Raw genomic sequence first — 113788 nt, 5'->3', positions numbered from 1 at the left:
AATTCACTGTCTGACCGGTTGACTACAACCTTCAAGAACCTCCGCGGCAAGGGCCGGCTGACCGAGGCCGACGTCGATGCCACGGTCCGCGAGATCCGTCGCGCGCTGCTGGACGCCGACGTTGCCGTCCCCGTGGTCCGCGCCTTCACCGCCTCCGTCAAGGAGCGCGCGCTTGGCCTCGAGGTGTCGCAGGCACTGAACCCGGGCCAGCAGGTTGTGAAGATCGTCAACGAGGAGCTCGTGGGCATCCTCGGCGGCGAGACCCGCCGGCTGCGCCTGGCCAAGAATCCGCCCACGGTCATCATGCTCGCGGGTCTGCAGGGTGCCGGTAAGACCACCCTGGCCGGCAAGCTCTCCAAGCACCTGAAGTCCCAGGGCCACAGCCCGCTGCTGGTGGCCGCTGACCTCCAGCGTCCCAACGCGGTCAAGCAGCTGCAGGTCAACGGTGAACGCGCCGGCGTGCCGGTCTACGCCCCGCATCCCGGCGTCTCCTCCGAGTTCGAGTCCGCCACCGGCGATCCCGTTGCCGTCGCGCGCCAGGGCATCGAAGAGGCACGCACCAAACTGCACGACGTCGTTATTGTGGACACCGCCGGCCGCCTGGGCGTGGACGCGGAACTGATGCAGCAGGCCGCGGACATCCGCGCCGCCATCAACCCGGACGAAGTCCTCTTTGTAATCGACGCCATGATCGGGCAGGACGCCGTTAATACGGCTCAGGCCTTCAACGAGGGCGTCAACTTCACCGGCGTCGTCCTGACCAAGCTCGACGGCGATGCCCGCGGCGGTGCCGCACTGTCCGTTGCATCCGTGACCGGCAAGCCGATCATGTTCGCCTCCACCGGTGAAGCTCTGACCGACTTTGAGGTCTTCCACCCGGACCGCATGGCCAGCCGCATCCTGGACCTCGGCGACGTCCTGACCCTCATTGAGCAGGCCGAGCAGAACTGGGACAAGGACGAAGCCTCCCGGATGGCGAAGAAGTTCGCCGACCAGGAAGACTTCACCCTGGATGACTTCCTCCAGCAGATGCAGCAGCTGCGCAAGATGGGCTCCATGAAGAAGATGCTCATGATGATGCCCGGCGCCGCCGGCATGCGTGAGCAGCTGGAAAACTTCGACGAGCGCGAAATCGACCGCGTGGAAGCCATTGTCCGCTCCATGACTCCGCACGAGCGGGTGGCTCCGAAGATCATCAACGGCTCCCGCCGCGCCCGCATTGCCCGCGGTTCAGGCGTGCATGTTTCAGAGGTCAACGGCCTGCTGGAACGCTTTGTGCAGGCACAGAAGATGATGAAGAAGATGGCCTCGGGCGGCGGAATCCCGGGCATGCCCGGCATGGCCGGCCCCGGCGGATTCGGCGGCTCGCGGAAGAAGCAGCAGGCAGCCAAGGGCAAGAAGAAGGCCAAGTCGGGCAACCCGGCCAAGGCGGCTCAGGAGCGCGCCGAGGCCGAGGCACGCCGCGCCGGAGCCCGCAAAGCGCTCCCGACAGGCAGCGCTTTCGGTGGCCAGGATGCCGATTTCGATCCTGCCTCGCTGAATCTCCCCAAGGGCTTCGAAAAGTTCCTGGGCAAGTAGGCTTTACTGCGCACCGCCGGACCAAAAGTCCGGCGGTGCGTGTTTAACGGTCCGGCGTATGCTGGCTGCCGGGCCGGACGACGGCGCGCCGGTCGGTTCCGGCGCGGCACATTGGGGAAGTCCGGCAGCAGGGGAAGAGGCCTAGGGTGGCAGCACAGGGACTGAACGGCTTTTACGGGTCAGTGTTCAAGCGCAGCACCGCTGCCTTCGCTCTGATCCGCACCGCGGACGGGCGGATTTTGATGGTGCGCTCCGGCACCGGGGCCTGGGAGCTTCCCGGCGGCGTGGTGAAGGGCGGGGAGGACCCCCGCTCCGCCGCACGCCGCGGGGCGAGCGAGGCGCTGGGAGCCGGGTTCGACGTCGGGCGCTTGCTGGTGCTGGACTATGTTCAGGGCGGGGACCGGCAGGGCGGCGGTCAGGGAGACTCCATCGCTTTTGTGTTCGACGGCGGCACGCTGGTCACGTCGGTGACAGGCTTTAGTGGAGCCGGAGGTGAGCGCGAAGCCCGCTTTGTTGCCCTGGGGGAGGGCACGGAGGTCTTCGGCTCTGCGACGGCCGGCCTGCTGGCCGGCGCGGTGGAAGCCCTGGACCTGGGAACCGTGACTGAACTGGTTGACGGCAAACCGGCCCGCGGCGAGCCGATTCTCCCGCCGGTTTCCCGTCGGATGATGCCTCCGGTGGACGGTTACGAAGGAATTCTAGGACGTCAGGAGTCCCGTTTTGCCCGCTGAACGAGTGGTATTTGTGCACGGCGCCGGAAGTTTCGGAGCTGCAGCCTGGCCCCGGCAGCACGGACTGGCCCTGGACTACGACTGCCTGTTCCTCAAGCGTCACGGCTTTGACGACGTCGCGGCCCCAGAGGCTCCGGATCTGGAGGCCGATGTTGCCATCATTCGCGAAGCCTTGGGGGACGGCGGGCACTTGGTGGCGCATGCGGCGGGCGCCGTTCCGGCCATGCTGGCGGCTCTGCGGGATCCGGGCCGCGTGTATTCCCTGATCCTGTGCGAGCCGGCAGTCTTCTCACTGACCCGCGACCTGCCGGCCACCCGGGCCCACCGCGAACTGCTGCAGCCGTTGTTTGACGCGGCGCCGGAGATGACTGACGAGGAGTACGAGCGCGAATTTGTCCGCCGGGTCTTCGCAACCGACGCGGCCGCCGCAGGCCGTGCCGCCCGGCCGGGCCATACTGCTCCGGCCGATGAAGCTGCCAGGCGGTCGGCCGCGCGTCTGCGGCTGCAGACTCCGCCCTGGGAAGCTCCGCTGGAAATCGTTCCCGGAGTCCCCACTCTGGTGCTCACCGGAGGATGGGAACCGTTGTATGAGGAGGTTGCGGATTTCCTGGTGTCCACCGGCGCCGAGCACCTGCAAGTGGGCGGGAACCACCGCCCGCAGGACACCGGCGCCGGCCGTAAGGCCATCCGGGAGTTCCTCTCGGCGAACCGCGGACGCGCGGCCCTGGGCGCATGATGCCGATCGGGCAATCCGGCGCTCCCCCCGGCAGCCGTCCGCGTGTGCGCAGTGCCACCGCTGAGGATTTAGTTCAGCTCCCCGCCCTTGAAGCGGCGTCGGACACCTTGCTGGAGGGCCTGATAGGGCCCGACTCGAACGGTTCACTCACGCGTGCAGGCGCCCTGCCGCCGCCGGCCGCCGTGGCCGAACTGGCCTCAGCCAGCCGCATTCTGGTGGCGGGAGAACCGCCGGCGGGATTTGCCCGGATCGAGGAAGTGGACGGCCAGGCACATCTGGAGCAGCTTTCCGTTCATCCTTCGGCAGCCGGTGCCGGGTTGGGCCGCTTGCTGGTGGAATCCGCGCTGCAGTGGGCACGGGAGCAGGGCTACCGTTCCATGACACTGTGCACTTTTGCGCAGATTCCGTTCAATGCTCCGTTTTATCGGAGCTGCGGCTTTGAAGAGGTGCCGGAACCGCACGGGCAACTGCGGGAGGTGCGGGAGCACGAGCGGCTGCTCGGACTGGACGACATGGGGCTGCGTGTGGCGATGCGCAGGGACCTCAATCCGACGTAGACCGGCGGCAGGCGCAGATGCTCCGGAACATGGTGACGCCGTCGTGCGTCTTGGAATTAGATGAAGCTTCAAGTAAACTCATTGCATGAACCTTCAAGTAAATGCTTCCGATCTCCTGCCTGCCGATCTGTCCATGGGCACCGTAATGCTCAAAGTCGGTGACATGGCGAAGGTCTCCGCTTACTACCGCGGCGCGCTCGGACTCGAAATCGTAGCGGAGGCCGACGGCGGCCAGTACCTGGGGCGCGGAGCCGTTCCCGTGGTGCATCTGGCCCCGGCACCCGGTCTTCGCGTGGCGGCCCGGGGTGAGGCCGGGCTGTTCCACACCGCGATCCTTCTCGAGACCCAGGCCGATCTGGCAGCCACTGTGGCGGCAGCTGCACAATATGATCCGGCCGCCTTTGTGGGTTCCGCGGACCATCTGGTGAGCGAGGCTTTCTACTTCACCGACCCCGAAGGCAACGGGATCGAGCTTTACTATGACAAGCCCCGGGAAACCTGGAACTGGGATGACACGGCGTCCGGCCGCGAGGTGCGCATGGCATCTCTTGCCCTCTCGCCGCAAACCTACTTCCGCGAACATTTGACCGAGGCTGCGTTCGACGGACTGCGCACGGCCGCCGCCGGCGTGGGGCACGTGCATCTGCAGGTGGGGGACACTGACACGGCCGCAGCGTTCTACGTGGATACCCTCGGATTTGAGCGCACCGCCGGGTTCCATGGGCAGGCACTGTTCGTTTCTGCCGGCGGCTATCACCACCACATGGCCATGAACGTCTGGAACAGCCGCGGCGCCGGACCCCGCCGCGACACCCTGGGCCTGGGTGAGGTGCTTATCAGTGTTCCGTCCGCCGACGACGTCGCAGGGCTGGCCGACCGGCTGAAGGTAGCCGGGATTTCCAGCCACCACACGGGCGCTGAGCTAAGGTTCGAGGATCCCTGGCGCAACCGGCTGCGCGTTGCTGTCGGCTGATCCGGCCGTTCCCCGCCGCGCTTGGCCCGGCAATCGACCCGCCGGCACCCGAGTCGCCAAAGATGGACTCATCTGGCACAATGGTCAGGTACTCGATCTGCGCGGCCCCTCTCTCCGTGCATGCATCTTGTCCTTTTTGAACCCCAACGTTATGGCCCGCCCCACGGGAGCAGAAGTACGGGTTCGCCCCATTTCAGATCAGGAGTGACCACTAAAGTGGCCGTAAAGATTCGCCTTAAGCGCCTCGGCAAGAAGTTCTCAGCACACTACCGCGTTGTTGTCATGGATTCCCGTGCCAAGCGCGATGGCCGTGCCATCGAGGAGATCGGACTGTACCGTCCGACCGAGAACCCGTCGTACATCGACATCAAGTCTGACCGTGCGCAGTACTGGCTCAGCGTCGGCGCCCAGCCCACCGAGCAGGTTGCAGTTCTGCTGAAGATCACCGGTGACTGGCAGAAGTTCAAGAACATCGAAGGCCAGGAGGGCACCCTCCAGGTCAAGGCTCCCAAGGAAGCTTTCGTGGCTCCCGAAAAGAAGTCCGTGATTGTTCCCGAGGCCATCACCCCGAAGGCCAAGAAGGACGAGGCTCCCGCAGAGGCTGAGGCCGAGTAACTTGCTGGCCGAAGCGCTGGAGCATCTCGTCCGCGGAATCGTTGACAGTCCTGAGGACGTCAAGGTTTCCGCCAAGAGCAACCGCCGCGGGGAAACCCTCGAGGTGCGAGTTCATCAGGATGATCTGGGCCGCGTCATCGGACGCCAGGGACGGACGGCACGTGCATTGCGCACCGTGATCGCCGCCCTCGCGAACGGAGAGCCGGTTCGCGTCGATGTAGTGGATACCGACCGCCGCCGCTGACAATCCGCGGCACGGCCGGACTGCATCGGCAGTTCACAGCACTTTCATAGCAGTACCAGTTGAACGCAGTTCACGGCATCCGGCCCCTGCACCAGATAATGGTGGAGGGGCCTGATGTGTTTTCCGGGCCCTAACCTGCCCAACCCCGGTTGCAGCACCCCGCCGCACCAATACAAGGAGATTCCCCCATGCAGTTACAGGTGGCACGCATCGGCAAGCCGCACGGCATCCGCGGCGAAGTAACCGTCCAGGTACTGACTGATGCCCCCGAAGACCGCTTTGTGCCCGGAACCGAGCTCATCGTCGAGCCTGCGTCCAAGGGCCCGCTCACGGTCATCAGCGCCCGCTGGAACAAGGACATCCTTCTGCTCGGATTCGACGAAGTGGTGGACCGCAACGGCGCTGAGGAGCTGCGCGGGGCAATGCTCTCTGTCGACATCGATGAACTGGACGACGAGGACGACGACGAGGGCTGGTACGAGCACGAGCTGGTGGGGCTGAAGGCTCGAATCGGCGACGACGTCGTGGGTACCGTCAGCGGCCTGCGCACCCTCACCGTCCAGGACCTGCTGGTGATTGACGACAATGAGGGCCGTGAGGTCTTTGTTCCCTTCGTCGAAGCCATCGTGCCCGAGGTCAACGTTGAGGGCGGCTACGTGCTGCTTACTCCGCCGGAGGGCTTGTTTGAGCTGAATCTCCCCGAGGACAAGCAGGACAAGCAGGGGAAGCCGGAGAAGGACAGCGGAAGCAAGGACAAGGACGCTCAGAACGAGGCCGGCCGCTAAGTGCGTATTGATGTAGTCAGCATTTTCCCGGAGTACCTGGCAGCACTGGATCTGTCGCTGATCGGCAAGGCACGGCAGGACGGGCTGCTGGACCTCAACGTCCACGACCTGCGGGACTTCACCACGGACCGCCACCGCACCGTGGATGACACCCCCTACGGCGGCGGCGCCGGCATGGTCATGAAGGCCGAGCCCTGGGCGCAGGCGCTGGGTTCTGTTGCGGAGGCGGGGACCGGCGACGGCGTCACCCCCGACGCTGAAACCCGCCCCGTGCTGATCGTCCCCTCGCCCGCGGGGGCCGTGTTCACCCAGGCCATGGCCTATGAGCTGGCCGAAGAGAAGCACCTTGTGTTCGCCTGCGGACGCTACGAGGGTATTGATGAGCGCGTCCTGGAGTGGGCCGATGAGCGTTTTGATGTGCGTCCGGTGAGCCTCGGGGATTATGTGCTCAATGGGGGAGAGGTTGCCGTGCTGGCCATGGTGGAGGCCATTGGCCGCCTGGTGCCCGGCGTCGTCGGCAATCCCGAATCCCTGGTGGAGGAATCGCACTCCGACGGCCTGCTGGAATACCCGGTCTACACCAAGCCCTCTTTGTGGAGGGACCGGAATGTGCCGGACATCCTGCTCAGCGGCAACCACGGCAAGATCGCCCAGTGGCGCCGGGAGCAGCAGCTGCAGCGCACCGCAGCCCGCCGGCCGGACCTGCTGGAAAAGTTCAACGTCTCCCAGCTGACCAAGGCAGACAAGGCAGCCCTGGCATCCATGGGATACGAAGTGACGAAGGACCGGATCCTGCCCCGCGGGTGATTGGTGGCGTTTGTCCGGGTGTGGCAGAATAGATAACTGTGTCATCTGGGTCCGCACCTGCCACAGGGGGAGCGCGGCCAACAGAATACACACCGGCGGCCAATCCTCGGCTTCGCCGGTCTTATAGCTTCGGCAGCATCTGTGCAGTCCTTCGCGGCCGCATCCTTGCCTGCCGTTACCAAAGTGAATGACCTGTGGCGTTCACCAGGAGTGATAAACAATGCACATCCTAGATTCTGTTGATGCAGCCTCGCTGCGTTCAGACATCCCCGAGTTCCGCGCCGGTGACACGGTCAAGGTTCACGTAAACATCATCGAAGGCAAGAACACCCGTGTTCAGGTCTTCCAGGGCTTCGTCATGAAGCGCCAGGGCGACGGCCTGCGCGAGACCTTCACGGTCCGCAAGGTCAGCTTCGGCGTCGGCGTGGAGCGTACCTTCCCGGTGCACTCCCCGGTTCTCGACAAGATCGAGGTCGTCTCCAAGGGTGACGTCCGCCGCGCCAAGCTGTACTACATGCGCGACCTGCGCGGCAAGGCAGCCAAGATCAAGGAAAAGCGCGACGCACGTCCCGCCAAGTAAATTTCTTGATCCACGCAGCATCCGCTTCCGGGGAATCTTCGGACTCCTCCCGGAAGCACACGAAACGCCGGTCCACGATTGTGGGCTGGCGTTTTGTGCTCTGCGCTCTCGCCGCAGCGGTTGTGCTGGCGGCACTGGTCCGCGCGTTTATCGTGGACGTCTATTACATTCCGTCCGAATCGATGCAGCCGCTGCTGGAACCGGGCGACCGCGTGGCGGTCTCACGCACGGAGTACCGCTCCGGTGAGATCCGGCGCGGAGACGTGGTGGTCTTTGACGGCCGAGGCTCCCTCGCCCCGCTGAACAGCGGAGATGCCGCCCCGGTTGCGGCGCTGAAGTCCCTGGCCCGCTGGGTGGGGCTGATGGGCAGCGACACGGTCTATGTGAAACGGGTGATCGGACTCCCCGGGGACCGGGTCACCTGCTGCACCGCAGACGAGCCGCGGCTGACCGTGAACGGAACTCCGCTGGATGAGCCGTACGTTTACCCTTCAGACGCTCCCAGCGACAAGAACTTCGATGTCATCGTCCCCGAGGGACGGCTGTGGCTTCTGGGCGACCACCGGTCCGAGTCAGCGGATTCGCGTTCGCTCCTGGGCGCACCGGGCGGCGGCCTCATCTCCGAGGAACGCATCATTGGCCGTGCGACGGCCATCCTGTGGCCGCTGGAGCGCAGTTCGGATATTGAGCGGCTAGAGTTAGGAGCCGAGTGGAACACGGCGAAATAAGAGGACAGCACATGGCTCAGAACGTCCCGGACGAGCCCACCCGGAATCCCGGACCCAGCGTTCACGGAGCGCATTCGGCGCGTCCCCGGGCAGCAGGCCCGGGCCGGAACGGCAAAGACAAGCACCGCGGTTTCGGCGGCTGGCTCCGCGAAGTCGCCACCATCATCGTGATCGCGCTGCTCCTGTCCTTCCTCATCAAGACCTTCCTGTTCCGGGCGTTCTACATTCCCTCGGGCTCCATGGAAGAAACCCTGGAAATCAACGACCGGATCTTCGTGAACCTGCTGGTTCCGGAACCCTTTGACCTGAACCGCGGCGACGTGGTGGTCTTCAAGGACACCCAGGGCTGGCTGCCCGAGCTTCCTCCGGCCACCGAAGGACCCGGCGCCTGGATCCGTGACGCCCTCATTTTTGTCGGCCTGATTCCGGACACCTCCGAGCAGCATCTGGTCAAGCGCGTCATCGGCACCGAGGGTGACCACGTGGTCTGCTGCGACGCCGATGGCCGGATCACGGTCAACGGCGAGCCTCTGAACGAGCCCTACATCTATCCCGGCGCCTCGCCGTCGGACATTCCGTTCGACGTGGTTGTTCCGGAAGGCAAGGTTTGGGTCATGGGGGACCACCGCAACGCCTCCGCTGATTCACGTGAACACCTCCAGGATGCCGGCGGCGGGTTCATCGACGTCGAGGACATTGAAGGCAAAGCCGCAGTGACCGCCTGGCCTCTGAACCACGCCGGCTTCATCGGCAGCTACCCGGAAGTCTTCGAAAACATTCCCGATCCTTCCAGCTCCCTTCCGGCCGGATCCCGATGACCGCGACGTCCGCCCGGCCGCGGCCCAAGACGGGCGCCGGAAGCAAGGCTCCCACGCTGCGGCACGAACGGTCCTTTGCGGCCGTCGGCTACAAGGTCCTGGCAGGCTGCGACGAAGTGGGCCGGGGCGCCCTGGCCGGTCCGGTCAGCGTGGGCCTGGTGGCCGTTGACCTGGCCACCGTCCGTTCGCTCAAGGGCGTGCGGGACAGCAAGCTGCTCTCACACAGCGACCGGGAAACGCTGGTGCCCCAGATCAAGAAGTGGGCCCGGGGCTGGGGAGTGGGGCATTCCAGCGCCGCGGAAATAGATTTGCACGGCATCATGGGTGCGCTGCGCCTGGCCGGCACCCGCGCCTGGGACCAGATCTGCGCGGACCTGACCCCCGACGTCGTCCTTCTGGACGGCAACTACAACTGGCTTTCACCGGCGCGCCAGGCCAGTCTTTTTGACCTTCCCGGGAACGACGACGGCGGCTGCCAGGCGCCCGTGCACACCAAAATCAAGGCGGACATGACCTGCCTCAGTGTGGCCGCGGCCAGCGTACTTGCGAAGGTGGAGCGGGACACGATGATGGTGGACTACGCTGTGACACATCCTCAGTACGGCTGGGAAGTGAATAAGGGATACGCCACGGCGTCCCATCGGCTGGCGATAGACGAGTTTGGGCCCACGCCCCTGCATCGGATGTCCTGGCAGCTGGGAACACGTCCGGAAGCGGATGCCCGGGACCATGAGAGCGTCGTTGGGGGATGATGGAAATATGAGTGCCGAAGACCTTGAGAACTATGAAACGGACATGGAGCTCCAGCTCTACCGTGAATACCGGGACGTGGTGGGACTCTTCAGCTATGTGGTGGAGACCGAGCGCAGGTTCTATCTCGCCAACCACGTTGACCTGCAGGCACGGTCCGCGGACGGGGAAATCTACTTTGACCTGACCCTGCAGGATGCCTGGGTCTGGGACGTCTACCGCTCGGCCCGGTTCGTGAAAAGCGTCCGGGTGATTACGTTCAAGGACGTCAACGTCGAGGAACTCACGCGCAACGACGACCTGACCATTCCCAAGGCCGACGAACTGGGCTGAATCCGCTCAGCGCCCTAGGACCGAAGCGTCGGTGTGAACAGCGGCGGCGAGGAGGGCTGCGGAAGGCTGGCGGCGACGTCGTTCCACTGTGCCCAGGACCCGGAGGGCTTCCGCGGTGCTTCGGCGGCGAGGCTCGAAACCCAGCCTTCAACCATCTTTCCCCGGTGCGGCAGAAAGTGCGGAACCGCAATGGGCGGCGGGAAACCGTTGCGCCACACCGATTTGTAGCTGCCGACGTTGCCCGCATTGGCCGACCAGCTCACCACATCCCAGCCGAGATCATCCAGGGCATAGGCCACCGCCAGGCCGACGGCACGCGACATCAGTCCCTTTCCCCGGTACTCCGGAGCCGTGACGAACCCCAGATCGCCCGAGTTGGCACCCTTGAACCGCAGGTCCAAAGTCCCGGCGTAGGCACCGCACGCCTCGAGCGCCCAGGAAATCTCCTTTTCCTGCGGCACAGAGATGGCGGCCACGTACTCCACGGCCATCTCCCGCGTGTAGTCCAGGGGAACGGTGGTCCACCGGCGTGTCAGCGGGTCAACGCAACGGGAGAGGACCGGATCAATATCGGCCTCGTGGTGCGGGCGCAGCGTGAGCTCTGACTCGGAGAGGACGGGAATGTCATAAGGCATGGGTCCACCCTAGTGCAGCTGTGACCCGCGTCTCCTAAACTGCTGAAATGGCGCTTCCCGAGACACCGCTGTCCGGATACCTGTCCGGCAACCGAAGGTTGTATGCGCAGATGCGGCCCGACGCCGGATCGCTGGAGCTTATCCTCGCCCTGCAGCAGGCGCTGGCAGCACGTACCCAGGTGAACGACGGCGGCCGTCCGCGCTGGGTCCCTGAGCGGCAGGTCCACCTGACACTGATCCATTTCGGCAAGGTCCGGGATGTTTATGCAGCGGTTTCCGCTGCCGGAAACATTTCCTGGGACGAGTATGAAGAGCGTCTGGCTGCTTACGTGGCGGCGACCGAAGCCGCCATGCCGCGGGAACCCATCCTGCTGGAGCCGGCCGTGCTGTCCCGGTTTGGGCGGCACGGACGGACCCTGGTCCTGGAGTATTTTCCGTCGTCGGCGCTGCTGCGCGCTCACGAACGGGCGTACGCGGCACTTGAAGTGTTCTTGAACAGCTGCGGGATCCCCGACGTCGGAGCCTTCACTGCTGCGGATCCCAACTTCATGTTTGCCTCCGCTCTGCGTCCCCACATCACGTTGGCGCGCGGCTTTGCCGGGACGCTGCCGGCACCTGTGCACAGCGGTTCGCTGTACGGCGGTGAGCGGCGCGGAGTGCACAACACTGCCGCCCCGGGGGACGGCAGTATTGTCCCGGCCCGGGTTCGGCTGGAGTCCATGCCGGTGGTGTATCCGGAGGCCGGCTGACGCCGTCGTAGTATAAAGCGGCGACGGCAGCAGCTTTCTGGGAAATGGGGGAACGGAATGCCTGGAACGGGTGCGGGTGGCGGCGGATCCGGTCTGCACCGCCCGACGCCGGAGGATCCGGCGCGGCCGAAGCCGGCGCCGCTGGTGTTCTCGGTATCGAAACTCCGCCTGCTGGGGATGGCGCTTCTTTGCGTTCCCTTCGTCCTCGTGGGAATCTACTTGATTTCCAAGTTTCCCGATTGGGGCTCCGTGCTCATGGGCTCAGCCACCGTGATCTTTTTCGGAGGCGGCGGGCTCTGGGCGCTCTGGACCAAGCTGCGTCAGCCGACGGTCCTTACCCTGTCCGAAGAAGGCATCAAGCCGGAGTCGGGCGGCCTCATTCCGTGGGACGATTTCGATGCTGCGGGAATCGGGCGGATCCCCGGAGGGTCCAGCGGAACAAAGGTCATTGGCATCCGGCTGAACTCCTACGAGCGGTTCGTGAAGTCGTTCACGCCGGATGAACTTCGGCTGATGCGGGGTGCAAATACCGCGGCTAGGTTTACGGCCGTCGCATTGCCCAAGATCGCCGGGGGTTCCGTGCGCTCCAACCGTTCCATGAAACGCTCGCTGGGGCATCTACGGTCCCTGCCGCGGCAGGACGAAGCCTCCCTTCCCCTGCAGGACGTGGCCGGTACTCTGGCCTGGAACCGTGGCCTGTGCGGATGGGACATCACCTTTTCCCCGTTGGTGTTCAGGGGATCCGCTGACACGGTGGTCCGGGATATCGAAAACTACCATCAGGCCGTGAAGCGGCGTTCCGGGGCGTAGCCCGGGCGAACAGACGCAGGGACAGGAACAGGTCGGCCCCGGCGCAGAGCACCGGGGCCGACCTGTCATTTGAGCGACTGCAGGTTAGCTGTCGCTTACCTCAGTGCGTCGGCGGTTGCGAACCAGGGCGGTAGCACCCAGGCCGGCAAGCAGCAGTCCTGCTCCGGCCATAGCAGCCGTCGTGGAATCAGCTCCGGTATTCGGCAGCCGGGGAGAGTCGGTGGCTACCGGCGGTACCGTCGGATCATCTTCCGGAACGGTGGGTTCCGGGGTGGGCTTGGGATCCGGGGTGGGCTCCGGTGTCGGCTTGGGGTCCGGCGTGGGCTCCGGCGTGGCGTCCGGCGTGGGCGTGGGCTCCGGCGTGGGCGTGGGGTCCGGGGTGGGCGTGGGATCCGGCGTGGGCGTGGGCTCCGGGGTGGGCGTGGGATCCGGCGTGGGCTTGGGGTCCGGCGTGGGCGTTGGTTCCGGAGTGGGCTCCGTTTCGCATTCTGGAATCGGGCCGTAGACCTCAAGGTCATCATGCCTGTTATCGGTCAGCGTGACCGGTCCCTCAAATCCTTCAGGGTAGACAATTGTTTCGGGCCAGACGAAAGCCCCTGTGATGTCCAGCTTGTCCTGCTGGATGCCCCAGCCCGGCCCGCAGACGTAGTCGGGCAGCAGGCCGATTATGTCTGTAAACCAGTCTGTACCCTCTTGGGTGGCCAGGAGGCTCTGGGGACCAGAGTTTTCCCAAGCAGCAGGCTTCGCAGGGTCATTCTTTTTGTAGACGTACGCGCCGACTTCCTGGGATACGGAAGTATCGGTGCCCGCGCCGTCATCGGGACCGGTTGCCACAGCCGGTTGTATGACGGCCAGAGAGAAGGCCCCTATCGATAGTGCAGTGGCGGCCGCAGCGGCCGTTGGTTTTAAGACCTGTTTCATGGTTCCTTCGACAATCGGTTAAAACTTCAGTGTTCTCTCGGGGGGCCCGTTCATCCTGCCGAAGCATCCTCAGGTCGCACTCAAGATGGCATCAAGATCACGACAAGACTTGCTGTGCGGCGCAATTCCTCCCCAAGACGCGCTCGTTACTAAAACGGGAAGGGTCGTCCACAGCCCATGGCCGTCGCCCGGCAAAGGTTCCGAGAAGAGCGCAGGGTGGGCACATGAGAGCTAAGGACACCCTGGGGCAGCGCGGTGAGGAGCTTGCCGCCGCCTATCTGACCGCCATCGGCATCGAAGTAGTGGACCGCAATTGGCGGTGTGCCGACGGTGAAATTGACCTCGTGGGCATCGACGGCGACACGCTGGTGATCGTAGAGGTCAAGACCCGTTCCTCCCTGGACTACGGGGACCCACTCGAAGCCATCACGCCGGCGAAGCTGGCACGGCTCTACCTGCTGGCGGCCCGATGGAGACGGGCATCCGCCCGGCACTATCCCTCGTTCCGCGTGGACGCCGTTTCGGTTCTTGATAACGGTGCCGGGACACCGATCATCGAGCACTTGAGAGAGGTTGCGCTGTGACGCTGGGACGGACATACGGGGTGGGACTCGTTGGGCTGGATGGCCGCATGGTGGAGGTTGAAGCCGACATCGGTCAGACACTGCCGTCGTTTGTCCTTCTTGGGTTGCCTGACGCGTCCCTGAACGAAGCCAAGGACCGGGTTCGATCCGCAGCCAAGAACGCGGGTCTGCCGCTGAGCCGGAGGCGGATCACCGTCAATTTGATGCCGGCCGACGTCCACAAGCGCGGTTCCGGTTTCGACTTGGCGATTGTGATGGCAGCTCTCGCTGCAGCGGGCGACATCAAAGCCAGCGGCCGCCGCGTCTTTATCGCCGAGCTCGGCTTGGACGGCCGGCTGCGGCCCGTGCGGGGAATACTGCCGGCAGTCATGGCCGCCGTGGAGGCCGGATACTCGGAGATCACCGTCGCGGAAGCCAATGCCGATGAAGCGGCCCTCGTCCCGGGAGCCGAGGTTAACGGATTCAGTTCGCTGGCCGAAGTTGCCGCCTTCCTCGGTGCAGATCCTGAGCGGCTGGTTTTTCCCCCGCAGATCCCGGGCCGGGTGGACAGCGGAACCGGCGAATCTGCCGCGGCTCCTCGTCCAAAGCGGGACATGTCGGATATTGCAGGGCAAGCAGAAGCGCGGTTCGCGGTAGAAGTGGCCGCAGCCGGCGCCCATCATCTGCTGATGACGGGCCCGCCCGGAGCGGGTAAGACGATGTTGGCCGAGCGGCTTCCGAGCCTGTTGCCGGACCTCTCCGATACCCACGCCATGGAAGTAACCGCAATCCATTCTCTGGTGTCCGGCGGACGGACGTGCTCCCAGCTGCTGCGGCGCCCGCCGTTTGAGAGCCCGCACCACACGGCCTCATCCGCTGCCATTATCGGTGGGGGTTCGGGGATTGCCCGTCCGGGAGCGGCATCCCGCGCCCACCGCGGTGTCCTGTTCCTGGATGAAGCGCCGGAATACGAGCGGCGTGTCCTGGATGCGCTGCGCCAACCGTTGGAAAGCGGGAAAGTCGAACTGCACCGGGCAGCGGGAACAGCTACCTATCCGGCCCGGTTCCAGTTGCTGCTGGCGGCGAACCCCTGCCCTTGCGGGCTGGCGTCCGGAAAGGGAATCGATTGCACCTGCACTCCGCAGCAGCGGCGCAGATACTTCGGCCGGCTCTCGGGGCCGTTGCTGGACCGGGTTGATCTGCGGCTCCAGGTGCAGCGGGTCTCACTGAGGGAGTTGGCCGGTGACGGGTGTGCCGAGGGCAGCACTGTCATAGCCGGCCGGGTGGAAGAGGCCCGCCGGGTCCAGCATGCGCGCCTGAAGAACTGGGGATATGAGACCAATGCGGAGGTGGCGGGAAATCTGCTGCGAGGTCCGCTGCGACCGCCGCCGCGGGCCACGGCGTCACTGGACCGAGCCATGGACCGGCAAACATTGACCGCAAGGGGCTACGACAGGGTGCTGCGGATTGCGTGGAGCGTTGCCGATCTGGCCGGCCACTCAGCGCCCGACGCCGACGACGTCGGGCAGGCACTGGGGTTCCGGCAGCAGGGGGAGGCGGCATGAACGGCGTGGGGATGGAACTTCTGCGGACAAGGGCTGCCCTTTCCCGGATGTTCGAACCTTCAGACAATGTTGGGCTGGCGCTCGTTGAAGCAGCGGGCCCGCACGATGCACTCCGGGTGGCCACCGGTGCAGTCCGGGCCGGTGAGCAGCTCACCCGCGACGTGATTGACATCCTGGCAACAGCCGGCCTCTCAGTACCGGGGAACATCCTGTCGTCGGCCCTGGAACGATGGATTCCCCGGGTCACTGATCTTGCACCCGACCGCGACCTCGCCATGATTGGACGGGCAGGAGGCGAACTGCTCATTCCCGAGGACTCCCGCTGGCCGGAAGCTCTGCGGGATCTGGAGCTCGGAATGCCTTTGTGTCTCTGGGCGCGGGGGGATTTGAGCAAGGGAATCCCGGCGCTGCACCAGACCGCGGCCGTTGTCGGGTCACGGGACAGCACGGGGTACGGCGCATCAGTGACTGGAGACATCGCGGCCGGGCTCGTAACCCGGGGATGGACCGTGGTTTCCGGTGGCGCCTACGGTATTGATGCCCAGGCTCACCGTGCGGCCCTGGCTACGGCAAGCCTGGCCCGCATTCCCACCATCGCCGTCATGGCCTGCGGAGTGGACCGCTACTATCCGGCGGGCAATGAGGAACTCCTTCGCGAAGTTGTCCGCCGTGGCCTCCTTCTGTCGGAAGTCCCTCCCGGGTCCTCGCCCACCCGCTGGAGGTTTCTACAGCGCAACAGGATCATCGCCGCCCTCAGCGCCGTGACCGTCGTGGTGGAAGCACGATGGCGGTCCGGCGCCCTTAATACCGCACACCATGCAGCGGCACTGGGACGCGAAGTAGGCGCAGTTCCGGGCTCCGTGTATTCAGCCAACTCAGCGGGCTGCCACCGACTGCTGCGTGACGGCAGCGCCGTCTGTGTGACGGATGCGGCCGAAGTAGCTGAATTGGGCGGCCCGATCGGATCGACCGATGACACCGCAGGCAGCGCCCGCGAGGCACCTCATGCTGTCCACGACGGGCTGACGATCGAAGACATGCTGCTCCTCGATGCACTGCCGCTGCGCAGTGGATCTCCGGTTGAAAAGCTGGCTTCCGTCGCCGGGCTGTCGGTGCCCTCCGTCCGGGCAGGCCTGGCTCGTCTGGAACTCGAAGATCTCGCCGCCCGGGACGGTCCTGACAAATGGCGGAGAAGCCGCAGATAAACCCTTACTGTCCGCACCCTCGCCCCAACCACCACACTGCGAACCACCTAATGAAAGGAACTGTCGTGCGAATCCACAAGAGTGTTGTCACGCCGCTGGGAATCCTTACCCTGGCCTCTGAGGAAGGATCCCTCAAAGCCGTTTTCGCCGGGATACCCGACCCCGCAGCCGATCACGGACTGGGGCGCATCGTGGAGGACGGATTCGAAGAAGCTGAACGCCAACTCAGCGAGTACTTCGCAGGCCACCGCTGTTGCTTCGACCTGGATCTCGAAATAAGAGGCACCGACTTCCAACGCCTCGTCTGGGCCGAGGTGTCAGCCATTCCCTACGGCCAAACCTGCAGCTACAAGGAATTGGCCATCCGGCTGGGAGATGCAGCCAAAGCCCGAAGCGTGGGTGCCGCCCTTTCCCGCAACCCGCTGAACATCGTCATCCCCACCCACCGAGTCGTGGGATCACGCGGTTCCCTAACCGGCTATTCCTCGGGTATCGATTCGAAAAGGTTTCTGCTGGAACACGAGAGCTCAGAGGCTACCGCGGCGCTGCGCATCCAGTGTGCCGAGGCAGCAGGTTTGCCCGCCTAAGGGGTTCCGTGACGGCTCGGGTCGCGGACCTGGCCGGCGGCGTCGGCCTTTCGGTCACCCCAAATGTGAGGTCGTTCTGAGGAGTGCGGGTCCTCGGGTATGCCGAGGACCCGCGCGCCGATGTCCCGGCGCCGCCTCAGCGAACAATTCAGCGAACAATGTGGTGGAGACGGTGCTGTCCCATCGTGGCCGTGCCCGGCGAAGCAGTGCCGGGACGTGGAAGATGCCGGATCCGCTGGGTAGTGCCCTTCAACTCGCCGCCATGACGGAGGTAGATCAGTCCGCCGCCGGTGTGCCTGCTTGAGGACAGACAGCGATGCGAGGACAGTAAAGGGGTGAATAAAGAGGCGAGCGAAGAGTCCCGCGCCGAGACCCCTGCCTGGCCGGGAGAGTTCAGCCGGGCCCTGCGCCGGTTCAGCCGCTATCTGACCAGCGAACGCGGCCGGTCCGAGCACACTGTCCGGGCATATGAGGGCGACGTTGCCCAGCTGTTGAACTATGCGCTGGCCGGGGGAGTACGGACTCTGGAAGGCCTCGATCTGGGTGTCCTGCGCGGTTGGTTGGGTGCGCTCAGTGCGGCTGGTCTGGCCCGGTCTACGCTGGCTCGCCGGGCCGCCACTGCGCGCAGCTTTACCGGGTGGGCCCTCCGCGAGGAACTTATCAGTGCGGACCCGGCGCTCCGGCTCCGTGCACCGAAGCGCGACAAGACTCTGCCCGCAGTGCTGCGTGCCGGACAGGTCGGTGCCCTCTTTGACACGCTCGCGGCAGCCGCCGCTGAAGGAGACCCCGTCGCAGTCCGGAACCATGCTCTCGTGGAGCTGCTTTATGCCACCGGGATCCGGGTGGGGGAGCTAACCGGATTGGACATCGACGACCTGAACCCGGAACGCCGTACGCTGACGGTGATCGGCAAGGGAAACAAGGAGCGGACCGTTCCGTACGGGCAGCCCGCAGCTGCAGCCGTAGACGCCTGGCTGCGCCGCGGCCGGCCGGCACTGGCAACTGCCGAAAGCGGTCCGGCCCTGTTCCTGGGCCAACGCGGCAGGCGGGTCGACCAGCGGCAGGTCCGCTCGGTTGTCTCCGGACTCTTTGAAGGCCTGGGAGACACCGGCGCCACCGGACCGCACGCGCTGCGGCACTCAGCCGCAACACATCTGCTCGACGGCGGTGCGGATCTGAGAGCCGTGCAGGAAATCCTAGGACACTCCTCCCTGGCCACGACGCAGCTGTATACGCACGTATCCGTGGACCGATTGCGCGCGAGCTACCAGCAGGCCCATCCCCGGGCCTGATCGCAGAATCGAAGGTGCCGAAAGGGCTGTACCGTTTATTGGCGCAAACGGATAACTTGCGGCACAATAAGGCTAAGTTCACATCGAACGAAAGTCTCAGAGAATCACGAAAGTCTCGTCGAATCGAAAGGCATCAGCAGAGTTTATTAGGCGCAGTTCGTACTGGGGTCAAACAAGCAACACAAGGATTTCACTCAGGTTGAAGGTCGTTGGGGAAGACGTACCTACAGCTATGGAGGATGGAATGTCTGTTGTGATGGCCCACGGCGTGTTATTCATACACTCCGCCCCGTCTGCGTTGTGCCCCCATATCGAGTGGGCTATCGGATCCGTCGTGGAAAAGCGAACGGATCTAAAGTGGACCCCTCAGCCGGCTGCTCCCGGAATGCTGCGGACCGAATTGGAATGGACCGGTCCGCAGGGAACGGGGTCCCTTCTGGCTTCCGCGCTGCGCGGCTGGGCCCACCTCCGGTATGAAGTCACCGAGGACCAGAGTCCCGGGGCTGACGGCAGCCGCTGGTGCCACACTCCCGAACTGGGCATATTCCACGCCGCCACTGACGTCCACGGCAACATCATGGTGTCGGAAGACCGGATTCGGTACGCCTACGAGAACGGGGCGGGTGACCCCTCAGCTGTTTATCATGAGCTGTCCCTGGCCTTGGGCGAAGCATGGGATGACGAGCTTGAACCCTTCCGGCATGCAGGTGACGGAGCCAATGTCCGCTGGCTTCACCAGGTCGGATAACTGCCCGGATTCCAGGCTGGCCGCACATAAACGCTGGGCCGGACATAAACACAGAAGCCGAACATAAACGCAGAAGAGGGAGGACCTGTTGGTCCTCCCTCTTCTGCGTCGGTAATGAGCTGCCAGCAGGTAGCCTCAGTAGCTGCGCAGGGCGATAACGGCGTTATGCCCGCCGAAACCAAACGAATTGCTCAGGACCACAATGTCGCCGCCGGGCAGGGTCCGGGCCGACGTGACGACGTCGAGCGGGATTTCCGGATCCTGGTTTTCAAGGTTGATGGTGGCCGGTGCCTGGCGGTCATAAACGGCCATCGCGGTCATGACCGCTTCCACGGCGCCGGACGCGCCCAGCAGGTGGCCTGTCTGTGACTTGGTTGCGGACACCGCAACGTTGTCCACGTGGGACCCCAGTGCGGCCTTCAGCGCCGTGTACTCAGGCTTGTCACCCACCGGTGTGGAGGTGGCGTGCGCGTTGACATGGACTACGTCCTCGGCCTGTGCCCGCGCGTCGTAGAGAGCCGCTTTCAGGGCGCGGGTGGCGCCCAGGCCCTCGGGGTCGGGAGCGGTGATGTGGTAAGCGTCGGCGGTGACGGCCGTGCCGGCAAGCTCGGCATAGATCCGGGCGCCGCGGGCCAGGGCGTGTTCCTCGGCTTCCAGTACCAGCGCGCCGGCGCCCTCGCCCATGACAAAACCGTCGCGGTCCTTGTCATACGGGCGGGATGCGCGTTCCGGATCATCATTGCGCTTGGAAAGGGCCTGCATCGAGGCGAACGCCGCCATCGGCATGGGGTGGATGGCAGCTTCGGCACCGCCGCAGACAACGACGTCGGCCTTGCCGGAGCGGATCAGTTCCAGTCCCTGGTGCAGGGCTTCAGTGCCGGAAGCGCAGGCAGACACCGGGGTATGGGCACCGGCTCGGGCACCCAGGTCCAAGCTGACGGCGGCGGCGGGGCCGTTGGGCATCAGCATGGGAACGGTCATGGGGAGGACCCGGCGGGGGCCCTTTTCACGGAGGGTGTCCCAGGCATCGAGCAGGGTCCACACGCCGCCGATGCCCGTGGCAAAGGAGACCGCGAGACGGTCATGGTCTACGTCCTCGATGCCGGAGTCGGCCCATGCTTCCCGGGCGGATACCACGGCAAACTGGGTGGACGGGTCCATGCGCTTGGCTTCAACGCGGGAGAGGATGTCAGTGGCCGGGGTGGAAACACGCGCGGCGAAGGTTACGGGAAGGCTGTACTGGGCTACCCAATCGTCCTCGAGGGTACGGGCGCCGGGGACACCTTTGAGGGCGTTCTTCCACATGGTGGGAACATCTCCGCCAATGGGCGTAGTGGCGCCCAGGCCGGTGATGACTACTTTGCGGGCCATGATTCACTCTCTCGAAAACGTTGGTGTAGCTTCAGGTGCATGCGCTGACGCGGCGGCCGCCGCCGGGATAGGCAGCGGCCGCCGGCGGATTACGCCTGGGCTTTGGAAATGAAGTCCACGGCGTCGCCGACGGTCTTCAGGTTCTTGACCTCTTCGTCCGGGATGCGCACGCCGAACTTCTCTTCGGCGTTGACGACGATCGTCATCATCGAGATGGAGTCGATGTCCAGGTCATCGGTGAAGGACTTGTCCAGTTCGACGGACTCGGGGGCCAGACCGGTTTCCTCGTTGACGATCTCGGCGAGGCCGGCCAGGATTTCTTCGTTGCTAGCCATGTTGGCTCCTTTTTCTCGTGATGCCGGCAGGAACCGGCGGGGTGGTCCAACCGCGGAGCGGTGTGGTGAATGGGGGCGGACGGGTTACGGAAGAACGATAACCTGTGCGCCGAAGACCAGGCCTGCTCCGAAGCCGATCTGGAGGGACAGCTTGCCGCTGAGCTCAGGGTTTTCCTGCAGCAGCCGGTGCGTCGCCAGCGGGATCGAGGCCGCGGACGTGTTGCCGGCGTCGGCGATGTCGCGGGCAATGATCACGGACTCGGGAAGCTTCAGCTGCTTGGCCATTTCGTCGATGATGCGCATGTTGGCCTGATGCGGGACGAAGGCCCCGAGATCCTCGGCGGTGACGCCGGCGGCGTCGAGGGCGCGCTGTGCTACCTTCGCCATTTCCCAGACAGCCCAGCGGAACACGCTCTGGCCGTCCTGGCGCAGAGTGGGCCACAGCTTGGTGTCGCGCTCGGCGATGTCGGCCGCATCAACGGTGTCGCCGGCCGCTTCGGCGGCGAGGGACAGTTCGCGGATGTCCAGCATGGAATGCGTCATGCCGATGGTGGTGGACTTGCTGCCATCGGAGCCCCAGACGGACGGGCCGATGCCCGCAGAATCTGACGGACCGACGACGACGGCGCCTGCGCCGTCACCGAGCAGGAAGGAGATAGTGCGCTCGGTGTTGTCGATGAAGTCGGAGAGCTTCTCCACGCCGATGACCAGCACGTATTCTGCTGCTCCGGAGCGCACCAGGGCGTCAGCCTGGGCCACGCCGTAGCAGTAACCCGCGCAGGCGGCCGATACGTCGTAGGCCGGAGCGGGGGCGGCGCCGAGCAGATGCGCGATCTCGGCTGCGGCTGACGGAGTGGCGTACGGGTGGGTCACGGTGGAGACGATGACTGCGCCAAGCTGCGAACCGTCGATTCCTGCGCTCTGCAGGGCGTCGCGGCCGGCAGCTTCCGCCATGTCCACCACGGAGGTGCCCTTGTCGGCACGGTGCCGGGTGATGATGCCCGTGCGCTGGCGGATCCACTCATCGGAGGAGTCGATCCACTGGCAGACGTCCTCGTTGCTCACGATGACGTCGGGGCGGAACGCACCAATGCCGTGAATCCGGCTGAACTGGTGGACGGGGGACTGCTTCAGGGTGGGCGTGCTCACGCGTTACCTTCTCCGGTGGTGGTTGCTGCTACTGCGGCGGCCGTGCCTGAATGTTCAGTAATGAACTCCCGGGCGGCGTCGAGATCTTCGGGGGATTTCAGGGCCAGGGTGGGCAGGCCCTTGAGCCCGCGGCGTGCCAGTCCTGTAAGGGTTCCTGCCGGCGGCAGTTCCAGCATGCCGGTGACACCCATGGCCGCCATGGACTCCATGCACAGGTCCCAGCGGACCGGACGGGAGACCTGGCTGATGAGGCTGTCCAGGTTGGCTTCGCCGGACACCACGGCGGCGCCGTCGTAGTTGGAGAGCAGTGTGGGCAGGGGAGCGGCCGGGCGCAGCTGCGGGCGGAGGTTCTCCAGCACGCTGACCGCCGGGGCCATGTGGGCGGTGTGGAAGGCGCCGGCAACCTTCAGCGGGATGACGCGGGCCTTGGCCGGGGGTGCTGCGGCAAAAGCGGCCAGCTGTTCCAGGGTTCCCGCTGCCACGGTTTGTCCGCCGCCGTTGGCATTGGCCGCGGTGAGGCCGGCCGCGGCAAGTGCAGCGGTAACTTCCTCGGGGTCTCCGCCAAGCACTGCACTCATGCCGGTGGGGGTTTCCGCGGCGGCGCGGGCCATGGCATTGGCGCGTTCGCGGACGAAAATCAGGGCGTCGGGTTCGGTCAGTGCGCCGGCGAGGGCCGAAGCCGTAATCTCACCAACGGAGTGCCCCGCGACGACGGTGGAAGCGGTGAGTGCCTTCGGTTCCACGAGGAGCCGCGCTGCCATCAGTCCGGCGGCAACGATCAGGGGCTGGGCTACTGCGGTGTCCTTGATGGTTTCCTCATCAGAGACGGTGCCGTGAGCGATCAGATCCAGACCGGCGATGGCGCTGAGGGATTCGAGGTGTTCCCGAACTCCGGGCAGTTCAAGCCACGGAGAAAGGAAACCTGGCGTTTGGGACCCCTGGCCGGGGCAGACAATTGCGAGCACGTATCAAGCTTTCCAAAGAGACGGTCAGATCCCGGGTGTTTGCGTAGACCAAGCTCCCGGTGCGGCGTTGTAGGAAGTCTACAAGGTGGTTGAGCGCATGCAACCGACTCAGGAGCGGCTGGCGGAACGCTCGGGAACGGCTTTGCCCGGCGGCGCGAGGCGGCCCACCACCAGGGCTGTCTGCAGCACAAAAGCTTCGCGCGGCAGCATCGGGTCCCAGCCGGTGACATCACAGACCCGCCGCAGCCGGTACCTGACCGTGTTGGCATGGACGAAGAGTTCACGTGCCGTTGCCTCCAGGGAATGCCCCAGTGACAGGTAGGCGGAGAGCGTCTCGGCCAGCCCGTTGGAGGCGCTGAGCAGCGGCCGGTAAATGCTCCGGACCAGGGCCTTGCGGGCGCTGTCATCGCCGGACATGACCCGTTCCGGCCAGAGATCGTCAGCCGCCACCGGGCGCGGTGCCGCTGGCCAGGCACGGGCCGCGGTGAGCCCGGCGAAGGCAGCCTGAGCCGACGGTCCGGCGTCGACCAGTGAATCCGCGGGAGGCCCGTAAACCACCGGTCCGGGACCGAAGAGTTCCGCGAGCCGGCCGTAGGAGCCGGCGCTCTCATCCATGCCGCCCAGTACCAGGATGAGCCGTTCGCCTTGGATTCCCACGAGGGCGTCTTCGCTGAGACGTGCAGTGGCCCGCCGCAGCTCGTTGACGAAGGAGGCATTGGTGTCCGACGGCGAACTGCCCACCATCACGGTGATCCGTGCGGTGGAGGTCCACCCCACGGCGGCGATGCGGGAACGCAGCGCATCGGAGCTTTCACCGCGCAGGATGGCATCCACCACGAGTGCCTCGAGCCGTGTGTCCCAGGCGCCGCGGGTCTCCGCAGCGCGTGCGTACACGTCTGCTGCGGCAAAGGCCACTTCCCGGGAATAGCGCAGGACGGCTTCACGCAGCGGCCCCTGGACGTCGTCGTCGGCCAGCTCGGGCACCCGGTCTTCCACCACCTGAACCACTACCCGGATCAGCTGCAGGGCTTTCTGCAGGCTGATGGAACGGGTGAGTTCGGTGGGTGCCGTGCCGAAGACGTCGCTAAGGACCCAGGCCGGGGAAGCCGGACGCTCGTACCAGTTCACGAAGGAGGCGATGCCCTTCTGGGCCACCATGCCCAGCGCGGAACGTTCATCCGGGCGCAGTCCCCGGTACCAGGGCAGGGAGACGTCCAGCTGCTTCAGCGTGGCAGTGGATAGTTTTCCAATGTTGGCTTTGAGGCGTTCGACGGTGGAGGGATCCGCCGGTTCGGCACGCCTCCCGTGTCGAGGCGCGGCTGTGCTGCGAGTCACTGGCATAAAGCTGAGCTTACGGGGTTCACCGAACAAGCACCATTTTGTGCGAAGGCTACAACTCGGGGTATGTGTCGGCCCTGCATCACCCTGCCGATCCGAGCCTGCGGAACCGGGCTGTGCGCTGCTCGAGCCGTGCCGCGGACGGCACCGTCCGCAGGGATGCAAGCTCGTATTCCACGGCCTGGCCCATCCTCCGGCAGAAAGCCGGTGCTTCTGCGGCGGCGTCAGGCTCCTCCGGAACGATGTGGTCCACGATGCCGTGAGCCGCCAGGGCGGAGACCGTCACGCCCTGTTCCTGTGCCATTTGTGCCCCGTGTTCAGTATCACGGTAGACAATGGCGCTCGCCCCCTCCGGCGGGAGAGATGACAGCCACGCGTGCTGCGCGGCCACCGTACGGTCTGCGGGCAGCAGCGCCAACGCTCCGCCTCCGGCGCCCTGTCCAAGCAGCACAGACACGGTGGGACAGTTCAACCCGACCAGGTCATTCAGACAGCGGGCGATTTCCCCGGCGAGCCCGCCCTCCTCGGCTTCCTTGGAAAGGGCGGCCCCTCCGGTGTCGATAACCGTCAACAGGGGAAGGTTCAGCTCTTCGGCCAGACGCATGCCCCGGCGCGCCTCCCGCAGTGACGCCGGCCCCAGCGCCGGCTGCTTGGAACCGCGCTGGCGGTCCTGGCCCAGCACCACACAGGAAGTTTCGCCAAAACGGGCCAGAGCCAGCAGCAGCCCCGGATCCTTTTCACCCTGGCCGGTTCCGTTCAGCGGGAGGACGTCGGCGGCTGCAAAGTGCAGCAGCTGGCGCACTCCGGGCCGCTGCCGGTTGCGGGAGATGGTGATGGATTCCCAGGCCGGCACCTCTGCGGGGGACGCGCTCAGGGATGCCGGCTCCGGCAACGGGGTAACAGGTCCCGGGAGCAGCATGGACAGGGCACGGTGAATGGTAGGTGCGAGTTCCTCGGGCGGAAGCACCGCATCCACCAGGCCTCGGGCCTGCAGGTTTTCCGCCGTCTGAACACCTTCCGGAAACGGCTCTCCATACAGGGATTCGTAAACCCGCGGGCCGAGGAATCCCAGCAGTGCACCCGGCTCGGCGACGGTGATGTGCCCCAGCGAACCCCAGGAAGCCATGACGCCGCCGGTGGTGGGATGACGCAGGTACACAAGGTAGGGCAGGCCCGCTTCCTTGTGCCGGCGGACAGCTGCAGTGATTTTCACCATCGAGAGGAAAGCCAGAGTGCCCTCTTGCATCCGGGTACCGCCGGACGCCGGACCCGCCAGCAGCGGCAGTCCTTCCCGGGTGGCGCGTTCCACGGCGTCGGTTAGGCGATCTGCCGCGGCAACGCCAATGGATCCGCCGAGGAAACCAAATTCACAAACAACCAAAGCCACCCGCCGTCCGTGCACGAGCCCCTCTCCGGTCAGTACGGACTCGTCTTCCCCCGTTTTCTCCCTGGCAGCGGCGAGGTCTGCTTCATAGGCCTTGCTGTGCTCGGTGTAGGTCACCGGGGCGTCCCAGGAGACGTACGTTCCGGGATCAACCACGAGATCCAGCAGGCCGCGGGCATTAAGACGCCGGGGCCGTGTTTGGACACTCATGCGCCCGCGCCTCCGGCTTGTTCGGAGCTGCCGGCCAGCCAGTTCCGGATCTCGCTTCCGTGCTGGTCCAGCAGGGGCGGAGCGGCGTGGCTGCGGTTGGTGGTTTCGGTGCCTTCCTCAGCGTCAAAGAAACGCAGCGGCGGTCCCGGCAGGGCAACCGTGCCCAGGACGGGATGTTCGACGTCGACCACGAGGCCCTGCGAATGCACCTGCTCCCATTCGTAGACTTCGTCCAGCGTCCGCACCTTGCCGGCCGGAATGCCCGCGGCCCGCAGCTTCTCCAGCAGCGGTTCGGCATCAAATTCGGCAAACGCTTCTTCGACGGCCTCGATGACCGCAGGGCGGTTGCGCACCCGCTGCGCATTGCCGGCAAATTCGGGACGGGAGGTGTCGATGCCGAACGTGGCCGCGAACGTTTCCCACAGCTTCTCGCTGCCAACACTGATCTGGACCTTGCCGCCGCGGCAAGAGAACAGGCCGTAGGGCGCAATAGAGGGATGGTGGTTCCCCTGAGCAGCCGGGACTTCGCCGGCAACGGTGTGCCGGGTGCCCTGAAAAGCATGAACGCCGACGACGGCGGCCAGCAGCGATGTACGGACCACCTGTCCCTTGCCGGTGCGCTCGCGTTCCAGCAGCGCAGCCAGCAGGCCGAAGGCCCCGTACATCCCGGACAGCAGATCAGCGATCGGCACCCCCACACGCTGAGGGTCCTCCGGGCCTGAACCTGTCAGGGACATGAGGCCGGCTTCTCCCTGAACAATCTGGTCGTAACCGCTGCGGGTGGCCTCGGGGCCGTCGTGTCCAAAACCGCTGATGGACAGGATCACCAGCCGGGGATTGAGCTCATGCAGCTGCGCCGGGGAGAAGCCGAGCCGGTCCAGCACCCCGGGCCGGAAATTCTCCACTAGAACATCGGCCCGCCGGACCAGATCCCGCAGCACGGCCACGCCGTCGTCGGACTTGAGGTCCAGACTGATTGACTCTTTGTTGCGGTTGCAGGAGAGGAAGTATGTGGCCTGCAAATCGTCTTCCGGGCCAACGAACGGCGGTCCCCAGCTGCGGGTGTCATCACCCGTGCCGGGGGTCTCAACCTTGATCACGCGGGCGCCGAGGTCCGCAAGCATCATGCCGGCGTGGGGACCGGCTAAGGCGCGGCTCAGGTCAACAACGAGGTAGCCGTCCAGCGGGCCGCGGGAAGTGGATGTGGAGCTCATGGAAGTCTCTTTCTGTAGCGGGGATGTGGAGCCGGGCGGTCGGGGCTTAGAGCCAGCCTGGAACCACCATGATCAGCCAGGCCACCAGCGGTCCGACGACAACAACGATTCCGCTGTAGCTGAGGATCTGCTTGTAGAAACGGTCCTTGTCCATGCCCTCGGGGGCATTCGCGAGGACCAGCGCACCGTTTGTGGAGAACGGTGAAACGTCAACGATCGTGGATGAAACGGCCAGTGCACAGATGAGTCCAACGGCGCCGATCTCTCCGGAAGCGAGGAAGGGAACGGCCAGCGGAATCAGGGCCGCGAGGATGGCGGTGGAGGAAGCGAAGGCAGAGACAACGGCGCCGATGTAGCAGATGAGCAGCGCAGCCAGCAGGGGCATACCAAGTCCGACGACGCCGTCGGACACGTACTCAACGGTGCCTGCTTCCTGGAGCACACCGACAAAGGTGAGCATGCCGCAGATCAGCAGGACCGTGGTCCAGCTGATCTTGTTGATGGCGCCCTTTTGCGCCTGCGGGGAAACCAACGCCAGGATCACGGCGATGGTGATGGAGACAAAGCCAACATCAACCTTGAATCCGAGGGCGATGACGGCAAGGGCGACCAAACCGGCGATCGTCACAATCTGCGGAAACAGTTCGGTGCGGGATTTAGTGGCGGTAAGACCGTCTCCGGCAGGGTCGCGCGGACCATAGATGTCGGAGCCGAATCCCTTGAAGGCGACGTCGGCGCGGCCTGCGGTGCTGAGGTTCATCCGTGCCTGGGCAACTTCCTCCACGAAGCCGCCCACCTTGCCGCTGCGAAGTTTGCTGCCGCCCAGGACAAAGAACAGAATCAGGGCAATAAAGGTATTGAAGAGCAGGCTGGCTAGGAATACGGCCAGGGGGCTGGATTCCAGATCGGTTTCACCGATGATGCCGTTGACCGTGACTCCGTAGACGGCAATTGGCGAGAATCCGCCTGCCTGCGCACCGTGGATCACCATCATGCCCATCATCAGCGGATTGATCTTGTGTTTGGCCGCAAAACCCAGGGCAATCGGGGCCACGATGGCGACGGCGGCGGGAGAGAGTGCGCCGACGGCGGTGATGATGGCGGTGATGGCAAACATGATCCAGGGAATGAGCGCCACCCGGTTCCCGACAAGCTTCACAGCGCCCCGGACCAGTAGGTCAATGGTTCCGTTGTTTTGAGCTATCGCGAAGAGGTATGTCACGCCGACGATGGTCAGGAAGAGCGCGCCGGGAAAACTGGCGAGAATCTCGTCGGTGCTCATATCGAGGAAGACAAAGCCCAGAAGGAAGGCGCCAACGAAGGCAAGCGCCCCCATGTTCAGCGGCAGCACTGTTGCCAAAAGGAACATGGCCACCAGTATCAGGATGGAAAGGAGTGGAGCGGACATCTATGTTCCCTTGGTCGAAGGAGCCGGCACTGCCCCCGGGCTGCCGGCCCAACCTGAAAAGTGATGCAGGCCACACCACTGGACTAGCCTCTTAGACACTGGGTCTCTTTGTCAATCCCCGCTATAGTTCGTCTCAGCCGTGGGGATGCCCGGTGGACGTAGAAAGAGGACGCCATGTCAGGCAGCGGTGATGGCAACGGATTTGTTCGTGTTTCCAAGCCCCGTTTGTATGAGCGGCTGGTGGAACAGCTTCTGGGGTATATCGCGTCAGCCGGCCTGGGGCCGGGGGACTTGCTGCCGGCGGAGCGGGATCTGGCGGAGCGCATGGGGGTTTCCCGGGCCACGCTGGCACAGTCGCTGGTCGCACTTGAAGTCCTGGGAGTGATTGACGTGCAGCACGGAACCGGGGCGGTGCTGATGTATCGGCCGAGCGTTGCGTCGGTGCTGCGCGAACTGCGCGAGCACCGCGACCGGATGCCGGAAATCGTCGAAGCCCGCAGCACCTTGGAAGTAAAGCTGGCCGAACTTGCGGCGGAGCGCCGCACAACTGAGGACCTGGAGGCCATCGACCTGGCGCTGGAATCCATGGCTGCGGAGATTGCCGATGGCAGCCGGGGAACTGCCGGAGATGAGCAGTTTCACCAAGCCGTGGCCGCTGCTGCCCATTCCTCCATCCTGGCGTCCATGATGACGTTCATTTCGGAGTTGGTCCGGGAGACCCGGCTGGCATCCCTCGGGCAGCCGGGACGCCCGGAGCAGTCCTTGCAGTCCCACCGAGCCATTGCTGACGCCATCCAAGCGTCTGATCCAGCGGCGGCGGCGCGTGCCATGCAGGCACACATTGATCTGGTGTCCAAGACCGGGATCTGAGGACGTCCCGTTATCCGAACTCGACGGTGATCTGCGGCTCGCAGAACCTGAGCAGGTAAGCAGACACCTGGCGTAAGTAGTCGTCTGGAAAAGACGGGTATCTGGTAGGGCTGAATAGTCCTGTTATCGGTCTGTTTGGGGCTGTTTTCGGGACGGAAATGTCAGTGGCAGGTGAAAGCCTGAAGACATGGATCAGAACGGATCTTTTCGACGCGGCACCGGTGAAGCATCCGGTGCCGGGCAGGCTGCTGGGCTGGCCGATGGCACCAAACGGCATGCTGTGTCCAGCCGGTCGGTCTTTGATGCCGCACCTGATGTCGTTCAATCCGGTACCGCGAATCCTGGAACTATTCAGAGCCTTGAAGGTTTGAGCGGTTCGTTGGTCCTGCAGGGTGCGGAGGCCCTGACCCAGGACGAGTCCTCAGTGGTGTTGTCCCGGTTGGATGCGTTGGTGCGGTGGGCGCAGGCCCAGCAGGCCAAGGTGCTGCACCGGATGGAAACCCTCTTCCGTGACGAGCTCCTCGAAGATGTTGGCCGGGAGGATCCGGCCCTGACCTTCAGCCTGGCCGCGGAGGAAGCCGCAGCCATCCTGCACCTGCCCACGAACACCGCGAAGATGCTGATGAGTGAGGCGGGACGGTTATGCACCACCCACACCGCAACCCTGGCCCGGCTGGAGGACGGGAGCCTGGGTTACGGGCATGTGCAGACGGTGCTGGACCAATCCCAAAACGTCCCAGAACCCGAACTGGCCGCCTTCGAGGCTTCCCTGCTGGAGGCCGCTGCTGCGGGGCAGACATCGTCCCAGTTCCGGGTGAAGGCCAGAAGGCTGCGCGAGGGCCGGTATCCGGAGACCGTCCCGGTCCGACACCAGAGTGCTTTTGAACGCCGGCGGGTGTGTTTGGTGCCGGAGGAGGACGGCATGTCGTGGCTGTCGGCGTTATTGCCGGCAGCGCGGGCGCAGCTGGTTTATACGCAGCTGACCACGGCGGCGCGCGGTGAGCAGGGGGCGGGGGATCCGCGGGGAGTGGATCAGTTGCGGGCGGACATCCTGGCTGACCTGCTCGACGGTGATCCTGACGCCAGCGATACCGGTGGATTAGATAGCGGTGGCCGAGACAGCGGTGACTCCCACAGCGTGGAGGCCGGTGGCCGGGACTGCAGCAACCGCGAAGACCGGGGCGACCGGGACCGCAGGGACAGAGCCAGGGACAGGGGCAGCGGCACCACGGATAACCAGGCCCGGGCACGTGCCCGGGCCCGCACCGAGATCCTGGTCCTCATCACCGCCGAGACCCTGTTCGGTGCCGACGAACAGCCTGCCGAACTGCACGGATACGGGCCGATCAGCCCCGAAACTGCCCGCCGGCTGGCCCGGCAGGCAGCGCACTGGACCCCGGTGGAACGAAACCCGGACACTGACGAGATCCTGCGGGTCGGGCGGCGCCGGAAAGTCCCGGCCGGGCTGCAGCGCTGGCTGCGGGCCCGGGACGGGACCTGCCGGTTCCCGGGATGCCGGACCAACGCCGTGATCGCCGAAATCGATCACACCAAACCCTGGTCCCACGGCGGGACCACCGATCACGACAACCTGGAGCATCTGTGCAGACGGCATCACATGTTCAAGTCCCGGGGCTTCTGGAAAGCACAACAACACAGTCCCGGAATTATTGAGTGGACGTCACCGGGCGGTCGAACCTACCGCACGGATCCGCACCTCACCCTGGCCGCAGGACTTAGCGCAGGACTTAGCGCAGGACTCAGTACGGGTAGCACGGGAGCAAGAGGGGAAGCCACGAAGCCCGCTCCGCCCGGGCAGCATTCTGCCGGGTCGGCTGCGGACACCCTGCCGGTCGACTACGGCGACGATCCGCCACCCTTCTAAAGCGACGCACCCAACCAATCGGATCCACCCGTTGATGGCCTGTGGTTTACAGGCAAAAGAAAAGAACCGCCGCGGTTGCGACGGTTCTTTTCCTGCCCCAGGTCAGGAGGACACCTGATCAGGACAACATCTGATCAGGACAACACCTGATCAGGACAACACCAGTGCTAGGCGTCGCCGCCGGCGTTGCCGGAGGTGCCAGCGTTCACGTTGAGCAGGTCGTACTTCTTGATCGCTTCAGCAGGCGCACTGGCGTCCACCTCGCCACGGCGGGCGAGCATTTCCAGGGTCCGAACGACCATGGAGTGCGAATCGATCTTGAAATACCGCCGTGCCGCAGCGCGGGTGTCGGCAAAGCCGAAATCATCAGCGCCAAGGGTTGCAAACTCGTTGGGCACAAACTGGCGGATCTGGTCCGGGACAGCCTTCATGTAATCCGTGGAAGCAACAATCGGACCGGTAGCGCCAGCAAGCTGCTGGGTCACGAACGGCACGCGAGGTTCGGCGTCGGGATTCAGGAATGCTTCTTCCTCGGCGGCCAAGCCGTCGCGGCGCAGTTCATTCCATGAGGTCACGGACCAAACATCGGCAGATACGCCCCAATCCTCAGCGAGGATCTTCTGAGCTTCAAGAGCCCACGGTACGGCAACGCCGGATGCGAGCAGCTGAGCGCGGGGACCGTCAACCTTTGCCGGAGCAAGAAGGTAGATGCCCTTGACGATGCCTTCCACGTCCAGGTCCTCCGGAGCCTTGGGCTGCTGGATCGGCTCGTTGTAGACCATGAGGTTGTAGATGACGTTCGGATCCTCAGAATCCGGGCCGTACATCTGCTCGAGGCCGTGGCGGACAATGTGCCCAATCTCGTACCCATATGCCGGGTCGTAGGTCTTCACCGCGGGGTTGGTGGAGGCCAGGATCGGAGAGTGTCCGTCAGCATGCTGCAGGCCTTCACCGGTCAGGGTGGTGCGGCCGGCAGTCGCGGAAATCATGAAACCGCGGGCCATCTGGTCGGTGGCCGCCCAGATGTAGTCGCCCGTGCGCTGGAACCCAAACATCGAGTAGAACACGTACACCGGAATCAGCGGTTCGCCGTGAGTGGCGTAGGACGTTCCGGCGGCGGTGAACGCAGCAATGGAACCGGCCTCGTTGATGCCCACATGCACGATCTGGCCCTGCGGGGACTCCTTGTAGGCCAGGACGAGATCCCGGTCTACAGAAAGGTAATTCTGACCCTTGGGGTTGTAGATCTTTGCGGTGGGGAAGAACGAGTCCATGCCGAAGGTACGGGCCTCATCCGGAATGATCGGCACAATCCGCTTGCCGAACTCCTTATCCCGCATCAGGTCCTTGAGCAGCCGCACGAACGCCATGGTGGTGGCGGCCAGCTGCTTGCCGGAGCCGCGGTTGGCCACTTCGTAGGCCTTCTCGTCCGGCAGGTGCAGCGGCTCGTGCTTAACCCGACGCTCGGGAACATTGCCGCCCAGCTCGCGCCGGCGTTCCAGCATGTACTTGATCTCCGGAGCGTCAGGTCCCGGGTTGTAGTACGGCGGCTGGTAGGGATCGGCTTCGAGCTGCTCGTCGCTGATCGGGATGCGAAGGTGATCCCGGAAGGCCTTCAGGTCATCCAGGGTCAGCTTCTTCATCTGGTGGGTCGCATTGCGGCCCTCGAAGTGCGTGCCCAAGCCGTAGCCCTTGACCGTGTGGGCCAGGATGACTGTCGGCTTGCCCTTGAATTCCATGGCGGCCTTGTAGGCGGCGTAGACCTTACGGTAATCGTGGCCGCCGCGCTTAAGCTGCCAGATTTCCTCGTCGGTGAGATTAGCAACCAGTTCCTTGGTTGCCGGGCTCTTGCCGAAGAAGTGGTCGCGGACAAACCCGCCGTTCTCAGCCTTGTATGTCTGGTAGTCGCCGTCGGGGGTGGAGTTCATGATGTCCACCAGCGTGCCGTCTTTGTCCTTCTCGAGCAGCGAGTCCCACTCGCGGCCCCAGACAACCTTGATGACGTTCCAGCCGGCGCCGCGGAAGAAGGCCTCAAGTTCCTGCATGATCTTGCCGTTGCCGCGGACCGGACCGTCCAGGCGCTGCAGGTTGCAGTTGACCACGAACGTCAGGTTGTCCAGCTTGTCATTGGCGGCAAGCTGCAGCAGTCCGCGCGATTCCGGCTCGTCCATTTCGCCGTCGCCAAGGAAGGCCCAGACGTGCTGGTCAGAGGTGTCCTTGAGGCCGCGGTTCTGCAGGTAGCGGTTGGACTGCGCCTGGTAAATGGCGTTCATCGGACCGATACCCATGGACACGGTGGGGAATTCCCAGAAATCAGGCATGGAGCGCGGGTGCGGATATGAGGACAGGGCGTGTCCCTCACGGGACTTCTCCTGGCGGAAACCGTCCATGTCTTCTTCGGACAGCCGGCCTTCAAGGAACGCGCGGGCGTACATGCCGGGGGAGGCGTGACCCTGGAAATAAATCTGGTCTCCACCGCCCGGATGGTCCTTGCCCCGGAAGAAGTGGTTCATACCCACTTCGTAAAGGGTGGCCGCTCCGGCGTAGGTGGAAATATGTCCGCCGACGCCGATGCCCGGGCGCTGGGCACGGTGCACCATGATGGCGGCATTCCAGCGCAGCCAGGCGCGGTAGCGGCGTTCGATTTCCTCGTCGCCCGGGAACTCTGGTTCCTGGTCGACGGGAATGGTGTTGACGTAGTCGGTGGTGGTTACCATCGGCACGCCTACGCTCTGGGAACCAGCGCGCTGGAGCAGTGAACGCATGATGTACTGGGCGCGTTCGGTGCCCTGCGAACGGATTAGTTCGTCAAGCGATTCAATCCATTCCGCGGTTTCCTCGGGGTCACGGTCCGGAAGCTGGTTGGTTAACCCGCTCAGGATGTCCGTTGTGTCTTCTGCGGCCACGGCAAACCTCTCTCGGGTGCAGATTGTGTCTGCACCAATTACGACTGTGGGGATCCGGTTTCAATCCGGACGATCACGGCGGCTATGCGGATGCTGGTTGCCTCCGGAGCCTCTTCCGTCCACTCTAGTCCCGGAGAGCGCGTCTTGCGTAGCCTGTTCGCTTCCGGCGGCGGGCGGGTCAACCAACGCCCGTGCACGCGGTCCCGCTGTCCCACCTGCGGGTACATGTGACAACCCTCCGGTGCATGCCACGGAACCTTGAAGGTTCTGCCCAAAAGGTGTTGGCTTGTGTCCAAGACACCGCATCTCGTCCAAATATGTGATTCCCTTGTATTTATGCAGTCAACCAGGAGGAGTGAAGTGAGCGAGGCCGAAGCCGTCACGGAAAACAGCGTGGCGGGAAGATTGGGTTTCAAAGACCAAGACCTGATTCAGGAATTCGGCTACGACGAGGACGTCGATTTCGACCTCCGCGACGGACTCGAGGACTTGGTCGGGAGTGAGCTCCTCACCGAAGAGGACCATGAAGTCGTAGACGGAGTTATCCTCTGGTGGCGTGCCGACGACGGAGACCTCGTGGATGCGCTGGTGGACTCCATTACAACGCTCGACGAAGGCGGAGTTGTCTGGGTGCTGACGCCCAAGTCCGGTCGGGACGGGTACGTTCCTCCCGCAGACATCGAAGAGGCGGCACCAACGGCCGGCCTGCACGTCACCACATCGCCGGCAGTAAGCGATGACTGGGCTGCCACCCGCCTGGTTGCCCGACGCAAGAAGTAGCCGCCTTGGAGCTGACACCGTCACCGGCAGCTGACGGGCGGTATCCGGCTCCGGACTTTGAGCTCCCCAACCAGTTTGGGGAGCCTGTCCGTTTGTCTGCGCTTCAAGGTCAGCCGGTCCTTGTTGTTTTCTTCCCCTTCGCGTTTTCAGGCGTGTGTTCCGGGGAACTTGATGAGCTTGAGACGGTCCGGGAGGAATTCGGCCGCGACGGGGTCCGCATGCTGGCGGTCTCCTGCGACTCGAAATATGCCCTGCGTGCCTATTCTCAGGCCCGCGGTTATTCCTTTGACCTGCTGGCGGATTTTTGGCCCCACGGCCGCGTGGCCAGCGCCTACGAGGCGTTCGACGTCGAACTGGGCCGTCCGCTGCGGGCCTCCTTTCTCATCGATGAACAGGGCCTGGTGCGAAGCGTAGTGCGCTCCGGCGCCGGAACACCCCGCCCGCTGCAGGCGTACCGCGATGCAGTTCGGGAGCTGACTTCTCCGTGACCAACACACCTGCCGGCAGCGGCCGTTCCGGCGGCTCAAGGCCGGGGCTGGGACTTACCGGTTTTGTCCGCTCCGACCCCGCACCGTCCGCTCCGCCGCCCACCGCGGATGAAGAGCGTCAGCTTCGCCGTGCCGTTGAGTTGCTGGCCGGTCGCCGGCTGGCCATCCTCACCGGGGCGGGAATGAGCACCGATTCCGGCATCCCCGACTACCGGGGGCCGGAGGCGCCGCCGCGCAACCCGATGACCTATCAGGAATTCGTCGGGGACCCGGACCTGCGCCGCCGTTACTGGGCACGAAACCATGTGGGGTGGCACCATCTGCGCCAGGCGGCGCCCAATGCCGGCCACGCCGCCGTCGCCCGTTTGGAACGCAGGGGACTCACCACCGGACTGATCACCCAAAACGTGGACCGGCTCCACACGGACGCGGGCAGTGCGCTGGCCGTGGACCTGCACGGGCGCTTTGACCGCGTTATCTGCCTGGAGTGCGGAACCAGATACTCCCGTCAGACCATCTCCCGGCTGCTGGAAGAACTGAACCCGGGTTTTCTCGAGCGCACCCGGCTGGACGGTGACATTGCCCCCGACGCCGATGCGGATGTCGCGGACACCGAAGATTTTGTCGTGGCTGACTGTCCCGTTTGCGGCGGAATGCTGAAACCGGATTTCGTCTATTTTGGTGAAAACGTGCCCCGGGACCGTGTAGCCGCAGCCTTTGCCATGCTCAATGCTGCCGACGCCCTCCTGGTTGCCGGATCGTCCCTGACCGTGATGAGCGGCCTGCGGTTCGTCAAACACGCGCATAAGACGGGAAAATCGGTGGTTATCATCAACCGCGGCCCCACCCGCGGGGATGACTTGGCGGACCTAAAGATAGACGCGGGCGTGTCGACGGCACTTGAATATCTTGCCGCTGAACTGCCGGATTTGTCCCGGGACGCGGGCGGCTCAAATCAGGGTCCGTGACGGCGAATCACCAGGCGTAATGCGCTGATTAGGCATTATCCGCAAACGTCCGGTAGAGTAATTCCTCGTGATGCGGCGCTGATCAGGAAAACCTGAGAGGCATAACGGTCACAAAGGGTCTTTAGCTCAGCTGGTAGAGCGCCACGTTTACACCGTGGATGTCATCGGTTCGATCCCGGTAGGACCCACAGAAGAAGCAAACCATGAACCCGCCGTCCGGAAGGACGGCGGGTTTTGCTTTGCGTGAACGGCGTTCTGCGCAGCCAACATCCGAGCCTGGCCATTGTTCCACCTGGTATCGCGCCAGGCCCGCCCTGCGGCGGCGCCAGACCGGGCGGCACGCACGGTCCCTGCGCACAGACTCTCAGCTTTTGAACAGTCTCCGTTGCTATTTCTGGGATGGACGGACAGAGTGTGCACCCAGGAAGAGGAGGTACCCGCATGCGTATGACGTTCCGGCGTACGGTGGCGACCGTTGCGGCGCTGCTGCTCCCGCTCACCGCTGCCGGCTGCGGCATGGTGACCACGGAAAGTGCCGCAACAGGTGCTGCGCAGGAATCGTCCTCCGCCCCGCTTCCGGTGGATGAAGCAGACCTGCTTACCGACGCGCTGGATGCCTGGGCGGATGAGGTCAACGCCTACACGGACCCGGAGGGCAACTCATCAGGCACGGAGTTCTCCGCAGCTGTTTATGAAGCCACTTCCGGCCGCGCCTGGCACTACAACCCCGGCGGCAGCTATCTGGAAGCAAGCCTCGTCAAGGTGCCGATCCTGCTGACCCTGCTGCGCGAAGCGACGCAGGAGGAACGGGACCTGACGCTGGAAGAGGAATACCAGGCCGTGATGATGATCGAGTACAGCGACAATGATGCCACCACGGCGCTGTACGAAGCCGTTGGGGGAGCGCCGGAACTGGCCCGGACCTACGGCATGCTCGGTGTCACGGAAACTAACGCCTCCGAGGTATGGGGTGCCAATGAGACCGGAGTCGAGGACCAACTCAAGATTGCACGCGCGCTTCTCGAGGGAGTGGACTGGATCGACCCCGGCCTGCAGGAGTTCGCCGTGGAGCTCATGGAAAATGTGGAATCAGGCCAAAGCTGGGGAATCAGCGCCGGAGCCTCAGACCTTGGCGCCGAAATTGCCCTGAAGAATGGCTGGCTGCAGGACGACGCCTTGTCTTGGAACGTCGGCAGCATGGGTTTTGTCCGTGCCGGCGGTGCAGAATACGCAGTGGTGGTCCTCACCTCCGGAACCAGCACGATGGAAGACGGAGTGTCCGTGGTGGAGCGCGTGGCCCGCATCATCAACTCTTTCGAAACCACGGGAACGCCCGACTCCGCCGACACGGAGAGTCCCATGTGGCGGGCGGACGGCTCGGAAGCATAGGCTGGGAGATAAAGACGGCGGGCGAGCGCCAATCGCCGTGCCCCCTTGCTGGGCACCCGAAGAATCGTGGAGAAAACTTGAGCGCACAAATTGGTGTCACCGGCCTGGCCGTCATGGGTGCAAACCTGGCGCGGAACCTCGCCCGGAACGGCTACACCGTAGCCCTGCACAACCGGTCGATCGAGAAAACGGACGCCCTGCTGTCTGCCCACGGCGATGAAGGCGACTTCATCCGAACCGAGTCCCTTCAGGAACTCGTCGATTCCCTGGAGAAGCCCCGCCGCGTCCTGATCATGGTGAAGGCCGGTGCTCCGGTGGACTCCGTGATCGACCAGCTGGTGCCGCTGCTGGAAGCCGGCGACATTGTGATTGACGCGGGCAACTCACACTACGAGGACACCCGGCGCCGCGAGGCCGCCCTGGCGGAGAAGGATCTTCACTTTGTGGGTGTCGGCGTCTCCGGCGGTGAAGAGGGCGCGCTGCTCGGCCCGTCCATCATGCCCGGCGGTTCGCGCGAGTCCTACGACTCTCTGGGCCCCATGCTCGAGAAAATCGCGGCGAAGTACGACGGCGAGCCCTGCTGCAGCTGGATCGGCACCGACGGTGCGGGTCACTTCGTAAAGATGGTGCACAACGGCATCGAGTACGCAGACATGCAGGTCATCGGTGAGGCCTACGACCTGCTGCGCTCTGCCGGGGGTATTGAACCGGCTGAACAGGCCGAAATCTTCACGGAATGGAACACCGGTCAGCTCAGTTCCTTCCTGATTGAAATCACGGCCGAAGTCCTGGCCCACATGGATGCAAAGACCGGCAAGCCGTTTGTCGACGTCGTCGTGGATTCCGCCGGGCAGAAGGGCACCGGACGCTGGACGGTGGTGTCCGGCCTGGACCTGGGCTCGCCTGTTTCCGCTATTGCCGAGTCCGTTTTCGCCCGGGCCCTGTCCTCCCAGCGGGGCCAGCGCGCAGAAGCACAGGAGATCCTTGCCGGCGGCGAAGCGACCGTCGAGCTGCCCGAAACCTTCGTTGATGATGTCCGCCAGGCGCTCTACGCCTCCAAGCTCGTCAGCTACGCCCAGGGCATCGACATGCTCAACAGCGCCGCCAAGGAATACGGCTGGGACCTGAAGCTGGACCAGATCGCCTCGCTGTGGCGCGCCGGCTGCATCATCCGGGCGGAACTGCTTGATGACATCATGAAGGCCTATGAGGGAGACAATGCTCCGGCCAACCTGCTGCTGGCTCCGGCCTTCGCGGAGTCCATTGCCGCGGCTCTGCCGGCTTGGCGCCGCGTAGTGTCCGTTGCCGTCCAGCTGGGCATTCCCGTGCCCGTCTTCAGCTCTTCCCTGGCCTACTACGACGGACTGCGCCGCAAGCGCCTGCCTGCCGCACTCACCCAGGGCCTGCGCGACCTCTTCGGGGCGCATACCTACAACCGGGTCGATTCCGAGGGTACATTCCACACAATGTGGAGCGGGGACCACTCCGAGGTGGAAGCAGTGGACACCCACTAGCCAACCGCTGAGTACGCAAAAGGCCGCCGGCACCCAATGGGTGCCGGCGGCCTTTGTCTATTGTCTGCGAGTTTGCCGCAGTTACGACTTGTCTCAGATATAAATCGCCGGATCGATATATTCGGCCGGATCCACAGCTGCCTGCGTTTCCTTGACCTGACGGTGCCGCCATCGGGCCGGAATGCCGGTGATAATGGAATCGGCCGGCGCATCCTTAACCACCACGGCATTGGCGCCCACGGCGCTGTTCTTGCCAATGGTCACCGGACCCAGGATTTTGGCGCCAGCCCCCACCGTGACGCCGTCGCAGATGGTGGGGTGGCGCTTGATCCGGGCCAGGGACCGCCCGCCCAAGGTGACCCCGTGGTAAAGCATGACGTCGTCACCGATCTCCGCAGTCTCGCCAATGACCACGCCCATGCCGTGGTCAATGAAGAACCTGCGCCCAATCGTTGCCCCGGGATGGATTTCGATCCCGGTGGCAAAGCGGGTCAGCTGCGAGAGCACCCGGGCAGGAAAGCGCAGTCCGGGCCGCGCCCACATCCGATGGGTCAGCCGGTGCATCCAGATGGCATGCAGGCCGGAGTAGACCACGAGGTTCTCCATGGAACCGCGCGCGGCCGGGTCATGGGACGCAGCGGCGTCGAGGTCTTCACGCAGGCGTGCTAGGAAGCTCACAGGTGACTTTCTGATCGTGCGGAACTGTAGGCGGAGCGGGGATCAGCCCCGGATATCGTCGTAGAGCACCGTGGAGATGTAGCGCTCACCGAAGTCGCAGACGACGGCGACAATCAGCTTACCGGCGTTTTCCGGCCGCTTGGCCAGCTCAAGGGCCGCCCAGACGATTGCACCGGACGAGATTCCGCCGAGAATACCTTCCTTGGCACCCAAAGCACGCGCTGTGGCAACCGAGTCTTCAACGGAAGCGTCAATGACCTCGTCGTAGATGTCGGTATCCAGCACTTCGGGGACAAAGTTGGCGCCCAGGCCCTGGATCTTGTGCGGTCCGGGGGAGCCGCCGTTGAGGATGGCCGAGTCCTTCGGCTCGACGGCGACAATCTGGACACCGGGCTTGCGCTTCTTCAGGACCTGCCCGACGCCGGTGATGGTACCGCCGGTGCCGACACCGGCCACGAAGATGTCAACCTTGCCGTCGGTGTCTTCCCAGATCTCCTCGGCCGTGGTCTGGCGGTGGACTTCGGGGTTGGCGGCGTTGGCAAACTGCTGGGCCCAGATGGCGTTCTCGGTGGTGGCCACGATCTCCTTGGCCTTATCCACGGCGCCGCGCATTCCCTCGGAGCCGGGCGTCAGGACAATCTCGGCACCGTACGCACGAAGCATGACGCGACGCTCGGTGGACATGGTCTCGGGCATGGTCAGGATGACCTTGTAGCCGCGGGCGGCGCCCACCATGGCCAGGGCGATGCCGGTGTTGCCGGAAGTGCCTTCGACGATCGTTCCGCCGGGCTTGAGGGCGCCGGCCTTCTCGGCGGCGTCCACAATGGCCACACCAATCCGGTCCTTCACGCTGTTGGCCGGGTTGTAGAACTCGAGCTTGACCGCCACCTCGGCGTCAAGGCCCTCGGTCAGGCGGTTGAGCCGGACCAGCGGGGTACCGCCTACCAGCTGGGTGACGTCGTCGTAAATCCGTGCCATGGTTTGTCCTCTATCCGTTGGAATGAAAGTGAGTCAGGGGCGGCTGGAGGTTGCTGCTCCCGGGAATGTCCGCACCGGGGCCCGTCCCAGCCTACCCCTCAGCATGAGGGTGGGTCAGTTGTCAAGCCATTCGGCGTAATATTTCCGCGCCTTGGCCAGCTTGGGATTGATGATGACCTGGCAGTAGCCCTGTTCGGGGTGTTTGGCGTAGAAATCCTGATGGTAATCCTCCGCCACGTGGAAGCGGGGCAGCGGGACGATCTCCGTCACGATCGGATTGTCCCAGTGCTCCTGTGCCCGGTCGCGTGCCTTCTCGAACTCCTCGCGCTCAGCCTCGCTGGTGTAGAACATCGAGGACCGGTACTGGGTGCCGACGTCGTACCCCTGCCGGTTCAGCGTGGTGGGGTCATGTGAAATGAAAAACATGTCAAGGATCACTTCACCGTCAATGATTTCCTCGTCAAAGGTCACCGCCACCACTTCCGCGTGTCCGGTGGTGCCGGAGCAGACGCTGTCGTAGTCCGGATGGGCGGTGTGCCCGCCGGTGTAGCCGGAAACGACGTCGGTGACACCGCGGGTCTTCTGGTAAAGGGCGTCGAGGCACCAAAAGCAGCCTCCGCCAAGTACATAGGTCTTCATACCCTGTATCAATGCACGCGTGCCCGCAATGATTCCCGATCTTCCATTCCAATACCCGGTGCGGGGCGAATCATGCCCTGCTGCGGCGCGGCCGAATTGAGCGCGGGAAACCTAGCAGGTAGAACTGAAACCATGGATACAGACAAGCCCGCCGAAGGCGCCGAGCCGGCGGCACCGGGACCGGACCCGGAAACCCCCGTCGCCGCAGCAGAAACGGACGGCTCCGCGCCCACACTCGGCGACGTCCTCCTGGCCGCCGAAGAACTGTGGCCGGAATCCCTGGCTGAAGGCTGGGACGCCGTCGGTCTGGTGGCCGGCCGGCCGTTCCGCACGGTCAAGCGGATTCTCTTCGCCGTGGACCCCACCTCTGAGGTCATTGATGAAGCCCTGGAATGGGGCGCGGACCTGCTGGTGACGCACCACCCGCTGTTCCTGAAGCCGGTTCACTCCGTGGCGGGCACAGGATTCAAAGGTGACGTGGTGCACCGGCTGATTGAAGGCGGCTGTGCGCTGCTGACGATCCACACCAACGGCGACAGCGCCGTGGGCGGGGTCTCCGATGTGCTAGCAGACGCGTTTGGACTCGAAGGGGTGGAACCGCTGGTTCCCGCCGAGGACGGACTGCCCGAAGAGGGCATCGGACGGGTGGGGGAGTTGCCTGAGGCCACCACGCTGGCGGACTTCGCCAAGCTGGTTTTCAGCATCCTGCCCGCCGTCGCCGGCGGAGTTCGTGTTGCCGGCGATCCGCACGGGCTGGTCCGCCGGGTTGCCGTCTGCGGCGGTGCGGGTGACAGTCTTTTTGACGCCGTCCGCCGGCACCAGGCTGACGTTTACGTCACAGCCGACCTGCGCCACCATCCCGCGTCCGAAGCCCGTGAGGCTGCCGTTAACGGTCGCCCCTACCTGATGGATGTGTCCCATTTCGGCAGTGAATGGCTGTGGTTAACGCCTGCAGCCGCTGCCCTGGAAAACGTCCTGAACGATCAGGGCTTCAGCGCGGAGATCCGGATCAGCGGCACCAACACCGATCCGTGGGACTTTGTGCTGACACCCGGGCTGAACTGACCTGCCCCGTTGGCATAGGCTAGGGGGAAGAACCGGGTCAGGTTGGCCCGGTCATAGTTGGAGGTTTTTCGGTGGCAAAAGCATCGTCGGAGGAGCAGCTGCGGCTGCTCGATTTGCAGGCTCTGGACAGTACGGTCCGCAAACTCCGGAACCGGGCCCGCACCGTCAGCGACAACTCGGAGATTGCAGCCCTTGCCTCGCAGCGGGCCGCGGCGCAGAGCAGGCTGGTTGCCGCTTCCACCGAGGCCGCCGACATCACGCGTGAACTGACCCGTGCCGAAGCCGACGTCGCAGCCGTGGCATCCCGGGTAGAGCGCAACCAGAAGCACCTGGACAGCGGCGACGGCACTTCCAAGGAGCTCACCGCCCTGCAGAGCGAAATGGAGTCGCTGAAGCGCCGCCGTTCCGATCTGGAGGACGTGGAGCTTGAAGTCATGGAGCGCCTCGAGACGGCCAAGGCCGCCGAGGAGCAGTCCCGTGAAGCCGCCGCTGCCCTGGACGCTGAAATGGCGGCGCTGGAAGAAAAGCGCGACGCCGAACTGGCGGAAATCGAAACCGAGCGGCAGGCAGTGGTCGCCAGCCGTGAGGAACTGGCAGCCACCTTTGAGCCCGGCCTGCTGGCCGTTTACGAAAAGACGCTGGCCAAGCACGGCATTGGCGCCGCACGCCTGTTCCACGGCACCTCCGAGGGCTCCGGCATGCAGCTGAGCCCCGGAGACCTTGCCGATATCCGCAAGGCCGCAGAGGACGACATTGTCTTCTGCCCCGACTCCGGCGCCATCCTGGTGCGCTCCGATGAGTGGAGCATCTGACCGGTGACCCTGTTTGACCCGTCCGACGCCCCTGCTGAGCCTTCAGGGAACGCCGCGGCTTCTTCGAATGCGACCCGGCGCACGCTGATTGTGGAAGCCGACGGCGGCTCCCGCGGCAATCCCGGGCACGCCGGCTACGGCGCCTTGGTGCGCGATCCTGAGACCGGACGCATTCTGGCGGAAAAGGCACAGTACATCGGCAAGGCCTCGAACAACGTGGCGGAGTACTCCGGCCTGGTGGCGGCTCTCGAAATGGCCCACGACATTGACCCCGACTGCTGGATCCTGGCCAAGATGGACTCCAAGCTCGTTGTGGAGCAGATGAGCGGCCGCTGGAAGATCAAGCACGAGGACATGCAGAAGCTGGCAGCCAAGGCCCGGGGGATCGTCAACCCGCGCCGGGTGAAGTATCAGTGGATCCCGCGCGAACTGAACAAGGACGCCGACCGGCTCTCCAATGAGGCAATGGACGCCGGCATGGCAGGGGTTCCCTGGGTTCAAAAGGATGCAGCTGCAACTGCGCTCCAGGAACCGAAAGAGGTTTCCGAGCCGGTCGCCGAGTCCAAACCGACTGCCACCGGCAGGCTGCACCACACCGAGCTGTGGGTCCGGGACTTCGCCGCCGCTGAAGCCTCGCTGGGCTGGCTCCTGGAACGCCTGGGATACCTGCGCGCGGACAGCTGGAAAACCGGTGCCCGGTGGCAGGGAGCGGACAGCTACGTGGTTATCGAAGCAGGACCCGACGTGCTGGATACGGCGTACGAACGGCGGCGTCCGGGCCTGAACCATCTGGCCTTCCGCGCCGGATCCCGGGCGGATGTGGACCTGTTGGCCCGGCGCGCCGCAAGCCATGGCTGGACGCTGCTGTTCACCGACCGGCATCCCCATGCCGGCGGTCCGGACCACTATGCTGCCTACCTCGAAAACAGTGCGGGCTTCGAAGTGGAGCTGGTTGCCGAAGACTAGTTTGCGGCTTCCTGCCCGGGAAGGATGAGGTTGAGCTGGAAGGGCTTCCGGGCCGTGGCCGGCACCAGCTCTGCCTCCCACTTCTCTGCGGCAGCGGCGACCAGCTGTTCCGGCGTCTCAGGTGCGGCGCCGGTGCGGGTCAGCAAATGACGCGCGAGCTCTCCGCGGGTGTGCTTGGCGAAGTGCGAAACAACGGTGCGTTTGCCGTTCCGAATTTGGAAGACGTTCACGGCCGCTGCCCGAGCCGGTTCCGGCGCCCACGCAGCCGCGTAGGTGCTGGAACGGCAGTCCACCACCAGCTGTTCCGCCGCATACTCGTTCAGGACGGGCGTCAAATGGCGTTTCCAGAAGGAGGCGAGTTTGCCCGTTTCCGGAAGCTTCACCGCCATGGACAACCGATAAGCGGGAATCGGATCGCCGAATCCCAGCGCCCCCCACAATCCTGAGATGACGATGACGGAGCTATCCGCCGTGCGCTGCTGGGCGGGAGTCAGTGTTGAGTAGCCCAGGGCGTCGTAGAGCACTCCGCTGTAGATGCGGTGTGCCGGGGCGCAGGGCTGATCCTGCAGGACGGTGTTGCGCTGCACCTCTGCGGCCAGTGACGGGCCGACGCCCAGGACGGCGTGCGCGTCCGCCGCAGCACTGGCCTGCGCCACGGCTTCAAGGACCTGTTTGCGGGCGTCGTTAAGCCCGGGGAAATGCAGCTTGTCGGGGTCGAAAGCCGGACCTGAGACAGCGGCGGTTTTTCCTTCAGAGGGCGGGAGCAAAATCAACACCAATTAATCCTACGCGAGGTGTGTGAGCCTCCCGGCCGGGGCACTGAACCCGAACAACCCGCCGGAGACGGTAGCATTGAGGCTGGACGGGTTGGCCAGGCGATCGCGTTGGGTCCTTATTAAAGGAGCCACCGAGGAAAGTCCGGGCTCCGCAGAGCAGGGTGGTGGGTAACGCCCACTCGGGGAAACCCGCAGGCCAGTGCCACAGAAAAGAAACCGCCGTTGATGGTGATCCGCTTGGAACACTGTCTGTTCGGTAAGGGTGAAAAGGTGGTGTAAGAGACCACCAGCGTTCCGGGTGACCGGAGCGGCTAGGTAAACCCCACCCGGAGCAAGGCCATACAGGACGCGTTTGAGGGCTGCTCGCCCGATGCGTCCGGGTAGGCCGCTTGAGGGCGCCGGCAACGGCGTTCCCAGATGGATGATTGCCGCCTCCGGCCCGGTAACGGACCGGAGATACAAAACCCGGCTTATCGGCCAGCCCGTCCACTCAAACAGCCCCGGGGGCAACAGTGTCTCAAGATTTGGCGCTGTTTTTCCGCAGGATTTGCACAAGCGGTCCGCAAAGCAGGCGCACCGGCAACTGCGCGACTATTCTGTGGCAATGTCCAGAACTACGACAAAACGCCGCCCGCTGGTGCTCCGTAATGCGAACTTCCGCGCCCTATGGATTTCCTCGACCGCCGGCATCTTTGGCACTTCCGTTGCCGCTGTGGCGCTGCCCCTCATCGCCGCCGTCGAATTGGACGCCTCGGACTTCGCTGTTGCTGCCCTGTCCGGCGTGGGGTTCCTGCCGTGGCTGCTGTTTGGACTGCCAATTGGCGTTTTGGTGGACCGCTACCGCCGCAAACCAGTAGTCATGGCCGCGCTGGTAATACGGATAGCCGTCTTGATTAGCCTGCCGGTGGCGTTCTGGCTGGACCGGCTCACTGTCATCCAACTCTTCGTGGTGTCCTTCCTGTCCGGCTTGGCTGCCGTTTTCTCCATGCTGGCGGAGTCGGCCCTGGTTCCCCGGGCGGTCAAGCGTGAGGAACTGATCGAGGGCAACGGTCTCATGACCGGCTCCGCTGCTTCAGCGGACGCAGTGGGCCGGAGTCTGGGCGGCTGGCTGACCTCTGTCTGGGGGGCATCAAACTCGCTCCTGCTGCAGGTGGCCGCATCCACGGCATCGCTGCTTTCGGTGGCAACACTCAAGGTTCAGGAGGCGGCCACTCCGCAAAAAAGCGGGAGCAGGATCTTCCGCGACATGAAAGAGGGGCTGCAGTACAGCTTCAGCACAGCTCCGCTGCGCGCGATCCTGCTGGTCGGTGCGCTGTGGAATTTGGGCGGCGCAATCGTAGTCTCCCTCATGGTCATCCTTGTGGTGCGGACACTGGGCGAATCCGGAGCCATGCTCGGATTCCTGACCGCATCCACCGCGCTGGGCGGAACGCTGGGCGGGCTCACCGTAAAGCACGTCACGCAGCGCTGGGGCTCGGGAACTGTGTGGCGATTCTCCATGCTGCCCGCTGCAGCCGGCTATTCCAGCCTGCTTTTGATGACGCCGGACTGGGGAATGGTGCCGGGATTCGCCGGGCTCTTCCTGGCCGGATATGCCATCTCCATGAACGTTGTGGTGTCCACCAGCTTCCGCCAGCGGGTCTGCCCGCCCGGAATGCTGGGCCGGCTGGGATCTGCGTCCCGGATGGTGACCTGGGGAATGCTGGCCGTTGCCGGCGTCATCGGGGGCTTCCTCGTGGAAGTCCTGGCAATCCGCGGGGCCATCCTCACCGGACTGGCGATTGCGTTCCTGGCTCCGGCCGTTGCAGCGTTCGGTCCGCTGCGGGGGATTAGGGATCTCGAAGACTTGGAGCCCGAACCGGCTGACGAAACCCTGGAGGTCCACTGACCCGAACATGTCAGTGTGACAAACATCTCGCTCAACAAAGCGGTGCGGCAAGTGTGTCCTAATACACTTGGAGGGACGACCAACCGGCACAAAGCAGTGCCGGCTGAGAAAAGGAAGTGAAAATCTTGAGCCAGTTCTCCGATGCCTGCCTGGATACATGGATGGACCGTGAGGCCCTTGCCGAGGCAATGATTCCGCTGATCGGGCGGCTGTACCGGGAAAACAGTGTGGTCACTTCGGTGTACGGCCGCCCGTTGGTCAACCGTTCCGTCATCGACATCCTCAAGGCGCACCGCTTTGCACGGCAGATCGATGAAGTTGAACTGCCGGTCTCTGACACGTTCCCGCTGGTGCAGGCACTGACTGAACTGGAACTGGGCGCCGCATCCATCGACCTGGCCCGCCTGAGCCTGAAGTACAAGGCAGAGGGCGCCGGCGTGGATCTCATGGATTTCCTGCGCCGCGAGCTGGCCGATGTGGCGGGCAAGCACGGCGCTGACGACCGCACCAGCACCGACGTCGTCCTCTATGGCTTTGGCCGGATCGGCCGGCTGCTGGCCCGCATCCTCATCGACCATGCCGGGGGCGGCCAGGGCCTGCGGCTCCGGGCAATCGTTGTCCGCAAGGGAGCGGAAAATGACCTGGTCAAGCGCGCTTCGCTGCTGCGCCGCGACTCCGTCCACGGTGCCTTCGACGGAACCATCACCGTCGACGAGGAAAACAACACCATCCTGGCCAACGGCACCCTGATCCAGGTCATCTACTCCAACGATCCGTCCACTGTGGACTACACGGCCTACGGCATCAACGACGCCGTGGTGGTGGACAACACCGGCCGCTGGCGCGACGAAGAGGGACTGTCCCAGCACCTGTCCGCCAAGGGAGTCTCGCGCGTGCTGCTCACCGCTCCGGGCAAGGGCAACCTGAAGAATATTGTGCACGGCATCAACCACGAATCGATTTCCGATGATGACTTGATTGTCACCGCGGCTTCCTGCACCACCAATGCCATCACGCCGGTCCTGAAGGTGCTCAACGACAAATACGGAATCATCCATGGGCATGTGGAGACGGTGCACTCCTTCACCAATGACCAGAACCTGATCGACAACTTCCACAATGGTGACCGCCGCGGCCGCTCCGCCGCGCTGAACATGGTGATCACCGAAACCGGTGCCGCCAAGGCCGTTGCGAAGGCGCTGCCGGAACTGGCAGGCAAGCTCAGCGGCAATGCCATCCGGGTTCCCACCCCCGACGTCTCCATGGCCATCCTGAACCTGAACTTCGAGACCTCCACCACCAAGGAAGAGATCAACACCTTCCTGCGGGAAACCTCGCTGAACTCGGACCTGCACAAGCAGATCGACTACATCGACTCTCCCGAGGTTGTCTCCACCGACTTTGTGGGCTCCAAGCGGGCCGGCATCGTGGACGGACTGGCCACCATCTCCAACGGCAAGAATGCCGTCCTCTACGTCTGGTATGACAACGAGTTCGGCTACAGCTGCCAGGTCATCCGGGTACTGGAGGAAATGGCCCACGTGAATCCGCCGGCCTACCCTCGCGTTGAGGAGCTGGCCGCCTCGATCTAGGCGGGAGCTTCACCGAAGACAAGGCAAATAGACAAAGCGAAAGGCGCGTTTCCCTCTCGGGAAACGCGCCTTTCGCTTTGGTCCGGTTTGGGCTCCCGGGTTTCTGAGTACCCTTAGTGGCCGAAAGGATCCGGATCCACTCCGGGCATCCACGTCAGTCCCGGAACATTCCAGCCGTGAGCCTTGATGGCTTTGCGGGCCTTCCTGCTCCACCGGTCATTGAGCTTGTCCACGTACAGCTTGCCGTCCAAATGGTCGTACTCGTGCTGCAGGACCCGGGCAAACCAGCCGGTGGCCTCAAATTCCAGCGGGGCTCCGTTCTCATCGAAACCGGAAATCCTGACCCACTCGGCGCGGTTGACGGGGAAGTTCTCGCCCGGGACGGACAGGCAACCCTCGGCATCGTCCTCCGGGTCCGGCGCCGAGCCAGGCACCTTGGACGTGATGAGCACGGGATTGACGACGACGCCGCGGTCCGGTGCGTCGTCGTCGTTCTGGTAGGCGAAGGTGAACAGGCGCAGCCCCACGCCAACCTGGGTGGCCGCCAGCCCGACGCCGTTGGCCACGTCCATGGTTTCGTACATATCTGCCACCAGGGTGCGGAGTTCGTCGTCGAACTTTTCCACCGGAGCGGCTCGGCGGTGCAGAACGGGTTCGCCGTGGATAACGATGGGACGGACGGTCATTGCTGGTCTTTCTGTTGGGTGGGTGGTGCCGGCTGCTGTCTGTGTACCGGGGGAGAGGCTAGGCGGTGATCTGCCGGCCGATGACTTCGCGCATGATCTCGGAGGTTCCCCCGAAGATGGTCAGCAGCCGGGCGGCCAGGAAGGCCTGCGCCACCGGGTATTCCAGGATGTACCCGTAGCCGCCGTGCAGCTGCAGGCAGCGGTCGGTGATGGACTGAACACGTTCACTGGCCCAGAGCTTCGCCTTCGCCGCGGAGACGGCGTCCAGCCGGCCTTCATTGAAGGCGAGGATGGCCGAATCCACATAGGATTCGGTGACTTCCACCTCGGTCGCAATGTCAGCCAGGACAAACCGGCTGTTCTGGAAATCGGCAATGCGCTCACCGAAGGCGTTGCGGTTCTTTGTGTACTCAACGGTGGCTTCATAGATTTGCCGGGCAACGGCGGATGAAGCGACGGCGATGGCCAGCCGGCCCTGGGGGAGCTGTCCGGCGGCGTATTCCAGGCCGCGGCCCACTTCGCCCACGAGGTTGCCCTCGGGGATATGGACATCATCGAAGAACAGCTCGGCTGTGTCGGAGGCCTTCAGGCCCATCTTGTCCAGCTGGCCGCCCGTCTTGTAGCCCTCGGTCTTTTCCACCATGAACATGCTGAAGGAGTCTTTGGTGCCGCGGCCGGTTCCGCCGTCGGTGCGGGCCAGGACCAGGGAGGCGTCGCCGCTGATGCCGTTGCCAATGAAAGTCTTCTGGCCGTTCAGCCGCCAGCCGCCGTCGTTCTCACGCACAGCTTTGGTGCGGATGCCGCGCAGGTCGCTGCCGGCGCCGGGTTCGGTCCACGCCACTGAGGTGACGGTGTCGCCGCTGACCATCCCCGGCAGCCAGCGTTCCTTGAGGTCATCGGAACCGTACGCCAGCAGGTGGGGGAGGACCATATCGTCATGCAGATGGAAGGCGAGGCCGACGGCGAGATGGTTTGCCTTGGCGAACTCCTCGTCCATGACGGCGCGGTAGCGGTAGTCGGGCATGCCGGCGCCGCCGAACTCCTCCGGCACGGCAAGTCCCAGCAGTCCCTGCTCCCCGGCAGCCTTCCACAGCTGCCGTGGCATCATGTGCTCGGCGTCCCACTTGGCGTACCCGGGAGCGACCTCGCGGGAATTGAATTCCCTGGCAAGGTCACGGAAAAGCTCGTGGTCTTCGTCGAACAATCTGCGCTCCAAGGCGGCGCCTCCTCAATGATTGGCCACAGTACGTTCCAGCGGCGGTGCTGCGGGCCGCCTCAGCACCGGCCGGGCGGCCTCATAAACAAGTCAAACATAAGTTCAAACACAACAAAGGCCGCCCCGATGAACCGGGACGGCCTCTGTGAAACTGATCCTGCCAGTCTCCTTGGGGTGAGTAACGGGGGTTGAACCCGCGACCTCCTGGACCACAACCAGGCGCTCTGCCAACTGAGCTATACCCACCATGTGCCTCGGATAACATATTCGCAAAATCCAGGCGAGTGGTTTTTGCGAACTCATTTATCTGAGGCAGCGGAATTAAGCTTACACGGTTTTTGGGGTGGTCCTGACCAACTGGCGCCCAAGACCCCAAAATGTGACCGAGCTAACTCTTGATGCCCTCCGCAATCTTCTTTGCCGTCGCCGAATCCGGGCCCGGAGCCGGCACAAAAATCGCCTCGCGGTAGTACCGGAGTTCGTTGATGGAATCCACGATGTCGCCCAGCGCACGGTGGTTCCCGGTTTTCGCCGGTGCCTGGAAGTAGGCGCGCGGGTACCAGCGGCGGGCGAGTTCCTTGATGGTGGAAACATCGATGATCCGGTAGTGCAGGTAGTCAATGACTTCCGGCATGTCCCGGGCCAGGAACATCTTGTCGGTTCCCACGGAATTTCCAGCCAGCTGGGCCTTCTTCGGCTCCGGCACCCACTTGGTGATGTACTCGATGACCTGGGCCTCAGCCTCGGCCATGGTCATCCCGTTGGGCAGCTCGTCCAGGAGCTTGGAGGTGGTGTGCATGTTCCGCACAAAATCACCCATCTGAGCCAACGCGGCGTCATCGGGGCGGATGACCACATCCACTCCGTCACCCAGGATGTTCAGCTCGGAGTCCGTCACCAAGACCGCAACCTCAATGAGGGCGTCATTCTTGATGTCCAGACCGGTCATTTCACAGTCAATCCAAACAATGCGTTCATTAGTTATTGGCACACAACCAATGTACCGCGCTGCCCCCGGGTACCGGCCCGAAACAACCGCTTCGTCCCGCTCAGGACTCCGTCCTGTTCAGAGGCTTGAATGGCTCCGCTGGCGGCGGTCCGCTGACTCCGGCTGGGAGGGCACGACGGCGGCCGCCGCTGCGTCATACTGCTGGATCGGCAGCTGGCCGGTTTCAGGCGGACCGAAGGTACGCGTCCAGCGGCTGTCGCCGGAGCCGTTCTGGTCTGCTGTGTCCGCTTTGTCTGCCCTGGTGGATTCCGCAGGTTCGGACGACTCGGAGGACGCCGAGGACGCCGAGGATTTGGCGGCTTCGGAGTTTTTGAGTGTCTGGGCGGGTTTGCGTGTCTCTGCGGAATCAGGGGCCTGCGCGGGCTTTGCAGCTTCAGGCACCGGGGCAGGGGCCTCAGCCCGCCGCCGTGCCTTCCTGCTTCCAGCCTTTGCCTGTCCGGTATCGATTCCCAGCAGCTCTTGTCCTGCGGGTGCCAGAGGGACGCCGGGGCTGGTTGCAGCACTCGTTTTCGTTCCCGGGGCTACAGGGGCAGGCCGCGCAGAAGGACGGCTGTTTCCCGCGCCGGGCTTGCGGGCGAACACCGAAACCACCGGCAAGACCCCCGTGGTGGGATCTGCCGCGCGCATTTCCTTGCGGGTGATCGGAGGTTTCGGGTCCGCCTCGGAGGCGTGCCCGGTGGGTGCGGGCCCCGAGACTGTCCCCGCCGGTGCCGGTGCTTGGCTTGTCGGTGTTGAGGTGCTCAGCGCCGGGGCGGGTGATTTTGAAAGCGCCGGCTCTGACGTGACCGGTGCTGAAGGGCTTGGGTGCTCTGAGCCGGCCTGACCCGCCGCGTCATGCACCGCAGGGGAATCCGAGGAAAATTGCCAGACGGCAGTGAAGGACAGCAGCAGCAGGAAGGCAACGGCTCCGGTAACGCGCCAATCAATCTCGGCCCACGTCATCGCTCCGACAGCCGTGACGGCCAGGAAGACGCCCCAAAGGAGCAGGTCGTGGTTTTTCCGGCGTACGCTGCCCGGGAGCGCGGTTGGCAGGGATGCCGGCGTTGATTTTGCGGCACCCGAAGCCGGCTCAACGGCGGCAGCTGAACCGACGGCAGATACGGCGGCGGATCTGCCCCGGGACTCCAGGGTCTTCTGTCCTGCCTCCCGGGGCTTTCGCCGGGACTCCCTGCGGGGACGCAGCCCCGCAGCCTCAGGCGCCGCACCACCCGATACATCCGGTTTCGGGCTGTCAGCAAGCTGCGGCCCTCCGGGTTTCTGCTGCCCGCGGACCTGCTGTCGCGTGTCCACGTGCTGCTTATCTCCAGTGTCTGCCCGGTGGCGCCCCACAGCCCGTACCGCCTTGCCTTGTTGTTTCAACGGTTTTCAGTCTATGTGACGTACTGCGCATCCGTAGGATCCGCCTCCGGCGCGTCCGTGCATCCCGGCTTTGTACACCCTGCGGTGCTAATATCTTGGCTACTGACGGTCCTTGCCGCGGTGCCTTTGTCGCGTGTACCGCGGTTCCGCCGGCCGCGCTGGTTTACTGCTGGTGAGTGCTCCCATGAAGTCCGGCTTCGCCGTGATGCCAGGCATGCGCCGCTGCCGTTGGGCAAACTGTACGAACCCAAAGATTGGAACCACGCAGATGACCGCCCAGGTCCCCGCGACCGAGCCTTCGTCTCCCGGCCCGGAGCTAGCGAAAGCCAACCACCCCAATGTCGCGATCATCCAGGGCCTCATCGGTTCCCTCATGATGCTCGCGGGCTCGCTCGGCGTCGGATGGCTGTCTCTGGCCTCGTACGACCTCCGCCGCAACCCCGTGATCATGTGGCTCCGCTTTGAGCCGGAGGGTGCAGTGCTCTCCGTCTTCCTGCTGGCCCTGGGCGGAATGCTCTTGGTCCGCTCCTGGCTGCGGCTGGGCCAGCGCATCACCTCGTGGGGTCCCGAGAGCCGTCCGGTGGTTTTGAAGGCCACCATCGCCTGGGCTGCACCCATGTGCGTGGCTCTTCCGCTTTTCAGCCGCGACGTGTTCGCTTACATCGCCCAGGGCCTGGTAATGGTCAGCGGACTGGACCCGTACAAAGACGGCTACTCCCAGATCTCCAACTACGTGCAGATTGGCGCCGACGACCTGTGGGCCCAGAGCCCCACTCCTTACGGTCCGATTTTCCTCTGGCTGGAGGAACTCGTGGTCCGGGCCACCGGCGGCCAGCCGGAATACTCCATTCTGCTGTTCCGTGTCATCTCCCTGATCGGCGTGGCGCTGTGCGTGTATTACGTGCCGAAGCTCGCGGAACTGCACAACATCAACCCCAACCGTGCACTGTGGCTGACAACCGCAAACCCGTTGTTCCTGACCACGTTCATCGCCAGCATCCACAACGATGCGCTGATGATCGGCCTGGCCCTGGCAGGCCTCTACCTTGCCGCAACCAAGCACGCCATTCCCGGCATTCTCCTCATTACGCTCTCCGTGGGGATCAAGCCGATCACACTGATCCTGCTGCCCTTCGTGGGCCTCATGTGGGCCGGCAAAGGTGCATCCTGGCCGCGCAAGTTCCTCTACTGGTTCATGACCGCGGGAATCTCCCTGGGCCTGCTGTGGATCCTGGGCATCATCAACGGTCTGGGCTTCGGCTGGGTGAGTGCACTGAGCACGCCGGGCAGCGTCTGGATCTGGTACGCGCCGGTTGGCTTCCTCGGCATGCTTGTTGCCACCCTGGGCAATGCCCTGGGCCTGCCGGGCTGGACCTTTGGCGACATTGTTCACACCCTGGGCCGAGTGGCCTCGGTGCTCATCGTGTTCTGGCAGATGTTCGTGGGGGAGTACAGCAGGCTGGTGCGCCGGCTCGCCCTGGCCTTTGCCGCCGTCGTTATGCTCGCGCCGATGATCCAATCCTGGTACGTGGTGTGGCTGATTCCGCTGTTTGCCGTGACCGGCATCCGGAACGACTGGCAGGTTAAAACCCTGTATCTGCTGGTCTCGTTCTTCATGGTGTACGCGATCAGCGACCAGCTGGATATCTGGCCGTATTTCGACTTCAGCCTCAGCGCCGCCCGCCAGATTGCTGCCGTCATAGCACTGGGCTTCGCGCTCTACCTGATCTTCCTGGATCCCAAGACCAAGGTCCTGTTCCGGAAGAAACTTACGGAGCCGTCTCCGGGCGAACTTCGGGTGCGCTGAGCGGACGGCTGCTGCCCGCCTTCGTCAACCGGACAATCCGGACCAGCGACCAGCCGAAGAGCACCAGCAGCGCAATGTTGCGGATGGTCAGCAGCAGGGCAACCCCGATGTTCAGATCGTTGTAGAGCGCGGCGTAGAACATCGGATACACCAGGGTGGTCAGGGAAGCGATGGCCAGCATGAGGACCGCCGGGACCCGCCAGCTCCGGCCCTCCCAGGCCACACCAACGGCCACCACGGCGCCCAGCCACAGCATGAACTGGGGCGAACCCACTTTGTTGAACACAATGAACGCCGCCACCAGGGCCAGTGAACCGGCAATGAGCAGCTGGCCGGCATCGGCGCCCCGCCGCAGTGCCCAGATCAGCAGGACGACGACGGCGAGGGCCGCCGCCGCGAGCAGCGGCGTCATCAGCGCGGCCACCGGCTCGCCGAGGGCACCGCGCACTTCGCGGGTGTTGATGATCTTGTCCTCGAAGATGTAGGCACCGGAATCGCCGCCGAGGATGGCCTGCCAGAGGCCCGGAGTGGTGAAGGGCGCCTCCATCTGCATGCCGCGTGCACCCTGGGCGCCCACAAAGGACAGCAGGTGATGGATGCCGCCGCCGGCGATGACAATCCCGGCCATCACGGCGGACACCGCCGCCCCGGTGGCCACCACTGTCAGGCGCCGGCGCGAGGCGACCAGCACCGCGAGGATCACGGCTGCGGGCCAGACCTTCATCCAGGTCGCCACGGCAAGCAGCGACGAGGCAACTACGGGGCGGCTCGCCAGCAGCAGCAGGCCCATAATCACCAGGGGGGCCGTGAGACCGTCCACCCGGCCCACCGCCACCGGCCCCAGCAGCCCGGTAACCACCAGCCACCAGTAGGAGGCCGCGTATCGGGACGGGGTTCCCGGCTTGCTGATGACGGCCACGGCTGCGGCGTTCAGAGCCGTGAAGATGGCGAACCAGACCAGCTGATACGCTCCCCAGCCGAAAACAGCGGAGACAAGCATCGGCAGGAGCGCCCCGATCGGATACACCCAGTCCGTGCTGATGCCCTGCCAGGTCCCTTCATTAATGCCTTCAAAGGCCCACAGCCGGTAGAGATTGATGTCGCTGAGGACGCCGCCGGAGAAGATCAGGGAGGACAATGCGGCAAAAAAGACCAGGTGGACAATAGTGAAGCAAATCCATAACGATTTCCGGCGCATAAAGCGCTCCTGCAGAGAGGTCTTTTTCTGCGGCATTCCGGGTGATTCTCCTTAGGTGATGCAGGTGCCGTGCCGGGATCAGGCACAGCGATAAGGGTACCGGCGGCCGCGCCGCGGCATGCAATCCATTGCCGGACACGGGATACTGGACGCATGACCGACGGAACAGAACAGGTAATAACGGCCGATTTTGATGTCTCGCAGTGGGAGCCCACGCCCTATCAGGTGGAAGGAACCAACAGCGAACTCTCGACGGTCCGCGCGGTAAAGATCTTCGAGGGGGACATTGTGGGGACCAGTGTTGCCGACCTCCTTATGGCCGGAAACGCCGTGGGGGCCGGTTACGTTTGTTCCGAGGTTTTCGCCGGCACGATCGCCGGACGTGAAGGCACCATGGTGATCCAGCACTGGGGCGTTGCTGAGGGTACAGCCACGGCCAGCTCCGGACATATCGTTCCCGGCTCCGGGACTGACGGGCTGGCCGGAATCGCCGGAAAAGCCATTTTCACGCAGGAACCCGACGGCCAGCACCGGCTGGAACTGCGCATTACGCTCCCCGAAGACGTTTAGCCGGCCACCGGGCGGAACCACCACAGGGCCGCAACCACCGACACCGCGATGACCGCGGCGAAGGCAGCAAGCCAGATCGCGGACGGGACGCCTGTGCGCTGGTACAGGATGAAGGCGTCCGAGCTCTGCAGGGAACGCCGTCGCCGGGTGTGGACGCTGAGCACGTTGAACCAGTCGCGCACCGCACCGGCCAGCAGGGCGAGGCCCGTGCCCAGGGTGACGTATGAGACGGCATTGGGCGAGGCAAACCACACCAGCAGCACTGAAACAGTGGTGCAGCCCAGGGCAATGAGCAGACCCTGGGCATTGCGGATGAACAGCAGGCCCGCCAGCAGAACCAGCGCACCGGCTGACAGGGCAGATCCGGCCCAGCCGTTAAAGGCCGCCCAGACCAGCAGCGCACCCACGACGGCGGGTACGGGATAGCCCCAGAACCCGGTCCAGGCCGCGGCGAAGCGGCTGCGGCCCATGCTGCGCATTTGGCCTGAGTGGTCGAACCGGAGCTGGATGCCCTTAACCAGTTGTCCGGTCATCAGGGCGGCGAAGGCATGCCCCAGTTCATGGACAAACGTGACGAAAAGACCGAACCACCGCCACACCGGCCGGGGCACGGTCAGCAGGGCCGCCGCAGCAGCAATGAGCAGCAGGACAGGCAGCGGGAGCTCCAGCGGATCTCCGCGGGAAAAACCGTCCGCGACCTTCGAAAACCACGTGCTGATGATGGAGCCGGCGGTTCCTGCGTCCACTAAAGATCCAGTTGCCCGCGCAGAATGGAATCACCGGAGTGCGCAGGATCGCCGTCATACGGCTCGTCTGAAATGTCCACGACGGGATACTTGCTGAGGTCAAGATCCTCCGGCAGCACAAAGTGTCCTTCGGTGCCTTCCATGGTTCCAAGGCTCACCATCGACGTCGCGTCCGGGGCGAGCAGCCACACCTCCCGGTAGCCCTGGGCTGCATCGCTGCTGGAGGTCACCACAAGTTCCCGCCTGCCGTCCGGAAGCTCGTCCACGACGGCGCGGCCCGAGTCCGAGTACGAGGCCAGCGGGAACAGCTCCACCGAGGCGATGGCAACGGGTTCCGGATTGGAATCAAGCGCTCCCAGCGCGCCCCAGGTTCCTGCGGCCGCCACGACGACGGCGGCTGCCGCGGCTGCCAGCCACGGCCCGGTGCGCCGGCGCCGGCGGCGGGCTGCGTCAAGGGAGGCCACTGGCGAAGGCTGTGATGAGGCGGGAGCTGACAGCGGGTCCGGCCTCAGCTCTTCATCCAGATTCAGTTCGCGGTGGATGCTCTCCCACACCGCGGAGTCCGGTGCCTGCAGGGTGAAGACCTGTCCGGTTCCGTCCGTTGCTCCGGGGGTTGACGCGTCGTCGTCCTCGTTTGCGGTGCCGGCCAGGCGGGCGGCGGACACCACACGGCGGAAAGAACCCAGATCCGCGCTGCAGCGCGGACAGGCCTCAAGATGGGCACGCTCCTCGTCAGTGGCTTCTTCACCCAGAGCCAGGAGGGTGAGCGCGTCATCGTGCAGGTGCTGCATCACTGACCTCCAATCTTTGCCTCAACTGGACGAGACTTCGGCGTATATGACTCTTAACGGTTCCCAGCGGCATTTCGAGCCGGTCGGCGATCTGCTGGTGGGTCAGGTCCGCATGGAAAGCCAGCCGGAGGATGGAACCCTGCGGCTCTCCCAGCCGGTCCAGTTCCGCTTCGATGACCACCTTGTCGGCAACACGGTCGGGGTTTCCGGTTCCGTCGTCGTCCTCCTCCCGGTGCTGGGCGGCAGCCAGTTCCCGCAGGTTCTCTTCGCGTGCCCGCGAGGTGCCCATGCCGGCCGCAACGTTGCGGGTAATGCCAACCAGCCAGGCCACAAGGCTTGACCGCTGAGGGGAGTAGCTATCCCGGTACTTCCAGGCCCTGATGAAAACTTCCTGCACCACATCATCCGCTGCTGCGGAATCGGAGAGGCGCCGCAGGGCCAGCGAACGGATCAGGGGTGCAAACCGCCGGTAGGCTTCAGCGAGCGCGCTCTGATTGCCGGAAGCGAAGGCTTGGTCGAGGCCTGCGTCCTCCTCCGGGGAACCAAGTGGCATCGGGTGCGGACTCCTGATCTCGGGAAGCCGGTCCTCTGCGGTGCGGCCGTCCGGCCCGCCCCGAGGATCGGCAGTTTTCCCTATGATACCGGTGCCGCGGTCAAGACCACGTTATCTTCGTAGTCGTCCTCCGCTTCGAGCCATTTGCCGCCGCAGGTGACTAGTTTCAACCGGGGTTCTCCGGTGCGGTCGAACAACCGGTGGCCGTCCAGGCTTCGCTTGGCGATGTTTTCCACCTTCTCGGTGGCGTACCGCTGCACGGAACCGTCCTCGCGGGTGACAGTGACGATGGTGCCGGGGGCAACGTTCTTGAGTCCGGCGATCGGCAGCTGCTCGGTGCGGGAGTCCACGTGCGCTGCGAGCACGCTGGAACCCGCATCTGCTCCCGGTGCGGGACCATACTGATACCAGCCGGCCTGATAGTGGTTGTCGGGAAGAGTCATGGCGCCGTTGTCCTCTACGCCCACGGGAATCACTTCCAGGCTGATCCCGGTTCCCTCGACCTCGACCCGCACCGGCGCCGGGATGCTGACGCTGGGTTCCGGAGTTGCCGGACGGATGGGGATGCTTGACGGCGCAGGAACCGGCGGGGCGGGGCTGGCAGGCTGGGCTGCAGCGGACGTTGAAGGAGAGCTGACAGCCGCCGGGGACTTCTCCGCCGGCTGCTCTGCCGGGCTTCCGCAGGCAGAGGTTCCTGCGGCCAGCGCGGCAAGGAGAGCGGCACTGGCCCAAAATTTGCGGCCGGCGGCGGTGCGGGGCATAGGAAGAACTTCCAATCCAGAAGGTGTAAACGATATGTAGTCGGGGAAAGGCCAGTGAAGGCGGACGCCGGCGGCCGGAGATTGGTCCGGCCGCCGGCTGCGGATCTCAGCCGCCGCCCACCCGGCGTGCCTTGCGGCACGGGGGGATGGACGGAACAGCTAGCTGCGGGCTGCTGATGCGGAGTGCTTGCGGCGTGCCACTGCTGCTGCGCCTACCAGGAGCATCATTGCGACGCCGGCACCTGCGGCCAGAGCGCCGCCGTTGCCCTCATCGGAGGAGGCCAGCGCCCCGGGAACTGCGTTCGGGGCAGATTCCATGCCGTGGATTGTCTGGGTGGCCAGAGCAAGGTTGCCGTCCTCCAGCGAACCCCATGCGTACACGAAGGTGTGGGTGCCTTCGGCCAGCGTCAGATCTGCCGGGCCGATAACGGGATCGGTGGTTCCTGCTGCAGCCACGGATGCGGAGATGGTTCCGGCATCAACGGTCAGGGACTTCTCATTTGGGTTTTCCAACCCGGTGATCACCGGCGTTCCGTTGGCCAGCACATCCACGGCAGGTGCTGCTGCATCGTGGCGCACGGTCAGGTCCGCCTTACCCGGCTCGACCATGGAGAGGTCGTTAGTGTAGAAGTTTGCCGTCGGCTTACCGGTTGCATCAAGGTTGGCCACGGCGGTGTAGTTACCGCCCGCAGCCATTTCCACCGTCACCGGACCGATAATCGGTGCCGAAGCATCGGCGGCGTCGGGGGCGGTGATGGCCAGGTCGTAGCTGCCGCCGGGCAGGTCAAGCGGTCCGGCAAGGGTGCCCGGGGTGAAGTCGTCGAGGGTCAGTGCACCGTTCACATACACATCCACCGTCGTGTCGGGTATCGCGTGCAGGACCGAGAGCTGAGCAGTGTCTGCTGCTGCGGCCGGGGTCATAAAACCAACTGCGGCAGTCAAACCTGCGGCTGCTGCAAGGGCGGTGACGGTCTTACGCATGATCTCTCCTGGGGTCGCATCTCCGCCGGCAGCGAAGAAATTTATGTTGCTTACATCTCCTCTACTTCCGGGGCCGGGAGTTTGGATGCAAATTTCTGCAAAGTTTTTTCCAAGATCCCGGGACTTGCCGGACCCGGCCGGCCACCCCGTGGCTGAGCCCCTGCCGCTGCGTAGTATTATCGTCAGGTCGCCTCCGTAGCTCAGGGGATAGAGCAGGAGCCTTCTAATCTCTTGGTCGCAGGTTCGAATCCTGCCGGGGGCACAGTTTCTGCAGCTGAGAACTTCTGCAGCTGTCTGTCAGTAGTTGAGTCTGTGATGTGTTTTCGTGGTGCCGAAACGGCTCACGGGTCTCCGGTACATTCCGGGAGATCCCGTGAGCGTTTCGGCACCAGTGCTTTAAGCGGTTTGGCCGGCCTGGTTGTGTGCCGGTGTGTTTCCCTCCACATAGCCCCCGTTGGCGGGGACCATCCACAAAAGGGGTGATTGCCGCCCGTTGTTGCATCGTGCGAAGAAGACTTGCCTGAGCGGGCCCGAAGCGGCCGGCCATGACTTCGCAGTGACCCCAGGTGATCTGGTTGTCCGAGCGAAGGATTCGGACCATCCACAGACAGGCAGGGAACAGCATGAGCGACACCATCACACTCCGGGGATACGTTGCCACGGACGTTCGAAGCACCACTGCGGACAGCGGACTCGCGATTGCGGGGTTCCGCATGTGCACCACGGAACGGCGCTATGACAGGGACACCGGAAGTTGGGCTGACGGCCAAACGAACTGGTTCTCCGTTTCCCTCTTCCGCCAGTTGGCCACCAATGCTGCATTCAGCGTTCACAAAGGGGATCGGGTCATCGTCACCGGCCGGCTGAAGGTCCGGCAATGGGTCTCTGAGGATGGTAGGAGCGGAACCTCCGTAGACATTGACGCCGAGAGCGTCGGACATGACCTCATGTGGGGTACGGCCAATTACCGCCGAAATGTTCAGGACCGGGCCGTGGGCGGGGCCGGGGCTGAGGGAAGTGAAGGTTCTGCCGGCGAGGACGGCGAGGACGGCGGTACAGATGACCTTCCCGCAGATCTGGACCTGGACACGGGTGAACTGGTCGGAACTGCGTCCGACGGGATTGAAGGGGACGGATCAGAGAACAATCCACAGGATCCCAACGCGTTGCCGGAGAGCGGATTGTCGGAGGCAGCGTTGTCCAAAACGAAGCGCTGAACGGGAGCTGCAGCGGCGCGTGGGGTGCAGGGGCGTGGCACAATAGGCGAATGATTCGCGTTCACCGCAGCAGCAGGCTCTCCGGGGTTACTCTTTCTCTGCTTTTGATTGGCTCCGCAGGCCTGCTTGCTCCGGCTGCCGTGCCGGCATCGCCTGCGGGATCCCTGCAAAACAGCACCGCTGCCCAGGCGGCGACTCCCAATCAGGGGGCAGCCGTCCTGCCGGACGCGAAGACCCTGCTTCCAATGGCGGCAGAGCGGACCCCGGAAAGCCTGACGAAGGCACTTGAAGCGCTCGCCGCCGAATCGCCCACTCCGGACCGTGCCATGATCCGAAAGGCATTCACGGAGGCCGGGTTCCCCGGTGAATCAGTGGAAGTGTCGCTGGACATTACGCCTACCGGTCTGGCCGTCGATTCCATTCGCGGAGCGGCGGCAGAGGATGGATCCTGTCTCTTCGGAGAGGTGCGGCAAGGCGCAGTCTCGGTCAGTGTTCTGCCCGTGCTGGACAGCGGTTACTGCTTCGTGGGCGACCAGCGCTAAGCCTCGTCCGGGAGGGGCCGCCGGGCTGCCTGCGGGAAATGAGCCTGTTGGCCGACCGGCTGTCCATAGTTGTGCGTCAAAGGCCAAATGGCACTATTCCGGCCTGACCCACTAGCCTTGAACCTATGGCGGAATTTATCTACACGATGACCAAGGCCCGCAAGGCCGTTGGCGACAAAGTTATCCTCGACGACGTAAGCATGTCCTTCTACCCCGGTGCCAAGATCGGCGTGGTGGGTCCCAACGGTGCGGGTAAGTCCACCATCCTCAAAATCATGGCCGGACTGGACACCCCCTCCAACGGTGAAGCACGGCTCAGCGCCGGCTACACCGTGGGCATCCTGCTCCAGGAACCACCCCTGAATGAGGAAAAGACCGTACTCGGCAACGTCCAGGAGGGCGTTGGCGAGATTTATGCCAAGATCCAGCGCTTCAACGAGATCTCCGAGGCAATGGCCGAGCCCGACGCAGACTTCGACAGTCTGCTTGAAGAAATGGGCAAGCTGCAGGAAGCCATTGATGCTGCCGACGCGTGGGACATTGACTCCCAGCTCGAACAGGCCATGGATGCGCTGCGGTGCCCGCCGGCCGATGCCGATGTCACCCTGCTCTCCGGTGGTGAGCGCCGCCGTGTTGCACTGTGCAAGCTGCTGCTGCAGAAGCCGGACCTGCTGCTTCTCGATGAGCCCACTAACCACCTTGACGCTGAGAGTGTGCTGTGGCTTGAGCAGCACCTCTCCGCCTACCACGGCGCCGTCCTGGCCGTGACCCACGACCGGTACTTCCTGGACCACGTTGCCCAGTGGATCGCCGAAGTGGACCGCGGACACCTCTACCCGTACGAGGGCAACTATTCCACCTACCTGGAGAAGAAGCGCGCCCGCCTCGAAGTCCAGGGCAAGAAGGACCAGAAACTGGCCAAGCGCCTCACCGAGGAACTGGACTGGGTCCGTTCCAATGCCAAGGGACGCCAGACCAAGTCCAAGGCCCGTCTGGCCCGGTACGAGGAAATGGCTGCCGAAGCGGACCGCACCCGCAAACTGGACTTCGAAGAAATCCAGATTCCGCCGGGCCCGCGCCTGGGCTCGCTGGTGCTGGAAGCCAAGAACCTGGAAAAGGGTTACGGCGACCGCAAGCTCATCGACGGCCTGTCCTTCTCGCTGCCGCGCAACGGCATCGTCGGCGTGATCGGCCCCAACGGTGTTGGTAAGTCCACGCTGTTCAAGACCATCGTTGGCCTTGAAGAGCTCGACGGCGGTGAGCTCAAGATCGGTGATTCCGTCAAGATTTCCTATGTGGACCAGTCCCGCGGCGGCATCGACCCCGAGAAGAGCCTGTGGGAGGTAGTCTCCGACGGCCATGACTGGATCCAGGTCGGCCAGGTGGAAATGCCTTCCCGTGCCTACGTCTCCGCGTTCGGCTTCAAGGGCCCGGATCAGCAGAAGAAGGCCGGTGTGCTCTCCGGTGGTGAGCGGAACCGCCTGAACCTGGCCATGACCCTTAAGCAGGGAGGAAACCTTCTCCTGCTTGATGAGCCCACTAACGACCTGGACGTGGAAACCCTCTCCAGCCTCGAAAACGCACTGCTGGAATTCCCCGGCTGTGCAGTGGTTGTCTCGCACGACCGGTGGTTCCTGGACCGCGTGTCCACCCACATCCTGGCCTATGAAGGCACCGAGGAGAACCCGGCGAACTGGTACTGGTTCGAGGGTAACTTCGAAGCCTACGAGCAGAACAAGATCGAGCGTCTGGGCCCCGATGCAGCCAAGCCGCACCGCGTGACCCACCGCCGTCTGACCCGCGACTAGTACAGCGCCCGAACAGGCACCGGCGGCAGCCGCCGGAACCAAAAGAACCCGCCCCGTACAAACGGGGCGGGTTCTTTTTAACCGGGTTCCTTCCAAAGCGCGTTAACGCGGCCAGAACGCGGCCTACGTCAGCGTTACGGCTGTTCCGGAATGCGGATCATGCCTTCCTGCGCGACAGTAGCTACGAGCTCACCGGCCCGGTTGAAAATCCTGCCGCTTGCCAGTCCGCGGGCTCCGGAGGCACTCGGCGATTCCTGGACATAGAGCAGCCAGTCGTCCACCCGCAGCGGGCGGTGCCACCACATGGCGTGGTCCAGGCTGGCCACGGACATGCCGCGGGCGGACCAGGCCAGGCCGTGCCGGCGCAGAACCGACTCCAGCAGCGTGTAGTCGCTGGCGTAGGCCAGGGCCGCACGGTGCAGGTTCTGATCATCGGGCATCGGACCGAAGGTCTTCATCCACACGGCGTTGCGGGCCACCTTCTCCGGTCCGGCTTCGAAGTACACGGGCTTTTCCACGTGCCGGATGTCCATCGGCCGCTCGTGGGACCAAGCCTTGGCTACAGGATGGTCGATGCCCTGAAGCAGTTCGGCGGTGGTCGGCAGCGACTCCGGCTCCGGAACTCCGTCCGGCATCTCTACCTGGTGGTCCAGCCCCTCGCCCGGCTCCTGAAATGAGGAGATCATGGACAGGATGGGGGCGCCGTTCTGGTACGCATGCGTCCGCCGGGCCGAGAAGGACCGGCCGTCACGCAACCGCTGCACGCCGAAGGTAATGGGGATATCCGTGTCTCCGGGCCGCAGGAAGTAGCCGTGCATCGAATGCATCAGGCGTCCGGGCTCCACGGTCAGTGCGGCCGCCACGAGCGACTGTCCGAGCACCTGCCCGCCAAACACCCGTTTCCGCGGTTCCTGCTGTGATCGGCCCACAAAAATGTCTTCATCTGTTTGCGCGCCGTCGGCAGGGCTGAGGTTAAGCAGGCTCAGCAGGGAAGCGGTGGGATCGACGGTGTCGGCCATGGGTGGTTGGTCTCCTTGGACAAAAATAAAATATGCATGGGTGAGAGCTCCGGAAAAATCGCGGAGGCCCCCTTCGAGATTAGACGCACCGTCCGGCCACACCCAAGCCGGAGCAGGAATGCGCAGGTGTCCGCCTCGTTTGAGAGGATGGGGTCATGCCTATGAATCGCTTTCCCATCCAGCTGCGCTTCGGCGACGAGGATTCCAACGGACACGTGAACAACGTGCGTTTTGTCCAGTTCCTGGAAGAGGCACGGGTACGCCTGAGTCTCCTGCCGCTTGGTGAGGAACTTAGCCCGGCCGAACCTGCCGCGACCTTCCGATCAGTGACCTCCCGAACCGGGATGACGCTGGTGGCACATCAGGAAATCGAATACCGAGCCCCCATGGTGTACCGGCAGGAGCCCGTATGGGTTGAGGTCTGGGTGACCGGAGTCGGCGGTTCCAGCCTCACGTACGGCTTCCGCATCGCCGACGACGACGGCACGGTCTACGCTCTCGCTGAATGCACACTGGTGATGGCTGACGCGGAAACCGGCCGTCCCACAGCCCTGTCCGATCTGCAGATCCGGGTGTTGGAGAGCTGGCGCGGGGACCCCGTGCCTTTCCGGAGGAGCAGGCCGGCCAACGCCGGCAACGGGATGTCCGCGTCCGCCGGAGCAAACCGATGACCGGACCCTCCTCACTGCCGGCGGCCACTGAACTGGTCCTCGCAGACCCCCAGGTCACAGCCGATCTGAGGACATTCGTCGTGCGCGCCAGGGCAGCAGAGGACGGCGCCGTGCGGCTTCAAGCAGTGGGATCCGTGCTGGCTGCCTACGTTTGCGTTCTCCGGCCGCGTGCACTGGGAGAGGACACCCCCACCGTCCTTGGGATGCGGACGATGCCGCTCGCTGCCGAGGCACGGCTTGATACTGCCGTATCCCTGGCCTCAGTCGCGGACCGGCTGGCCCGAATGGGGGAGACCGAGACGGTACTGCCGGTGCCGCCCATGACGGTTACGGAAAGCTGGACCGGTGTCGGGGCGCCGCGCAGCGGATGGGAGCGCAGCGAGGATATTCCGTTCAAAGCGTTGGAACAGGCCGCGCACCGCGGCATCAGGGAAGTTGCTGCACTGGTTCCCGCCAGCTCGGGAGCGCCGGTGGTCCAGACTGCACGCGGGGCGGTCTGGGGACAGCAACTGCCGGACGTTTCCGCGCCCGTCCCGGCCGGTGCGGCGTTTGCTGCGCTGACGCTGGGCTTCTTACCGGCCGGATCGGACGGGGCCGCAGCGGTGTTCCGCTGCGGCCGCTGGATCCGGCTGAGCATGCCCCGGGGCCACGTGCTGATCCGATCGGCAGCTGTCCTGTCCTAAGTACGGCTGAACGCGCCTGCCCTAAGCGGAATTGACCATGGAGTGTGCGGCGCGCTCCAGGTAGTCCCACAGCGTCGCTTCGTGCAGCGGAGAGAGGTCCAAGGCGTCGACGGCGTCGCGCATGTGCTTTAGCCACGCGTCGCGGGCCTGGGGAGTGACGGTAAAGGGCATGTGCCTCATCCGCAGCCGCGGATGTCCGCGCTGCTCCGAGTAGGTCTTCGGCCCGCCCCAATACTGCTCCAGGAATCCCCGCAGACGCTCCTTCGCTGCGGTCAGGTCTTCTTCGGGGTACATCGGCCGCATCAGCGGGTCCTCGGCAACACCGTCATAGAAGACGTCAACCAGTTTGACGAAGGTTGGATGTCCGCCCACAGCCTCGTAGAAGTTCTCCGTGTAGCCAGGCTGCGTAAAGGCAGGCTGTACGGACAGCGGCATGGAAGGACGGTTCTCTGACGGTGTGCTCACAGGTTTTTCCCCTTGGTCGAATCGGCAGGTGCGGCCGGCGCCGCGGCAGGCGCAGCTTCGGCGGGAGCCGCAGCATCGTTGCCCGCGGCAATGTTTCCGGAAGCAACGTTGCCTGCGGGGCCCTCTCCGGGAACCTCCTGGGGCTCACGGTAATTCCCCTGCGAGCGGTTGCCCACCTTGGCCAGCTCGCCGTTGCGGATATACCAGATCACGCCGCGGTCATCGACCATGCGGGTGATGCGGATGCCCACTGACTGCACGGTGCCGATGGTGTCGCCCACTTCAATCACATCGCCGATGCCGTACTGGTCCTCGATGGTAATGAAGAATCCGGCCAGGGCATCGCGGATCAGCTCGCGGGCACCAAAACCGAGGGTGATGCCGACAATTCCGACGCTGGCAATCAAGGGGGCAACGTCGATGCCGACGGCCTTGAGCACCATGATGATCACGGTGGTCCAAATGAACAGGCTCACGGCGCTGCGCAGCAGTGCGCCGATGGTGTCTGCACGCTGGGCGCGGCGTTTCCTGTCCAGGGTGCGCATGACGGGCTGGGCCCATTTCAGCTTCGATGAGCTGAAGAGCGCATACCCCTTCTGTGCGCGCTGGACCACGCGGTTGATCAGGAACCGTGCTGCCGTCCAGAGCAGCAGGCCGGTCAGGATAATGAACCCTGCCTGGATCAGCCCGGACCAGTCAAAGTCCTCAATGGGGACGGATGGGGTGTCGATTTCTGCGGCGGTCAGCAACGGACGGGTACCGTCCCTTTCGTGTGATGGAGCTTCTCTGCCGTGTTGGCAACCAAGCTGCGGGCACAAACAAGGCTACCGGGATAGGCTCCCAACATGCGCATCCTTATTCTTGGTGGAACCCGATTCCTGTCCCGTGAAGTTGCCCGGCAGGCCGTTGCCCGCGGTCATGATGTGACCTGTCTGGCCCGGGGAGAATCCGGGCCGCCCGTCACCGGTGCGGACTTTGTTCGAGCGGATCGGGACGCAGGCGCGTCCGCCTACGAGGAGCTCGACGGCGTTTGGGACGCAGTGATCGACGTCGCCCGCAAGCCGCAGCAGGTTCAGGAAGCCCTGGCCGCACTGTCAGGACGCAGCAGCCACTGGTCGCTGGTGTCCACCGCCTCGGTGTACGCCTCCAACGACACCCCGGGAGAAGACGAGAATGCCGCACTTGTTCCAGCGTTGAAGCCCGTCGACGGAGTGTTTCCGGACCCCGCCGACAATGAATACGGTGCCGGCAAGGTTGCCTGCGAAGAACTGGTGTGGGACTTGGGTCCGGGGAACGTGCTGGTGACAAGACCCGGTCTGATCGCCGGTCCCGAGGACGAAAGCGACCGGTTTGGCTACTGGCCCGCCCGGGTGGCCCAGGAACGCAGCCCGGTCCTGATCCCCGACATGGCCGAGACCATGACGCAAACCATTGACGTCCGCGACCTGGCGCTGTGGCTGGTGACGGGAGCTGAGGACAACCGGACCGGCACGTACAACACGATGGGGCCCTCCGTTCCCTTCGGAGAGCTTCTGACGCTGTCCACGGCTGCGGCGGGCTACCACGGAAGCTTCCGCACAGCGGATCCGCAGTGGCTGCATGAGCAGGGAGTGGCTTATTGGGCCGGAAACGAGTCCCTGCCGTTGTGGATGCCGGAAGGCTACGAAGGCTTCTCCACCCGCTCGAATGCTGCCGCCGTGGCCGCCGGGCTAGAGCTGCGGCCCGTTGAACACACCGTCCGCGATGTCCTCACCGATGAGGAAGCCAGGGGACTGCACCGGGAGCGCAAATCCGGGCTGTCTGCTGCCCGCGAAACGTCCCTGCTGGCCGCTTTGGATGCATTGGGCTCCACCGGCCTGTAGCAAGGCCGGCAGTAGCAGGCAGGCCGGGAGTAGCAGGCAGTGCAGTTTCAGGCAGTGCGGTTTCAGCCGGCGACGGCGGTCTCGGGCTCGTGCAGCACCGGAAAGTTTACGCTCCGGGCGATGAAACATAGCCGGTTGGCCTCCGCGTGCAGCTCTTGGGCGGCATGAGCCGAGTCGCCCACGGCAACGGTGACCCGGGGACGGAGCACGGCACCGGTGAACTCACCGCTTCCGTCGCGGTTCAGCCGCAGGGTGCCCTCGGCGTCGTCGGTATAGGCCACCACGGTGATCCCGTGCTTCACCGCAACATGCAGGTAGGAAAGCATGTGGCACTGAGAGAGCGCCGTGAGCAGCAGCTGTTCCGGGTTCCACCGGTCCCGGTCGCCGTGGAAGGTGGGATCTGCAGTGCCGGCCAGATCCGGCAGACCGGAGGCGCGGATGATGTGGTCGCGGCCGTAGCCGCGGTAAGTGGAGGTGCCGCTGCCCCGGTTTCCCGTCCACTCAAGGGAGACGGTGTACCGGTGTTCGGAAAGGTTCATGGGTCCTGGCATCCCGTTTCTGGTGTGGCTCGCTGAAATTGACGACAGTTGACGACGGCGGTGTCCCGGGTTTCGCCGGGACACCGCCGTTGTGTTAGCTGGCCTGTCGGGTGTTACTTGTCCGCAGCCTGGGCCTTCAGGGCACGGACCACGCCGTCACGGCTTTCCAGGATGAGCCGGCGCAGCGAGGGAGCTTCGTCGCCCAGAGACTCCAGGAACGCGTCCGTTGCGTCAACAGTGGCCTGAGTCGTCAGCCGGGACGGGTACAGTCCCGTGACGATCTGCTGGGCAATTTCATGGGTCCGGGTATTCCAGACCTCACGAACCGACGAGAAGTACTTCTCCGCGTAGGGTTCCAGCAGCGCTGAGTCGTGCACGCGGCTGAAGCCAACAATCGCCGAACGCTGGGCTGCGTTGGGCATGTCGGTGCGCTCCACAATGGCTTCCCACGCTGCAGCCTTTGCTTCAGCGGTGGGGATTGCGGCACGGGCCATGGCGGCAGCGAGCTGGCCGGTGGCGGTGGCGTCCTTCTCAGCCTCCGCTGCGATGTCCGCTTCGCCCAGGCGGCCGCCGGCCACCAGGCCGGTGAGCAGTTCCCAGCGCAGGTCGGCATCAATCTGCAGGCCCTCCAGCGTCCGGTCCCCGGAAAGCAGTCCGGCCAGCGTGTCCAGGTGCTCATCCGTCACCGCATGTCCGGCAAAGGACTTCACGAACTGCAGCTGGGAATCCGAACCGGGTGCTGCCGCGGCCGCCAGCTCCCACAGGCTGTCCGCCGCGGCGGCCGTCATGGCCTCCCGGTCTGCCGGCGCCACGTAGAAGGCCAGGGTGGTGGCGAGCTGGCGCAGCAGCACCTGGACCACCGAAGAGTCGGACTCGGAGCCGATGTTCTGCAGCACCAGTTCCACGTAGTTGCGGGCCGGGATCTCGCCGTCGCGCGCAGCGTCCCAGGCTGAGGCCCACACCAAAGTGCGGGGCAGCGACTCCGCAATGTCCCGCAGGCGCCGGACGGCGGTGTGCTCGGACTTCGGATCCAGGCGGATCTTCGCGTAGGCCAGGTCGTCGTCGTTCAGCAGCAGAAGGTCCGGACGCTGCCGTCCCACGAGCTCGGCAACGTCGGTGCGTTCGCCGTCGACGTCCAGCTCCACCCGGTGGGTGCGGTGCAGCTTTCCGTCCTCGCCGCTGTCGTAGAAACCAATGGCGAGCCGGTGCGGGCGCAGCGTCGGGTACTCGGCCACGGCGCTCTGGAGAACCGCGAACGAGGTGATCACGCCGTCGTCGTCCACTTCCAGCTCGGGACGCAGGGTGTTGACGCCAGCGGTCTCGAGCCACAGCTCGGACCACTGCTTCAGGTCGCGGCCGCTGGCAGCTTCCAGCTCCGAGAGCAGGTCCTTGAGCTCGGTGTTGCCCCACGCGTGCTTGCCGAAGTACTGGCGGACACCGGCCATGAACTGGTCCTGGCCAACCCAGGCGACCAGCTGCTTGAGCACGGAGGCGCCCTTCGCATAGGTGATGCCGTCGAAGTTCACCTGCACGTCTTCGAGGTCGCGGATTTCGGCAACGATCGGGTGGGTGGTGGGCAGCTGGTCCTGGCGGTAGGCCCAGGCCTTTTCCATGGAGGCGAACGTGGTCCAGGACTGCTTGAACTCAGTGGCGTCGGCGGCAGCGAGGGTGGACATGAATTCAGCAAAGGACTCGTTCAGCCACAGGTCGTTCCACCAGCGCATGGTGACCAGGTCGCCGAACCACATGTGCGCCAGCTCGTGCAGGATGGTGATGGCACGGCGCTCCACCGTGGCATCGGGCACGCGGGAGCGGAAGACATAGCTTTCCAGGAAGGTAACGGCTCCGGCGTTCTCCATGGCTCCTGCGTTGAATTCCGGGACGAACAGCTGGTCATACTTCTCAAACGGGTACGGCGTGCCGAACTGTGCTTCGTAGAACTCGAAGCCCTGCCGGGTCAGCTTGAAAACATTCTCCGCGTCGAGGTGCTGCATGAGGGACTTGCGGGCAAACACACCCAGCGGAATTACCCGGCCGTCGGAGCTCGTGAGTTCACTGCGCACTGACTGGTACGGTCCGGCGATCAGCGCAGTGATGTACGAGGAAATGCGGGGGGTCGGTTCAAAGGACCACGTGGCGTTCTTGCCGCCTTCTTCCAGCGAACCCGCGGGCACCGGTTCCGGGGTGGGGGAGTTGGAGATGACATCCCAGTGCGAGGGCGCCGTGACGGTGAAGCGGAACGTGGCCTTCAGGTCAGGCTGTTCAAAGGCGGTGAACATCCGGCGGGAATCCGGGACCTCAAACTGGGAGTAGAGGTACACCTCGTTGTCCACCGGGTCCACGAAGCGGTGCAGTCCTTCGCCCGTGTTCATGTAGAAGGCGTCGGCTTCCACCACGAGTTCATTGGTGGCGGCAAGGTTCGGCAGTTGGATGCGGACGCCGTCGGACACCTCGGCGGGGTCCAGGTCAACGCCGTTCAGGGTGACACGGCTGACGGTGGCGGTCACCGCATCGATAAACGTAGAGGCGCCCTGCCGCGCGGAGAACCGAACCACGGTGGTGCTGCCGAAGACCTCGTCCCCGCGGGTGAGGTCCAGGTTCACGTCATAGGAATCGACGCTGATCAGTTCTGCTCGTTCACGGGCTTCTGAGCGCGTGAGATTCATACCTGGCAAGGTGTTGCCTTTCCAATATGTGCGAAGTGGAGTCCGCCGTCGCCATAACTCAGCCTGACGGAACTCGGCCTGACGGCTTATAACAATTGCAACATTGTCTCACTGGTTAACGCCCGGGGTGGAAAGGAACCGCGGATTTCCGGCGAAAGAGTGCAGTTTTTCGGGTGCGGGCACACCATGACGCAGACCGCCGAGCATTATTTGTGCCCGGCGATCACGGGCTAGGCTGGAAGGGCAGGATTTCCCCTCACAGAAAACGGATGGAACATGCGCGTCCATATTGCAACCGACCACGCGGGCATGGAACTCAGTGCCCACCTTCTGGCCCACCTACGCGGCAAGGGCTACGAGATGGTAGACCACGGCCCGCAGGTTTACGACGCCGAAGATGATTACCCCGCGTTCTGCATTGCCGCAGCCGAGGCCGTGGTGGTTGACCAGCAGAGCGGTATTGATGCACTGGGAATCGTGCTGGGCGGTTCCGGCAACGGCGAGCAGATTGCAGCCAACAAGGTCCGCGGCGTCCGTGCCGCGCTCGCGTGGAACCTGTCCACGGCCAAGCTTGCCCGCGAACACAATGACGCGAACGTGGTCGCGGTGGGCGGCCGCCAGCACACGGTTGAGGAAGCCACTGAAATCATTGAAGCCTTCCTCGCCGAGCCCTACAGCAACGCCGAGCGGCACAACCGCCGCATCGCGAAGATTGCCGAGTACGAGACCACCGGTACCATCGCGGATTCCTGATGCCTGAGGGGCATTCCATCCACCGGCTGGCCCGGCAGTTCACCTCGGTGTTTGCCGGCCACCGGCTGGAAGTATCCAGCCCGCAGGGACGATTCGCGGCTGGTGCGCAACGGCTGGACGGACATGTTCTGGCGGGCGCTGCGGCGCACGGCAAGCAGCTGTTCCTGGGCTTCGACAATGACCTGTACCTGCGCGTCCACCTTGGGCTGTACGGCGCGTTCGACTTTGGCGGCGACTCCAGCTTCCTCGGCGCCTCCAGTATTGGGGCCCCGCGGAAAGTGGGGGAGCGGGAGATCGCGTCCGACGACGATGGCGGCAGCTATGCGGGTCCGCCCCCTCCCAAGGGTGCTGTCCGCGTGCGGCTGGTGTCGGAGCACGGCTGGGCCGATCTTCGCGGCCCCACTGCCTGCGAGGTAATCACCGAAGCCGAGCGTGCGGCCGTCGTCGCCCGCTTGGGACCCGACCCGCTCCAGGACGACGCTGACGGTGCGGAGTTTGCCGCGCGGCTGCGGGGGAGGGGTTCTCCGGTGGGCCTGCTGCTGATGAACCAGGAAATCCTTGCCGGGGTAGGCAACGTCTACCGGGCCGAAGTGCTCTTCCGGCAGCGGATCTCGCCCTTCCGGCTGGGCCGGGATGTGGCGGCGGACGAAGCAGCGGACCTGTGGGCCGACATTGTGTCCGTTATGCGCGATGGCGTTGCCGAGGGCAGGATTATCACCACCCTGCCTGCGGATCGGGCCAGCGACGCTCTGCCGGTGCCCCGGGCTGATGCCCACTACGTTTATCAGCGGACCGGATTGCCGTGCCGCCGATGCGGGACGCCTGTTGCCGGTACGGAGATGGGCGCCCGAAAGCTCTATTGGTGCCTGAGCTGTCAGGAACGCTGAAGCTAAACTCCTCCCGTTCTCCGTTTTTATCCTGTGCGTAGAGACCGTTTTCATCCCACGGAAGGGGCGGTTGGATCGGTAGTTGTTCCCGGTGGGAGTTTTGGTGGGACCCCTACGGCATCAGCCCGCTACCCGGGCCCGTCCTGCCGCTAGCCCGCCAGGGCCTCAAGGAACGCCGCTGTCACCGCCACTGCGTCAGCGGAGCTGCCGGGCAGGAAGACGGCGACGGCGAGATCGCCCTGGATGGCCGCCACCCAGGCGTGGTCGGGCTTCTCACCGCCGGTCCCCGCGGTGCCTGCCGCCGCCATGACAGGTTTGCCGGAGACGTATCCCAGGACCTCCAACTCCTCCGAGGCACGTACGCCGGCCACATTGGCACGCAGAATCGACTGCAGCTGTTCCGCCTCGTCGGCGAACAGGGCCGGGGCGCCGGCGGATGAGGGGGGCTCAGCCTCTCCGTCCCCGGAGTCCTGCCGGGCCCCGGGGTTAAGGACCAGCACGGGAGAGACCCTTTCGCCCCTGCCCACAGAGGCCGCCACGGCTGCCACGGCGAAGGGTGAAGCGAGTACCGTTCCCGGAACGTCCGCGGCCACTGTCTGCTCGGCTCCGCCGTAGAACGCCGGCGTTCCCAGACCCTCGGCTGTGCCCAGCCCCAGGCTCTGAGACGCTGCCGCCAGGTCCGCGTCAGCGGGAATGTCAGGTTCTTCGGTTCCTCCCGGTGCGCCGGCACGGAGCCGGGCCAGCTCGGTAACCGGGAGGAACGAACGGCCCAGGGAGTATTCGCCCAGCAAGGCAGTCTGGGTCCCCTTGCCTCCGGATGAATTGGCGACGGCCAGGACATTGCCGGTGGAGGGCTGGATTGCCACCAGCGAGCCACCGGGTGTGTCGGCAAGGAGGGCATCTGCCTGGGACTGGATCCCCAGGTCAAGGGTGGTTTCCAGGGCCACGCCGGGTTCCGCCGGTGCTTCAAAAAGAGGCGGGGAAAGAGTGTTGTCCGCGTTCAGGACACGAACCGTCACCGCGTCTGAGCCCCTGAGCTGGGAATCGTATTCACGCTGGAGCCCGGAGAGCCCGGTGAGGTCCCCCGGAGCCAGCAGGCCGTCAGCGGCCATTTCATCTGTTGCGGGCCCCACCGTCCCCAACAGGTCTGCCGCAAAGCCGGGGCTGGGACCCAGTACCCGCCTTTCCGGAAGGGCATCGGCGCCGGGAATGGTTGCGATCTCGGAATCGAAGGACGGCGACACCTTGTCCTGGCGCACGGTAGTGACTTCAACGAAATCATCGGGCCCGGCGGCCTGGACTTTTGCCGTGAGTGCGTCCGCATCCAGATCGAGGAAGAGAGATAGGTAATAGACCGAAGCGGCGTACTCATTTTCGCCCAGCACTGACTTGTCCAGGACCACCTGCCAAACAGGCCAGTGGCGCACCAGCACGGACCCGCCGGCGCCCAGAATGTCCGCCCGCGTGGGCGGGGATGCCTTGCGCACCAGCCTTTGCCACGGAAGAAGGTCCGGATGCACCGTGGTGGAACGGAAACGGGTCTGCCAGCCGGTGTCACTTCCGCGCTCCAGCGTCACAGTGGTCTGGTAGGTGTAGTCCTCCGTTGACGCGTTGACGTCCCACACGTAGTTCAAGGTGGCAACGGCCTCGTTGGCTGAGACTTCGTCGATTTTTGACACTGTGACGGAAGGTTTAATCTTCATGCCGGAGACCACGTACTCAAGCATGCCGTTCACGGCCTCGACGGTTGAACCGGCGAACTCGTTTCCGGTGACGTCCACGCGGGAGATCCCGTCCGCCAGCGAGGCGACGGCTTCTTCCGGTCCGGGGCGCTCTTCATCGGAACATCCGGCCAGCGGAAGGCCCAGGAACGAGAAAACAAGGATGGCGGCTGTCAGGCGGTTCTTCCCCATGCCGGAAGGATAGTTGCGCGCAGGGAAAAAGGAACGGGGAAAGCTCCGAATTGCTCTTGCGGGGACCTTATCAGCCGTTTCCGGACAAGCCGTCCATGAACGCCCGCCTGCCCGTGGTTCGTGAAGGCAAACAAAAAAGGGCCCCGCACAATAGTGCAGGACCCTTTCGAAGCCGGCAGCTGCCGGTTATATTTACTGAGGGGATGACGGGAATCGAACCCGCGTAATCAGTTTGGAAGACTGAGGCTCTACCATTGAGCTACATCCCCGGCGCCCTAAGGCAGGTTTTACCTTAGCACGGGAATTCCGCTGTTCGGTAATCCCGCCGAAGAACAGGCCTGCTGCAAGGCCGGGCTCACTCCAATTGTGCACAGGGCGGTTTCTGCCGGTAGGCTGTCAGGTGCACTGACGGGGTGTAGCTCAGCTTGGAAGAGCGCCTGCTTTGGGAGCAGGAAGTCGCAGGTTCAAATCCTGTCACCCCGACTCTGTAGTACACATGGTGCAGACCCAATCCCCAGAAACCTCAGGAGAACTACGCTGTGAAGAGCGCTGTAGAAAACCTCACACCCACGCGGGTAAAGCTCGTCGTCGAAGTTCCGTTTGAGGAACTGAAGCCGAGCATCGACGAGGCCTACAAGACCATCGCCACCCAGGTGCAGGTGCCTGGCTTCCGCAAGGGCAAGGTCCCCAACAGGCTCATCGACCAGCGCGTTGGCCGCGGCTACGTCCTGGAAACAGCCATCAATGATGGTCTGAACGGTTTCTACCAGGGTGCCGTGCAGGAAACGGGCATCCGTCCGCTGAGCCGCCCCGAGGTTGAGATCAGCGAAGTTCCGGATCCCGCCACCGACGAAGGCCAGCTGGTCTTCAACGTTGAGCTGGACATCCGCCCCGAAATCGAGCTCCCGGATTACGCCGGCCTCGAGGTTACGGTTGAGCCTGCTGAAGCCTCCGACGATGACGTCACCAAGGCGCTGGATGAACTGCGCGGCCGCTTCGGCACGCTGAAGTCCGTGGACCGTCCCGCTGCCGAAGGCGACTTCCTCACCATGGATCTCGTAGCCAAGGTCGACGGCGAAGAGGTCGACTCCGCTGCGGACCTGTCCTACCAGGTTGGCGCCGGCACCATGCTCGAGGGCATGGATGAAGCAGTCGCCGGTCTGTCCGCTGACGAGTCCGCCACCTTTGAAACCAAGCTGGCCGGCGGCGAGCACGCCGGCGAAGACGCCACCATCACGGTGACGGTCAAGGCAGTCAAGGAGCGCGAGCTCCCCGAGGCCGACGACGACTTTGCCCAGCTGGCCAGCGAATTCGACACCATCGAAGAGCTGCGCGAAGACCTGACCAAGCGTGCTGCAGAGTCCAAGCTCATGGAGCAGGGCGTTGAAGCCCGCGACAAGGTTCTGGAGAAGCTGCTGGAAATGATCGAGGTTCCGGTTCCGGAATCCGTCATCGAAGATCAGCTGGAACAGCACTTCAACTCTGAGAGCGCCCAGTCCCAGGGCGAGGATCACGACACCGAAGAGCACCGCGCAGAAGTTCGCGAGAACACGGCCGCCGCCTTCAAGAACGAGATCATCCTTGACGCCGTTGCCGACAAGGAAGAGGTGGGCGTCAGCCAGAACGAGCTGATTGACTACATCGTTTCCGCAGCAGGCCAGTACGGCATGGATCCGAACCAGTTCGCACAGCTGATCGACCAGAGCGGCCAGGTTCCCATGATGGTTGGCGAAGTCCGCCGTCGTAAGGCGCTGGCCAAGGTTCTCGAGCTGGCCAAGGTCACCGACACCGCCGGCAATGAGATCGACCTGACCGAGTTCGTTCGCCCCGCAGGCGAAGAAGCACCGGTTGCAGAAGCCGAAGCCGAAGCTCCCGAGGCCGAGGTTGCCGAAGAGTCCAAGAGCGACGACAAGGCATAGCCTGCCCAACAGCAGCGCATGACCTCCGGTCATTGCAATGCGCCGTCCGCCCGGAAGGGCAGGCGGCGCATTTGCGTTTAAGCGCCCCCGGCCGCCCGCGGTGCTGTGATCCGCCCCGCCCCGAGCTGTGACCGGCATCGTGCGCCGTCAGCGAACAGCCCGCGAAACGCAAGCAGATCACACGCGCAACAGGTTAGGGTCCTAGGAGAGATAAACGGCGGGACCAGCTGACGCGGTTAGCGGTTCTGTACCCCGCCAGAGCGAGAGGTCACTCAGTATGGCAATTGCACCCAACACACCCACAATGGCAACGGTGGACCCGGCCAGCCGGGACGACTACATCTACAATCGTCTGCTGCGTGAGCGGATCATCTGGTTGGGCTCGGAAGTCCGCGATGACAACGCCAACGCCATCTGCTCCCAGCTTCTGCTTCTCTCCGCTGAGGATCCCGAAAAGGACATCTTCCTCTACATCAACTCTCCCGGCGGGTCAGTGACGGCCGGCATGGCCATCTACGACACCATGCAGTTCATCCCCAATGACGTAGTCACCGTGGCAACCGGCCTGGCAGCGTCCATGGGACAGTTCCTGCTGTCCTCCGGCACCAAGGGCAAGCGCTACGCCACCCCCCACGCCCGCATCCTCATGCACCAGCCCTCCGGCGGCATCGGCGGCACCGCTTCCGACATCCGGATTCAGGCTGAACTGATCCTCCACATGAAGCAGGTCATGGCGGAACTGACCGCCGAACAGACCGGCCAGACCGTGGAGACCATCCTGAAGGACAATGACCGTGACAAGTGGTTCACGGCCCAGGAAGCACTGGAATACGGGTTCTTTGACAAGATCTCCGCACATGCGGGCGGCGTCACCGGCGGCGGCGGAACGGATCAGGACAAGGGCGCGGCTCCGGCCGAGGACTAACCCTTCCTCTCTTCCAGCGCACTTTTCTTAGACTTCAGGAGCAAAGCAATGAACATGAATTTCGGAACCGCAGGCGGATCGGCGCCGCAGATGCCGTCCAGCCGCTACGTACTGCCGCAGTTCGAAGAGCGCACGCCGTACGGCTTCAAGCGCCAGGACCCCTACACCAAGCTGTTCGAGGACCGCATCATCTTCCTGGGCGTCCAGGTCGACGACGCATCTGCTGACGACGTCATGGCCCAGCTGCTGGTCCTTGAGTCCAATGACCCGGACCGCGACATCACCCTGTACATCAACTCTCCGGGCGGTTCGTTCACGGCCATGACGGCCATTTACGACACCATGCAGTACATCCGCCCTGAAATCCAGACGGTTTGCCTGGGCCAGGCGGCCAGCGCCGCAGCTGTCCTTCTGGCAGCTGGCACGCCGGGCAAGCGCCTCGCTCTGCCCAACGCCCGCGTGCTCATCCACCAGCCGGCACTGGGCGGAGGCGAGCGTGGACAGGCTTCGGACCTGGAAATCCAGGCAGCTGAAGTCATGCGCATGCGGACATGGCTGGAAGACACCCTGGCGCTTCACTCCAACCACACGTCGGAGGAAGTCAACCGTGACATCGAGCGTGACAAGATTCTCACGGCCGCCGGCGCCCTCGAATACGGACTGATTGACCAGGTGCTTGACTCCCGCAAGATCAAGACTCCGGCCATCAACCGGATGTAAGCCTCAGGAAGGCCCGCGGCGCGAAATATCGCACCGCGGGTCTTTCGGTTGCTGTATCACTGAACCAAGTGTCCTAGAGTGGAACATGCTGACCGGCTTCGCTGTCCCCCTCGGGACGACTGCCGGCACTGAATTAACGATGGACCATCTAAGGGGACTGAACTATGGCTCGCATTGGTGAGAGCACGGATCTGCTCAAGTGCTCTTTCTGTGGAAAGAGCCAGAAACAGGTCCGCAAGCTTATTGCCGGTCCCGGAGTCTACATCTGCGACGAGTGCATTGATCTCTGCAACGAGATCATCGAAGAAGAGCTCTCCGAGGTAGCTGACCTCGGCTCCTTCGAACTGCCCAAGCCGCGGGAGATCTTCGATTCACTGCAGGAGTACGTGATTGGCCAGGAACCGGCCAAGCGTTCCCTCGCCGTCGCCGTTTACAACCATTACAAGCGCATCCAGTCCGGCCACGCACCGCGCAACACAGGCAATCTGTCTGACGCCGTGGTCTCCGATGACGTGGAAATCGGCAAGTCCAACATCCTGCTGATCGGTCCCACCGGCTGCGGCAAGACTTATCTGGCACAGACCCTGGCACGCCGTCTGAACGTACCTTTCGCCGTCGCCGACGCCACCGCACTGACCGAAGCCGGCTACGTGGGGGAGGACGTCGAGAACATCCTGCTCAAGCTCATCCAAGCCGCAGACTATGACGTCAAGAAGGCCGAGCAGGGCATCATCTACATTGACGAGATCGACAAGATCTCGCGCAAAAGCGAAAACCCCTCGATTACGCGCGATGTATCCGGCGAGGGCGTGCAGCAGGCCCTGCTGAAAATTCTGGAAGGCACGGTTGCCTCGGTTCCCCCGCAGGGAGGACGCAAGCATCCGCATCAGGAGTTCATCCAGATCGACACCACCAATGTCCTCTTCATTGTTGCCGGCGCCTTTGCCGGGTTGGAGGAGATCATCGGGTCACGGTCCGGCCGCAAGGGAATCGGCTTTGGTGCACCGCTGAATGAGAACGCCAAGGAAGCCGACTCGTACGCCGACGTCATGCCCGAGGATTTGCTGAAGTTCGGCCTGATCCCGGAGTTCATCGGCCGGCTCCCGGTGATCACCACGGTCTCGAACCTGGACCGGGAGGCACTGATCCGGATCCTCACCGAGCCGAAGAACGCGCTCATCAAGCAGTTCCAGAAAATGTTCCAGCTTGACGGCGTTGAGCTCACCTTCGAACCTGCCGCCCTGGACGCCGTTGCGGACGCAGCGCTGTCCCGCGGCACCGGTGCGCGCGGGCTGCGCGCCATCCTGGAAGAAGTCCTGTTGCCGGTCATGTTTGACCTGCCCAGCCGCGACGACGTCGCCACAGTGGTCATCACCGAAGAAGTGGTGACGCAAAAGGCCGAACCCACACTGATTTCGCAGGCAGTTGCCACCAAACGCCGGAACAAATCAGCCTGACCGCGGGTTTGCACGACTAACCAATGCTGTTCCCAGCAACCCGCGATTTTCGCCGCGGGTCCGCAATGCCCTGAAGGAGAATTTCGTGAGCCTGCCCGATTCTGCAGCAAAAGCCGATTTTTGGTTCGACCCGATCTGTCCGTTCGCGTGGGTCACGTCCCGCTGGATGGGTGAAGTGGAGCAGGTCCGCGACGTCAGCACCGACTGGCACGTGATGAGCCTGTCCCTCCTGAATGAAGGACGGGACCTGCCCGAGGACTACATGGAGCGCATGAAGGCGGCCATCAAGCCGGTACGCGTCATCATTGCCGCCTCCGAGCTCCACGGCGACAAGTACATCAAGCCGCTCTACGACGCCATGGGCACCCGGATCCACATCGGCGGCAATGATGATCTCGACGCAGTCATCCGCGAGTCCCTCGACGAGGTTGGCCTCCCGGCCGATCTGGCGCGGTTTGCCGACAGCGATGAGTACGACACCCAGCTTCGTGCCTCGCACCAGGAAGGCATCTCCAAGGTGGGCGACGACGTCGGAACCCCCATTGTTGCTTTCAACGGCACCGCCTTCTTCGGGCCGGTCCTGACGCGCATACCGCGCGGCGAGGAAGCGGGCCGGATGTTCGACGGCGCCGTAATGCTGGCTGAAAACCCCGCCTTCTTTGAACTCAAGCGCAGCCGCACCGAAAGCCCGCAGTTCGACTAACTGCTTTTGCTTCCAGCAAACAGAACGCCCGGCCGGAGATTTCCGGCCGGGCGTTCTGTTTTATTCTGTGCTGTGTCTGTTATTCGGCCGCTGGAGCCGGTTCCACCGGCGCCAGCTCGACGCCGGATACGGCGAGTTCACCTTCGCCCGTGGCCAGCGAGAGCTCGCGGACATTGCCCGCTGCCTTCAGATCGGCGAGGCCGGCCTGCAGCTGCGCCACCTGCGCCTCGGACGCCGTCACCGTGGCTGTGAGGACCTCGGTACGCTGCTTGACCTTCGCCTCGGACTTGGCCTTGCGGATGCCGCCCAGGGCGGTGGCAACGGTAGCCAGGATGCCGGCGTCGGCCGTTGCCACTGCGGAGGACAGCGCGTCAACGTTCGGCCACGGGGCGCGGTGCACCGAGCCGTGACGCCACCAGCCCCAAACCTCTTCGGTGGCGAAGGGCAGGAACGGGGCGAACAGGCGCAGCAGCGCATCCAGCGTGGTGGCCAGGGTAGCCAACACCGAAGCCTGCTCTGCTGCGCCGGCGGCACCGTAGGCGCGGTCCTTGATCAGCTCCACATAGTCATCCGTAAAGGACCAGAAGAAGGACTCGGTCAGCTGCAGTGCCTTGGCATAGTCGTAGCGCTCAAACGCCGCGGTGGAAGCATTGACCACCTCGGCCAGCTGCTTCAACAGGGCGGAGTCCAGGGCGTTGGTGATCACCGAGGTGTCCGCCGTGACGACGTTTGCCTCGGTGGCACCCAGGTTCAGGACGAACTTCGAGGCGTTGAGCAGCTTGATGGCCAGGCGGCGGCCAATCTTCATCTGCGCAATCTCGTAGGCCGTGTCCGCGCCCAGCTTGGCGGAGGCCGCCCAGTAGCGCACGGCGTCGGATCCGTAGTCGTTGAGCACGTCGGTGGGAACCACCACGTTGCCCTTGGACTTGGACATCTTCTTGCGGTCCGGGTCCAGGATCCAGCCGGAGATGGCGGCGTGCTTCCACGGTGCGGCGTGGTTCAGGGCATCGGCGCGCACCACGGAGGAGAACAGCCAGGTGCGGATGATGTCGTGGCCCTGCGGACGCAGGTCAAACGGGAAGACCTTGCTGAACAGGTCCTCGTCCCGGCTCCAGCCGCCCACAATCTGCGGGGTCAGGGAGGACGTAGCCCAGGTGTCCAGGACATCGGCGTCGCCCACGAAACCGCCCGGCTGATTGCGCTGGGATTCCTCGTAGCCCGGAGCCGGTTCGGCGGCCGGGTCCACGGGCAGCTGCTCCGAGGACGGCAGCACGGGGTTGTCGTAGTCCGGGTTGCCGGAGGCATCCAGGGGATACCAGACCGGAACCGGAACGCCGAAGAAGCGCTGGCGTGAGACCAGCCAGTCACCGTTCAGGCCTTCGATCCAGTTTTCATAGCGTGAGCGCATGAAGGACGGGTGGAAGTCGATTTCCCTGCCGCGGGCAATGAGGGACGCGCGGCGGTCCTCGTCGCGGCCGCCGTTGCGGATGTACCACTGGCGGCTGGTGACAACCTCAAGGGGCTTGTCGCCCTTTTCAAAGAAGTTGACCGGGTGGGTGATCTTCTTCGGTTCGCCTTCGAGGTCGCCGCTTTCGCGCAGCATTTCCACGACGGCTTCCTTGGCGCTGAAGACAGTCTTGGCGGCGACGGCGGCGTAGTTTTCCTTCGCCTTGTCCGTGGTGATCCAGTCCGGGGTATCAGCAAGCAGACGGCCGTCCCGGCCGACGACGGCGCGGGTGGGAAGGTTCAGCTCGCGCCACCAGGTGACGTCCGTCTGGTCGCCGAAGGTGCAGATCATGGCGATGCCCGAACCCTTGTCAGGCTTGGCCAGCGGATGTGCCCGGACCTCAACTTCGACGTCGAACAGCGGGGAGGTGACCTTGGTGCCGAACAAGCGCTGGTAGCGCTCGTCGTCGGGGTGGGCCACCAGCGCCACACAGGCCGGAAGCAGCTCGGGGCGGGTGGTCTCGATGAAAACCTTTTCGCCGTCGGGCGCATGGAAGCTGATGCGGTGGTAGGCGCCGGCCTGTTCGCGGTCCTCCACCTCGGCCTGGGCCACAGCGGTGCGGAAGGTGACGTCCCACAGGGTGGGGGCCTCGGACATGTAGGCGTCTCCGGCCTTGAGGTTCTCCAGGAAGGCGCGCTGGCTGACGGCGCGGGAGTTGTCATCGATGGTGCGGTAAGTGCGGGTCCAGTCAACGGACAGGCCCAGGGTGGAGAAGAGGTCCTCGAAGACCTTCTCGTCCTCGACCGCCAGCTCTTCGCACAGCTCGATGAAGTTCCGGCGGGAGATGACATCGAAATCGCGCTGGTTCTTCGGCGCGGTTGCCGGCGGCCGGTAATCGGGATCGTACGGCTTTGTAGGATCGCAGCGGACACCGTAGTAGTTCTGCACCCGGCGTTCGGTGGGCAGGCCGTTGTCATCCCAGCCCATGGGGTAGAAGACGTTTTTGCCGGTCATGCGCTGGTAACGCGCCATGACGTCGGTCTGCGTGTAGGAGAACATGTGCCCCACGTGCAGCGAGCCGGAGGCCGTGGGCGGGGGAGTGTCGATCGAGTAGACGTCCTCGCGGACCGTGTCTTCGTTGAACGCGTACGTACCCTCATCACGCCAGCGGCGGCTCAGTGTTGCTTCCAGCCCCTCAAGGGCGGGCTTGTCGGGGACGGATACGGTCTTGGGTTCATTGTCGGGCGTGTCTGTGCCCGGAAAGTTTTCAGCCATACTGCCATTCTTTCATGCGGGCAGCGCGGCACGGGGACTGTTGCGGCTGCCTGCCGGCGCCGCCGGTCGGAAGCCCTGTTCGGAGCCGGGCCTGCGGCCGTAGCATCCGGGGTATGGCAACGCTTCAGGAGAAGCCGGCGTCGATCCGCATCCGCCGCATCTATGAAACGCCCGACGGCGGCTACCGGGTCCTGGTGGACAGGCTCTGGCCGCGCGGGGTTTCGAAGGCCCGGGCGGAACTGGATGAGTGGCTCAAGGACCTGGCCCCCAGCAATGACCTGCGCAAGTGGTTCGGGCACCGGGAAGACCGCTGGACCGGATTCCAGGAACGGTACCGGGAGGAGCTTGCCGCGAACCCGGAGGTTCCGGACTTCTCCCGGGACTGCGCTTCCCGGCCGGACACCGTGCTGCTCTACGGGGCGCGCTCGGAGACGGAGAACGAGGCCGTGGTGCTCCGCGAATACCTGCTCGGCCTGACCGGCCCGGCCGGGCCATGACATTCAAGTCTTCGCGGCCTGGTGCGGCAAGATAGCAGCATGCGTCTTGATGATCTGTTGACCAGCCTCAGGGCACTTCCGGAATCGGAGCCGCGGGAAGAATATCTGCGGTTCGTGACCACGGCCGGGGATGCTGCCCTGCGCCGGGACGGGGGTCCGGAACATGTGACGGGCTCGTGTTTTGTGTTTTCGCCGAACTTCGATCGTGTTCTGCTGTGTTTCCACCGCAAGGGGCAGTTCTGGGTGCAGTTCGGCGGGCACCTTGAGCCGCAGGACGCAACAGTGGCGAAAGCCGCCCAACGGGAGGCCCGGGAGGAATCCGGAATCAGTGACCTGAACCTGCTGAGCTCCGCCATCATGGACCTTGACCGGCATGATCTGCACGGGGGCTTCTCCTGCTCAGCGCACTGGGATGTGGGATACGCCGCGGTTGTTAGCCCCGACGTCGTCATTTCGGTCAGCGATGAAAGCGAAGACGTCCGCTGGTTCCCGGTTTCCGCATTGCCGGCTCACGTACCTGCTGGTTTCGATGCCCGTTTGGAACACGTCCGGCGCACGGCCATGTCACTGCCCCACCTGGACACCTCAACACCGCAACACTGAAACACCGCAACACAGAAGCCGGCCCGGGAGGGGAAGTCGCTAGGGTGGTGCCATGACACCCAAGCGCGCAGTAGTTACCGGAGCAAGTTCAGGCATTGGAGCGGCGGCTGTACGGGCCCTGCGAAACTCGGGCTGGGACGTGGTGGCCGTCGCCCGCCGCGGAGACAGGCTTCAGGCGCTCGCCGCCGAGACCGGTGCACAGGCAATCACGGCCGACGTGACCAACGGTGAATCCGTGGCCCGGATGGCCGAAGAGGTGCTGGCGACCGGGGGAGTGGACGCCGTGATCAACAATGCCGGCGGAGCCTGGGGAGTGGACTCCGTGGCAACCGGAAAGCTTGGCGACTGGGAAGCCATGTACAACGTCAACGTGCTCGGGGCGCTTCGCGTCACCCAGGCCTTCCTGCCCGCGCTGCGTGCTTCCGGTCAAGGCTCTGTCCTGATGCTGACCTCCACCGCGGCGCTCGCCTCCTATGAAGGCGGCGGCGGATACTGCGCTGCCAAGTCCGCTGAGCAGGCGCTCGCCGAAACATTGCGTCTGGAAGAAGCAGAGAACAACGTCCGCGTCATCGAGATCCTGCCGGGAATGGTCAAGACCGAGGAGTTCTCCCTGAACCGGCTCGGCGACAAGGAGGCAGCGGAGAAGGTCTACGCGGGAGTGGAGAAACCCCTCACCGCAGAGGACGTCGCCGACGTCATGGCATACTCCCTGAACCTGCCGCACCACATCAATTTGGACAAGGTGGTGCTGCGCCCCGTCGCCCAGGCCGCCAACCACAAGGTCATCCGCCGTCAGCCGGCCCAGGCCTAACGTCCACAGCCCCAACTTCGACAACCCCGGGGGTGTGGCCTAAACTGGCGGAAGCAGCTTTGACCCGGCCATCACCGGTGAGCTTCCGGAAGAACGGCGCCGTACCCCTTTCCAGATACTTTGGAATGATCGTGTGCCCAGTAGAACCGGACGGGTAAGCCCGTCACAGCAGTCAACGAGCGGCAGCCCGAATCGGCGGCGCGGTGCACTGAAGATTAACAGCACAGCGCGGACGATGACGGCGGCAAGCGAGGTGGTACCGCGGGTTCCGCCGGCTTTGAGCCGGCAAAAACTCCGCCCTCGCATCCTGTTTTTTACAGCCAGATTTACTTGCCGCTATCAGGATGACGAATATGCCCTCTATCTATCCCAAGGCCACTACGGCCGCCGCCCCGGCAGAGAACGCCGCCCCGTCTTCCCCCAAGTTTCCGGAACTTGAAGAACTGGTTCTGAAGTACTGGGACGAGGACGGCACCTTCCAGGCCTCCATTGACGCCCGGTCCGCCGGCAAGGACGGCTCCAACGAGTTTGTCTTCTATGACGGCCCGCCCTTCGCCAACGGCCTGCCGCACTACGGCCACCTGCTCACCGGTTACGTCAAGGACCTGGTGGCCCGCTACCAGACCCAGCGCGGCCGCCGCGTGGAACGCCGTTTCGGCTGGGACACCCACGGCCTGCCCGCCGAGCTTGAAGCCATGAAGCAGCTGGGCATGTCCGACAAGGTCCAGATCGAAAAGATGGGCATCGACAAGTTCAACGACGCCTGCCGTGCCTCCGTGATGGAGTACGCCGGTGAGTGGAAGGACTACGTCACCCGCCAGGCCCGCTGGGTGGACTTCGAGAACGACTACAAGACGCTCAACGTCGAGTACATGGAGTCGGTCATCTGGGCCTTCAAGACCCTCCACGAGAAGGGCCTGACCTACAGCGGTTTCCGGGTGCTCCCGTACTGCTGGAAGGACGAGACCCCGTTGTCCAACCATGAGCTGCGCATGGATGACGACGTCTACAAGGACCGGCAGGACCAGACCGTCACGGTCACCTTCCCCATCACTGCCGGCGACAACGCACTCTCCGCGGAGCTCGACGGCGTCCTCGCCATCGCCTGGACCACCACGCCGTGGACGCTGCCCACCAACATGGCCCTCGCCGTCGGGCCCTCGGTCCGTTACGCCGTTGTGCCCGCCGGACCCAACGGCACGCCGCAGGACAACCCGGAGGCCCGCTACCTGCTGGCCGAAGACCTCGTGGGTGCGTACGCCAAGGACCTGGGGTACGACGACGCCGACGCCGCCCGCGCGGCCGTCACCTCCGTGCACCTGGGCAGCGAGCTGGCCGGACTGGCCTACGAACCGCTGTGGAACTACTACACGGACACCGAGAAGTGGGGCACGCAGAACGCCTGGCGGATTGTCGTGGCCGACTACGTCACCACCACCGACGGCACCGGCATTGTGCACCAGGCTCCGGCCTACGGTGAAGATGACCAGAAGATCTGCGAAGCCAACGGCATCCCTGTGATCCTGTCCGTGGACGAGGGCGGCAAGTTCCTGCCCATGTTCGCCGACGGCCCGCTGTCCGACATTGCCGGACTGCAGGTTTTTGATGCCAACAAGCTCATCACCCGCGTGCTGCGCGCCGACGGACGCCTGCTGCGCCAGGCCAGCTACGAGCACAGCTACCCGCACTGCTGGCGCTGCCGGAACCCGCTGATCTACAAGGCTGTTTCCTCCTGGTTCGTGGAGGTCACCAAGATCAAGGACCGCATGGTCGAACTGAACCAGCAGATCAACTGGATCCCGGAAAACGTCAAGGACGGCCAGTTCGGCAAGTGGCTGGAGAACGCCCGCGACTGGTCCATCAGCCGCAACCGCTATTGGGGCAGCCCCATCCCGGTCTGGGTTTCCGATGATCCCAACTACCCGCGCACCGACGTCTATGGTTCGCTGGAAGAGCTCAAGGCCGATTTTGGCCGGCTGCCGCTGAACCATGCCGGCGAGCCGGACCTGCACCGCCCCTTCATCGACGAACTGACGCGCCCGAACCCGGACGATCCGCGGACCCCCGAAGAGGGCCAGTCCACCATGCGCCGTGTCGAAGACGTCCTGGACGTCTGGTTCGACTCCGGCTCCATGCCGTACGCCCAGGTGCACTACCCGCACGAGAACGCCGACTGGTTTGAGCACCACAACCCGGGCGACTTCATCGTGGAATACATCGGCCAGACCCGCGGCTGGTTCTACACGCTGCACGTCCTGGCTACCGCCCTCTTTGACCGCCCGGCCTTCCGCAACGTCATCAGCCACGGCATCGTGCTGGGCTCCGACGGGCAGAAGATGTCCAAGTCCCTGCGCAACTACCCGGACGTTTCCGAGGTCCTGGACCGCGACGGCTCCGACGCCATGCGCTGGTTCCTCATGGCCTCGCCCATCCTGCGCGGCGGAAACCTGATCGTCACCGAACAGGGCATCCGCGAAGGCGTCCGCCAGGTCATCCTGCCGCTGTGGAACGTGTGGCACTTCTTCACGCTCTATACCAACGCCGCGAACAACGGCAACGGCTACGAGGCGAAGACGCGCTACGAGTCCACCGAACCGCTGGACAACTACATGCTGGCCGCCACCGGTGACCTGGTGCGGACCATGACCTCCGAGCTGGACAGCTACGACGTGTCCGAGGCCTGCGAAACGCTGCGCCAGTACATGGACACGCTGACCAACTGGTACATCCGCCGCAGCCGCACCCGGTTCTTCGATGAAGACACCCAGGCGTTTGACGTGCTGTACACCTGCCTGGAAACGGTCTGCCGGGTGGCCGCTCCGCTGCTGCCGCTGGTCTCCGAGGAGATCTGGCGCGGACTCACCGGCGGGCGCTCCGTGCACCTGACCGACTGGCCCGACGCTGAGCTGTTCCCGCAGGATCCCGCCCTGGTGGACCGGATGGACCGTACCCGCCGGATCGCCTCGGTGGGCTCATCCCTGCGTAAGGCCGCCAACCTTCGGGTGCGGCTGCCGCTGTCCGAACTGACCGTCGTCGCGCCCGATGCCGAGTCGCTGCAGGGCCAGTTCGCGGCGATCATCGCCGATGAACTGAACCTGAAGTCCGTCCGGCTGATGGAAGCCGCTGCCGCTGATCCGGCTGAGTTCGGCATCACGCAGAAGCTCGTGGTCAACGCCCGCGCCGCAGGTCCCCGACTGGGCAAGAACGTCCAGACCGCAATCAAGGCCTCCAAGTCAGGGGACTGGTCGGTGGACGACGCCGGCACGGTCACCGCGGGCGGCCTGGAACTGCAGCCGCAGGAATACACACTGGAAACAGTGGTGGAAACCGCCGACGGCGAATCCTCCAAGGCTGTCTCCGTGCTGCCCGGCGGCGGCTTCCTGGTGCTGAACACCGAGGTCACGACGGCGCTGGCCGCCGAGGGCACCGCCCGCGACGGCATCCGTGCCATCCAGCAGGCCCGCCGTGACGCGGACCTGCACATCAGCGACCACATTCGCACCGAGGTGAAAACCTCACCGACCGCCGCTGCGGCCCTTGAGGCCAACGCGGAGTTGATCAAGTCAGAAACCCTGACCGACCAGCTGATGGTCACCGCCGTCGATCTTGCCGACGACGCCGAAGAATTCACCGTCACAGTGGAGAAGATCTAATGAGCATGTCCGACGGGCCCTCCGGGGCAATCGACGGTTTTTCCGTCGAAAGCGTTTACGCCGAGCTGCTGAGCCGCGCCCCCGAGAACAAGATGGAGCCGCGCATGGCGCCGCTGTTCCGTGCGATGGAGGTGCTGGGGGAGCCGAACAAGGCGTTCCCGATCATCCACATCACCGGAACCAACGGCAAGACCTCCACCGCGCGGATGATCGAGGCCGGGCTGCGGGCCTACGGGCTGCGCACCGGCCGGTACACCAGCCCGCACCTGAGCAAGGTCACCGAGCGGATCAGCATTGACGGCGAACCTGTCTCCGACGAGACGTTTGTCCGGATCTGGGACGAAATCCACCCCTACCTGGACATTGTCGACGGCGAACTCGAGGCCGCCGGGGAACCGCGCCTGACCTACTTTGAAGCTGTCACCATCCTCGCGTTCGCGGTCTTCGCCGACGAACCCGTGGACGTGGCGGTCATTGAAGTGGGCCTGGGCGGCATCACCGACGCCACCAACGTGGGCGACGGCTCCGTTGCCGTCGTCACGCCCATCTCCCTGGACCACACCGAACTGCTGGGCGACGACGTCGCTGACATTGCGATGGAAAAGGCCGGCATCATCAAGGAGGGCGGCTTCCTGATCAGTGCCGCCCAGCCGATGGAAGCTGCACAGGTCCTGCTGGAAAAGGCCCGCGAAGTGGGCGTCCCGTACCGCTTCGAGGGCGTCGAATTCGGTGTCGAGTCCCGTGTGATGGCGGTCGGCGGGCAGATGCTCACCATCGCCGGACTTGCCGGGCGCTACGAGGAACTGCTCCTGCCGCTGCACGGTAAGCACCAGGCGGAAAACGCCGCCGTCGCCGTGGCTGCGCTGGAGGCCTTCATTGGCGGCGGAACCAAGGAACTGGATGTGGAACTGCTCCGCACCGGGTTCTCCACCGTCTCCTCTCCCGGCCGCCTCGAAGTGGTGCGCACCGCGCCCACCATCGTGGTGGACGCCGCGCACAACCCCGCCGGTGCCAAGGCATCGGCCGAAGCGGTACTGGAAGCTTTCAGCTTCACCTCACTGGTGCTGGTGGTCGGCATCCTTGCCGAAAAGGATTCCGTGGGAATCCTTACGGAACTGAGGGAGACCCTGGGCGACCAAATCGCCGGCGTCTGCCTTACGCAGTCCAGCTCGCCGCGCGCCCTTTCAGCTGAAGACCTGGTCCAGGACGCCGTCGACGCCGGCTTTGCCGACGAAGACCTGCAGGTGGAACCCGGCTTGGACAATGCCATTGAATGGGCGGTGGCCAAGGCCGAGGAAAACAATGACCTGGCCGGCGGCGTGCTCATTATCGGCTCCATTACCCTGGTGGCCGAAGCGCGCACCCTTCTCGGAAAGTAATCACCATGGCAAAACTCACCAAGGCGCAGCGCGAGTGGCGCCCGGGAATGCCCAAGAAACGGCGTTCCATCCGCATCATGTTCGCCTCGACCGTCCTGGTTCTGGAAGCGTTCCTGGTGCTCTTTGCGACGCTCGCCGTGTTCGGCCTGCAGCGCGACGTCCTGTCTCCCGCCATCATCCTCACCGGCGGATTGGTGCTCTTTGCGGCATTGATTGGTACCTGCGCAATTCTGTCCAAGCCGGCTGGTCCGGTCATTGGCTGGATCCTGCAGCTGGTCATCATCGCCACCGGTTTCCTGGAACCGATGATGTTCCTGATTGGAGCGATCTTTGCCGCGACCTGGTGGTACGGACTGAAGACCGGCATGCGCCTGGACCGGGAGAACCGGCAGCGGGACCGCGAGCAGGAGGAATGGGAAAAGGCCCATCCCGAAGGCCTGGAGGACACGGGCGCTGCCGGCACAGCCGTCACCGACTAGGCTTAGACTCGAAAACCGCTACTTCGCAAGGAGATTTACCGTGAGCACCGAACGCACACTTGTACTGATCAAACCCGACGGCGTGAAGCGGAATCTCTCCGGCGCAATCCTGGCCCGCGTGGAAGCCAAGGGCTACACCCTGGCTGAACTGAAGAAGGTGAACGCCACCCGCGAGGTGCTCGAAGAGCACTACGCCGAGCACGAAGGCAAGCCGTTCTACGAACCGCTGGTCGAGTTCATGCTCAGCGGCCCCATTGTGGCGGCCATCTTCGAAGGCGAACGCGTCATCGAGGGCTTCCGCTCCCTGGCGGGCACCACCGATCCGACGACGGCGGCTCCGGGCACCATCCGCGGCGACTTTGGCCGCGACTGGGGCACAGCAGTTCAGCAGAACCTGGTCCACGGTTCGGATTCCCCCGAGTCCGCAGAACGCGAAATCGGCATCTGGTTCGGCAAATAACCCGCTCAAGAAGCGTAAAGCCGCGAGGGCCTGACCACGGAACGGATCCGTGGCCAGGCCCTCGCCGCTTTACGGGGGACGGGCACTCCAGCGGAGGACAGGGACGGCCGGCCGGCTAGAGCCCCAGAACCGAGGACGCGATCAGGAAATAGATGATCAAGCCCGTTGCATCCACAAAGGTCGAAATAAAAGGATTCGAAAACACTGCCGGATCCACCTTGAGCGCTTTGCCCAGCAGCGGCATCAGCCCTCCAACGCCGGCAGCCATGGTGCAGACCCCCAGCAGCGTCAGGCCAATCACCAGGCCCAGCGGCACGGTGAACAGGATGGAGGCAAGCACGAAGCCCAGCCCGCCCAGCAAGATACCCAGCCAGGCACCCACCCGCAGCTCCCGGGCCAGGACCTTGAAGACGTCCCTCGGCCGGACGTCACCCAGCGCCAGGGCGCGGGTAATGGTGGTCGCTGCCTGGTTTCCGGTGTTTCCGCCAGTGCCTATCAGCAGGGGGATGAAGAGGGACAGCACCACCTGCTCGGCCAGAGCGCCCATGACCTGGACCGTCAATGTTGCACCCAATGCCAGCACCAGCAGCCAGACCACGCGCGCACGCACGATACTGCGCACCGGGGTCGCGAGGTAGGGCCGGCGCAGCGGTTCGGCGCCGCCGGCCCGGGCCGCATCCTCGCTTTCAGCGTCCTCCAGAATGCCCAGGGCGTCGTCCACGGTCAGAATTCCCACAAGCCGGGTTTCGGCGTCGACAATCGGGAGCACCAGGACTTTCGCGTCGGCGCAGTACCTGGCCGCTTCCTCTGCATCCAGGGTGGCGGGGGCGGACAGCGGGTCCTTCATCAGGCTCGCCACAGGGTCTGATTCCGCGGCGCGCAACACATCCCGCAGGGAGACCACACCCACCAGGCGACGGCCCTCGTCGACAACCGGAATCGTGTAGATGCTTTCGGCATCATCCAGTTGGGCCCGGACGCGGGCCATTGTCTGGGCGGCGGTGAACCAGGGGCGGGCCGTGACAAACTGCGGGCTCATATAGCGACCCACTGCACCCTGCGGGTAGCCGAGCACGGTGTTCGTGAGTGCACGGTCCTTGTCGCTGAGTCCCAGCAGCAGGCGCTTCGCCACTGACGCGGGCAGCTCATCGAGCAGCGCCACCCGGTCATCGGGGCTCAGCCCGGCAAAGACCTCGGCCACCTGCGCGTCCTGCAGCCCCGCCACGAGGTCCGCCTGGAGCAGGGCATCGAGTCTCTCGAAGACCTCCAGGGCCCGCCCCTTGGGCAGTGTGCGGAAGGCAAGCGCCCGGTCAATGCTGTTCAGCCGTTCGAGCTGCTCCATGGTCTCTGCCACGCTCAGCCGGTCCAAGGCGCGGGCAACATCGGGCAGGCTGTTTTTGTCCAGGGCGTCGGCCAGCAGTTCGGCGCGTGCATCAAAAGTCAGGGTGGGGGACTTAATCATGGTCCGGGTTCCTCCGGTGGGGCACACCTAAAGGCAGCGGCATTACCGCGGCGGGTGCGGGAAAATGAGCGGGGATGCGAAATACCGCTGCCGCACAAGCTCACGCCCCAAAGAGCAGGTCGAGGTGCTTAGGGGACCCGGATTGGAAGGCGAGGCTCGCGCGGCGCGGTGGATCGACTATGTCCGTCGTCCATGCGTGCGGTTCACCTCCTGTCCTTCTAACCCTTCATGGCCGGGTGGACGCGCCAAAGCAGCACATCAAACCCGGGTTGTGCTCCGATCCTACTCCAGATGCGGCGTTGACCCGCCCGATGGTGCGGGAGGACACCTTACCCCTGGATTTCTCCGGGACCTTGCTGGCGGACCCAAGGGATCAGGCGTTCGGACTGCAGCCTGGCGAAGAGGTCCTTGAAGGCATCTTCGGTGCGGCGGTATCCGGTGAAGCCTGCCAGGCGGCTCTTGCTCATGTCGGTGAGAACCTCGATGTTCCGGCCCAGATCGGCGTCGGTGTGCCACCAGGTTGCCAGCCGGGCGAGGTTCGGTTCAGCCAGGCCGTGGCGGGCGGCCAGCTTTTCCCACGCCTCGTCCATGTCCGCCATCTGCTCTTCGAGGGGGCGCGGCTTGGTGTCGAATCCGACCGGTTCCACGCCGAAATGCTCCGCCAGGCGCGGCCACAGGGAACGCCAGCGGAACACATCGCCGTTGACCACGTTGAACGCTTCGTTGGCGGTGTTCGGGGCGGTTGCGGCCCACAGCATGTGCTCGGCCAGCAGGCCGGCATCGGTCATGTCGGTTACCGAATTCCACTGGGTTTCCGAGCCCGGGAAAACAAACGGCAGCCCGAGTTCGCGGCACAGCGTCGCCTGCGCAGCCAGCGTCTGGCCCATGTTCATGGCGTTGCCGACGGCGAAGCCAATGACGGTGTGTGCCCGGTGCACGGACCAGGCGAAACCCTGCCGCTGCGCGGCCGCCATCAGCTCGTCTTCCTGGGCGTAATAGAAGTTGTCCACCGGAAGCCGAGGTTCATCCTCGGAGAACGGAGTGTCCGGCATGGGACCTTCGCCGTAGGCCTCGAAGGGGCCCATGTAGTGCTTGAGTCCGGTCATCAGGGCCACGTGTTCCAGCGGTGCGTGCTCCAGCGCCGTGAGGAGATTGCGCACCATGGCGGAGTTGACCGCAATGTTCTCCACTTCGGTTTCCTGGCGGGACCAGGAGGTGAAGAAGACATGCGTCGGACTCTTGTCTGCCAGCGCGGCAGTGAGGCTTTCGGCGCTGGTCAGGTCCGCGGCAACGGGTACGACGCCGGGACGCGCCGGATCGGGGGCGCCTCCCTTGCGTGACAGTGCCAGGACGGTCCAGCCCTGGTTGACAAGCAGGTCAACGATGGCGGCGCCGGCAATTCCGGTCGCTCCGGCCACCAGTGCAGTAGGGACAGCGCCGTTAGGCCGGGGCGCGGGGGTTTCTCGAAGCATGGTTCTCCTGAAGACTTGGGGGTAGTGCTTAGAGGCGACAACCGGGCACCGCCCGGGGAAATTCCTGACGCCGGAGCCCAATGCCCCTAGGCTGGGCCCATGGCACTCATCTATCACGCAGAATTGCACCCGGACAAAATGGAACTTCTTGCCTCCTGGCTGCCCACGCGGTCGTGGTTTCCCCGCGTGGGGCAGCTGCCCATAGAGCGCGTCGGCTCGTTCCGCTTCGATGACCCGGACGGCGAGGTGGGTATTGAGACCCACCTTGTCGCCGTCGGGGCCGATGTGGTGCAGGTTCCGCTCACCTACCGCGGAGCTCCGCTGGAAGGTGCTGAGAAACACCTGATTACCACCATGGAACATTCGGTGCTGGGCACACGGTGGGTCTACGACGCCTGCGGGGATCCCGCCTACGCTCAGGCGCTGACGGCGTCGATCCTTTCCGGACAGGGCCAGGCGCCGCAGTATTTTGAGAACGGCGGCGTCCGGGAAGACATTCCGGAGTCCGTCAGCGTGGTTGCCAGTGGGCTGCCGGGCGGCGAAGAGCTCGCCGAAGGCCCGCAGCCGGGTCCGGCCGATCTGACTGTGGCGCGCATCCGGGCCGGGGACTGGGACCTGTCCGTGGTGCGGGTGCTGGAGCTTGGGGGAGAGGCAGTGGCCGATCCGTCCCTGACCGCCACCTGGCCAGGGCAGGACGTTCCTGTCCTGCTGGCTTGGGCTATGCCGGCTCAGTAACGAAGCGGGGCCCGACCAGCCTCCCGGCGGGTCGGGCCCACGTCCAGCGGGTATCCGCCGTGCTTAGCCGATGAAGGAGTTCATGAAGCGGAAGAAGATTGAGGCGGCAGTGGCCACCCACAGGAGAGCCACAATGACCCAGGCCCATTCTGAAAGGAACTTCACCAGGCCTGCCGGGGCAGGAATAACGCCGTGGGCAAGATTGCGCACGGTAGTGAAGACGAAGAGCGGAATCATGGCGGCCCACACAACAATGCAGTAAATGCAGAGTACGTAAATGTCGAACAGTGCCTGGCTCCACAGCCACACGACAAACACCATGCCCAGCGTCACCCCGGCCTGCATACCGAGCCAGTACCAGCGGGCGTACCTGGCTCCGGCCAGCATTCCCATGGCGGACGTGATGATCACTGCGAAGGCCACGATGCCGATCAGCGGATTGGGGAATCCGAAGATGGCCGCCTGCCAGGTTTTGAAGACGGTGCCGCAGGAAACCCAGGGATTGATGTCGCAGCTGGTGATGTAATTGGCGTCGGCAAAGACACGCAGCCGTTCCAGGACGAGGACGCCCGAGGCCAGCCAGCCGACGACTCCGGTCACGAGCATGATCCACGCAAAACCGCGCTCCGCACCCTGCTGCTCCGGGGCCCGGCGGATGGCTTGCTGATGGGCTGCGCTGGAAGGCACGAAGAACTCCTTTTGGCTGGTGGCGATACGGAATGAGTCTATGCGTTGTTGCGGGCCAAAAAGACGGCCGTGTGAGATAATGGCTTTGGCTGATGGCGGAACCACATTCCGGCACCGGTCCAGCGACAGGCTTCCGGTTCTGTCGGTGACGCTTCCCAAGCAGTTCGCCCATCAATCCGGATGGGAACCAGGGAATCCGCCGATAAGACCTACCCGCAGCGGCAACGTCGTGAACGTGCCGCGAGTAGCAGGAAAAGCGCCGCTGGTCTTCGAGTGATACCGCGCCCTACAGATGGCGCGACCTCGGATGACATCCAGACGACTTCCGGCTGGCGGCAGCAACTGATGCGCCGCACAGCCGACACATTGCCCGCTGGGCATTGGAATGTGGCCAGTGCCGCAGGGGCCGGAGCGAAGTTTTTTATGAGTGATGCACTGAATAATGACCTAGCAGCAAATGAAAGCAGCATCGAATCCGCACCTGCGGCAGATGCGTCCCAGGTTAAGGAACCGGCAAAACGTGCCACCCGCAGCCGCCGCAAGTCGGTGGCTGCTTCTGCACCCGCTGCCGATGAGGCAGCCAAGGAAAGTGCCAAGGATAGTCCGGTAGCCGCGGATTCTGCGGATACTGCGGCGGCCGAACCTGCCGCCGAGAAGCCCAAGCGCGTGCGGGCCCCGCGCCGCAAGACGGTTCCGGCAGGGGAAGCCCCCGCCGCTGCTGCTGAAGTCACTGCAGAGCCGGCAGCCGAAAAGACCGGCACCGTTGAGACCGCTGCGGGAACTGAGCCTGCCGCCGCAGAGGCCGCGCCTGCTGTCGAAGCGCCCGTTAAAGCCGTGCGTCGTCGTCGTGCCCCCGCCAAGAAGCCGGTGACTGAGACCGCAGCGGCGGATGTTCCGGCTGCTGAATCCGCGCCGGCCGCTGAATCTGCTCCGTCCGAGGAAACCCCGGCCGGCGCTCCCGAGGTCAAGGCAGCACCCAAGACCCGTGCCCGCCGCCGCCCCGCAAAGGCTGCCGAAACACCGGTGGAATCCGCCGGGGGTGCGCCGGCCGACGTGCCTGCCGCCGACGCCGCAGCGGATGACACGGTTGCCTCCGCTGCCGCCGCGCAGACCCTGTCTCGCGAGGGGACCGCGGCCGCTGAAGCAGCCCCGGCCGGAACGGTGGAGCAGCAGGAAGCGAAAGCCGAAGAAGAGGATGCTCCCTCCAGCCTGAATCCGTTCGCGATTCCGGCGCTGCCCCTGTTCCATGCACCGGACCTGAGTGTTGTCCGTCCGGTCCCGGCGCACGCCGCCGAGGAGAGTGCCGAAGCCGATGAGGATTCCGAGGATAACCGCAGCCGCCGCCGCAGCCGGCGCGGACGCAGCCGTACCCGCAGTGAATCTTCCCAAGCCGCTGCAACTGAGGGTGAATCCGAAACCGGGGCTTCCCCGGAAGAGGCAGCCGCCGCCCCGGACGCCGCTGAAGGTGTCACCTCCCGCCGTCGCCGCCGGCGCCGCCGCGGGGACGCTGATCTTGAGCTCACCGGCGGGACCGACGATGATCCGCCCAACACGGTAACCCGGGTCCGGGCACCGCGCGCCCACGCCGATGCTCCTGTTTCCGACCGGGTGACCAGCGTCAAGGGTTCCACCCGCCTCGAAGCCAAGAAGCAGCGCCGCCGCGAGTCCCGCGAGTCGGGCCGCCGCCGCCACGTAATTACCGAGGCGGAGTTCCTGGCCCGCCGCGAGTCCGTTGACCGGCAGATGATTGTCCGCCAGCGCGACGAACGGATCCAGATCGGCGTCCTCGAAGACGGCGTCCTCGCCGAGCACTTTGTCTCCAACACGCAGCAGGACTCCCTGATCGGCAACGTCTACGTCGGCAAGGTCCAGAACGTGCTGCCCAGCATGGAAGCCGCCTTCGTGGACATTGGACGCGGCCGCAACGCCGTGCTGTACGCCGGTGAAGTCAACTGGGACGCCGCCGGCTTGGATGGCCAGCCGCGCCGCATTGAGCTCGCGCTGAAGTCCGGCGACTCCGTCCTGGTCCAGGTCACCAAGGACCCGGTGGGCCACAAGGGCGCCCGCCTGACCAGCCAGATCTCCCTGCCTGGCCGCTACCTCGTGTACGTGCCGGGCGGCTCGATGACGGGCATATCCCGCAAGCTGCCCGACGTTGAACGCAACCGGCTGAAGAAGATCCTCAAGGACCACCTCCCCCAGGATGCCGGCGTCATTGTGCGCACGGCCGCTGAAGGCGCGTCCGAAGAGGAGCTGATGAATGACATCAACCGGCTCCGCGCGCAGTGGGAGAACATCGAAGCCAAGGCCAAGTCCACCAAGACCCTGGCACCTGAGCTCCTGTACGGTGAGCCGGACCTGACCATCAAGGTGGTCCGCGACGTCTTCAACGAAGACTTCTCCAAGCTGATCGTTTCGGGCGAGGAAGCCTGGGACACCATCGAGGCCTACGTCACCTACGTGGCACCGGACCTGGTGGGCCGGCTGGAGAAATGGACCAAGGACGAAGACATCTTCGCCGCCAGCCGCATTGACGAGCAGATCGCCAAGGCGCTGGACCGCAAGGTGTTCCTTCCTTCGGGCGGCTCCCTGGTGATCGACCGCACCGAAGCCATGACCGTGGTGGACGTCAACACCGGCAAGTTCACCGGCACCGGCGGCAACCTCGAAGAAACCGTCACCAAGAACAACCTGGAAGCGGCCGAGGAAGTTGTCCGGCAGCTGCGCCTGCGCGATATCGGCGGCATCATTGTCATCGACTTCATTGACATGGTCCTTGAAGCCAACCGGGACCTGGTCCTGCGCCGGCTCGTGGAGTGCCTGGGCCGGGACCGGACCAAGCATCAGGTTGCTGAGGTAACCTCCCTTGGGCTGGTCCAGATGACCCGCAAGCGCATGGGCACCGGCCTGCTCGAAGTCTTCGGTGAAGAGTGCGAGGCATGTGCCGGCCGCGGTGTCATCACGCACGACATTCCCGTGGAGCACCGCCGCAGCACCAGCTACAACGGCAACCCCGCAAACAGCGTGGTGGCTCATGCGGTGTCCGAGGACAACCACCAGCAGCACCTGAAGCAGGAGAAGCAGTCCCGCGGGGACCGCAAGCGCAACCGCAGCCGCGGCTCCGGCGCTCCGCAGCAGCACAACGCTGCAGCGCCGGCCGAGGAGCCGGCCAAGACGGTGGAATCCGGTCAGAGCGAAGCCGAGCGCCAGGCCAAGGCCAAGGCCGAGGCCGCCCGCGCCGCCCTGGCTACGATCGCTGCCGCCACCGCTGCAGCCCATGACACCGTCGAGTCGGGGGAGAAGGCCGCAGACCGGAATCGCCCGGAACAACCCGGGTCGGAGCCGGCGGCCGCGTCCGCCGACGCCGGGGTCCCCGAGTCTGTTGCCGGCGCCGTCCTGAACATTCAGGGCGAGACCGTGGTGGTTCCGCGCCGGGACCGGCGCCAGCCGGCCCGGGAAGAGTCCCGGTTCACCCTTGAAAGCCTCACTGAGGCCTTCAATGAGGTAGCTGCGGCGGCGGCACCGGAGGAAAACCGCGAGGCGGAGGAGAAGCCTGCACAGGATACGCCGGCACGGCCGCCGCGCCGGTCCCGCCGAAGCAGTGCTGCCGCGCGGAACGTTCAGGCTCCCGCCGCCGCTGAAATGCCCGCCCGGGCGCCAGCTGCCGCTCCGGCCCGGACAGAGGCGCCGGAGTCATCTGCTGCACCGGTTGCAGTTTCAGCGCCCGTGCGGACTCCGCGCCGTCGTCGTGCTGCCGGCAGCCCCCAGGGTGCCTCAGGGGCGGACGCCATCCAGACCGGCGACACAGCATCCGCTGTGCCTGCCGCTCCGGTGGCTGTGCGCCGCACCGTTGCTCCCGCCGCGGTCCAGAAGCAGGAAAAGCGCCGCGAGAGCGGTAGCAGCGCGCCGGTGATCCTGGGCGTTGGTGTCCCTGCTTCGGAACTCTAAGAAGCTGAGCGGCGCTCTGAACTGAACAGCGCAACGGAGGCGGCCATCCCCATCAAAGGGGGTGGCCGCCTCCTTCTTTGCCCGGGGGACACGGTGCAGCGCGAAATGCTATAAAGTAGAACGAGAGCAGTGACGTCCGAAGAGGCGGCGCGCCTGGAAGCCCAGCATTTGCGGGTTATCGGTTGCGTAGCGTAACCTTGAACTTCGGTGCGAACGCCTTCGAAACCGTTTTCGGTACAGGGCGTGACTGCATGGCGCAAGGCGGGCAATTTGAGCCCAGCCAAATGCGCATCCAAGTATTAACGTCGAGAGAAGTGAGTTCCCAAGTGGTGTACGCGATTGTCCGCGCTGGCGGCCGCCAAGAAAAGGTTTCCGTTGGAGACCTCGTAACCCTGGACCGCGTCCCCGGTGGAGCCGGCAGCACATTTGAGCTGCCCGCCCTGCTATTGGTTGATGGCGACCAGGTCACCTCTTCCGCACAGGACCTGGCCAAGGTCACCGTGACGGCAGAGATCGTTGAGAATTTTCGGGGTCCGAAGATTGTCATCCAGAAGTTCAAGAACAAGACCGGCTACAAGAAGCGTCAGGGCTACCGCTCCTCGCTGACCAAGGTCAAGGTTACGTCCATCAACTCCTGATTCTCGTGCCGGCTCCACCAGGAGCCGGGAACGCGGGAAGCATCCCGCCCCTGAGTTTCATAATCAGTTAGCAAAGGCAGGCAGTAGAAAATGGCACATAAGAAAGGTGCGAGTTCCACTCGCAACGGTCGCGACTCCAACGCCCAGTACCTCGGCGTAAAGCGTTTCGGCGGCCAGGTTGTTAAGGCAGGCGAAATCATCGTCCGCCAGCGTGGCACCCACTTCCACCCGGGCGAGGGCGTTGGCCGCGGAGGCGACGACACACTGTTCGCCCTCGAAGCAGGCGCAGTTGAATTCGGCAGCCGTCGCGGCCGCCGCGTCGTGAACATCGTGGCTGCTGCAGCCGCCGAGTAATCACCGGCAATTAGCTTTTCCGACGGGGCGGGCCTGATGGCCCGCCCCGTCGTCTTTTAAGCCAAGTAGAATTGGCATGATCAAGTAGTTCCTTTGAAGGAGAACCATGGCCAGCTTTGTAGACCGCGTAGTGCTGCATGTTTCGGGCGGTACAGGCGGCCATGGTTGCGTGTCCGTCAAGCGTGAAAAGTTCAAGCCCCTGGGCGGACCCGACGGCGGCAACGGCGGCGACGGCGGCGACGTCATCCTGCGCGTTGACTCCAGCTCCACCACCCTGCTCGACTACCACCACCTCCCGCACCGCCACGCCACCAACGGCGGCAACGGCATGGGCGACTGGCGCAACGGCAAGACCGGCGAGACCCTCATCCTGCCCGTTCCGGACGGCACCGTCGTCAAGAACAAGGACGGCGAAGTCCTCGCCGACCTCGTGGGTGAAGGCGCCGAGTACATTGCCGCCGCCGGCGGCCAGGGCGGGCTGGGCAACTCCTCTTTGTCCTCCCAGAAGCGCAAGGCTCCGGGTTTCGCACTGCTGGGTGTGCCCGGTGACGAGCGGGACATCGTCCTTGAACTGAAGTCCATTGCCGACATCGCGCTGGTGGGCTTCCCGTCGGCCGGCAAGTCCTCGCTGATCGCCGCCATGTCCGCGGCCCGGCCGAAGATTGCCGACTACCCCTTCACCACCCTGGTGCCGAACCTGGGCGTGGTGCAGGCCGGCGACGTCCGCTTCACCGTGGCCGACGTTCCGGGCCTCATCGAGGGCGCCTCCGAAGGCAAGGGCCTGGGCCACAACTTCCTGCGCCATGTTGAACGCTGCGCCGCGCTGGTGCACGTCCTGGACTGTGCCGCGCTGGAAACGGACCGCGATCCGCTGGGCGACCTGGACATCATCGAAAAAGAGCTCGAGAAGTACGCCGTGGACATGAGCTTCGCCGGCACCGACGGCGACGTCGTTCCGCTGAACGAGCGCCCTCGGCTTGTCGCCCTGAACAAGGTGGACGTCCCCGACGGCCGCGACATGGCCGAATTCGTGCGCCCGGAACTGGAGAAGCGCGGCTACCGCGTCTTCGAAGTCTCGGCCTCCAGCCACGAGGGCCTCAAGGCCCTGGGCTACGCCATGGCAGAAATTGTCCGTGACGCCCGTGCCTCCGTTGAAAGCGCGCCGCCCCGGGTCAAGACCCCCACGCTGCGGGTCCGGAACGCCGACGCCAAGGGCGGCTTCACCATCCGCAAGGAAGAGCGCAATCTGCAACCGCTCTTCCGTGTCCTGGGTGACAAGCCGGTTCGCTGGGTGCAGCAGACCGACTTCACCAACGACGAGGCAGTGGGCTACCTGGCCGACCGCCTGGCCAAGCTCGGCGTGGAAGACAAGCTCTTCAAGGCCGGTGCCAAGCCCGGCGATGCCGTGGTGATCGGCGAGGGCGACGGCGTCGTCTTCGACTGGGAACCGACCATGATCGGCGGCGCCGAACTGCTGGCAGCCTCCCCGCGCGGATCTGACATCCGCATCGAGGAGTTCTCCCGTCCCACCCGCGAGGAAAAGAAGGAAGACCACCAGGCACGCCGGGATGCACGGGCGGCGGCGCGGGCCGAGCTCGAAGCCGAGCGCAAAGCCGGCATCTGGACCGAATCGGTGAACTATAAGCACAATCCGCCGGCAGCTCCCAAAGACGGCGAATAGCGGCTTCACACTGCCCGGTTGGGCGCAGGATATGCATAAAGTGGTGGGGACATGACTGAACACACAGCATCCCCGACCTCTGTTCCTGCGCCCAAACGGGCGCTTCGCTCCCGCTCCGGGCTCGCCCGGGCTCAGCGCATCGTCGTCAAGGTGGGCTCGTCTTCCCTCACCACCGTTGCCGGCGGCATTTCCGATGAAGCCCTCACCGCGTTGGCGGATGTCCTGGCGGTCCGGCGGGCAGCGGGCACCGAAATCATCCTGGTGTCCTCCGGCGCCATCTCCGCCGGACTGGCGCCGCTGGGACTGGCCAAGCGCCCCACGCAGCTGTCCTCCCAGCAGGCTGCTGCCTCCGTGGGACAGGGACTGCTGATGGCCCGTTACACGGAAGCCTTCGGACGCCACGGCGTCACCGTCAGCCAGGTCCTCCTCACCGTTGAGGACCTGATGCGACGCACCACCCACGCCAACGCCAACCGCGCCATGGAACGGCTGCTGAACTTCGGCGTCGTGCCCATCGTGAATGAAAATGACACCGTCGCCAGCCACGAAATCCGTTTTGGCGACAATGACCGTCTGGCTGCCCTTGTTGCCCACCTCGTGAAAGCCGACGCGCTGATCCTGCTCTCCGACGTCGATGCGCTCTATGACGGGCCGCCCTCCGAAGGCGCCGTGCGCATACCGCAGGTCACCGGCATGCAGGACCTGGAAGACGTCCGGATCGGCAAGGTCGGCAAAGCCGGTGTGGGCACCGGCGGGATGGCCACCAAAGTGGAAGCCGCCACCATCTCGGCCCAGTCAGGCATTCCCGCGCTGGTGACGTCCACGGCCAATGCCGCAGCTGCCCTGGCAGGCGAGGACGTGGGCACCTGGTTTGTGGGCCGCGGCCGCCGCCAGCCGGTCCGGCTGCTCTGGCTGGCGCACGTAGCCCGGATCCAGGGCACGCTGGTGGTGGACGACGGCGCCGCCAAGGCTGTTGCGGACCGCCGCCGGTCGCTGCTGGCGGCGGGCATCACCGCCGTGACGGGACACTTCGAGCCGGGCGATCCGGTGGCCATTTCCGACCCGGCCGGAAACGTTATTGCCCACGGCCTGACCAACTACGCGTCCGATGAGCTGCCGCAGATGCTTGGACGGTCCACCCGTGAACTGTCCAAGGAACTGGGGCGCAGCTTCGAACGCGCCGTGGTGCACGTGAATGACCTGGTCATCCTGCAGGACCACAAATCCGGGGGAGCGCCTCCCGGACCGCCTCCCGGACCGCCGTCCGGTGCGTCCGCGGCGCCCGGATCCGCCGTTGCCAGCCCCGAGTCCGCCAATACACTGGGAGGATGAGCACCGTGAATGCACATTCCGACACCGTCGAAGATGTAACAGCCGAAAGCGAACAGGCCGGATCCGGAACACCGGAGGAATCCGGTTCCCGAACTGCAGCCGAAGACGTCGAGGCAGGCGTCCACGCAGCGGCCGACCGGGCCCGAATTGCGGCCCGGCGCCTGGCCCGGGCGAACCGCGCCTGGAAGGACCTTGGCCTGCAGGAGATCAGCAGGAACATTGTTGCCAAACGGGACCTGGTGCTGGCTGCCAACGCGAAAGACGTTGCCGCCGGGAAGGAAAAGGGAACCTCCGAGGCACTCCTGGACCGGCTGACCCTGACGCCGGAACGGATTGACGGCCTGGCGGCCGCCCTGCAGATGCTGGCCGGCCTGCCGGACCCGGTGGGCTCGGTGGCGCGCGGGCAGACCCTGCCCAACGGGCTGCGGCTGCGCCAAGTGCACGTTCCCATGGGGGTGGTGGCAGCCATCTACGAAGCCCGCCCCAACGTGACCGTGGATATTGCCGGGCTGGCACTGAAGAGCGGCAACGCCGTCCTGCTCCGCGGCGGCAGCGCGGCGGAAAACACCAACGCCGTGCTCGTGGATATTATCCGCGACTCCCTGGAGGCCGTCGGGCTCCCGGCGGACGCCGTGCAGAGCGTCGACGCGTACGGGCGGGCCGGCGCCAATGTCCTGATGAAGGCGCGCGGAAAAGTTGATGTGCTGATTCCGCGCGGGGGACGCGACCTCATCCAGACCGTGGTCGCCAACGCTGCCGTGCCGGTGATCGAAACAGGGGAGGGCAACGTCCACATCTATTTGGACCACAGCGCCCCGGTGGAGATGGCCGTGGACATCCTGCTCAACGCCAAGACCCAGCGGCCCAGCGTCTGCAACACGGTGGAAACCCTCCTCGTGCACCGCGATGCGGCTGCCGCCGGGGACGTCCTGGCGGCACTGGCTGCGGCTGGCGTACGGCTCCATGCCGATGAAAGGGTTCGGGCGATGCTGCCGACCGGTGTCGATGCGCAGCCGGCTGTCGATGACGACTGGGGCCGTGAGTACATGGACCTGGACCTCGCAGTGGCCATGGTTGATGACATGGATGAAGCGCTGGCCCACATCCGCCGCTGGACCACCGGCCACACGGAGGCGATTATCACCAATGACCTTGCCAATGCCGAACGCTTCATCGCGGAGATCGACTCCGCGGCGGTGATCGTCAATGCCTCCACCCGCTTCACCGACGGCGGGGAACTTGGGCTGGGCGCCGAAGTGGGCATCTCCACGCAGAAGATGCATGCCCGCGGCCCGATGGGGCTGCGGGAACTGACCACCACCAAATGGATCGTCCAGGGCGACGGCCAAATCCGGATCTGAAGCGCAGCCGCAGCGGGTCCGGCGTGCGCGCATTGCGCCCCGGACCCCGCCGGGTGCGGGTCACCCGCGCTTACGCGTAGACTTGTTGGAAACCACTACTCCGTCTGCTGCGGCCGGCGGGCTCAACTACTCATAGCTCTCTAGGGGAGATTCATGCTGACCCAGCTTTCCAGTGCCGTACTTGCTGCCAGCGAGACGGCCGAACACCACGTCTCCATTCCGATGGACCCGATCATGTACGGCGCCATTATTATGGGCGTCTTCCTGGTGCTGATGTTCGCAACCATCTCTTTCCAGAGCGTGGGACAGCGTCACGACGCAACCCCCGAGCACGTTGATCCCCAGCGTCAGTTCCCGAACAAGCACGACCACGGCCAGGGTATCGAGGGCTGATTCCCCAGTGGGATCACAGGAAACGTACCTGCCGACGGCACAGCCGGAGCAGGAACACGCAGGCCGGCGGGTCCGGCTGGGCGTTATGGGCGGGACGTTTGATCCCATCCACCACGGTCACCTTGTGGCGGCCAGTGAAGTGGCCTCAGTTTTTGGTCTGGACGAAGTTGTCTTTGTGCCCACCGGGGAACCGTGGCACAAGTCGGCACGGGAAGTCAGTCCGCCGGAGCACCGGTACCTGATGACCGTCATTGCAACGGCATCCAATCCCCGTTTTACGGTCAGCCGCGTGGACATTGACCGTCCCGGACCGACCTACACCATCGACACGCTGCGGGACCTGCGGGAGTCGCGCCCTGATGCGGAACTGTTCTTCATTACGGGTGCGGATGCCATGGCACAGATCCTCTCCTGGAAAGACATCCAGGAGCTGTGGTCCCTGGCCCACTTCGTGGGTGTGACCCGTCCGGGACATGTGCTGGAAAACATGGGCCGGGATGATGTCAGCCTGCTTGAGGTGCCGGCCATGGCCATCTCCTCGACAGATTGCCGGGAGCGGGTGGCCGATGGAGAACCCGTCTGGTACCTGGTGCCGGACGGAGTGGTGCAGTACATCGCCAAGCACGGGCTCTACGCCGCTGAATCCCAGCATGCCAAAGAGCCCGCAACCTCAGAGCCAGTAGCTTAATCAAAGAAACCGGATGGGTAGGAAATGACTAACGGTCCAGAGTCCGCAGACGCACCGCGGCGCAGCCGCCGCGCGGCTGACGTACCGGTGGACGCCCCCGTAGGGCCCCGCGAAAGGGAGTCCCAGCAGCGGGCCAGGGACCGTGAGGCCCTGCGTGCGTACAAAGCCCTGGCCGACAAGCAGCCGCGCCCGGATGACTCGGCGAATCCGCCGACCCGGCGCCAGCTGAGGTTGATGCAGCAGCAGCGGGCCGGAGTCGACCCCGCCCCCAAACCGGTTCCCTCCAAGCCTTCCGGCGACGCCGACGCCGCCGCTGTTGTGGACGCACCGCCCGCAGCGCTGCCTCCGGTCCGGGAAGGCGGACGCCGTGACCGGCGCCGCCGCGCCCAGCAGGATACTCCGCCGCAAGGCACACCGGCGCAGGATTCGGGATCGGAAGGGAAACCTGCCGCAGCCGCGTCGGCTGGCGGCAGCGGTCCCAAGAGTGCCGATCCCAATGCGGATATTGCCGGCATGACGGTGGAACAGGCGCTGGTGGCGCGGGAAGCGCTGCAGGCGCAGGCCCGGAACCAAGTGGCAGCCATGGAGGCCATTCAGGAGAAGGATCCCACCGCCGTGGATCTTGAGCTGCTGGCCCAGCAGAAGGCACTGGCGGAGCGCGCGGCGGTCCTGAACCGGCGCACGCAGAACATGCAGCGCATCTCGCAGGAGAACGAGCAGCGCAAGCCGTCCGCCAATGATCCCTCCACCGCCCACAACCTGGCGATGGTCACCCCGCTGGAATTCGTCAAGGTTCCGGGCGTGGACCGGCCGGTCATGCGGCGCCCGCCCACCTCGCACGTGCCTGTTGTCACTTCCACCACGCCGAAGCAGGCCGGCAAGACGGTCCCCGCACCGCCTCAGGCCTCTCCCCGCGGCGGAGACAAACGCTTCGAGGTTCGCCGGACTCCGGCTTCCGCCGATGTACGGCATTCGCGCATTCTGGCCCGGGCTGATGCCCTGGTCAACGCGCCACTTAATCCTGCTGACGGCGCCAAGCCCGTCGGTGCACGAAGCGCTTTCGGGCTTGACCCGTTGGACGTAAAGACGGCCGGACTCGGCCGCACCCGGCGACTGCGTTTTGTATCGCTGGGAGTTGGTGGTCTGGGCATTCTTGCCCTGATCATTTCAGTAGCAATGATCGTCGGCGGCTTTGGCAGCTGACGTTATACAAGGAGACACTTTGAGCGCCACCGAATCATCCATCGACATCGCACGGGTGGCAGCCCAGGCAGCCTCCGAAAAGCTGGCTAACGACATCGTTGCCATCGACGTCAGCGAACGCCTGGCCATCACGGACGTGTTCCTGATTGCCTCTGCCTCCAATGAGCGCCAGGTTAACGCCATCGTGGACGGCATTGAAGAGGAGCTGGCCAAGAAGAACCTGAAGCCGGTGCGCCGCGAGGGGCGCAGCGAAGGCCGCTGGGTCCTGCTGGACTATGCCAACGTTGTGGTGCACGTCCAGCACGAGGAAGACCGTGTCTTCTACGCGCTGGAACGCCTCTGGAAAGACTGCCCGGCAGTTGACCTGCAGATCAAAAACCAGACTGCTCCGGCTGCTTCCGCACCCGCCGTGCCGGATGCCGAATAACACCCGGCCGTGACTTCTTCCGCGGCCTGGGATCCGGCCCGTACCGGCAGGCGAGTTGTCTTTTGGCGGCACGGACGGACGGAATGGAACCGTGCGGGCAGGTTCCAGGGCCAGCAGGACATCGCCTTGGATCCTTCCGGCGCCCATCAGGCCGTGGAAGCAGCCGCTGTGCTGGCGCACCTGCATCCCGACGTCGTTATTTCCTCGGACCTGCGCCGTGCACTGGTAACCGCGCAGGCTCTGGGGACGGTCACCGGCAAACCTGTGGACACAGACCCCCGGCTGCGGGAAACCTTCGCAGGAGCATGGGAGGGCATGCTCTTCGCAGACATTTCCGCCAAGTTTCCCGAGGAACAGGCCGGCTGGTCTGCCGGCAGCGGTGACGTGCGGGCCGGCGGCGGCGAAAGCCGGGTCGATGTGGGGCGGCGGGTAGCCGAAGCCGTCACAGAGGCCGCCGATGCGTTGGCACCGGGCGGAACCCTGGTGGCGGTCAGCCACGGAGGCGCCATTCGCGCCGGTATCTGCGCGTTGCTGGGTCTGCCCACGAACTCATGGACGGTCATCAGCGGAGTATCCAACTGCCACTGGTCGGTGCTGGAGGAACGCGATGTCTCCGGGGGCGGTGTGCGCTGGAATCTGGCCCAGCACAATGTGGGACTCGATTCTCTCCCCAGCGGCCCGCTGGAAGGCTAGTCCGCCGGACGGACACGTCCGCAGCAGGACACGAATTTCACTGGTGTAGTTCGATTTTGCACTCTGTTATTTCTGTACTAAAGTAGAGGAGTTGCTTCGGCCCGGGGGATACAAATTCCAAGGGTTCGGGCATAGTTGAAATAGATTATTGGGGCTGTGGCGCAGCTGGTAGCGCACCTGCATGGCATGCAGGGGGTCAGGGGTTCGAATCCCCTCAGCTCCACCAAACTCTTCGGGAAATCGAAGGATTTGCGGTGGAAACCCGGTAGAGAAGAAGTCACCGGATAATCACTTGTTTTGGGGCTGTGGCGCAGCTGGTAGCGCACCTGCATGGCATGCAGGGGGTCAGGGGTTCGAATCCCCTCAGCTCCACCAAAACTTTAATAAAAAATGTCCCGCCTAACAGCGGGACATTTTTTGTTGACGGACTGTCCGCCCGCACCGCCTCCGTGGCAGGATGCAGGGATGGGTGAACTGCCCGGATGCTGCCCCCGCGCTCTGGCAGCCGCGCGATAATGGAGAAGATTTCGGCCGCGCTGCTCCTTGCCTTCACCTTTATTGCGCTGCTGTGGGCCAACCTGCCTTTCGGGGCAACCTACGCGCAGTTCTGGGGCACCGCCGTCGACCTCCGCATAGGCGGCACCGCGGTGGAAATGACCTTTCACGACCTTGTGAATGACGGACTGATGGCTCTCTTCTTTTTTACCGTGGGGCTGGAGGTCAAGCGGGAGTTCACCATCGGTGAGCTCACCGAGCCGGGGCGGGCGGTGGTCCCCGTGGCGGGTGCCCTGGCAGGGCTGGTGGTTCCGGCCAGCATCTTTTTGCTCCTTAACCCCACCGGCGAGAATGCCGCTGTGTGGGGCGCAGTGATCTCCACGGACACGGCCTTTCTGGTGGGAGCCCTGGCGGTGGCAGGACCAAAGTCCTCCGGCCGGCTGCGGGTATTTCTTCTCACCTTGGCGGTGGTGGACGACATCGGAGCACTGGCGGCAATTGCCGTTTTTTACACGACGGACCTGGACCCGGTTCCGCTGCTCGTCTCGGTGGCCCTGCTGGCTCTGGTGGGGCTGGTCCGGTTCCTGCCCGCTGGACGCGGGCCTGCATACGCAGTGCTTAGCCTGGCGACTTGGGCCGCGCTGTATGCCTCCGGAGTGCACCCTACGCTCGCGGGGGTGGCCATTGCACTGCTCATTCCGGTTTTCCCTCCGCGCCGCGGGCAGGTGGAGCGGACCGCGGAACTGGCCCGGGCCTTCCGGCAGTCGCCAAGCCCGGAATACGCAGCTGCCACGGCGCGCAGCCTGAAGGAATCCATTTCCATCAATGAACGTCTCCAGCGTTCCTACGGGCCGTATGTGTCCTTCCTGATACTGCCGCTGTTCGCCCTCGCCAATGCCGGTGTTCGACTGGACGGTGAAACTTTGGCGTCCGCAGCGACTTCCCGTCTGACATGGGGCATCATTGCAGCGCTGGTGGTCGGAAAGATAGTGGGCATCACCGGAGCCGCAGCCATGATGCGCGCCCTAGGCCTTGGCCGGCTGGCGCCCGGGCTGACGCTTGCCCGAGTGGGCGGGGGAGCAGCACTGTGCGGAATTGGTTTCACCATCTCCCTGTTCATTGTGGAACTTGCAGTGGAAGATCCCGTCCTGCAGGCGCAGGCCCGGGTGGGAATCCTCGCTGCGTCCGGCACCGCCTTCGTCCTGGGCTGGGCCTGGTTTCGCATTCTGGACCGGGTGCAGCCTCCGTCCTCTACCGGGCGCATCCTGGCACGGCCGTTTGATCCGGAGCGTGACCATTTCCGCGGGGATCCTGCTGCCCCGCTGCAGCTTATTGAATACGGCGATTTTGAGTGTCCATTTTGTTCGCGGGCCACCGGTTCCATTGATGAAGTCCGGGAGCACTTTGGGCCGCGGCTGGTCTATGTGTGGAGGCACCTTCCATTGAGCCGTGTCCACCCGCATGCGGAGGAGGCCGCGCGCGCCAGTGAGGCCGCGGACCGGCAGGGTGCATTCCGGGAATACGCCCAGCTGCTGTTCCGGCGGCAGGACCATCTGGATTCCGCGGACCTGATTGGTTACGCCGGAGATCTGGGGCTGGACATGGAACAGTTCCGCGACGACCTGCAGTCCGCACCGGTGGCCAATCGGGTCAAGGATGACGCGCTGGATGCTGAGTTCATGGACCTGTCGTCCACCCCCACCTTCTTTATCGGCATGGTGCGGCATGCCGGGCACATCGACGCATCAACCCTGATCCGGGAACTGAACGCATCCTCGGAGCGTCAGCAGTGAAGGCACGCTGCGATTCCATAGGGTGGCCGCATGATCAGTGAACCGTCTGCCGCCAATGAGCCGCACCGCCCCGCAGCGCCGCAAGGACGTGCCACGGGCGCGCGGAACGCCGGTGATGCCTGGGTGGCTGGGCCGGACGGCCAGCGCTACTGGGGGAAATTCGGTGCTGCCGGGCTTCTCGCCGTGGATCCGGAGCGGGGAATCCTGCTTCAGCACCGTGCTTCCTGGAGCCATTACGGGGATACCTGGGCCCTGCCCGGCGGTGCCCGGCATGAGGGTGAGTCCGCCGCGGCGGCGGCGTTGCGGGAAGCCGCAGAAGAAGCCGGTGTGCCGGCCGGGTCCATCCGGGTCCGCATGATGAGCGTGCTGGACCTGGGCGTGTGGACGTACGCGACCCTCCTTGGTGACGTGACGGTACCGTTCGAGCCCGTGATCAGCGACGCCGAGAGCCATGCGCTGGCCTGGGTCCCCCCGGATGAGGTTCAGGCTCTTCCGCTGCACCCCGCTTTTGCCCGGTCCTGGCGGTGGCTGCGGCCGTTGCTGGACGTTCGCCCGGTGGTGGTTGTCGACGCCGCGAACGTTGTTGGGGTGGTCCCGGACGGTTGGTGGAAAGACCGCGCCGGGGCGGCAGCACGCCTGCTCCATGCAGTTTCTGCCCTGGCGGCACGGGGGCTTCCCGGAGAGCCCCTGGGGCTTCCGGACGCTGTCTGGTTCCCTGAATACGTGGTGGTTGTAGAGGGACAAGCGCGAAAGGTCGCCGGCCCGGAAGATCCGGACCCGCTGGTGAGGCTGGCCAGGGCGGATGGCTCCGGGGATGACGCGGTGGTGGCTGAAGTGGAGCAGTTGCTGTCCGGCGGTCGCAGCGTCACGGCGGTCACCAGCGACCGCGGCCTTGCTGACCGCTGCCGATCGGCGGGCGCGCGGGTTATTGGGGCCGGCCGCCTGCGGCTGTACTTCGCAGCAGGCCGGCAACAATGAGGCCCTGTCCCGCACAGTAGGTCAGCATGACCAGAGCGCTGGTCCAGTTTGGCATCACCTCGGGCATGAAGATACGCAGTGCCAGAATCGTGTCGGAAGACAGAAACAGCACGCCGCCGGCTGAAACCATCGGACTGCACCGTGCGGCCGTGGCCGCTGTGCCGGCAAGCACGATCCCGTAAGCCGCCACGGCCAACGTCAGGTTGCCCAGGGTCGGCCACAGCACCAGCAGCATGAGTACCCACCACAACGCAAACACGAGCGCCCACCGGGGGAACTGCCGATGTGCCACGAACCGGGCCATGAGCCAGATGTAACAGATGTGCGCGATGCCAAAGGAACCGAGCATCACCGGCAGTTCCGGGGCGAACGGGAAGAAGGTCCCGGCGCCGTCGCCAAGCCAGGAGAAGAAAAGCGCCGCCAACAGGAGAGCCGAGGGCAGAGCGACGCTGGACACGCGGCCGGATCGGCGGAAGCCGGCACCGCGGACTGCCCACACGGCGGCGGCGGCGAGCAGCGGCATCAGCGTTAGCTTGGTCGGTTCCGCGATATCGGCTGCACCGGCGAGGCGGGCACCGACATGGATGACGGAGAATGCCGCAAACGGTGCGAAGCCCCACCACCACCGGGGGCGGGGTGGGGCACTGGTTCCACTATGCGCGGGGGCGTTGGTCAAGGAGTTTCCTTCGATCGGCTGAGGCCCATCGTACGGCGTGACGGACGCGGGGATCCGCCGGATTGCACCAAGAAAGAACTATCTGTGCGCCCGATCACAAGGTTCTCGGCCGGATTCGGGTTAGGGTTAGAGATATCTATAGAGCAGAACTTGCTCGTATACCGACGGCTGGGAAGCCGAAAGACCCAGAGGGCCGCATGAGCACAACTGCACAACCAGCCAAACGAGCAGCATCGAAGACTCGCACCAATTCCGTCGTCAGCGCCTATTCAGGTTTGCTGAAGGCCGTCCGTGATGAAGGCCTGCTAAAGCGGCGCCGTTCCTTTTACATCACGACGTTTGTTTTTCTCTGCGCCGGGCTAGTGGCCGCAGGCACGGGTTTCTTCCTCATCGGTGAAAGCTGGTTCCAGCTGCTGATTGCTGCAGCGCTGGGTGTGCTGTTTACTCAATTGGCATTTATTGCCCATGAGGCAGCCCATCGGCAGGTGTTTGAGTCCGGTCCGGCGAATGACCGCGCAGGCCGGTTTGTTGCCAACGCCGTCGTCGGGATCAGCTACCAGTGGTGGATGAACAAGCACAGCCGGCACCACGCCAACCCCAACACGGTGGGCAAGGATCCGGACATCGACATGGACACCATTTCCTTCCTTCCGGAGCAGGCTGCGCGCCAAAAGGGCTTCATGGCCTGGTTTGCCCGCCGCCAGGGCTGGCTGTTCTTCCCGCTGCTGATGCTCGAGGGAATCAACCTGCATGCCACGTCCATCAAGCACCTGTTTGCCAACAAGCAGATTAAGGGCCGCTTCACGGAATTGACCATGGTTTTCCTGCGCCTGGGTCTCTACGTGGGTGCAGTGTTCTTCTTCC

General features: G+C 64.5%; 108 protein-coding genes, 7 tRNA genes and 1 other RNA gene (2 of these 116 cut by a window edge). 78 read left to right on the top strand and 38 right to left on the bottom strand.

All coding sequences use genetic code 11. The features are described from left to right. The 14 genes from ffh to CXQ89_RS11930 all read left to right on the top strand — a co-directional run. Positions 1-1578, top strand: the 3' portion of a protein-coding gene (ffh, locus tag CXQ89_RS11995; protein ID WP_104053837.1) for a signal recognition particle protein. Its footprint begins 6 nt before the window's first position; the window shows 1578 of its 1584 coding nt (coding positions 7-1584); its start codon lies beyond the left edge, outside the window; the stop codon is at positions 1576-1578. Positions 1579-1724: 146 nt separating this feature from the next. Continuing rightward, entirely contained in the window at positions 1725-2309 is a 585-nt protein-coding gene (locus tag CXQ89_RS11990) for an NUDIX domain-containing protein (RefSeq protein ID WP_181032305.1), read from the top strand. Beyond that, entirely contained in the window at positions 2299-3045 is a 747-nt protein-coding gene (locus CXQ89_RS11985; RefSeq protein ID WP_104161350.1) for an alpha/beta fold hydrolase, read from the top strand. Before CXQ89_RS11990 ends, CXQ89_RS11985 begins: the two co-directional genes overlap by 11 nt. Positions 3046-3089: 44 nt before the next feature. Further along, the gene (locus tag CXQ89_RS11980; RefSeq protein ID WP_219815593.1) at positions 3090-3602 is read left to right on the top strand and encodes a GNAT family N-acetyltransferase; all 513 of its coding nucleotides are present in this window, start codon (positions 3090-3092) and stop codon (positions 3600-3602) included. A gap of 85 nt (positions 3603-3687) precedes the next feature. Then, positions 3688-4575: a VOC family protein gene (locus tag CXQ89_RS11975; RefSeq protein ID WP_104161349.1), complete on the top strand. Its 888-nt coding sequence runs from the start codon at positions 3688-3690 to the stop codon at positions 4573-4575. 216 nt (positions 4576-4791) lie between these two features. Continuing rightward, positions 4792-5190, top strand: coding sequence for a 30S ribosomal protein S16 (gene rpsP, locus CXQ89_RS11970; protein WP_104053841.1), 399 nt, complete (start codon positions 4792-4794; stop codon positions 5188-5190). A gap of 1 nt (position 5191) precedes the next feature. Next, on the top strand, positions 5192-5434 hold the full coding sequence (locus CXQ89_RS11965) for an RNA-binding protein (protein ID WP_104053842.1): 243 nt from the start codon (positions 5192-5194) through the stop codon (positions 5432-5434). Positions 5435-5622: 188 nt separating this feature from the next. Further along, the gene (gene rimM / locus CXQ89_RS11960) at positions 5623-6219 is read left to right on the top strand and encodes a ribosome maturation factor RimM (protein WP_104161348.1); all 597 of its coding nucleotides are present in this window, start codon (positions 5623-5625) and stop codon (positions 6217-6219) included. Next, the gene (gene trmD / locus CXQ89_RS11955; protein ID WP_104161347.1) at positions 6220-7026 is read left to right on the top strand and encodes a tRNA (guanosine(37)-N1)-methyltransferase TrmD; all 807 of its coding nucleotides are present in this window, start codon (positions 6220-6222) and stop codon (positions 7024-7026) included. Between the two features lie 220 nt (positions 7027-7246). Then, complete coding sequence (gene rplS / locus CXQ89_RS11950) at positions 7247-7606, top strand: 50S ribosomal protein L19 (protein WP_104053845.1); 360 nt, start codon at positions 7247-7249, stop codon at positions 7604-7606. Between the two features lie 5 nt (positions 7607-7611). Then, the gene (gene lepB, locus CXQ89_RS11945) at positions 7612-8334 is read left to right on the top strand and encodes a signal peptidase I (protein ID WP_237685196.1); all 723 of its coding nucleotides are present in this window, start codon (positions 7612-7614) and stop codon (positions 8332-8334) included. Positions 8335-8345: 11 nt separating this feature from the next. Beyond that, a complete protein-coding gene (gene lepB / locus CXQ89_RS11940) occupies positions 8346-9152 on the top strand; it encodes a signal peptidase I (RefSeq protein ID WP_104053846.1) in 807 nt (268 codons plus the stop codon). After that, positions 9149-9904, top strand: a complete 756-nt coding sequence (locus CXQ89_RS11935) for a ribonuclease HII (RefSeq protein ID WP_104053847.1) — start codon at positions 9149-9151, stop codon at positions 9902-9904. The genes lepB (CXQ89_RS11940) and CXQ89_RS11935 overlap by 4 nt, the downstream gene beginning before the upstream one ends. 7 nt (positions 9905-9911) lie before the next feature. Then, positions 9912-10235 carry a DUF2469 domain-containing protein gene (locus tag CXQ89_RS11930; protein WP_104053848.1) on the top strand — a complete coding sequence of 108 codons (324 nt, stop codon included), beginning with the start codon at positions 9912-9914 and terminating at the stop codon, positions 10233-10235. Between the two features lie 14 nt (positions 10236-10249). Here the strand turns inward: CXQ89_RS11930 and CXQ89_RS11925 are convergent, their stop codons facing one another. Then, complete coding sequence (locus CXQ89_RS11925; RefSeq protein ID WP_104161346.1) at positions 10250-10870, bottom strand: GNAT family N-acetyltransferase; 621 nt, start codon at positions 10868-10870, stop codon at positions 10250-10252. A 47-nt stretch (positions 10871-10917) separates the two neighbouring features. Between CXQ89_RS11925 and CXQ89_RS11920 the strand changes: the two genes are divergently transcribed. Further along, complete coding sequence (locus CXQ89_RS11920; RefSeq protein WP_104161345.1) at positions 10918-11619, top strand: 2'-5' RNA ligase family protein; 702 nt, start codon at positions 10918-10920, stop codon at positions 11617-11619. Between the two features lie 57 nt (positions 11620-11676). Beyond that, the gene (locus tag CXQ89_RS11915; protein ID WP_104161344.1) at positions 11677-12429 is read left to right on the top strand and encodes an STM3941 family protein; all 753 of its coding nucleotides are present in this window, start codon (positions 11677-11679) and stop codon (positions 12427-12429) included. 84 nt (positions 12430-12513) lie between these two features. On the opposite strand, the gene CXQ89_RS11910 is transcribed toward CXQ89_RS11915, so the two are convergent. Continuing rightward, the gene (locus tag CXQ89_RS11910; RefSeq protein ID WP_146067241.1) at positions 12514-13263 is read right to left on the bottom strand and encodes an LPXTG cell wall anchor domain-containing protein; all 750 of its coding nucleotides are present in this window, start codon (positions 13261-13263) and stop codon (positions 12514-12516) included. 311 nt (positions 13264-13574) lie between these two features. On the opposite strand from CXQ89_RS11910, the gene CXQ89_RS11905 reads away from it, so the two are divergent. The 6 genes from CXQ89_RS11905 (at position 13575) to CXQ89_RS11880 (ending at position 19310) form a co-directional block, all read left to right on the top strand. After that, a complete protein-coding gene (locus CXQ89_RS11905) occupies positions 13575-13934 on the top strand; it encodes a YraN family protein (RefSeq protein ID WP_104161342.1) in 360 nt (119 codons plus the stop codon). Continuing rightward, positions 13931-15478, top strand: a complete 1548-nt coding sequence (locus tag CXQ89_RS11900) for a YifB family Mg chelatase-like AAA ATPase (protein WP_104161341.1) — start codon at positions 13931-13933, stop codon at positions 15476-15478. Before CXQ89_RS11905 ends, CXQ89_RS11900 begins: the two co-directional genes overlap by 4 nt. 47 nt (positions 15479-15525) lie before the next feature. Next, complete coding sequence (gene dprA, locus CXQ89_RS11895) at positions 15526-16683, top strand: DNA-processing protein DprA (RefSeq protein WP_237685195.1); 1158 nt, start codon at positions 15526-15528, stop codon at positions 16681-16683. A gap of 65 nt (positions 16684-16748) precedes the next feature. Continuing rightward, positions 16749-17270, top strand: a complete 522-nt coding sequence (locus CXQ89_RS11890; RefSeq protein WP_258060064.1) for a methylated-DNA--[protein]-cysteine S-methyltransferase — start codon at positions 16749-16751, stop codon at positions 17268-17270. Positions 17271-17674: 404 nt separating this feature from the next. Continuing rightward, on the top strand, positions 17675-18562 hold the full coding sequence (locus CXQ89_RS11885; protein WP_258060084.1) for a tyrosine recombinase XerC: 888 nt from the start codon (positions 17675-17677) through the stop codon (positions 18560-18562). 244 nt (positions 18563-18806) lie between these two features. Then, positions 18807-19310, top strand: coding sequence for a DUF3145 domain-containing protein (locus tag CXQ89_RS11880; protein WP_104053858.1), 504 nt, complete (start codon positions 18807-18809; stop codon positions 19308-19310). A gap of 135 nt (positions 19311-19445) precedes the next feature. Here CXQ89_RS11880 and fabF read toward each other — a convergent pair whose 3' ends face one another. The 8 genes from fabF to CXQ89_RS11840 form a co-directional block, all read right to left on the bottom strand. Next, complete coding sequence (gene fabF / locus CXQ89_RS11875; protein ID WP_104161337.1) at positions 19446-20681, bottom strand: beta-ketoacyl-ACP synthase II; 1236 nt, start codon at positions 20679-20681, stop codon at positions 19446-19448. 89 nt (positions 20682-20770) lie between these two features. Then, on the bottom strand, positions 20771-21016 hold the full coding sequence (locus CXQ89_RS11870) for an acyl carrier protein (RefSeq protein ID WP_104053860.1): 246 nt from the start codon (positions 21014-21016) through the stop codon (positions 20771-20773). A gap of 84 nt (positions 21017-21100) precedes the next feature. After that, positions 21101-22165 (bottom strand): beta-ketoacyl-ACP synthase III, encoded by a 1065-nt coding sequence (locus CXQ89_RS11865; protein WP_104161336.1) that lies wholly within the window; start codon positions 22163-22165, stop codon positions 21101-21103. After that, positions 22162-23130: an ACP S-malonyltransferase gene (locus CXQ89_RS11860; protein ID WP_104161335.1), complete on the bottom strand. Its 969-nt coding sequence runs from the start codon at positions 23128-23130 to the stop codon at positions 22162-22164. The genes CXQ89_RS11865 and CXQ89_RS11860 overlap by 4 nt, the downstream gene beginning before the upstream one ends. 108 nt (positions 23131-23238) lie before the next feature. Continuing rightward, the gene (locus CXQ89_RS11855) at positions 23239-24471 is read right to left on the bottom strand and encodes a CdaR family transcriptional regulator (protein ID WP_104053863.1); all 1233 of its coding nucleotides are present in this window, start codon (positions 24469-24471) and stop codon (positions 23239-23241) included. A 79-nt stretch (positions 24472-24550) separates the two neighbouring features. Beyond that, a complete protein-coding gene (locus CXQ89_RS11850) occupies positions 24551-26062 on the bottom strand; it encodes a carboxyl transferase domain-containing protein (protein WP_104161334.1) in 1512 nt (503 codons plus the stop codon). Next, complete coding sequence (locus tag CXQ89_RS11845; protein WP_104161333.1) at positions 26059-27276, bottom strand: CaiB/BaiF CoA-transferase family protein; 1218 nt, start codon at positions 27274-27276, stop codon at positions 26059-26061. The genes CXQ89_RS11850 and CXQ89_RS11845 overlap by 4 nt, the downstream gene beginning before the upstream one ends. Positions 27277-27322: 46 nt before the next feature. Then, a complete protein-coding gene (locus CXQ89_RS11840; RefSeq protein ID WP_104161332.1) occupies positions 27323-28684 on the bottom strand; it encodes an SLC13 family permease in 1362 nt (453 codons plus the stop codon). A gap of 174 nt (positions 28685-28858) precedes the next feature. Between CXQ89_RS11840 and CXQ89_RS11835 the strand changes: the two genes are divergently transcribed. The 3 genes from CXQ89_RS11835 to CXQ89_RS11830 all read left to right on the top strand — a co-directional run bounded on the left by CXQ89_RS11835 (position 28859) and on the right by CXQ89_RS11830 (position 31439). Then, positions 28859-29554: a FadR/GntR family transcriptional regulator gene (locus tag CXQ89_RS11835; protein ID WP_104161331.1), complete on the top strand. Its 696-nt coding sequence runs from the start codon at positions 28859-28861 to the stop codon at positions 29552-29554. A gap of 164 nt (positions 29555-29718) precedes the next feature. Continuing rightward, the gene (locus CXQ89_RS18360; RefSeq protein ID WP_181032304.1) at positions 29719-29925 is read left to right on the top strand and encodes a hypothetical protein; all 207 of its coding nucleotides are present in this window, start codon (positions 29719-29721) and stop codon (positions 29923-29925) included. Beyond that, entirely contained in the window at positions 29922-31439 is a 1518-nt protein-coding gene (locus CXQ89_RS11830; protein WP_181032303.1) for an HNH endonuclease signature motif containing protein, read from the top strand. The genes CXQ89_RS18360 and CXQ89_RS11830 overlap by 4 nt, the downstream gene beginning before the upstream one ends. Before the next feature lie 167 nt (positions 31440-31606). On the opposite strand, the gene aceE is transcribed toward CXQ89_RS11830, so the two are convergent. Further along, the gene (gene aceE / locus CXQ89_RS11825; protein WP_104053869.1) at positions 31607-34345 is read right to left on the bottom strand and encodes a pyruvate dehydrogenase (acetyl-transferring), homodimeric type; all 2739 of its coding nucleotides are present in this window, start codon (positions 34343-34345) and stop codon (positions 31607-31609) included. Between the two features lie 360 nt (positions 34346-34705). Here aceE and CXQ89_RS11820 point away from each other — a divergent pair, with 360 nt between their 5' ends. The 6 genes from CXQ89_RS11820 to gndA all read left to right on the top strand — a co-directional run bounded on the left by CXQ89_RS11820 (position 34706) and on the right by gndA (position 39484). Beyond that, a complete protein-coding gene (locus CXQ89_RS11820) occupies positions 34706-35125 on the top strand; it encodes a DUF3052 domain-containing protein (protein WP_104161329.1) in 420 nt (139 codons plus the stop codon). A gap of 5 nt (positions 35126-35130) precedes the next feature. Continuing rightward, positions 35131-35613, top strand: a complete 483-nt coding sequence (locus tag CXQ89_RS11815) for a redoxin domain-containing protein (RefSeq protein WP_258060062.1) — start codon at positions 35131-35133, stop codon at positions 35611-35613. Beyond that, positions 35610-36581, top strand: a complete 972-nt coding sequence (locus tag CXQ89_RS11810; RefSeq protein ID WP_104161328.1) for an NAD-dependent protein deacetylase — start codon at positions 35610-35612, stop codon at positions 36579-36581. The genes CXQ89_RS11815 and CXQ89_RS11810 overlap by 4 nt, the downstream gene beginning before the upstream one ends. Positions 36582-36696: 115 nt before the next feature. Further along, positions 36697-36769: transfer RNA gene (locus tag CXQ89_RS11805), tRNA-Val, on the top strand. 253 nt (positions 36770-37022) lie between these two features. Then, the gene (locus tag CXQ89_RS11800) at positions 37023-37970 is read left to right on the top strand and encodes a serine hydrolase (RefSeq protein ID WP_181032302.1); all 948 of its coding nucleotides are present in this window, start codon (positions 37023-37025) and stop codon (positions 37968-37970) included. 77 nt (positions 37971-38047) lie between these two features. Further along, entirely contained in the window at positions 38048-39484 is a 1437-nt protein-coding gene (gndA, locus tag CXQ89_RS11795; RefSeq protein WP_104161327.1) for an NADP-dependent phosphogluconate dehydrogenase, read from the top strand. A gap of 93 nt (positions 39485-39577) precedes the next feature. On the opposite strand, the gene epsC is transcribed toward gndA, so the two are convergent. The 3 genes from epsC to msrA all read right to left on the bottom strand — a co-directional run bounded on the left by epsC (position 39578) and on the right by msrA (position 41779). After that, positions 39578-40162 (bottom strand): serine O-acetyltransferase EpsC, encoded by a 585-nt coding sequence (gene epsC / locus CXQ89_RS11790; protein ID WP_104053875.1) that lies wholly within the window; start codon positions 40160-40162, stop codon positions 39578-39580. Between the two features lie 42 nt (positions 40163-40204). After that, on the bottom strand, positions 40205-41140 hold the full coding sequence (gene cysK / locus CXQ89_RS11785; RefSeq protein ID WP_104053876.1) for a cysteine synthase A: 936 nt from the start codon (positions 41138-41140) through the stop codon (positions 40205-40207). Positions 41141-41254: 114 nt separating this feature from the next. After that, positions 41255-41779 carry a peptide-methionine (S)-S-oxide reductase MsrA gene (gene msrA, locus CXQ89_RS11780; RefSeq protein ID WP_104161326.1) on the bottom strand — a complete coding sequence of 175 codons (525 nt, stop codon included), beginning with the start codon at positions 41777-41779 and terminating at the stop codon, positions 41255-41257. A 132-nt stretch (positions 41780-41911) separates the two neighbouring features. On the opposite strand from msrA, the gene CXQ89_RS11775 reads away from it, so the two are divergent. The 3 genes from CXQ89_RS11775 (at position 41912) to CXQ89_RS11765 (ending at position 44622) form a co-directional block, all read left to right on the top strand. Continuing rightward, entirely contained in the window at positions 41912-42844 is a 933-nt protein-coding gene (locus CXQ89_RS11775) for a Nif3-like dinuclear metal center hexameric protein (RefSeq protein WP_104161325.1), read from the top strand. A 71-nt stretch (positions 42845-42915) separates the two neighbouring features. Next, positions 42916-43656: a zinc ribbon domain-containing protein gene (locus CXQ89_RS11770; protein ID WP_104161324.1), complete on the top strand. Its 741-nt coding sequence runs from the start codon at positions 42916-42918 to the stop codon at positions 43654-43656. 3 nt (positions 43657-43659) lie between these two features. Further along, entirely contained in the window at positions 43660-44622 is a 963-nt protein-coding gene (locus tag CXQ89_RS11765; RefSeq protein WP_374952981.1) for a reverse transcriptase-like protein, read from the top strand. On the opposite strand, the gene CXQ89_RS11760 is transcribed toward CXQ89_RS11765, so the two are convergent. Further along, a complete protein-coding gene (locus CXQ89_RS11760) occupies positions 44619-45398 on the bottom strand; it encodes a YaaA family protein (RefSeq protein ID WP_104053880.1) in 780 nt (259 codons plus the stop codon). The two genes, CXQ89_RS11765 and CXQ89_RS11760, sit on opposite strands and share 4 nt — an antisense overlap. An 87-nt stretch (positions 45399-45485) precedes the next feature. On the opposite strand from CXQ89_RS11760, the gene rnpB reads away from it, so the two are divergent. The 3 genes from rnpB to CXQ89_RS11745 all read left to right on the top strand — a co-directional run bounded on the left by rnpB (position 45486) and on the right by CXQ89_RS11745 (position 48878). After that, positions 45486-45887: RNase P RNA component class A (gene rnpB / locus CXQ89_RS11755), an RNA gene on the top strand. 115 nt (positions 45888-46002) lie between these two features. After that, on the top strand, positions 46003-47286 hold the full coding sequence (locus tag CXQ89_RS11750) for an MFS transporter (RefSeq protein WP_146067240.1): 1284 nt from the start codon (positions 46003-46005) through the stop codon (positions 47284-47286). A gap of 125 nt (positions 47287-47411) precedes the next feature. Then, a complete protein-coding gene (locus CXQ89_RS11745; RefSeq protein ID WP_104054778.1) occupies positions 47412-48878 on the top strand; it encodes a glyceraldehyde-3-phosphate dehydrogenase in 1467 nt (488 codons plus the stop codon). 113 nt (positions 48879-48991) lie between these two features. Here CXQ89_RS11745 and CXQ89_RS11740 read toward each other — a convergent pair whose 3' ends face one another. The 5 genes from CXQ89_RS11740 to CXQ89_RS11720 all read right to left on the bottom strand — a co-directional run bounded on the left by CXQ89_RS11740 (position 48992) and on the right by CXQ89_RS11720 (position 53079). Beyond that, entirely contained in the window at positions 48992-49564 is a 573-nt protein-coding gene (locus tag CXQ89_RS11740; protein ID WP_104053882.1) for a peptide deformylase, read from the bottom strand. 58 nt (positions 49565-49622) lie between these two features. Continuing rightward, on the bottom strand, positions 49623-50780 hold the full coding sequence (locus CXQ89_RS11735) for an acyl-CoA dehydrogenase family protein (RefSeq protein WP_104053883.1): 1158 nt from the start codon (positions 50778-50780) through the stop codon (positions 49623-49625). A gap of 170 nt (positions 50781-50950) precedes the next feature. Further along, a tRNA-His gene (locus CXQ89_RS11730) sits at positions 50951-51026 on the bottom strand. A 142-nt stretch (positions 51027-51168) separates the two neighbouring features. Beyond that, entirely contained in the window at positions 51169-51771 is a 603-nt protein-coding gene (gene orn, locus CXQ89_RS11725; protein WP_104161322.1) for an oligoribonuclease, read from the bottom strand. 75 nt (positions 51772-51846) lie between these two features. Beyond that, positions 51847-53079, bottom strand: coding sequence for a hypothetical protein (locus tag CXQ89_RS11720; RefSeq protein ID WP_104161321.1), 1233 nt, complete (start codon positions 53077-53079; stop codon positions 51847-51849). 337 nt (positions 53080-53416) lie between these two features. Between CXQ89_RS11720 and mptB the strand changes: the two genes are divergently transcribed. Next, entirely contained in the window at positions 53417-54955 is a 1539-nt protein-coding gene (gene mptB / locus CXQ89_RS11715; RefSeq protein WP_181032301.1) for a polyprenol phosphomannose-dependent alpha 1,6 mannosyltransferase MptB, read from the top strand. Here the strand turns inward: mptB and CXQ89_RS11710 are convergent. Next, complete coding sequence (locus CXQ89_RS11710) at positions 54918-56189, bottom strand: glycosyltransferase family 87 protein (RefSeq protein WP_104161320.1); 1272 nt, start codon at positions 56187-56189, stop codon at positions 54918-54920. The two genes, mptB and CXQ89_RS11710, sit on opposite strands and share 38 nt — an antisense overlap. Positions 56190-56306: 117 nt before the next feature. Here CXQ89_RS11710 and CXQ89_RS11705 point away from each other — a divergent pair, with 117 nt between their 5' ends. Beyond that, positions 56307-56723: a DUF3224 domain-containing protein gene (locus tag CXQ89_RS11705; protein ID WP_104053887.1), complete on the top strand. Its 417-nt coding sequence runs from the start codon at positions 56307-56309 to the stop codon at positions 56721-56723. On the opposite strand, the gene CXQ89_RS11700 is transcribed toward CXQ89_RS11705, so the two are convergent. The 5 genes from CXQ89_RS11700 to CXQ89_RS11680 form a co-directional block, all read right to left on the bottom strand. After that, on the bottom strand, positions 56720-57469 hold the full coding sequence (locus CXQ89_RS11700) for a M50 family metallopeptidase (protein WP_258060060.1): 750 nt from the start codon (positions 57467-57469) through the stop codon (positions 56720-56722). The genes CXQ89_RS11705 and CXQ89_RS11700 overlap by 4 nt on opposite strands. Then, complete coding sequence (locus tag CXQ89_RS11695) at positions 57469-58260, bottom strand: anti-sigma factor (protein WP_104161319.1); 792 nt, start codon at positions 58258-58260, stop codon at positions 57469-57471. Before CXQ89_RS11695 ends, CXQ89_RS11700 begins: the two co-directional genes overlap by 1 nt. Then, positions 58241-58813, bottom strand: a complete 573-nt coding sequence (locus CXQ89_RS11690; RefSeq protein WP_104103915.1) for an RNA polymerase sigma factor — start codon at positions 58811-58813, stop codon at positions 58241-58243. Before CXQ89_RS11690 ends, CXQ89_RS11695 begins: the two co-directional genes overlap by 20 nt. An 80-nt stretch (positions 58814-58893) precedes the next feature. After that, positions 58894-59574 carry a class F sortase gene (locus CXQ89_RS11685; RefSeq protein WP_104161318.1) on the bottom strand — a complete coding sequence of 227 codons (681 nt, stop codon included), beginning with the start codon at positions 59572-59574 and terminating at the stop codon, positions 58894-58896. Between the two features lie 159 nt (positions 59575-59733). Beyond that, positions 59734-60555 carry a DUF4397 domain-containing protein gene (locus CXQ89_RS11680; RefSeq protein ID WP_104053891.1) on the bottom strand — a complete coding sequence of 274 codons (822 nt, stop codon included), beginning with the start codon at positions 60553-60555 and terminating at the stop codon, positions 59734-59736. Positions 60556-60744: 189 nt separating this feature from the next. Here CXQ89_RS11680 and CXQ89_RS11675 point away from each other — a divergent pair. The 4 genes from CXQ89_RS11675 to ettA all read left to right on the top strand — a co-directional run bounded on the left by CXQ89_RS11675 (position 60745) and on the right by ettA (position 64122). Next, positions 60745-60817: transfer RNA gene (locus tag CXQ89_RS11675), tRNA-Arg, on the top strand. Between the two features lie 361 nt (positions 60818-61178). Then, positions 61179-61772, top strand: coding sequence for a single-stranded DNA-binding protein (locus CXQ89_RS11670; protein ID WP_104053892.1), 594 nt, complete (start codon positions 61179-61181; stop codon positions 61770-61772). A gap of 50 nt (positions 61773-61822) precedes the next feature. Next, the gene (locus tag CXQ89_RS18880) at positions 61823-62314 is read left to right on the top strand and encodes a DUF6993 domain-containing protein (protein ID WP_258060059.1); all 492 of its coding nucleotides are present in this window, start codon (positions 61823-61825) and stop codon (positions 62312-62314) included. Positions 62315-62439: 125 nt separating this feature from the next. Beyond that, positions 62440-64122: an energy-dependent translational throttle protein EttA gene (ettA, locus tag CXQ89_RS11660; RefSeq protein WP_104053893.1), complete on the top strand. Its 1683-nt coding sequence runs from the start codon at positions 62440-62442 to the stop codon at positions 64120-64122. 134 nt (positions 64123-64256) lie between these two features. On the opposite strand, the gene CXQ89_RS11655 is transcribed toward ettA, so the two are convergent. After that, the gene (locus CXQ89_RS11655) at positions 64257-65141 is read right to left on the bottom strand and encodes an acyl-CoA thioesterase II (RefSeq protein WP_104053894.1); all 885 of its coding nucleotides are present in this window, start codon (positions 65139-65141) and stop codon (positions 64257-64259) included. A gap of 155 nt (positions 65142-65296) precedes the next feature. Here CXQ89_RS11655 and CXQ89_RS11650 point away from each other — a divergent pair, with 155 nt between their 5' ends. Further along, the gene (locus CXQ89_RS11650; protein WP_104161317.1) at positions 65297-65812 is read left to right on the top strand and encodes a thioesterase family protein; all 516 of its coding nucleotides are present in this window, start codon (positions 65297-65299) and stop codon (positions 65810-65812) included. Further along, positions 65809-66495: a hypothetical protein gene (locus tag CXQ89_RS11645; protein WP_104053896.1), complete on the top strand. Its 687-nt coding sequence runs from the start codon at positions 65809-65811 to the stop codon at positions 66493-66495. The genes CXQ89_RS11650 and CXQ89_RS11645 overlap by 4 nt, the downstream gene beginning before the upstream one ends. 21 nt (positions 66496-66516) lie before the next feature. Here CXQ89_RS11645 and CXQ89_RS11640 read toward each other — a convergent pair whose 3' ends face one another. Together CXQ89_RS11640 and CXQ89_RS11635 are read right to left on the bottom strand one after the other, a co-directional pair. Further along, a complete protein-coding gene (locus CXQ89_RS11640) occupies positions 66517-66930 on the bottom strand; it encodes a globin (protein ID WP_104054782.1) in 414 nt (137 codons plus the stop codon). 26 nt (positions 66931-66956) lie between these two features. Further along, a complete protein-coding gene (locus CXQ89_RS11635; RefSeq protein ID WP_258060058.1) occupies positions 66957-67709 on the bottom strand; it encodes a mechanosensitive ion channel family protein in 753 nt (250 codons plus the stop codon). Positions 67710-67805: 96 nt separating this feature from the next. On the opposite strand from CXQ89_RS11635, the gene CXQ89_RS11630 reads away from it, so the two are divergent. Further along, positions 67806-68822 (top strand): NAD-dependent epimerase/dehydratase family protein, encoded by a 1017-nt coding sequence (locus CXQ89_RS11630; RefSeq protein ID WP_104161316.1) that lies wholly within the window; start codon positions 67806-67808, stop codon positions 68820-68822. Between the two features lie 62 nt (positions 68823-68884). Here CXQ89_RS11630 and CXQ89_RS11625 read toward each other — a convergent pair whose 3' ends face one another. After that, a complete protein-coding gene (locus tag CXQ89_RS11625; RefSeq protein ID WP_104161315.1) occupies positions 68885-69361 on the bottom strand; it encodes an OsmC family protein in 477 nt (158 codons plus the stop codon). A gap of 113 nt (positions 69362-69474) precedes the next feature. Beyond that, a complete protein-coding gene (gene pepN / locus CXQ89_RS11620) occupies positions 69475-72027 on the bottom strand; it encodes an aminopeptidase N (protein WP_104161314.1) in 2553 nt (850 codons plus the stop codon). Between the two features lie 276 nt (positions 72028-72303). On the opposite strand from pepN, the gene CXQ89_RS11615 reads away from it, so the two are divergent. After that, on the top strand, positions 72304-72780 hold the full coding sequence (locus CXQ89_RS11615; protein WP_104053900.1) for a ribose-5-phosphate isomerase: 477 nt from the start codon (positions 72304-72306) through the stop codon (positions 72778-72780). Continuing rightward, on the top strand, positions 72780-73667 hold the full coding sequence (locus CXQ89_RS11610; protein ID WP_104161313.1) for an Fpg/Nei family DNA glycosylase: 888 nt from the start codon (positions 72780-72782) through the stop codon (positions 73665-73667). The genes CXQ89_RS11615 and CXQ89_RS11610 overlap by 1 nt, the downstream gene beginning before the upstream one ends. Positions 73668-73816: 149 nt before the next feature. On the opposite strand, the gene CXQ89_RS11605 is transcribed toward CXQ89_RS11610, so the two are convergent. Further along, on the bottom strand, positions 73817-75580 hold the full coding sequence (locus tag CXQ89_RS11605) for an NTF2-like N-terminal transpeptidase domain-containing protein (RefSeq protein WP_104161312.1): 1764 nt from the start codon (positions 75578-75580) through the stop codon (positions 73817-73819). Positions 75581-75778: 198 nt separating this feature from the next. Continuing rightward, positions 75779-75849: transfer RNA gene (locus CXQ89_RS11600), tRNA-Gly, on the bottom strand. A gap of 140 nt (positions 75850-75989) precedes the next feature. Between CXQ89_RS11600 and CXQ89_RS11595 the strand changes: the two genes are divergently transcribed. From CXQ89_RS11595 to CXQ89_RS11570, 6 genes are all read left to right on the top strand, one after another. After that, positions 75990-76063: transfer RNA gene (locus tag CXQ89_RS11595), tRNA-Pro, on the top strand. 56 nt (positions 76064-76119) lie between these two features. After that, a complete protein-coding gene (gene tig / locus CXQ89_RS11590; protein ID WP_104161311.1) occupies positions 76120-77499 on the top strand; it encodes a trigger factor in 1380 nt (459 codons plus the stop codon). A gap of 304 nt (positions 77500-77803) precedes the next feature. After that, positions 77804-78424 (top strand): ATP-dependent Clp protease proteolytic subunit, encoded by a 621-nt coding sequence (locus CXQ89_RS11585; protein ID WP_104054784.1) that lies wholly within the window; start codon positions 77804-77806, stop codon positions 78422-78424. Between the two features lie 48 nt (positions 78425-78472). After that, positions 78473-79144 (top strand): ATP-dependent Clp protease proteolytic subunit, encoded by a 672-nt coding sequence (locus tag CXQ89_RS11580; RefSeq protein ID WP_104053904.1) that lies wholly within the window; start codon positions 78473-78475, stop codon positions 79142-79144. Positions 79145-79308: 164 nt separating this feature from the next. Continuing rightward, a complete protein-coding gene (clpX, locus tag CXQ89_RS11575; RefSeq protein ID WP_104053905.1) occupies positions 79309-80601 on the top strand; it encodes an ATP-dependent Clp protease ATP-binding subunit ClpX in 1293 nt (430 codons plus the stop codon). 85 nt (positions 80602-80686) lie between these two features. Continuing rightward, positions 80687-81304 carry a DsbA family protein gene (locus tag CXQ89_RS11570; RefSeq protein ID WP_374952980.1) on the top strand — a complete coding sequence of 206 codons (618 nt, stop codon included), beginning with the start codon at positions 80687-80689 and terminating at the stop codon, positions 81302-81304. A 79-nt stretch (positions 81305-81383) separates the two neighbouring features. Here CXQ89_RS11570 and valS read toward each other — a convergent pair whose 3' ends face one another. Further along, complete coding sequence (gene valS / locus CXQ89_RS11565; RefSeq protein ID WP_104161310.1) at positions 81384-84026, bottom strand: valine--tRNA ligase; 2643 nt, start codon at positions 84024-84026, stop codon at positions 81384-81386. Between the two features lie 113 nt (positions 84027-84139). Between valS and CXQ89_RS11560 the strand changes: the two genes are divergently transcribed. The 7 genes from CXQ89_RS11560 (at position 84140) to ndk (ending at position 91908) form a co-directional block, all read left to right on the top strand. Further along, positions 84140-84523: a DUF488 domain-containing protein gene (locus CXQ89_RS11560; RefSeq protein WP_104161309.1), complete on the top strand. Its 384-nt coding sequence runs from the start codon at positions 84140-84142 to the stop codon at positions 84521-84523. Positions 84524-84562: 39 nt separating this feature from the next. Continuing rightward, positions 84563-85126 carry an NUDIX hydrolase gene (locus tag CXQ89_RS11555; RefSeq protein ID WP_104161308.1) on the top strand — a complete coding sequence of 188 codons (564 nt, stop codon included), beginning with the start codon at positions 84563-84565 and terminating at the stop codon, positions 85124-85126. A gap of 52 nt (positions 85127-85178) precedes the next feature. Next, entirely contained in the window at positions 85179-85937 is a 759-nt protein-coding gene (locus tag CXQ89_RS11550; protein WP_104161307.1) for an SDR family oxidoreductase, read from the top strand. A gap of 344 nt (positions 85938-86281) precedes the next feature. After that, entirely contained in the window at positions 86282-89590 is a 3309-nt protein-coding gene (gene ileS, locus CXQ89_RS11545) for an isoleucine--tRNA ligase (RefSeq protein ID WP_104161306.1), read from the top strand. Beyond that, positions 89590-90969 carry a folylpolyglutamate synthase/dihydrofolate synthase family protein gene (locus CXQ89_RS11540; protein ID WP_258060055.1) on the top strand — a complete coding sequence of 460 codons (1380 nt, stop codon included), beginning with the start codon at positions 89590-89592 and terminating at the stop codon, positions 90967-90969. The genes ileS and CXQ89_RS11540 overlap by 1 nt, the downstream gene beginning before the upstream one ends. A 5-nt stretch (positions 90970-90974) precedes the next feature. Further along, positions 90975-91448 carry a DUF4233 domain-containing protein gene (locus CXQ89_RS11535; RefSeq protein WP_104161305.1) on the top strand — a complete coding sequence of 158 codons (474 nt, stop codon included), beginning with the start codon at positions 90975-90977 and terminating at the stop codon, positions 91446-91448. 40 nt (positions 91449-91488) lie between these two features. Then, on the top strand, positions 91489-91908 hold the full coding sequence (gene ndk / locus CXQ89_RS11530; protein WP_104053912.1) for a nucleoside-diphosphate kinase: 420 nt from the start codon (positions 91489-91491) through the stop codon (positions 91906-91908). Positions 91909-92023: 115 nt separating this feature from the next. Here the strand turns inward: ndk and mgtE are convergent, their stop codons facing one another. Continuing rightward, positions 92024-93370, bottom strand: a complete 1347-nt coding sequence (gene mgtE, locus CXQ89_RS11525; RefSeq protein ID WP_104161304.1) for a magnesium transporter — start codon at positions 93368-93370, stop codon at positions 92024-92026. Between the two features lie 329 nt (positions 93371-93699). Then, complete coding sequence (locus CXQ89_RS11520) at positions 93700-94842, bottom strand: SDR family oxidoreductase (protein ID WP_104161303.1); 1143 nt, start codon at positions 94840-94842, stop codon at positions 93700-93702. Between the two features lie 99 nt (positions 94843-94941). Here CXQ89_RS11520 and CXQ89_RS11515 point away from each other — a divergent pair, with 99 nt between their 5' ends. After that, positions 94942-95577, top strand: a complete 636-nt coding sequence (locus CXQ89_RS11515; RefSeq protein WP_104053915.1) for a hypothetical protein — start codon at positions 94942-94944, stop codon at positions 95575-95577. A 63-nt stretch (positions 95578-95640) separates the two neighbouring features. Here CXQ89_RS11515 and CXQ89_RS11510 read toward each other — a convergent pair whose 3' ends face one another. Next, entirely contained in the window at positions 95641-96183 is a 543-nt protein-coding gene (locus CXQ89_RS11510) for a vitamin K epoxide reductase family protein (RefSeq protein ID WP_104054787.1), read from the bottom strand. Between the two features lie 504 nt (positions 96184-96687). On the opposite strand from CXQ89_RS11510, the gene CXQ89_RS11505 reads away from it, so the two are divergent. The 15 genes from CXQ89_RS11505 (at position 96688) to CXQ89_RS11435 (ending at position 112248) form a co-directional block, all read left to right on the top strand. Further along, complete coding sequence (locus CXQ89_RS11505) at positions 96688-100212, top strand: Rne/Rng family ribonuclease (protein WP_104161302.1); 3525 nt, start codon at positions 96688-96690, stop codon at positions 100210-100212. A gap of 326 nt (positions 100213-100538) precedes the next feature. Then, a complete protein-coding gene (gene rplU / locus CXQ89_RS11500) occupies positions 100539-100850 on the top strand; it encodes a 50S ribosomal protein L21 (RefSeq protein WP_104053917.1) in 312 nt (103 codons plus the stop codon). Positions 100851-100940: 90 nt separating this feature from the next. Next, positions 100941-101204 (top strand): 50S ribosomal protein L27, encoded by a 264-nt coding sequence (gene rpmA / locus CXQ89_RS11495; protein ID WP_104053918.1) that lies wholly within the window; start codon positions 100941-100943, stop codon positions 101202-101204. Between the two features lie 106 nt (positions 101205-101310). Then, complete coding sequence (gene obgE / locus CXQ89_RS11490; protein ID WP_104161301.1) at positions 101311-102885, top strand: GTPase ObgE; 1575 nt, start codon at positions 101311-101313, stop codon at positions 102883-102885. 51 nt (positions 102886-102936) lie between these two features. After that, positions 102937-104217 (top strand): glutamate 5-kinase, encoded by a 1281-nt coding sequence (gene proB, locus CXQ89_RS11485; RefSeq protein WP_104161300.1) that lies wholly within the window; start codon positions 102937-102939, stop codon positions 104215-104217. Beyond that, positions 104214-105578 (top strand): glutamate-5-semialdehyde dehydrogenase, encoded by a 1365-nt coding sequence (locus CXQ89_RS11480; RefSeq protein ID WP_104053921.1) that lies wholly within the window; start codon positions 104214-104216, stop codon positions 105576-105578. The genes proB and CXQ89_RS11480 overlap by 4 nt, the downstream gene beginning before the upstream one ends. Before the next feature lie 153 nt (positions 105579-105731). After that, positions 105732-105971: a hypothetical protein gene (locus CXQ89_RS11475; protein WP_104053922.1), complete on the top strand. Its 240-nt coding sequence runs from the start codon at positions 105732-105734 to the stop codon at positions 105969-105971. A gap of 85 nt (positions 105972-106056) precedes the next feature. Beyond that, the gene (nadD, locus tag CXQ89_RS11470) at positions 106057-106659 is read left to right on the top strand and encodes a nicotinate-nucleotide adenylyltransferase (protein WP_237685347.1); all 603 of its coding nucleotides are present in this window, start codon (positions 106057-106059) and stop codon (positions 106657-106659) included. A 24-nt stretch (positions 106660-106683) separates the two neighbouring features. Beyond that, the gene (locus tag CXQ89_RS11465; protein ID WP_104161298.1) at positions 106684-107862 is read left to right on the top strand and encodes a hypothetical protein; all 1179 of its coding nucleotides are present in this window, start codon (positions 106684-106686) and stop codon (positions 107860-107862) included. A 19-nt stretch (positions 107863-107881) separates the two neighbouring features. Then, on the top strand, positions 107882-108289 hold the full coding sequence (gene rsfS / locus CXQ89_RS11460) for a ribosome silencing factor (RefSeq protein WP_104053925.1): 408 nt from the start codon (positions 107882-107884) through the stop codon (positions 108287-108289). Positions 108290-108298: 9 nt separating this feature from the next. Further along, positions 108299-108982, top strand: coding sequence for a histidine phosphatase family protein (locus CXQ89_RS11455; RefSeq protein WP_104161297.1), 684 nt, complete (start codon positions 108299-108301; stop codon positions 108980-108982). Positions 108983-109132: 150 nt separating this feature from the next. Further along, positions 109133-109208 (top strand) — tRNA-Ala (locus CXQ89_RS11450). A 73-nt stretch (positions 109209-109281) separates the two neighbouring features. Further along, positions 109282-109357, top strand: a tRNA-Ala gene (locus CXQ89_RS11445). A gap of 140 nt (positions 109358-109497) precedes the next feature. Further along, the gene (nhaA, locus tag CXQ89_RS11440; protein WP_258060053.1) at positions 109498-111270 is read left to right on the top strand and encodes a Na+/H+ antiporter NhaA; all 1773 of its coding nucleotides are present in this window, start codon (positions 109498-109500) and stop codon (positions 111268-111270) included. Positions 111271-111300: 30 nt separating this feature from the next. Continuing rightward, complete coding sequence (locus tag CXQ89_RS11435) at positions 111301-112248, top strand: NUDIX domain-containing protein (RefSeq protein WP_104161295.1); 948 nt, start codon at positions 111301-111303, stop codon at positions 112246-112248. Here CXQ89_RS11435 and CXQ89_RS11430 read toward each other — a convergent pair. Beyond that, positions 112196-112924, bottom strand: coding sequence for a lysoplasmalogenase (locus CXQ89_RS11430; RefSeq protein ID WP_258060052.1), 729 nt, complete (start codon positions 112922-112924; stop codon positions 112196-112198). The genes CXQ89_RS11435 and CXQ89_RS11430 overlap by 53 nt on opposite strands. 197 nt (positions 112925-113121) lie before the next feature. On the opposite strand from CXQ89_RS11430, the gene CXQ89_RS11425 reads away from it, so the two are divergent. After that, positions 113122-113788 carry the 5' portion of an acyl-CoA desaturase gene (locus CXQ89_RS11425; protein WP_104053929.1) on the top strand. The gene runs 416 nt beyond the window's last position, so the window shows 667 of its 1083 coding nt (coding positions 1-667); the start codon lies at positions 113122-113124; the stop codon falls past the right edge of the window.

This window comes from Arthrobacter sp. ZGTC212, from assembly GCF_002929255.1.
GTDB classification, from domain to species: Bacteria; Actinomycetota; Actinomycetes; order Actinomycetales; family Micrococcaceae; genus Arthrobacter_B; species Arthrobacter_B sunyaminii.
Note: the sequence above shows the minus strand (reverse complement) of the source record. Positions and strands in the feature narration are given on the sequence as shown.

What these genes read in the sequence shown, in the direction of transcription:
- CXQ89_RS11975 (WP_104161349.1), top strand. Translation starts at nt 3,688, where the DNA reads ATGAACCTTCAAGTAAATGCTTCCGATCTCCTGCCTGCCGATCTGTCC.
- rimM (WP_104161348.1), top strand. Translation starts at nt 5,623, where the DNA reads ATGCAGTTACAGGTGGCACGCATCGGCAAGCCGCACGGCATCCGCGGC.
- rplS (WP_104053845.1), top strand. Translation starts at nt 7,247, where the DNA reads ATGCACATCCTAGATTCTGTTGATGCAGCCTCGCTGCGTTCAGACATC.
- lepB (WP_104053846.1), top strand. Translation starts at nt 8,346, where the DNA reads ATGGCTCAGAACGTCCCGGACGAGCCCACCCGGAATCCCGGACCCAGC.
- CXQ89_RS11935 (WP_104053847.1), top strand. Translation starts at nt 9,149, where the DNA reads ATGACCGCGACGTCCGCCCGGCCGCGGCCCAAGACGGGCGCCGGAAGC.
- CXQ89_RS11930 (WP_104053848.1), top strand. Translation starts at nt 9,912, where the DNA reads ATGAGTGCCGAAGACCTTGAGAACTATGAAACGGACATGGAGCTCCAG.
- CXQ89_RS11925 (WP_104161346.1), bottom strand. Translation starts at nt 10,870, where the DNA reads ATGCCTTATGACATTCCCGTCCTCTCCGAGTCAGAGCTCACGCTGCGC.
- CXQ89_RS11920 (WP_104161345.1), top strand. Translation starts at nt 10,918, where the DNA reads ATGGCGCTTCCCGAGACACCGCTGTCCGGATACCTGTCCGGCAACCGA.
- CXQ89_RS11915 (WP_104161344.1), top strand. Translation starts at nt 11,677, where the DNA reads ATGCCTGGAACGGGTGCGGGTGGCGGCGGATCCGGTCTGCACCGCCCG.
- CXQ89_RS11905 (WP_104161342.1), top strand. Translation starts at nt 13,575, where the DNA reads ATGAGAGCTAAGGACACCCTGGGGCAGCGCGGTGAGGAGCTTGCCGCC.
- dprA (WP_237685195.1), top strand. Translation starts at nt 15,526, where the DNA reads ATGTTCGAACCTTCAGACAATGTTGGGCTGGCGCTCGTTGAAGCAGCG.
- CXQ89_RS11880 (WP_104053858.1), top strand. Translation starts at nt 18,807, where the DNA reads ATGTCTGTTGTGATGGCCCACGGCGTGTTATTCATACACTCCGCCCCG.
- fabF (WP_104161337.1), bottom strand. Translation starts at nt 20,681, where the DNA reads ATGGCCCGCAAAGTAGTCATCACCGGCCTGGGCGCCACTACGCCCATT.
- CXQ89_RS11870 (WP_104053860.1), bottom strand. Translation starts at nt 21,016, where the DNA reads ATGGCTAGCAACGAAGAAATCCTGGCCGGCCTCGCCGAGATCGTCAAC.
- CXQ89_RS11855 (WP_104053863.1), bottom strand. Translation starts at nt 24,471, where the DNA reads ATGCCAGTGACTCGCAGCACAGCCGCGCCTCGACACGGGAGGCGTGCC.
- CXQ89_RS11850 (WP_104161334.1), bottom strand. Translation starts at nt 26,062, where the DNA reads ATGAGTGTCCAAACACGGCCCCGGCGTCTTAATGCCCGCGGCCTGCTG.
- CXQ89_RS11845 (WP_104161333.1), bottom strand. Translation starts at nt 27,276, where the DNA reads ATGAGCTCCACATCCACTTCCCGCGGCCCGCTGGACGGCTACCTCGTT.
- CXQ89_RS11840 (WP_104161332.1), bottom strand. Translation starts at nt 28,684, where the DNA reads ATGTCCGCTCCACTCCTTTCCATCCTGATACTGGTGGCCATGTTCCTT.
- CXQ89_RS11835 (WP_104161331.1), top strand. Translation starts at nt 28,859, where the DNA reads ATGTCAGGCAGCGGTGATGGCAACGGATTTGTTCGTGTTTCCAAGCCC.
- CXQ89_RS11800 (WP_181032302.1), top strand. Translation starts at nt 37,023, where the DNA reads ATGCGTATGACGTTCCGGCGTACGGTGGCGACCGTTGCGGCGCTGCTG.
- cysK (WP_104053876.1), bottom strand. Translation starts at nt 41,140, where the DNA reads ATGGCACGGATTTACGACGACGTCACCCAGCTGGTAGGCGGTACCCCG.
- msrA (WP_104161326.1), bottom strand. Translation starts at nt 41,779, where the DNA reads ATGAAGACCTATGTACTTGGCGGAGGCTGCTTTTGGTGCCTCGACGCC.
- CXQ89_RS11775 (WP_104161325.1), top strand. Translation starts at nt 41,912, where the DNA reads ATGGATACAGACAAGCCCGCCGAAGGCGCCGAGCCGGCGGCACCGGGA.
- CXQ89_RS11750 (WP_146067240.1), top strand. Translation starts at nt 46,003, where the DNA reads ATGTCCAGAACTACGACAAAACGCCGCCCGCTGGTGCTCCGTAATGCG.
- CXQ89_RS11740 (WP_104053882.1), bottom strand. Translation starts at nt 49,564, where the DNA reads ATGACCGTCCGTCCCATCGTTATCCACGGCGAACCCGTTCTGCACCGC.
- mptB (WP_181032301.1), top strand. Translation starts at nt 53,417, where the DNA reads ATGACCGCCCAGGTCCCCGCGACCGAGCCTTCGTCTCCCGGCCCGGAG.
- CXQ89_RS11710 (WP_104161320.1), bottom strand. Translation starts at nt 56,189, where the DNA reads ATGCCGCAGAAAAAGACCTCTCTGCAGGAGCGCTTTATGCGCCGGAAA.
- CXQ89_RS11705 (WP_104053887.1), top strand. Translation starts at nt 56,307, where the DNA reads ATGACCGACGGAACAGAACAGGTAATAACGGCCGATTTTGATGTCTCG.
- CXQ89_RS11695 (WP_104161319.1), bottom strand. Translation starts at nt 58,260, where the DNA reads ATGCAGCACCTGCACGATGACGCGCTCACCCTCCTGGCTCTGGGTGAA.
- CXQ89_RS11690 (WP_104103915.1), bottom strand. Translation starts at nt 58,813, where the DNA reads ATGCCACTTGGTTCCCCGGAGGAGGACGCAGGCCTCGACCAAGCCTTC.
- CXQ89_RS11685 (WP_104161318.1), bottom strand. Translation starts at nt 59,574, where the DNA reads ATGCCCCGCACCGCCGCCGGCCGCAAATTTTGGGCCAGTGCCGCTCTC.
- CXQ89_RS11680 (WP_104053891.1), bottom strand. Translation starts at nt 60,555, where the DNA reads ATGCGTAAGACCGTCACCGCCCTTGCAGCAGCCGCAGGTTTGACTGCC.
- CXQ89_RS11670 (WP_104053892.1), top strand. Translation starts at nt 61,179, where the DNA reads ATGAGCGACACCATCACACTCCGGGGATACGTTGCCACGGACGTTCGA.
- CXQ89_RS18880 (WP_258060059.1), top strand. Translation starts at nt 61,823, where the DNA reads ATGATTCGCGTTCACCGCAGCAGCAGGCTCTCCGGGGTTACTCTTTCT.
- ettA (WP_104053893.1), top strand. Translation starts at nt 62,440, where the DNA reads ATGGCGGAATTTATCTACACGATGACCAAGGCCCGCAAGGCCGTTGGC.
- CXQ89_RS11655 (WP_104053894.1), bottom strand. Translation starts at nt 65,141, where the DNA reads ATGGCCGACACCGTCGATCCCACCGCTTCCCTGCTGAGCCTGCTTAAC.
- CXQ89_RS11650 (WP_104161317.1), top strand. Translation starts at nt 65,297, where the DNA reads ATGCCTATGAATCGCTTTCCCATCCAGCTGCGCTTCGGCGACGAGGAT.
- CXQ89_RS11645 (WP_104053896.1), top strand. Translation starts at nt 65,809, where the DNA reads ATGACCGGACCCTCCTCACTGCCGGCGGCCACTGAACTGGTCCTCGCA.
- CXQ89_RS11640 (WP_104054782.1), bottom strand. Translation starts at nt 66,930, where the DNA reads ATGCCGCTGTCCGTACAGCCTGCCTTTACGCAGCCTGGCTACACGGAG.
- CXQ89_RS11630 (WP_104161316.1), top strand. Translation starts at nt 67,806, where the DNA reads ATGCGCATCCTTATTCTTGGTGGAACCCGATTCCTGTCCCGTGAAGTT.
- CXQ89_RS11625 (WP_104161315.1), bottom strand. Translation starts at nt 69,361, where the DNA reads ATGAACCTTTCCGAACACCGGTACACCGTCTCCCTTGAGTGGACGGGA.
- pepN (WP_104161314.1), bottom strand. Translation starts at nt 72,027, where the DNA reads ATGAATCTCACGCGCTCAGAAGCCCGTGAACGAGCAGAACTGATCAGC.
- CXQ89_RS11615 (WP_104053900.1), top strand. Translation starts at nt 72,304, where the DNA reads ATGCGCGTCCATATTGCAACCGACCACGCGGGCATGGAACTCAGTGCC.
- CXQ89_RS11610 (WP_104161313.1), top strand. Translation starts at nt 72,780, where the DNA reads ATGCCTGAGGGGCATTCCATCCACCGGCTGGCCCGGCAGTTCACCTCG.
- CXQ89_RS11605 (WP_104161312.1), bottom strand. Translation starts at nt 75,580, where the DNA reads ATGGGGAAGAACCGCCTGACAGCCGCCATCCTTGTTTTCTCGTTCCTG.
- CXQ89_RS11585 (WP_104054784.1), top strand. Translation starts at nt 77,804, where the DNA reads ATGGCAACGGTGGACCCGGCCAGCCGGGACGACTACATCTACAATCGT.
- CXQ89_RS11580 (WP_104053904.1), top strand. Translation starts at nt 78,473, where the DNA reads ATGAACATGAATTTCGGAACCGCAGGCGGATCGGCGCCGCAGATGCCG.
- clpX (WP_104053905.1), top strand. Translation starts at nt 79,309, where the DNA reads ATGGCTCGCATTGGTGAGAGCACGGATCTGCTCAAGTGCTCTTTCTGT.
- valS (WP_104161310.1), bottom strand. Translation starts at nt 84,026, where the DNA reads ATGGCTGAAAACTTTCCGGGCACAGACACGCCCGACAATGAACCCAAG.
- CXQ89_RS11560 (WP_104161309.1), top strand. Translation starts at nt 84,140, where the DNA reads ATGGCAACGCTTCAGGAGAAGCCGGCGTCGATCCGCATCCGCCGCATC.
- CXQ89_RS11555 (WP_104161308.1), top strand. Translation starts at nt 84,563, where the DNA reads ATGCGTCTTGATGATCTGTTGACCAGCCTCAGGGCACTTCCGGAATCG.
- CXQ89_RS11550 (WP_104161307.1), top strand. Translation starts at nt 85,179, where the DNA reads ATGACACCCAAGCGCGCAGTAGTTACCGGAGCAAGTTCAGGCATTGGA.
- ileS (WP_104161306.1), top strand. Translation starts at nt 86,282, where the DNA reads ATGACGAATATGCCCTCTATCTATCCCAAGGCCACTACGGCCGCCGCC.
- CXQ89_RS11540 (WP_258060055.1), top strand. Translation starts at nt 89,590, where the DNA reads ATGAGCATGTCCGACGGGCCCTCCGGGGCAATCGACGGTTTTTCCGTC.
- CXQ89_RS11535 (WP_104161305.1), top strand. Translation starts at nt 90,975, where the DNA reads ATGGCAAAACTCACCAAGGCGCAGCGCGAGTGGCGCCCGGGAATGCCC.
- mgtE (WP_104161304.1), bottom strand. Translation starts at nt 93,370, where the DNA reads ATGATTAAGTCCCCCACCCTGACTTTTGATGCACGCGCCGAACTGCTG.
- CXQ89_RS11520 (WP_104161303.1), bottom strand. Translation starts at nt 94,842, where the DNA reads ATGCTTCGAGAAACCCCCGCGCCCCGGCCTAACGGCGCTGTCCCTACT.
- CXQ89_RS11515 (WP_104053915.1), top strand. Translation starts at nt 94,942, where the DNA reads ATGGCACTCATCTATCACGCAGAATTGCACCCGGACAAAATGGAACTT.
- CXQ89_RS11510 (WP_104054787.1), bottom strand. Translation starts at nt 96,183, where the DNA reads ATGCTCGTGACCGGAGTCGTCGGCTGGCTGGCCTCGGGCGTCCTCGTC.
- CXQ89_RS11505 (WP_104161302.1), top strand. Translation starts at nt 96,688, where the DNA reads ATGAGTGATGCACTGAATAATGACCTAGCAGCAAATGAAAGCAGCATC.
- rpmA (WP_104053918.1), top strand. Translation starts at nt 100,941, where the DNA reads ATGGCACATAAGAAAGGTGCGAGTTCCACTCGCAACGGTCGCGACTCC.
- obgE (WP_104161301.1), top strand. Translation starts at nt 101,311, where the DNA reads ATGGCCAGCTTTGTAGACCGCGTAGTGCTGCATGTTTCGGGCGGTACA.
- proB (WP_104161300.1), top strand. Translation starts at nt 102,937, where the DNA reads ATGACTGAACACACAGCATCCCCGACCTCTGTTCCTGCGCCCAAACGG.
- CXQ89_RS11480 (WP_104053921.1), top strand. Translation starts at nt 104,214, where the DNA reads ATGAGCACCGTGAATGCACATTCCGACACCGTCGAAGATGTAACAGCC.
- CXQ89_RS11475 (WP_104053922.1), top strand. Translation starts at nt 105,732, where the DNA reads ATGCTGACCCAGCTTTCCAGTGCCGTACTTGCTGCCAGCGAGACGGCC.
- nadD (WP_237685347.1), top strand. Translation starts at nt 106,057, where the DNA reads ATGGGCGGGACGTTTGATCCCATCCACCACGGTCACCTTGTGGCGGCC.
- CXQ89_RS11465 (WP_104161298.1), top strand. Translation starts at nt 106,684, where the DNA reads ATGACTAACGGTCCAGAGTCCGCAGACGCACCGCGGCGCAGCCGCCGC.
- nhaA (WP_258060053.1), top strand. Translation starts at nt 109,498, where the DNA reads ATGGAGAAGATTTCGGCCGCGCTGCTCCTTGCCTTCACCTTTATTGCG.
- CXQ89_RS11435 (WP_104161295.1), top strand. Translation starts at nt 111,301, where the DNA reads ATGATCAGTGAACCGTCTGCCGCCAATGAGCCGCACCGCCCCGCAGCG.